Annotated in this window: 114 protein-coding genes (2 of these 114 only partly in view); 43 read left to right on the top strand and 71 right to left on the bottom strand. The window is 30.1% G+C overall.

Annotation, left to right across the window (positions count from 1 at the left end):
* The 16 genes from atpG to Q0762_RS01545 form a co-directional block, all read right to left on the bottom strand.
* Positions 1 to 271 carry the 5' portion of an ATP synthase F1 subunit gamma gene (gene atpG / locus Q0762_RS01620; RefSeq protein WP_298762997.1) on the bottom strand. It extends 596 nt beyond the left edge of the window, so 271 of the gene's 867 nt are visible here — the first part of the coding sequence; its start codon is at positions 269 to 271; its stop codon lies off the left edge, out of view.
* A gap of 71 nt (positions 272 to 342) precedes the next feature.
* Positions 343 to 1,920, bottom strand: a complete 1,578-nt coding sequence (gene atpA / locus Q0762_RS01615) for a F0F1 ATP synthase subunit alpha (protein WP_298762994.1) — start codon at positions 1,918 to 1,920, stop codon at positions 343 to 345.
* A gap of 67 nt (positions 1,921 to 1,987) precedes the next feature.
* Positions 1,988 to 2,545 carry an ATP synthase F1 subunit delta gene (atpH, locus tag Q0762_RS01610; protein ID WP_298762991.1) on the bottom strand — a complete coding sequence of 186 codons (558 nt, stop codon included), beginning with the start codon at positions 2,543 to 2,545 and terminating at the stop codon, positions 1,988 to 1,990.
* A gap of 7 nt (positions 2,546 to 2,552) precedes the next feature.
* Complete coding sequence (locus Q0762_RS01605; protein ID WP_298762988.1) at positions 2,553 to 3,053, bottom strand: F0F1 ATP synthase subunit B; 501 nt, start codon at positions 3,051 to 3,053, stop codon at positions 2,553 to 2,555.
* 96 nt (positions 3,054 to 3,149) lie between these two features.
* Positions 3,150 to 3,344, bottom strand: a complete 195-nt coding sequence (atpE, locus tag Q0762_RS01600) for an ATP synthase F0 subunit C (protein ID WP_298762986.1) — start codon at positions 3,342 to 3,344, stop codon at positions 3,150 to 3,152.
* A gap of 69 nt (positions 3,345 to 3,413) precedes the next feature.
* Positions 3,414 to 4,547: a F0F1 ATP synthase subunit A gene (atpB, locus tag Q0762_RS01595; RefSeq protein ID WP_298762983.1), complete on the bottom strand. Its 1,134-nt coding sequence runs from the start codon at positions 4,545 to 4,547 to the stop codon at positions 3,414 to 3,416.
* Positions 4,548 to 4,619: 72 nt separating this feature from the next.
* Positions 4,620 to 5,015: a DUF6168 family protein gene (locus Q0762_RS01590; protein WP_298762980.1), complete on the bottom strand. Its 396-nt coding sequence runs from the start codon at positions 5,013 to 5,015 to the stop codon at positions 4,620 to 4,622.
* Complete coding sequence (locus Q0762_RS01585; RefSeq protein WP_298762977.1) at positions 5,008 to 5,226, bottom strand: AtpZ/AtpI family protein; 219 nt, start codon at positions 5,224 to 5,226, stop codon at positions 5,008 to 5,010. Before Q0762_RS01585 ends, Q0762_RS01590 begins: the two co-directional genes overlap by 8 nt.
* Complete coding sequence (locus Q0762_RS01580; protein ID WP_298762975.1) at positions 5,192 to 5,563, bottom strand: polymer-forming cytoskeletal protein; 372 nt, start codon at positions 5,561 to 5,563, stop codon at positions 5,192 to 5,194. Before Q0762_RS01580 ends, Q0762_RS01585 begins: the two co-directional genes overlap by 35 nt.
* A gap of 49 nt (positions 5,564 to 5,612) precedes the next feature.
* Positions 5,613 to 7,835, bottom strand: coding sequence for a tetratricopeptide repeat protein (locus Q0762_RS01575; RefSeq protein WP_298762973.1), 2,223 nt, complete (start codon positions 7,833 to 7,835; stop codon positions 5,613 to 5,615).
* A gap of 476 nt (positions 7,836 to 8,311) precedes the next feature.
* On the bottom strand, positions 8,312 to 9,007 hold the full coding sequence (locus Q0762_RS01570; RefSeq protein WP_298762972.1) for an ABC transporter ATP-binding protein: 696 nt from the start codon (positions 9,005 to 9,007) through the stop codon (positions 8,312 to 8,314).
* 22 nt (positions 9,008 to 9,029) lie between these two features.
* On the bottom strand, positions 9,030 to 10,496 hold the full coding sequence (locus tag Q0762_RS01565; protein ID WP_298762970.1) for a DUF5687 family protein: 1,467 nt from the start codon (positions 10,494 to 10,496) through the stop codon (positions 9,030 to 9,032).
* Between the two features lie 50 nt (positions 10,497 to 10,546).
* Positions 10,547 to 11,254, bottom strand: a complete 708-nt coding sequence (locus Q0762_RS01560) for a hypothetical protein (protein ID WP_298762967.1) — start codon at positions 11,252 to 11,254, stop codon at positions 10,547 to 10,549.
* Between the two features lie 11 nt (positions 11,255 to 11,265).
* Entirely contained in the window at positions 11,266 to 11,967 is a 702-nt protein-coding gene (locus tag Q0762_RS01555; protein WP_298762966.1) for a hypothetical protein, read from the bottom strand.
* Between the two features lie 2 nt (positions 11,968 to 11,969).
* Positions 11,970 to 12,614 (bottom strand): hypothetical protein, encoded by a 645-nt coding sequence (locus tag Q0762_RS01550; RefSeq protein WP_298762963.1) that lies wholly within the window; start codon positions 12,612 to 12,614, stop codon positions 11,970 to 11,972.
* An 11-nt stretch (positions 12,615 to 12,625) separates the two neighbouring features.
* Positions 12,626 to 12,964 (bottom strand): PadR family transcriptional regulator, encoded by a 339-nt coding sequence (locus Q0762_RS01545; RefSeq protein ID WP_298762962.1) that lies wholly within the window; start codon positions 12,962 to 12,964, stop codon positions 12,626 to 12,628.
* A gap of 341 nt (positions 12,965 to 13,305) precedes the next feature.
* On the opposite strand from Q0762_RS01545, the gene Q0762_RS01540 reads away from it, so the two are divergent.
* Positions 13,306 to 14,706 carry an OmpA family protein gene (locus Q0762_RS01540; RefSeq protein WP_298762960.1) on the top strand — a complete coding sequence of 467 codons (1,401 nt, stop codon included), beginning with the start codon at positions 13,306 to 13,308 and terminating at the stop codon, positions 14,704 to 14,706.
* Positions 14,707 to 14,777: 71 nt separating this feature from the next.
* On the opposite strand, the gene trxA is transcribed toward Q0762_RS01540, so the two are convergent.
* Positions 14,778 to 15,137, bottom strand: coding sequence for a thioredoxin (gene trxA / locus Q0762_RS01535; protein WP_298762959.1), 360 nt, complete (start codon positions 15,135 to 15,137; stop codon positions 14,778 to 14,780).
* A gap of 244 nt (positions 15,138 to 15,381) precedes the next feature.
* Between trxA and Q0762_RS01530 the strand changes: the two genes are divergently transcribed.
* Positions 15,382 to 17,541: a prolyl oligopeptidase family serine peptidase gene (locus Q0762_RS01530; RefSeq protein ID WP_298762957.1), complete on the top strand. Its 2,160-nt coding sequence runs from the start codon at positions 15,382 to 15,384 to the stop codon at positions 17,539 to 17,541.
* A gap of 277 nt (positions 17,542 to 17,818) precedes the next feature.
* Positions 17,819 to 18,748, top strand: coding sequence for an ABC transporter ATP-binding protein (locus Q0762_RS01525; protein ID WP_298762954.1), 930 nt, complete (start codon positions 17,819 to 17,821; stop codon positions 18,746 to 18,748).
* 50 nt (positions 18,749 to 18,798) lie between these two features.
* Here Q0762_RS01525 and Q0762_RS01520 read toward each other — a convergent pair whose 3' ends face one another.
* The gene (locus tag Q0762_RS01520) at positions 18,799 to 19,284 is read right to left on the bottom strand and encodes an Lrp/AsnC family transcriptional regulator (protein WP_298762950.1); all 486 of its coding nucleotides are present in this window, start codon (positions 19,282 to 19,284) and stop codon (positions 18,799 to 18,801) included.
* Positions 19,285 to 19,419: 135 nt separating this feature from the next.
* Here Q0762_RS01520 and Q0762_RS01515 point away from each other — a divergent pair, with 135 nt between their 5' ends.
* The 3 genes from Q0762_RS01515 (at position 19,420) to Q0762_RS01505 (ending at position 22,429) form a co-directional block, all read left to right on the top strand.
* Positions 19,420 to 20,481, top strand: coding sequence for a DUF1852 domain-containing protein (locus Q0762_RS01515; RefSeq protein WP_298762948.1), 1,062 nt, complete (start codon positions 19,420 to 19,422; stop codon positions 20,479 to 20,481).
* 12 nt (positions 20,482 to 20,493) lie between these two features.
* Positions 20,494 to 21,522 (top strand): methionine synthase, encoded by a 1,029-nt coding sequence (locus Q0762_RS01510; protein ID WP_298762945.1) that lies wholly within the window; start codon positions 20,494 to 20,496, stop codon positions 21,520 to 21,522.
* A 70-nt stretch (positions 21,523 to 21,592) separates the two neighbouring features.
* Complete coding sequence (locus Q0762_RS01505) at positions 21,593 to 22,429, top strand: sulfite exporter TauE/SafE family protein (RefSeq protein ID WP_298762942.1); 837 nt, start codon at positions 21,593 to 21,595, stop codon at positions 22,427 to 22,429.
* Positions 22,430 to 22,517: 88 nt separating this feature from the next.
* Here Q0762_RS01505 and Q0762_RS01500 read toward each other — a convergent pair whose 3' ends face one another.
* The 4 genes from Q0762_RS01500 to Q0762_RS01485 are packed head-to-tail and all read right to left on the bottom strand — an operon-like array spanning position 22,518 to position 24,649.
* The gene (locus Q0762_RS01500) at positions 22,518 to 22,967 is read right to left on the bottom strand and encodes a 3-oxoacyl-ACP synthase (protein ID WP_298762940.1); all 450 of its coding nucleotides are present in this window, start codon (positions 22,965 to 22,967) and stop codon (positions 22,518 to 22,520) included.
* Positions 22,968 to 22,969: 2 nt separating this feature from the next.
* Entirely contained in the window at positions 22,970 to 23,545 is a 576-nt protein-coding gene (locus Q0762_RS01495; protein WP_298762938.1) for a 4'-phosphopantetheinyl transferase superfamily protein, read from the bottom strand.
* A complete protein-coding gene (locus tag Q0762_RS01490) occupies positions 23,538 to 23,789 on the bottom strand; it encodes a phosphopantetheine-binding protein (protein WP_298762937.1) in 252 nt (83 codons plus the stop codon). Before Q0762_RS01490 ends, Q0762_RS01495 begins: the two co-directional genes overlap by 8 nt.
* Before the next feature lie 50 nt (positions 23,790 to 23,839).
* Positions 23,840 to 24,649 (bottom strand): hypothetical protein, encoded by an 810-nt coding sequence (locus tag Q0762_RS01485; RefSeq protein WP_298762935.1) that lies wholly within the window; start codon positions 24,647 to 24,649, stop codon positions 23,840 to 23,842.
* Positions 24,650 to 24,775: 126 nt separating this feature from the next.
* Here Q0762_RS01485 and rsmA point away from each other — a divergent pair, with 126 nt between their 5' ends.
* Both rsmA and mgtE read left to right on the top strand, forming a co-directional pair.
* Positions 24,776 to 25,579, top strand: a complete 804-nt coding sequence (rsmA, locus tag Q0762_RS01480) for a 16S rRNA (adenine(1518)-N(6)/adenine(1519)-N(6))-dimethyltransferase RsmA (protein ID WP_298762934.1) — start codon at positions 24,776 to 24,778, stop codon at positions 25,577 to 25,579.
* Positions 25,569 to 26,918, top strand: a complete 1,350-nt coding sequence (gene mgtE / locus Q0762_RS01475) for a magnesium transporter (protein ID WP_298762933.1) — start codon at positions 25,569 to 25,571, stop codon at positions 26,916 to 26,918. The genes rsmA and mgtE overlap by 11 nt, the downstream gene beginning before the upstream one ends.
* A gap of 481 nt (positions 26,919 to 27,399) precedes the next feature.
* Here mgtE and Q0762_RS01470 read toward each other — a convergent pair whose 3' ends face one another.
* The 3 genes from Q0762_RS01470 to Q0762_RS01460 all read right to left on the bottom strand — a co-directional run bounded on the left by Q0762_RS01470 (position 27,400) and on the right by Q0762_RS01460 (position 30,682).
* The gene (locus Q0762_RS01470) at positions 27,400 to 28,077 is read right to left on the bottom strand and encodes a response regulator (RefSeq protein WP_298762931.1); all 678 of its coding nucleotides are present in this window, start codon (positions 28,075 to 28,077) and stop codon (positions 27,400 to 27,402) included.
* Positions 28,067 to 30,037, bottom strand: coding sequence for a tetratricopeptide repeat protein (locus tag Q0762_RS01465; RefSeq protein ID WP_298762929.1), 1,971 nt, complete (start codon positions 30,035 to 30,037; stop codon positions 28,067 to 28,069). The genes Q0762_RS01470 and Q0762_RS01465 overlap by 11 nt, the downstream gene beginning before the upstream one ends.
* Before the next feature lie 117 nt (positions 30,038 to 30,154).
* Positions 30,155 to 30,682, bottom strand: a complete 528-nt coding sequence (locus tag Q0762_RS01460; RefSeq protein WP_298762927.1) for an RNA methyltransferase — start codon at positions 30,680 to 30,682, stop codon at positions 30,155 to 30,157.
* A gap of 118 nt (positions 30,683 to 30,800) precedes the next feature.
* Between Q0762_RS01460 and mutS the strand changes: the two genes are divergently transcribed.
* Positions 30,801 to 33,410, top strand: a complete 2,610-nt coding sequence (gene mutS, locus Q0762_RS01455) for a DNA mismatch repair protein MutS (protein WP_298762926.1) — start codon at positions 30,801 to 30,803, stop codon at positions 33,408 to 33,410.
* 136 nt (positions 33,411 to 33,546) lie between these two features.
* Here the strand turns inward: mutS and Q0762_RS01450 are convergent, their stop codons facing one another.
* The 8 genes from Q0762_RS01450 to Q0762_RS01415 form a co-directional block, all read right to left on the bottom strand.
* Positions 33,547 to 34,419: a carboxypeptidase-like regulatory domain-containing protein gene (locus Q0762_RS01450; RefSeq protein ID WP_298762924.1), complete on the bottom strand. Its 873-nt coding sequence runs from the start codon at positions 34,417 to 34,419 to the stop codon at positions 33,547 to 33,549.
* 62 nt (positions 34,420 to 34,481) lie between these two features.
* Positions 34,482 to 34,763 carry a hypothetical protein gene (locus Q0762_RS01445; protein WP_298762923.1) on the bottom strand — a complete coding sequence of 94 codons (282 nt, stop codon included), beginning with the start codon at positions 34,761 to 34,763 and terminating at the stop codon, positions 34,482 to 34,484.
* Between the two features lie 847 nt (positions 34,764 to 35,610).
* A complete protein-coding gene (locus Q0762_RS01440; protein WP_298762922.1) occupies positions 35,611 to 37,194 on the bottom strand; it encodes a hypothetical protein in 1,584 nt (527 codons plus the stop codon).
* Positions 37,195 to 38,075: 881 nt separating this feature from the next.
* Positions 38,076 to 38,576, bottom strand: a complete 501-nt coding sequence (locus tag Q0762_RS01435) for a hypothetical protein (protein WP_298762920.1) — start codon at positions 38,574 to 38,576, stop codon at positions 38,076 to 38,078.
* A gap of 311 nt (positions 38,577 to 38,887) precedes the next feature.
* Positions 38,888 to 39,376: a hypothetical protein gene (locus Q0762_RS01430; RefSeq protein ID WP_298762917.1), complete on the bottom strand. Its 489-nt coding sequence runs from the start codon at positions 39,374 to 39,376 to the stop codon at positions 38,888 to 38,890.
* A 2-nt stretch (positions 39,377 to 39,378) separates the two neighbouring features.
* Entirely contained in the window at positions 39,379 to 40,854 is a 1,476-nt protein-coding gene (locus Q0762_RS01425) for a hypothetical protein (protein ID WP_298762915.1), read from the bottom strand.
* 125 nt (positions 40,855 to 40,979) lie between these two features.
* Positions 40,980 to 41,165: a hypothetical protein gene (locus tag Q0762_RS01420; RefSeq protein WP_298762913.1), complete on the bottom strand. Its 186-nt coding sequence runs from the start codon at positions 41,163 to 41,165 to the stop codon at positions 40,980 to 40,982.
* 1 nt (position 41,166) lies between these two features.
* Positions 41,167 to 41,367 (bottom strand): hypothetical protein, encoded by a 201-nt coding sequence (locus Q0762_RS01415; protein WP_298762912.1) that lies wholly within the window; start codon positions 41,365 to 41,367, stop codon positions 41,167 to 41,169.
* Positions 41,368 to 41,484: 117 nt separating this feature from the next.
* On the opposite strand from Q0762_RS01415, the gene tatA reads away from it, so the two are divergent.
* Positions 41,485 to 41,766 carry a twin-arginine translocase TatA/TatE family subunit gene (gene tatA, locus Q0762_RS01410; protein ID WP_298762910.1) on the top strand — a complete coding sequence of 94 codons (282 nt, stop codon included), beginning with the start codon at positions 41,485 to 41,487 and terminating at the stop codon, positions 41,764 to 41,766.
* A 3-nt stretch (positions 41,767 to 41,769) separates the two neighbouring features.
* On the opposite strand, the gene Q0762_RS01405 is transcribed toward tatA, so the two are convergent.
* The 3 genes from Q0762_RS01405 to Q0762_RS01395 all read right to left on the bottom strand — a co-directional run bounded on the left by Q0762_RS01405 (position 41,770) and on the right by Q0762_RS01395 (position 43,502).
* Positions 41,770 to 42,411, bottom strand: a complete 642-nt coding sequence (locus tag Q0762_RS01405; RefSeq protein WP_298762908.1) for an O-methyltransferase — start codon at positions 42,409 to 42,411, stop codon at positions 41,770 to 41,772.
* Positions 42,412 to 42,647: 236 nt separating this feature from the next.
* Entirely contained in the window at positions 42,648 to 42,932 is a 285-nt protein-coding gene (locus Q0762_RS01400) for a hypothetical protein (RefSeq protein WP_298762906.1), read from the bottom strand.
* Between the two features lie 3 nt (positions 42,933 to 42,935).
* Positions 42,936 to 43,502: a sigma-70 family RNA polymerase sigma factor gene (locus Q0762_RS01395; RefSeq protein ID WP_298762904.1), complete on the bottom strand. Its 567-nt coding sequence runs from the start codon at positions 43,500 to 43,502 to the stop codon at positions 42,936 to 42,938.
* 451 nt (positions 43,503 to 43,953) lie between these two features.
* On the opposite strand from Q0762_RS01395, the gene panB reads away from it, so the two are divergent.
* From panB to Q0762_RS01365, 6 genes are all read left to right on the top strand, one after another.
* A complete protein-coding gene (panB, locus tag Q0762_RS01390; RefSeq protein WP_298762902.1) occupies positions 43,954 to 44,772 on the top strand; it encodes a 3-methyl-2-oxobutanoate hydroxymethyltransferase in 819 nt (272 codons plus the stop codon).
* 102 nt (positions 44,773 to 44,874) lie between these two features.
* Positions 44,875 to 45,228, top strand: a complete 354-nt coding sequence (locus tag Q0762_RS01385; RefSeq protein ID WP_298762900.1) for a four helix bundle protein — start codon at positions 44,875 to 44,877, stop codon at positions 45,226 to 45,228.
* Positions 45,229 to 45,263: 35 nt separating this feature from the next.
* Positions 45,264 to 46,220: a 2-hydroxyacid dehydrogenase gene (locus tag Q0762_RS01380; RefSeq protein ID WP_298762898.1), complete on the top strand. Its 957-nt coding sequence runs from the start codon at positions 45,264 to 45,266 to the stop codon at positions 46,218 to 46,220.
* A gap of 23 nt (positions 46,221 to 46,243) precedes the next feature.
* Complete coding sequence (locus Q0762_RS01375) at positions 46,244 to 46,699, top strand: DUF1801 domain-containing protein (protein WP_298762895.1); 456 nt, start codon at positions 46,244 to 46,246, stop codon at positions 46,697 to 46,699.
* Between the two features lie 27 nt (positions 46,700 to 46,726).
* Entirely contained in the window at positions 46,727 to 47,164 is a 438-nt protein-coding gene (locus tag Q0762_RS01370) for a hypothetical protein (RefSeq protein ID WP_298762894.1), read from the top strand.
* Between the two features lie 5 nt (positions 47,165 to 47,169).
* Positions 47,170 to 47,568, top strand: a complete 399-nt coding sequence (locus Q0762_RS01365; protein WP_298762892.1) for a DoxX family protein — start codon at positions 47,170 to 47,172, stop codon at positions 47,566 to 47,568.
* Between the two features lie 534 nt (positions 47,569 to 48,102).
* Here the strand turns inward: Q0762_RS01365 and Q0762_RS01360 are convergent.
* From Q0762_RS01360 to Q0762_RS01345, 4 genes are all read right to left on the bottom strand, one after another.
* The gene (locus tag Q0762_RS01360; protein WP_298762890.1) at positions 48,103 to 48,960 is read right to left on the bottom strand and encodes a class I SAM-dependent methyltransferase; all 858 of its coding nucleotides are present in this window, start codon (positions 48,958 to 48,960) and stop codon (positions 48,103 to 48,105) included.
* Positions 48,961 to 49,104: 144 nt separating this feature from the next.
* On the bottom strand, positions 49,105 to 50,982 hold the full coding sequence (mnmG, locus tag Q0762_RS01355) for a tRNA uridine-5-carboxymethylaminomethyl(34) synthesis enzyme MnmG (RefSeq protein WP_298762889.1): 1,878 nt from the start codon (positions 50,980 to 50,982) through the stop codon (positions 49,105 to 49,107).
* A 47-nt stretch (positions 50,983 to 51,029) separates the two neighbouring features.
* Entirely contained in the window at positions 51,030 to 51,440 is a 411-nt protein-coding gene (ybeY, locus tag Q0762_RS01350) for an rRNA maturation RNase YbeY (RefSeq protein ID WP_298762886.1), read from the bottom strand.
* Entirely contained in the window at positions 51,437 to 54,916 is a 3,480-nt protein-coding gene (locus Q0762_RS01345; RefSeq protein WP_298762883.1) for a DUF4175 family protein, read from the bottom strand. Before Q0762_RS01345 ends, ybeY begins: the two co-directional genes overlap by 4 nt.
* Positions 54,917 to 55,028: 112 nt before the next feature.
* Between Q0762_RS01345 and Q0762_RS01340 the strand changes: the two genes are divergently transcribed.
* From Q0762_RS01340 to Q0762_RS01330, 3 genes are all read left to right on the top strand, one after another.
* On the top strand, positions 55,029 to 55,871 hold the full coding sequence (locus tag Q0762_RS01340; RefSeq protein ID WP_298762881.1) for a hypothetical protein: 843 nt from the start codon (positions 55,029 to 55,031) through the stop codon (positions 55,869 to 55,871).
* Between the two features lie 425 nt (positions 55,872 to 56,296).
* Complete coding sequence (gene gltX / locus Q0762_RS01335; RefSeq protein ID WP_298762879.1) at positions 56,297 to 57,829, top strand: glutamate--tRNA ligase; 1,533 nt, start codon at positions 56,297 to 56,299, stop codon at positions 57,827 to 57,829.
* Between the two features lie 164 nt (positions 57,830 to 57,993).
* Positions 57,994 to 58,917, top strand: a complete 924-nt coding sequence (locus Q0762_RS01330) for an SPFH domain-containing protein (protein ID WP_298762861.1) — start codon at positions 57,994 to 57,996, stop codon at positions 58,915 to 58,917.
* 326 nt (positions 58,918 to 59,243) lie between these two features.
* On the opposite strand, the gene Q0762_RS01325 is transcribed toward Q0762_RS01330, so the two are convergent.
* The 4 genes from Q0762_RS01325 to rnr all read right to left on the bottom strand — a co-directional run bounded on the left by Q0762_RS01325 (position 59,244) and on the right by rnr (position 63,354).
* The gene (locus tag Q0762_RS01325) at positions 59,244 to 59,435 is read right to left on the bottom strand and encodes a twin-arginine translocase TatA/TatE family subunit (RefSeq protein WP_298762858.1); all 192 of its coding nucleotides are present in this window, start codon (positions 59,433 to 59,435) and stop codon (positions 59,244 to 59,246) included.
* A 55-nt stretch (positions 59,436 to 59,490) separates the two neighbouring features.
* Positions 59,491 to 60,180: a head GIN domain-containing protein gene (locus Q0762_RS01320; RefSeq protein WP_298762855.1), complete on the bottom strand. Its 690-nt coding sequence runs from the start codon at positions 60,178 to 60,180 to the stop codon at positions 59,491 to 59,493.
* 86 nt (positions 60,181 to 60,266) lie between these two features.
* The gene (locus Q0762_RS01315; RefSeq protein ID WP_298762854.1) at positions 60,267 to 60,590 is read right to left on the bottom strand and encodes a YbjQ family protein; all 324 of its coding nucleotides are present in this window, start codon (positions 60,588 to 60,590) and stop codon (positions 60,267 to 60,269) included.
* 544 nt (positions 60,591 to 61,134) lie between these two features.
* Positions 61,135 to 63,354 carry a ribonuclease R gene (gene rnr, locus Q0762_RS01310; RefSeq protein ID WP_298762852.1) on the bottom strand — a complete coding sequence of 740 codons (2,220 nt, stop codon included), beginning with the start codon at positions 63,352 to 63,354 and terminating at the stop codon, positions 61,135 to 61,137.
* 458 nt (positions 63,355 to 63,812) lie between these two features.
* Here rnr and Q0762_RS01305 point away from each other — a divergent pair, with 458 nt between their 5' ends.
* The 3 genes from Q0762_RS01305 to Q0762_RS01295 all read left to right on the top strand — a co-directional run bounded on the left by Q0762_RS01305 (position 63,813) and on the right by Q0762_RS01295 (position 65,569).
* A complete protein-coding gene (locus Q0762_RS01305; RefSeq protein WP_298762850.1) occupies positions 63,813 to 63,986 on the top strand; it encodes a hypothetical protein in 174 nt (57 codons plus the stop codon).
* A 616-nt stretch (positions 63,987 to 64,602) separates the two neighbouring features.
* Complete coding sequence (rpiB, locus tag Q0762_RS01300) at positions 64,603 to 65,031, top strand: ribose 5-phosphate isomerase B (protein WP_298762849.1); 429 nt, start codon at positions 64,603 to 64,605, stop codon at positions 65,029 to 65,031.
* 94 nt (positions 65,032 to 65,125) lie between these two features.
* A complete protein-coding gene (locus tag Q0762_RS01295) occupies positions 65,126 to 65,569 on the top strand; it encodes a GNAT family N-acetyltransferase (protein WP_298762846.1) in 444 nt (147 codons plus the stop codon).
* 15 nt (positions 65,570 to 65,584) lie between these two features.
* Here Q0762_RS01295 and Q0762_RS01290 read toward each other — a convergent pair whose 3' ends face one another.
* Both Q0762_RS01290 and Q0762_RS01285 read right to left on the bottom strand, forming a co-directional pair.
* A complete protein-coding gene (locus Q0762_RS01290) occupies positions 65,585 to 66,154 on the bottom strand; it encodes a pseudouridine synthase (protein WP_298762844.1) in 570 nt (189 codons plus the stop codon).
* A 2-nt stretch (positions 66,155 to 66,156) separates the two neighbouring features.
* Positions 66,157 to 66,948, bottom strand: a complete 792-nt coding sequence (locus Q0762_RS01285; protein WP_298762841.1) for an aldose 1-epimerase — start codon at positions 66,946 to 66,948, stop codon at positions 66,157 to 66,159.
* A 112-nt stretch (positions 66,949 to 67,060) separates the two neighbouring features.
* Between Q0762_RS01285 and recA the strand changes: the two genes are divergently transcribed.
* Positions 67,061 to 68,071, top strand: a complete 1,011-nt coding sequence (gene recA / locus Q0762_RS01280; protein WP_298762839.1) for a recombinase RecA — start codon at positions 67,061 to 67,063, stop codon at positions 68,069 to 68,071.
* Positions 68,072 to 68,241: 170 nt separating this feature from the next.
* Here the strand turns inward: recA and Q0762_RS01275 are convergent, their stop codons facing one another.
* Both Q0762_RS01275 and dut read right to left on the bottom strand, forming a co-directional pair.
* The gene (locus Q0762_RS01275; protein WP_298762837.1) at positions 68,242 to 68,394 is read right to left on the bottom strand and encodes a PspC domain-containing protein; all 153 of its coding nucleotides are present in this window, start codon (positions 68,392 to 68,394) and stop codon (positions 68,242 to 68,244) included.
* 87 nt (positions 68,395 to 68,481) lie between these two features.
* A complete protein-coding gene (gene dut, locus Q0762_RS01270) occupies positions 68,482 to 68,913 on the bottom strand; it encodes a dUTP diphosphatase (RefSeq protein ID WP_298762834.1) in 432 nt (143 codons plus the stop codon).
* A gap of 122 nt (positions 68,914 to 69,035) precedes the next feature.
* Here dut and Q0762_RS01265 point away from each other — a divergent pair, with 122 nt between their 5' ends.
* The 3 genes from Q0762_RS01265 to Q0762_RS01255 all read left to right on the top strand — a co-directional run bounded on the left by Q0762_RS01265 (position 69,036) and on the right by Q0762_RS01255 (position 72,059).
* The gene (locus tag Q0762_RS01265) at positions 69,036 to 70,031 is read left to right on the top strand and encodes an NAD(P)H-dependent glycerol-3-phosphate dehydrogenase (protein ID WP_298762831.1); all 996 of its coding nucleotides are present in this window, start codon (positions 69,036 to 69,038) and stop codon (positions 70,029 to 70,031) included.
* A gap of 80 nt (positions 70,032 to 70,111) precedes the next feature.
* A complete protein-coding gene (locus Q0762_RS01260; RefSeq protein WP_298762829.1) occupies positions 70,112 to 70,771 on the top strand; it encodes a hypothetical protein in 660 nt (219 codons plus the stop codon).
* A gap of 4 nt (positions 70,772 to 70,775) precedes the next feature.
* Positions 70,776 to 72,059 carry an MFS transporter gene (locus Q0762_RS01255; RefSeq protein ID WP_298762827.1) on the top strand — a complete coding sequence of 428 codons (1,284 nt, stop codon included), beginning with the start codon at positions 70,776 to 70,778 and terminating at the stop codon, positions 72,057 to 72,059.
* Between the two features lie 3 nt (positions 72,060 to 72,062).
* On the opposite strand, the gene Q0762_RS01250 is transcribed toward Q0762_RS01255, so the two are convergent.
* Positions 72,063 to 72,827: a DUF547 domain-containing protein gene (locus Q0762_RS01250; protein ID WP_298762825.1), complete on the bottom strand. Its 765-nt coding sequence runs from the start codon at positions 72,825 to 72,827 to the stop codon at positions 72,063 to 72,065.
* 21 nt (positions 72,828 to 72,848) lie between these two features.
* Between Q0762_RS01250 and Q0762_RS01245 the strand changes: the two genes are divergently transcribed.
* Positions 72,849 to 73,553, top strand: coding sequence for a TIGR04283 family arsenosugar biosynthesis glycosyltransferase (locus tag Q0762_RS01245; RefSeq protein ID WP_298762819.1), 705 nt, complete (start codon positions 72,849 to 72,851; stop codon positions 73,551 to 73,553).
* A gap of 9 nt (positions 73,554 to 73,562) precedes the next feature.
* Here Q0762_RS01245 and Q0762_RS01240 read toward each other — a convergent pair whose 3' ends face one another.
* On the bottom strand, positions 73,563 to 75,221 hold the full coding sequence (locus Q0762_RS01240; protein ID WP_298762816.1) for an FAD-dependent oxidoreductase: 1,659 nt from the start codon (positions 75,219 to 75,221) through the stop codon (positions 73,563 to 73,565).
* Positions 75,222 to 75,386: 165 nt separating this feature from the next.
* Between Q0762_RS01240 and Q0762_RS01235 the strand changes: the two genes are divergently transcribed.
* Entirely contained in the window at positions 75,387 to 75,827 is a 441-nt protein-coding gene (locus tag Q0762_RS01235; protein WP_298762814.1) for a TerB family tellurite resistance protein, read from the top strand.
* Between the two features lie 2 nt (positions 75,828 to 75,829).
* Here the strand turns inward: Q0762_RS01235 and Q0762_RS01230 are convergent, their stop codons facing one another.
* Positions 75,830 to 76,372: a pyridoxamine 5'-phosphate oxidase family protein gene (locus Q0762_RS01230; RefSeq protein ID WP_298762812.1), complete on the bottom strand. Its 543-nt coding sequence runs from the start codon at positions 76,370 to 76,372 to the stop codon at positions 75,830 to 75,832.
* Positions 76,373 to 76,529: 157 nt separating this feature from the next.
* Here Q0762_RS01230 and Q0762_RS01225 point away from each other — a divergent pair, with 157 nt between their 5' ends.
* Positions 76,530 to 78,074: a Na+/H+ antiporter NhaC family protein gene (locus tag Q0762_RS01225; protein WP_298762809.1), complete on the top strand. Its 1,545-nt coding sequence runs from the start codon at positions 76,530 to 76,532 to the stop codon at positions 78,072 to 78,074.
* A 1-nt stretch (position 78,075) separates the two neighbouring features.
* On the opposite strand, the gene Q0762_RS01220 is transcribed toward Q0762_RS01225, so the two are convergent.
* The 6 genes from Q0762_RS01220 to pheS form a co-directional block, all read right to left on the bottom strand.
* Entirely contained in the window at positions 78,076 to 78,795 is a 720-nt protein-coding gene (locus Q0762_RS01220) for a hypothetical protein (RefSeq protein WP_298762808.1), read from the bottom strand.
* A 1,401-nt stretch (positions 78,796 to 80,196) separates the two neighbouring features.
* Complete coding sequence (locus Q0762_RS01215; protein WP_298762806.1) at positions 80,197 to 80,508, bottom strand: GIY-YIG nuclease family protein; 312 nt, start codon at positions 80,506 to 80,508, stop codon at positions 80,197 to 80,199.
* Between the two features lie 875 nt (positions 80,509 to 81,383).
* Complete coding sequence (locus tag Q0762_RS01210) at positions 81,384 to 82,097, bottom strand: T9SS type A sorting domain-containing protein (RefSeq protein WP_298762804.1); 714 nt, start codon at positions 82,095 to 82,097, stop codon at positions 81,384 to 81,386.
* Positions 82,090 to 82,887, bottom strand: coding sequence for a hypothetical protein (locus tag Q0762_RS01205; RefSeq protein WP_298762802.1), 798 nt, complete (start codon positions 82,885 to 82,887; stop codon positions 82,090 to 82,092). Before Q0762_RS01205 ends, Q0762_RS01210 begins: the two co-directional genes overlap by 8 nt.
* Before the next feature lie 999 nt (positions 82,888 to 83,886).
* A complete protein-coding gene (locus Q0762_RS01200) occupies positions 83,887 to 84,282 on the bottom strand; it encodes a hypothetical protein (RefSeq protein ID WP_298762800.1) in 396 nt (131 codons plus the stop codon).
* 82 nt (positions 84,283 to 84,364) lie between these two features.
* On the bottom strand, positions 84,365 to 85,384 hold the full coding sequence (gene pheS / locus Q0762_RS01195; RefSeq protein WP_298762799.1) for a phenylalanine--tRNA ligase subunit alpha: 1,020 nt from the start codon (positions 85,382 to 85,384) through the stop codon (positions 84,365 to 84,367).
* Positions 85,385 to 85,601: 217 nt separating this feature from the next.
* On the opposite strand from pheS, the gene gdhA reads away from it, so the two are divergent.
* The 4 genes from gdhA to Q0762_RS01175 all read left to right on the top strand — a co-directional run bounded on the left by gdhA (position 85,602) and on the right by Q0762_RS01175 (position 89,188).
* Complete coding sequence (gene gdhA / locus Q0762_RS01190; RefSeq protein WP_298763164.1) at positions 85,602 to 86,945, top strand: NADP-specific glutamate dehydrogenase; 1,344 nt, start codon at positions 85,602 to 85,604, stop codon at positions 86,943 to 86,945.
* Between the two features lie 101 nt (positions 86,946 to 87,046).
* A complete protein-coding gene (locus Q0762_RS01185) occupies positions 87,047 to 87,670 on the top strand; it encodes a LysE family transporter (protein WP_298762797.1) in 624 nt (207 codons plus the stop codon).
* A 53-nt stretch (positions 87,671 to 87,723) separates the two neighbouring features.
* Complete coding sequence (locus Q0762_RS01180; protein ID WP_298762796.1) at positions 87,724 to 88,335, top strand: LysE family transporter; 612 nt, start codon at positions 87,724 to 87,726, stop codon at positions 88,333 to 88,335.
* A 10-nt stretch (positions 88,336 to 88,345) separates the two neighbouring features.
* A complete protein-coding gene (locus Q0762_RS01175; RefSeq protein ID WP_298762793.1) occupies positions 88,346 to 89,188 on the top strand; it encodes an alpha/beta fold hydrolase in 843 nt (280 codons plus the stop codon).
* Here Q0762_RS01175 and Q0762_RS01170 read toward each other — a convergent pair.
* Complete coding sequence (locus Q0762_RS01170; RefSeq protein WP_298762790.1) at positions 89,178 to 92,201, bottom strand: BspA family leucine-rich repeat surface protein; 3,024 nt, start codon at positions 92,199 to 92,201, stop codon at positions 89,178 to 89,180. The two genes, Q0762_RS01175 and Q0762_RS01170, sit on opposite strands and share 11 nt — an antisense overlap.
* Positions 92,202 to 92,322: 121 nt before the next feature.
* On the opposite strand from Q0762_RS01170, the gene dinB reads away from it, so the two are divergent.
* The 7 genes from dinB (at position 92,323) to Q0762_RS01135 (ending at position 99,055) form a co-directional block, all read left to right on the top strand.
* On the top strand, positions 92,323 to 93,408 hold the full coding sequence (gene dinB / locus Q0762_RS01165) for a DNA polymerase IV (RefSeq protein ID WP_298762788.1): 1,086 nt from the start codon (positions 92,323 to 92,325) through the stop codon (positions 93,406 to 93,408).
* Positions 93,409 to 93,588: 180 nt separating this feature from the next.
* Positions 93,589 to 94,716 carry an NAD(P)/FAD-dependent oxidoreductase gene (locus tag Q0762_RS01160; RefSeq protein ID WP_298762786.1) on the top strand — a complete coding sequence of 376 codons (1,128 nt, stop codon included), beginning with the start codon at positions 93,589 to 93,591 and terminating at the stop codon, positions 94,714 to 94,716.
* Positions 94,716 to 95,453: a methyltransferase domain-containing protein gene (locus tag Q0762_RS01155; RefSeq protein ID WP_298762785.1), complete on the top strand. Its 738-nt coding sequence runs from the start codon at positions 94,716 to 94,718 to the stop codon at positions 95,451 to 95,453. The genes Q0762_RS01160 and Q0762_RS01155 overlap by 1 nt, the downstream gene beginning before the upstream one ends.
* A 76-nt stretch (positions 95,454 to 95,529) precedes the next feature.
* The gene (locus Q0762_RS01150; RefSeq protein ID WP_298762784.1) at positions 95,530 to 96,582 is read left to right on the top strand and encodes a type III polyketide synthase; all 1,053 of its coding nucleotides are present in this window, start codon (positions 95,530 to 95,532) and stop codon (positions 96,580 to 96,582) included.
* 28 nt (positions 96,583 to 96,610) lie between these two features.
* The gene (locus Q0762_RS01145) at positions 96,611 to 97,195 is read left to right on the top strand and encodes a transposase (RefSeq protein ID WP_298762782.1); all 585 of its coding nucleotides are present in this window, start codon (positions 96,611 to 96,613) and stop codon (positions 97,193 to 97,195) included.
* A 58-nt stretch (positions 97,196 to 97,253) separates the two neighbouring features.
* Positions 97,254 to 97,739 carry a hydroxymyristoyl-ACP dehydratase gene (locus Q0762_RS01140; RefSeq protein WP_298762780.1) on the top strand — a complete coding sequence of 162 codons (486 nt, stop codon included), beginning with the start codon at positions 97,254 to 97,256 and terminating at the stop codon, positions 97,737 to 97,739.
* 47 nt (positions 97,740 to 97,786) lie between these two features.
* A complete protein-coding gene (locus Q0762_RS01135; RefSeq protein ID WP_298762778.1) occupies positions 97,787 to 99,055 on the top strand; it encodes a beta-ketoacyl synthase in 1,269 nt (422 codons plus the stop codon).
* Positions 99,056 to 99,122: 67 nt separating this feature from the next.
* Here Q0762_RS01135 and pyk read toward each other — a convergent pair whose 3' ends face one another.
* The 5 genes from pyk to Q0762_RS01110 all read right to left on the bottom strand — a co-directional run bounded on the left by pyk (position 99,123) and on the right by Q0762_RS01110 (position 103,353).
* On the bottom strand, positions 99,123 to 100,550 hold the full coding sequence (gene pyk / locus Q0762_RS01130; protein WP_298762776.1) for a pyruvate kinase: 1,428 nt from the start codon (positions 100,548 to 100,550) through the stop codon (positions 99,123 to 99,125).
* Positions 100,551 to 100,552: 2 nt separating this feature from the next.
* The gene (locus tag Q0762_RS01125; protein WP_298762774.1) at positions 100,553 to 101,023 is read right to left on the bottom strand and encodes an IPExxxVDY family protein; all 471 of its coding nucleotides are present in this window, start codon (positions 101,021 to 101,023) and stop codon (positions 100,553 to 100,555) included.
* A gap of 91 nt (positions 101,024 to 101,114) precedes the next feature.
* Complete coding sequence (gene rnc, locus Q0762_RS01120) at positions 101,115 to 101,852, bottom strand: ribonuclease III (RefSeq protein WP_298762771.1); 738 nt, start codon at positions 101,850 to 101,852, stop codon at positions 101,115 to 101,117.
* 3 nt (positions 101,853 to 101,855) lie between these two features.
* On the bottom strand, positions 101,856 to 103,109 hold the full coding sequence (fabF, locus tag Q0762_RS01115) for a beta-ketoacyl-ACP synthase II (RefSeq protein ID WP_298762770.1): 1,254 nt from the start codon (positions 103,107 to 103,109) through the stop codon (positions 101,856 to 101,858).
* Between the two features lie 7 nt (positions 103,110 to 103,116).
* On the bottom strand, positions 103,117 to 103,353 hold the full coding sequence (locus Q0762_RS01110; RefSeq protein WP_004569249.1) for an acyl carrier protein: 237 nt from the start codon (positions 103,351 to 103,353) through the stop codon (positions 103,117 to 103,119).
* A 171-nt stretch (positions 103,354 to 103,524) separates the two neighbouring features.
* On the opposite strand from Q0762_RS01110, the gene Q0762_RS01105 reads away from it, so the two are divergent.
* Positions 103,525 to 104,097 (top strand): phosphoribosylglycinamide formyltransferase, encoded by a 573-nt coding sequence (locus Q0762_RS01105; RefSeq protein ID WP_298762769.1) that lies wholly within the window; start codon positions 103,525 to 103,527, stop codon positions 104,095 to 104,097.
* On the top strand, positions 104,090 to 104,725 hold the full coding sequence (locus Q0762_RS01100) for a ribonuclease H family protein (RefSeq protein WP_298762768.1): 636 nt from the start codon (positions 104,090 to 104,092) through the stop codon (positions 104,723 to 104,725). The genes Q0762_RS01105 and Q0762_RS01100 overlap by 8 nt, the downstream gene beginning before the upstream one ends.
* 86 nt (positions 104,726 to 104,811) lie before the next feature.
* Here Q0762_RS01100 and Q0762_RS01095 read toward each other — a convergent pair whose 3' ends face one another.
* Genes Q0762_RS01095 through Q0762_RS01085 form a run of 3 tightly spaced genes read right to left on the bottom strand, consistent with a single transcriptional unit; the run spans position 104,812 to position 108,539 of the window.
* Positions 104,812 to 107,481 carry a carboxypeptidase-like regulatory domain-containing protein gene (locus Q0762_RS01095; RefSeq protein ID WP_298762766.1) on the bottom strand — a complete coding sequence of 890 codons (2,670 nt, stop codon included), beginning with the start codon at positions 107,479 to 107,481 and terminating at the stop codon, positions 104,812 to 104,814.
* A gap of 44 nt (positions 107,482 to 107,525) precedes the next feature.
* A complete protein-coding gene (locus Q0762_RS01090) occupies positions 107,526 to 108,275 on the bottom strand; it encodes a GLPGLI family protein (RefSeq protein WP_298762764.1) in 750 nt (249 codons plus the stop codon).
* Positions 108,276 to 108,287: 12 nt separating this feature from the next.
* The gene (locus tag Q0762_RS01085) at positions 108,288 to 108,539 is read right to left on the bottom strand and encodes a hypothetical protein (protein WP_298762761.1); all 252 of its coding nucleotides are present in this window, start codon (positions 108,537 to 108,539) and stop codon (positions 108,288 to 108,290) included.
* Between the two features lie 534 nt (positions 108,540 to 109,073).
* Here Q0762_RS01085 and Q0762_RS01080 point away from each other — a divergent pair.
* Entirely contained in the window at positions 109,074 to 109,349 is a 276-nt protein-coding gene (locus Q0762_RS01080; protein WP_298762759.1) for a helix-turn-helix domain-containing protein, read from the top strand.
* 78 nt (positions 109,350 to 109,427) lie between these two features.
* On the opposite strand, the gene Q0762_RS01075 is transcribed toward Q0762_RS01080, so the two are convergent.
* The 5 genes from Q0762_RS01075 to Q0762_RS01055 all read right to left on the bottom strand — a co-directional run.
* Positions 109,428 to 110,168, bottom strand: coding sequence for a succinate dehydrogenase/fumarate reductase iron-sulfur subunit (locus Q0762_RS01075; protein ID WP_298762758.1), 741 nt, complete (start codon positions 110,166 to 110,168; stop codon positions 109,428 to 109,430).
* Positions 110,169 to 110,247: 79 nt separating this feature from the next.
* Positions 110,248 to 112,245: a fumarate reductase/succinate dehydrogenase flavoprotein subunit gene (locus Q0762_RS01070; protein ID WP_298762757.1), complete on the bottom strand. Its 1,998-nt coding sequence runs from the start codon at positions 112,243 to 112,245 to the stop codon at positions 110,248 to 110,250.
* Positions 112,246 to 112,257: 12 nt separating this feature from the next.
* Entirely contained in the window at positions 112,258 to 112,932 is a 675-nt protein-coding gene (locus Q0762_RS01065; RefSeq protein WP_298762756.1) for a succinate dehydrogenase cytochrome b subunit, read from the bottom strand.
* Positions 112,933 to 113,070: 138 nt separating this feature from the next.
* Positions 113,071 to 113,691, bottom strand: a complete 621-nt coding sequence (locus Q0762_RS01060) for a hypothetical protein (protein WP_298762754.1) — start codon at positions 113,689 to 113,691, stop codon at positions 113,071 to 113,073.
* A gap of 159 nt (positions 113,692 to 113,850) precedes the next feature.
* Positions 113,851 to 115,343, bottom strand: partial view of a glycosyl hydrolase gene (locus Q0762_RS01055; protein ID WP_298762752.1) — the 3' portion only. 1,345 nt of this gene lie beyond the right edge of the window; the window shows 1,493 of its 2,838 coding nt (coding positions 1,346-2,838); the start codon falls outside the window, past its right edge; the stop codon is at positions 113,851 to 113,853.

Genomic DNA, 115,343 nt, shown 5'->3' with positions numbered 1-115,343 from the left:
CACCACACAAACCTCTGTTAGAGGTTACTACTACCAATAAAACCTTAGAAACTTCTCTTTCTGTAGAATATACTCCACCCACTTCACTATCTAAAGTTGCGCTTAAATTTTGCAACAACTCTGTTAGTTTAGATGAATAGGGACGCATAGCCGTAATTGCATCTTGTGCTTTTTTCAACTTTGCAGCAGATACCATTTTCATGGCAGATGTAATCTGCATTGTTGATTTTATAGAAGTAATTCTATTACGTATTTCTTTTAAGTTTGCCATATTTTAGTTGTTAGTTATTAGTCTTTAGTTTTTAGTACTTCTGTCTAAAAGCTCTAAACTAACGTCTATTTTTATGCAAAATGCTTTGTTATTTCTGCTGCTGCTGCTTCTAAAACACCTGTTGCTTCTGGTGTTAATTTACCAGATTTTAATACATCTAAAGTATCTCTATGCTTTGCATTTAAATAATCTATGTAATCTTTTTCAAATTTCTTAACGTCTGCAACAGGTACATCTTTTAATAAATTCTTAGAACCTGCATAAATAATTGCAACTTGATCTTCTACTGCGAAAGGATCGTTTTGAGCTTGCTTTAAAATTTCAACATTACGTTGTCCTTTAGAAATTACACTCATTGTTGCTGCATCTAAATCTGAACCAAATTTAGCAAATGCTTCTAATTCTCTAAACTGTGCTTGATCTAATTTTAAAGTACCAGATACTTTTTTCATAGACTTAATTTGTGCATTACCACCAACACGAGATACAGAAATACCTACGTTAATTGCTGGACGTACACCAGAGTTAAATAAATCTCCGTCTAAGAAAATCTGTCCGTCTGTAATAGAAATTACATTTGTTGGAATGTATGCAGATACATCTCCCGCTTGTGTTTCAATAATTGGTAATGCAGTTAAAGAACCTCCACCTTTTACGATACTTTTTAAAGAATCTGGTAAATCGTTCATTTCACTTGCAATTTTATCATCATTAATAACTTTTGCAGCTCTTTCTAATAATCTTGAGTGTAAATAAAATACATCTCCTGGATACGCCTCACGTCCTGGTGGTCTTCTTAATAATAAAGAAATTTCACGGTAAGCTACGGCTTGTTTAGATAAATCATCATAAATAATTAATGCTGGTCTACCTGTATCTCTAAAGTATTCTCCAATTGCTGCTCCTGCAAATGGTGCATACACCTGCATTGCTGCAGGGTCAGATGCATTTGCTGCTACAATTGTAGTGTAAGCTAACGCTCCTTTTTCTTCTAACATGTTTGCAATTGCTGCAACTGTAGATGCTTTTTGACCTACTGCAACGTAAATACAAAATACTGGCTCACCAGCGTCAAAAAATTCTTTTTGATTTAAAATAGTATCAATAGCAACTGTAGATTTACCTGTTTGACGGTCTCCAATAATCAACTCACGCTGACCTCTACCTACAGGAATCATTGCATCAATAGATTTAATACCTGTTTGTAACGGTTCTGTTACAGGCTCTCTATAAATTACACCAGGTGCTCTTCTTTCTAATGGCATTTGGTAAGTTTCTCCAGTAATTGGTCCTTTACCATCTATTGGGTTACCTAATGTATCTACAACTCTACCTACAATACCTTCTCCTGCTCTTAAAGATGCAATTCTTTCTGTACGTTTTACAGTAGAACCTTCTTTAACAGAGGTAGATGCTCCTAATAATACAACACCTGCATTGTCTTCTTCTAAGTTTAATACAATACCTTCTAAACCGTTTTCGAATTCTACTAATTCTCCGTATTGTACGTTAGAAAGACCATAAACACGAGCAATACCATCTCCTACTTGTAAGACGGTACCAACTTCATTTAAAGTTGCTTTTGCTTCGAAATTTGTTAACTGTTGCTTTAAAATTGCTGATACTTCAGCTGGTTTAATACTTGCCATATCTATTTACTATTAGCTTTTGGCTTTTGGCAAATAGCAAATTGCTAAAGGCCAAAGGCTACTTTTATTATATTTTTGGAATGAAATGACTGTTGTCAAATTCCTTTTTCAATTCGTTTAAATAATTAGAGATACTCGCATCATACTGCACATCTCCAACACGTAAAATAAATCCGCCTAAAATATCTGGATTTATAACATTTTCTAAATTTGCTTTTTCGCCTGTTAACGCTACAATTTTATTTAAAACCTGCGCTTCTACTTCTGGCGTTAAAGGCACTGCTGTAGTAACTTTTGCTACTTGTGTATGTTTTAAATGGTCAAAAACAACAGCGTATTGTTTTGCAACACTGTCTAACATTGCCACTCTTTTATTATCTTCTAATAAATGAAATAAACCTAAAGTAATGTTATTTACCTTCCCATCAAATAAGGCTTTTAAAACCTTCATTTTATCTGATGCTTTTACTATTGGGCTTTTTAATAAAACAGCCAATTCACTAGTTTCTGCAAGGGTATTTTTAATTAAAGACATATCATCATTTACAGCAGACTCTGCATTAGAATCTGTTGCAAGATTTAAAATTGCTTTGGCGTAACGTAATGCTGCTCTTGCGTCTTTCATTATATCTTTAGTTTAAAGTAACATCTTTTAAGATACCTTCTACTAAATCTAGCTGGTCTTTCTTATTAGATAACTCTTTTTTAATTACAGATTCTGCTATACCAATAGATAAATCTGCAACATTCTTTTTAATTTCTGCTAAAGCAGCTTGCTTTTCTTGTGCAATAGATGCCTGAGCTTTTTCTATTAAATTAGCAGTAACTTCTTTTGCATCTTCTTTAGCTTCTGCAATCATGTTATCTCTAATTTCTCTAGCTTCTTTCATCATTGCTTCACGTTCTGCTCTTGCCTCTTTTGCTAACCTTTCATTATCTGCAGTTAAGTTTTGCATTTCTTTACGTGCATTTTCTGCAGATTTTAATGCATCTTCTATACCTGTTTCTCTTTCTTCTAGTGAAGCTAAAATTGGTTTCCAAGCAAATTTACCTAGTAATACTATTAATATTACCAAAATTATAAGCTGCATAAAAAACAACCCTGGAGAAAAATCGTTTAATAAAGTTTCCATTCTATAAACTAATTATTTTGTTTTTGTTTGTTTAATTTTAAAACACACTCTGAAACCAACCGTTACAGAGTGTATTTTTCCATTTAATTTCTTGGATTATGCTCCTAAGATTAAAGCACCAAATGCTAAACCTTCTAATAAAGCTCCAATGATAATCATTGCAGTTTGTATTTTTCCAGCCGCTTCTGGTTGACGAGCAATACTTTCCATTGCTTTTCCACCGATTTGACCTAATCCAATACCACCACCGATAACGATTAATCCTGCTCCTACTAAATTTGGAATTACCATACTAATTGATTTTTATAAATATTAATTAAACAAATTCTAATTTTACTCTTGAAATTTAATTCAAGTTTTTTAATGATGCTCATGCTCTTCAACAGCCATTCCTATAAATAACGATGATAACATCGTAAAAATAAACGCTTGTAAAAATGCTACTAAAATTTCTATTACTGAAATAAACAGAGACAATACTAAAGACATACCTGTAGAGGCAACAGGACCAAAGGCCTCTTTCATAGTTACCATTAGCGCAATTAAACTCATTACTACAAAGTGACCTGCTGTAATGTTAGCAAATAAACGTACTAGCAATGAAAATGGTTTAATAACTATAAAACCAACTAATTCTATAACTGCTAAAATTGGTCTTAATATTACAGGTACACCTGGCATCCATAATGTATGTGCCCAAAAATCTTTACTACCATTTGTTATATATATTACCATTGTAATAATAGCTAAACAAGCCGTTACAGCTATTTGCCCAGTAACATTAAATCCTAACGGGGTTAATCCTAACAAATTTAATATCCAAATAAAGAAAAACACTGTTAACAAAAAGCTCATAAACTTTTTATATTTTTTTTCTCCAATATTTGGCCTTGCAATTTCATCTCTAACATAAATTACCAAAGGCTCTAACAAACGACCTAAGCCTTTTGGTATACTTCTAGCTTTATATTGTCTTGCTAATTTAGAAAAACCTAAAAAGATTAACAATCCTGCAAATAAAATACCTACTACACTTTTTGTTATAGAAAAATCTAATACTTTGTGTGCATTGGTTGCATGGTGTGTTTCATCAAAAGCTACGTTTGTAGCATTACCGTCTAACTCGTAAATTTTAGAATGAATTTTAGCAAATTTTAATCCTCCTTTTTCTACAATTACATGACCATCATCATTATGATGAAAAGCTGAAGACATAAAAGTTACCAAACCTTTACTTGTCCAAACAATTACAGGTAATGGAAAACCAAAATGTTTTCTTTCTCCTTCACTAGAAGTGTAAGAAAACAAAGAAAAGTCATGCGAATCTGCAAGGTGATGCTTTATGTAAGCACTAATTTCTGTCTTTGTGTTTACTTGGCCGCCATCTTCTTTACCTTGATTGTTTTCATTAGAATTTAAGGCAAAATTAACAGTTGTAAACAACGCTATTACTGCGATTGTAAGAAATTTGGTTGTTTTTTGTGCAATATTCATTATAAAAGTACGCTTTCTAAATTCGGCGCAAAGGTACGGAATAATTCAAAAGTACAAACGATTTTTTCAAAATTAAATAGATTGTTTTTGATTTATCAATTTTATCACAAAAAACAATTCTGTTGATAAAAAAACAAAGACGGTAATTAACATAGAAATTTTATCTACCGTCTGTAAAATATCTTTCTTAATTATTGATACATAAAAGGTTGCTACAAATAATAAGATTTTAAGCAATAAAGCTCCCAAATAAATAAAACCCAGTTGTTCTGCAATTTTATTAACATTACTAAGCAACACTATGTTTATACAAACTAAGAGCGAAAAACCTGTATTAAATTTATATAATTTTAAAAGTGAAAAAGCTGGTTCTTTATGTATTTGAGTAAAAATATAAGAATGTACTTGATAGCCTAAAAAGCCTAAAACTAAAAAAACAGAAACAATAACAAATATCTTTTTAATCATTAATTCTATTGGCTTGTTTTATTAGTAAATAAGTAGACAATACAACAGCTATTAAAGTAAAAGTTACTGTTAAAAATTTAGTTGTAAACTTTGCATCTAACCAGTTTCCTATGTAAAAACCTGCGTAAATAGTTAACCCCATTTGCAAGCCTGCGCCAGAAAGTGCAATAGCTTTATTAAGCGGTTTTGTCTTTTCGTTTTTTTGTTTCATTTGTAGCATTCAACTCTTTTAAAGCGCCTTTCATAGCACATGTTGCATTAAAAGTTGCTCCAGGTTCTATAGATAATTTACCAATTACAACATCTCCAGAAATATGTGCTGTATTTTTTATGGTTAACATATTGCTTACAAGTAATTGCCCTGAAAACTTGCCTTCAATATCTGCATTTTCTGCTTCTACATTACCTTTAATAATGCCTTCTGCACCAATTATAACTCTACCTTTTGTTTTTAAAGTACCTTCTAAAACACCATCTATTCTAAAATCTCCTTCAGAACTTACATCTCCTGTAAAAGTAGATTTTTTTGCAATTACGTTTCTTTCCATAACTCTATTTTTAGATTTCTCTTGTTTTTTGTCTTTAGTACCAAACATGCTATTTGTTTAATTGGGTTATAATTTCTTTTGCTTTTCTCCCTTCTTCTGTATTTCCATAGTTTACGGCAACAAATTCTAACGCCTCTTTGTAGGTTTTAGAGTCTAAATATTTACCAATAGCGTAGGCTTTAAGTAACTCAAATTTTGCTTTTAATTTTGATTCTCCTAAATTTTCTAACAAATCATTTGTTTCAAATAAAACTTGTTTAAATTTTCCTTTTTTGTATAAATAGTATAATTCTTTGTATTGCTTTTCTAATGCACTCACATCTTTATCTTCTTCTATTTTTTTATTTGGGTTTTTTATAATCTTCGCAAAAATAGTTTCTGGATAATCTGTTAATATTTTGTTTTTATAAGGTAACGCTTCTGCAGATTTTAAATTTGTGTAAATTTGATATAAATGCCAGTTTATAGGTAAAACAAGGTCTTTATGCGGATTTAAACCTTGTACTCTTTTAAATCTTTTAATTGCTAAATCTGGGTTTTTAAATTGTTCTTTATAAATTAAACCCAACTCATATAGTGCCTTATTTCTATTAATTTTTAAGGTGTCTAAAGTTTCTTTTGCTGTAGGTATTTTAGCCAAATAAGTTTCCAAATCATACCTAACGTCTTTTGTGGCAACTGCTACAGAGTCTTGTGTTGCAATACCAATTGTTGCACTAGAAGACCAACGCCAATTGTCTTCTAATTTACGTTTACCCCAAACTCTTTGAAATTCTGTTTTACCAAAACTTAAGGTTTGGTTGTTGTAAAAATACCATTTGCCTCTACTTGCAGATTGTAAAGAATTTGTAGCGCCACCAAAAGCCAATTGATTTAATTTTAACTGCGCAGCTTCTTCATCTGCCTTTTTTATTTTGTTTATATACTCTTGAAAAAACGTTTCTTGTGCTTCTTTAGGTAATGCTGCTATTTTTAAAATACTATCATTAGTTGCCACTACATCTTCAAACTTAATTAAAGAAGCTAAGTTTTTAAACTTTCTTTTTACACGTCTAACGCGCAAATCTAAAGTGTCTGCAGAAAATGCCAATACACTATCATAATAACTGCTAGCCAATTGGTAAGCCGCTTCTTTAAAATATAAATTACCTAGTTTTTCATAGGTGTAGCTTTTTTGTTTATCTGTGCCATTTTGCGCTCTTAAAGAATTGTTATAAAATTGTTTTGCAAGTTTTATACTGTCGTAATTTTGATGAATTGCACCAACTTGGTAATACAATTCATCTAAATAAGGCCTGTTTTCTCTTTGCTTAATTAATTTTCTTAAGCGTTTTAAAACAATTGCAGAAACAGAATCATTAGGAGAATTTTTTGCCAATTCTATAGTAGCATGAATTTTATATTTGTAAGGCGCTTTTTTAAAATTACTAAGTCTTTGAAACACCATTGCCGCAGAATCTTTTTTATTTTCTTTAGCATAAATTTGCCCCAAAACAAACATATTTCTTGCAGCTTGCGATTTATTTTTTTGCGTTCTTGTAGCTAATTTTAAATGTTTTTTTACTTTCTGTAAACTATCACTTTGCATGTAAGCCATTGCTAAAGTTGTATGGCCTTTTTCTTGAATAATATCAGGAAAAGCACTTTCTAAAGTATCTGTTACTTTTAATAACAAATTCATGGTTTCTATAGCAAACTCTTCATTACTTAACCTAATATTTGCTTTTGCACGCCAAATTTTGGTTTCTGCAATTAAATCTGCATCTGGGTAATTGGCAATTACATAATTAAAAGCTTCTATTGCAGGTACAAAACGTTGCGAATAATATCTGGCTTTACCCAATAATAAATACGCATTATCTATTTGGCTATTTCTTTCTAAACCGTCTATATTCATGCCGTGTTTTTGTATAGCTTTTACAGCTTTTTCTTCGGCTTTATCAAAAGGTGTGCTTGCTTTTTGGGTTTCTTCTTGGTTTGCTGGTTTGCCAAAACCTGCTCCAAGACCACCACCATTACCTTTAGATAACACAATTTTACGATCATCAAACGCTATAGGCTCTATAACCAATTGCTTAAACCAATCATCTTTATAGCTATCTCTAATGCCTTGTAAACCGGCTTCAAAAGCAACTTCACCATTAAACAAAATGTTAAAATGACTTGTCATAGCATGATAATTTCTGCTAGTAACTGTATCTTTTTTGGTACTACAAGCATAGATTGCTCCAAAAAGCAGTGCAAAAAGAAGTATTTTTTTAATGTGTTTCATAAATTGAAAAAACGCTTAAGTTTACCTATTTATTGTTGAAAATAGTATAAACTAAGATGTAAAAATAGGAATAAAATAAGAATACTTTAAATTGAAGTGAAAAATTGTGAATTTTCTAGTTGTAATTTTGTGCTAAAAAAGATGTTTATTGTAATGTAAATAGCCTTAAAAACCTTTTTCATTTAAAGAAATAACGTATAATTCCTTTTTTATATTGATGAAAAATAAGTTCTCGATACAATTCTGCCCAAAAATCGAAATCACTAGAACTGACAGACTTTACAGAGGTTTAGAAAAACGTTTCTTCTGAAACTTAAAACTTGTAGAAAGGTTTTTGGATTAAAAGGAATTGTATCGATTTTTCGATTCCACTGCGTTTCACTAAAAATGAAAAATGTCCAGTAATTTCAACCTTGTAGAGAAATCTCAATAATAAAAAGATACAATCTCATCAACCAAAAAAATAAACCTAATTTTTACAAAGCAAAATAACTTTCTAATTCTTTTAAAGTTTCTGGTGATGTTTCTATGTCTTTTACCACAGCACCTTTATCTAAAACTACAATTCGTTCGCAAACTTCGGTTACGTGTGTTAAATCATGACTAGAAATTAAAACGGTAACTGCTCTGTTTTCTGTAAGAGTTTTTATAATTTGTTTTAAACGAATTTGGGTTGTTGGGTCTAAATTTGCAAAAGGTTCATCTAAAATAACCACTTCAGGATTTCCCATCATTGCAGCAACAATGCCTGCTTTTTTCTGATTTCCTTTGCTTAAATCTCTCAAATATTTCTTTTTTCCAACAATTTCATCGTTAAAAAACTCATCAAATTGTGCAATAAATTTTTTTACAGCAACTTTACTCATTCCACGTAAATCGCCCACAAAATCAAAATATTCTTCTGGCGTTAAATAACTAATCAAAAAAGATTCATCTATAAAAGAACCAGTAAAATTTTTCCAATCTTCACTTTCATTTACTACAATTTTGTTATTGGTTATTTTACCTGTTGTAGGCCTAATTAAATCTAAAAGTATATTAAATAGAGTGGTTTTTCCTGCACCATTATTGCCAACCAAACCAAAACTTTGTCCTGTTGGTATGGTTACAGATGCTACATTTAAAACCTCTGCTTTTCCGTATTTTTTTGATATATTTTCTACAGTAATCATAATTTATTTTTTAGTTGATGCGTTATGCTTCTTTCCCAAAAGCGTTAATCATTACATATTTGTTTTCTATGTACTTTTGCTCTATAAAATTCATGACATACTTTTTACAAAGCAAACTAAGAACACCTATAGCAGCTACCACAATAAAACCCCAATAACCGCCCAAAAACTTGTCTGTTAACCAAAAAACCAACATTGGAAACAGCATTAACGGAATTATAATAATAAACTGCGTTGCACTTGTGCCTTGTGTGTTGCCAAAACCGCTTTTGTTTAAATCTATTTTTTTTCTGTTGAAGGAACCTGAAAATAATAAAAATAAAGAGTTGAAACCAATATTAAAAATTGCGCCTGCAGTAATCATTAAAAATATATCTACACCAAAATATAAATAGGGAATACTTAACATGTACATGGCAGCAGTTACAACTACCATTAAAATCCATTTAGAGTCTAAAAATTTACGATATTTAAAACTCTGACTCATTAGCATTTTATAATGTGCACTGTCCCAAGCAGGAATAAACTGCCCGTAATTTAATGCAAAACCACCCGTTACAAACAACGAAGCAAACATTAACATTGCTGGCATTTCTCTGTAAGTTTGTTGTGTAAAAAAGATTAAACCATAGAATAAAAATAGAAACGACATTAAAAATACCGTTTTTGTTCTTTTGTTTCGCCAAATTAAACGAATATCGTTTTTTATAAAAGGCGCAACATCACCTAACTTATCTGCAAAAGATAAATCTGCAGCATTTGCTTCTACTACTTTTTCTGAAACAGCTTCATCTAAATACACCAAACTTCTTAATTGTTTGTAATTTAATTGATACAATACGGCTACTAAAATTATGCCTAATAATGCATAAACAGGATTGGCATAAATGGCATCAAAAATTTTACCGCCAAAAGCTGTAACATTATAAATATTAAACTTTTGCAAACCAATTAAGCTTAATAAAGTTGCAACTAAAACCCCTAAAGCAATGTTGTTTTTATTGATTAAAAAATTTAAAAAATTTACAGACTGAATTAATAAAATAATAGCAAACAACCAACCCAAAACGCCAACAGTATTGTAACCTTCTTTAATTAAAACCACCGTAAAAGGAATGTAAAAAAACAACCCTAAAATATTAAAGAAAGAAACAGACGATTTTGCCAACACATAATGCACCAATTTACTTTTTCTGATGGGTAAAATTAGCAAAGGCTTAATATTCATCACTGGCAATTTTTGCATGAGATATCTAAAAATTAAATCGCCCAAAAAAGCATATAATATAAAAGAATTTACCAGAACTAAAGGATCTGTTTCTGGCATTTTTTTCTTTAAAATGTAATACCCAAAGGCACCAATAGCCACAAAGCAAACAATAAAATAAAGGGCAAAAAGCACCATTACTATTTTTATTCCAATACTTTTTTGCCAATGTGCAGATCTAAAATATTGTTTCCATTCTAGATTTAAAAAATGTGAAATCATAAGTAGTTGGTTTGTTTAGTTGATAATTAGTTGTCTAGCGAACGTATTTGTTACAAATTTTTTACAATTTTATATTCTGGATAGGTTTCTTGCAGCAATTCTTCTGCTTTTTGAGGCATTAAATAACTGGTTACATAAAATAGCAATATAATTATAGTTGATGAAAATGATATTAAAATTAACCAATGATCTGCTAAACCAGAAAAACTAACCTTAGTAAGATGAATAAAATTAAAAAAATTCACAAAAGTTAATCCTACAAAATTTTGTCTTGTAGCGCCAATCATTGCTTCTAAAAGAAATATTTTTTCTTTTTTCTGTTCTTTTTGCTTGTGTTTTTTCTTTGCCTTTATTTGTTTGATGATATCAAAAGTTATTAAAATTAGCAAGAAAGCAAGCAAAATATATTCTGAAAATGTAATTTTCAAGACTAAAAATAAACTCATAAAAATAGCCAAGGTGGTCATTAATTTTGGCATTGTAAACCACTCACTAAAAAAGCGCCACATTATTTTTGTATAGCGTTTGTTCATTTGTTTTTGTTTGGCTTCAATCACATCCATAAAACCAAAAATACCAAACTTTTTAAAAGATTTATCTCTAGCATCTTCAAAAGATAAATTAGGGTGTTCTTGCCAAATTTGTTCAATATCATTTGCCAAATGATCTACCAATTCTGTTTGTACATCATAATGATATACATAATGTTTTCTAGTGAATTTGTATAAGTTGTCTATTTGTATTTCTGATAATTTCATCAATAAAAAATTTAAACCAATTTATATTCTGGATAGGTTTCTTCTAACAATTGGGTTGCTTTTTTTGGGATAACAACACAAGATATGTAACTGATAATTATAAGAAAAGACATGACAAAAGCAATTAGAAAGCTTCTAAAATCGTCCATTTGATAAAACCCTACAGGTGATTTTGGCAAAATAAATTGAACAGTGTAAAATGCAATTAAACCTCCACTACCAAAACCTTGTGTTTTTATAATACTATCTAAAAGCCACTTTTTATTTGTTTTTATATTATGTTTCTTCTGTTTTTTTATGTTGATAGAAAAAACAATTAATTGAGTAATAAAAACACCAAATAACACAGCAATATGCACTTCATAAGCATTACTTATTTTTTGCAATTGATAAAACCCAAAAAACAACCCAAAAGTGAGTATGATTTTTGGCAAACGAAACCACTCTTTTGCAAACTTTAAAATAATTTTAAAGTATTTTTTATTCATTTGAACTTTCTTGGTGTCTACAACATTCATAAACCCAAAAACGCCAAACTTTTTAAACGATTTATCTCTAGCATCTTCAAATGATAAATTGGGATATTCTTCCCAAATTTTTTCAATATCATTTGCCAAATGATCTACCAATTCCGTTTGTACATCATAATATTCTACATAATGTTTTCTGGTGAATTTATAGAGTTCTTGTATGTGGTTTTGGGTTAGTTTCATGCTTATGAAATTTGATGTTTTTTTAATACTGTTTTATGCTTTTTGTAAAAATTAAAATAACTGAAAGTAGAAAATAAAAAAGAACAAAGCATACCTATATCAATTCCATTTAACTCAGAGATTCTTGTCATAAAATCTATACAAAGAATTAAACCTACAAATAAATTAAAACTTTGTGCTTTTAAAATAAATCCATAAGTTGTTTTCTGTTGTTTCTTGGTAAAAAGCATAAACAAAAAACTTGCAAAACATAAAAAAACTACTGCTTTTACTAATATAAAATAATTGTTTTCTGAAGGGTTTTTAATTATAAAATTGTTACTAGTTAACCATAGAAATGGCACAAAATAAGAAAGTAACAAACCTAAATAGCACTTTAAATATCCTTTTTTAGCTTTTTGTATTACAATTTTTGGAGCAGAAAAACCAAAGCCAAAAAACATGCTTGTAGTTTCTTGTAATTGAGGATTCCATTTTTGTTTAGAAGTTGCAAAAGCATTGTGAAAAGTTACTTTTTCTACTTCCATTTTTTCTTCAATTTCTGTAACAATGTGGTCTAAAACTTCTGGTTGTAAGTCTACATATTCCAAATTTTTAGACTTTAAATAGTGTGCCACTTTTTGTATTTGTTGTTTTGTTAATTCCATAGCCATTTATATTACTCCAAACTAAATTTAGGATTTACCAAATGTTGCATAGTTCTTAAAAACTCTTGCATTTCTTCCAACTTGTTGGCAGTTTCTTTGGTTCCGTTTTCGGTTAATTTGTAATATTTACGCAATCTGTTTCCCACTTTTGCAACCTCTACATCTAACAAACCATCTGCCTCTAATTTGTGTAATGCTGGGTACAAAGCACCTTCTGTAATGTTTAATTCGCCTTTGGTTAAAGCTTTTACTTTTTGCGTAATTTCATAACCGTACATTTTATCGTTACTTTCTAATAACTTTAAAATAATGGTTTGTAAAGAGCCTTTGTATAATTTCTGATTTCCCATTTTATGAATGTGTAATTGTATAACCGTGTAAACGTGTAATTGTCATTGCGAGTCACGAAGCAATCTATTGATTTATAGTAACAGTTAGTTTCACTTTGTTCGAAATGACAATGTGAATCCAAATATACATAATTTTCTTATACATTAGTTTCTTATGTATAAAATTTATATCAAATTATTTTGCTGCTTTTTCAAGGTAAAATAGCTTTTTACATCTAATTGAATTCAAACTACACCTTTTAATCTTCAGTTATTTTCCGCTAAAAAAAGGGTGTTTTTCCTCAAACCTTAGTTAATTTAAAATAATAATTTTGCTTTATAATTTTTTACAAAATTTAACTATGAAAAGAAAAATATTTTATGCAATCTGCTTTTTTAGTATAACTGGAATAGCTAATTCACAAGAAAAGAACAGCAAGTATGTTAATGGAGAAAGTAATTATGACTCATGGTCATTAAGTGGGTATTTGGGACCGAGTTCTATATACACTGGAGATCTAAGAACAGATGAAGCTGCCTTTAAATTTGGTGTAGCTGGTGAAATAGGAGCAACCAAATGGTTTAATCATGGATTTGGTGTGGAAACTTTACTACAGTTTGGAAAAACACGCCAAACTAATGCAACTCCAAATACAAGTGGAAATACTACCTATTTAGGTCTTTCCTTTAACGGAATGTTAAACCTTAACTCTGTTTTTAGACGCGGAGATTTAATTGGAGAAAGAAAATGGAATGCCTATGCATATGCAGGTATAGGAATAATGGATTTTACATCTAAAGTTACAAATACCGTTACAAATAGAACAACAGAGTTTAAAAATGATGCGCCTTGGAGAAGTATATATGTGCAAGGTGGAGCTATTCTGTCTCGTAAATTAAATGATAAATTTGATATTTCTGCAAGGGCAAATTTTTTATTATCAGGTAGAGATATGTTTGATGGAGTGGAGTCTACAAAACATGCAAATGCGCAAGAGCAATTACTCACTACAACTATTGGAATCACCTATCATTTTGGAAAAAAAGAAAAATTAGTTTGGTCAGATCCTCTTGATTATAAATTAAAAAATGCTTTGGCAGACCTTAAGCTTACAAATACTACAACCACAAAAAGTTTAGATTCTGTAGCTAATGTAGCGTTAAACAAAGGTACTTTAGACCAAGATAAAGACGGTGTCTTAGATGCAATGGATAAATGCCCAACCATAAAAGGAAAAAAAGAAAATGGTGGCTGCCCAGAAATGATGAACACAGAAAAAATTATAAACAATATATTAGAAGAGCTAGTTACAGAAAAAAGTAACGCTAGTATAAAACCTAAATATTACAACAAATTAAATAAAGTTGTTACAGCATTTAGAGACAATATTAAAAATATACTAGATGATCTTAATTTTAATTTAGAGGGTATTAATTTTGATACAAATAAGGCAATTATAAAACCTGAATATTTTAACCAATTAAATGAAGCTGCTAAAACTTTAAACAGTAATAAAGATAAAAAGTTTATAATCTATGGTTATACAGATTGTTTAGGTAATTTTTCTTCAAATCAAATATTATCAGAAAAAAGAGCATTATCTATTAGAAATTACTTGATAGAAAGAGGCGTTTCAAGCAGTCAATTACAAGCAATCGGAAAAGGAGAAAACTCTCCTTTAAATACATGTACTCCATGTAATTCATGCGGCAAAATAGAACATGATCAAAACAGAAGAATAGAATTCAGATTAGTAAAATAAAGAGTTTAAATTGAGTTAATTATTTTTTAACAGGTCTGTAAAAATTTTATACAGACCTGTTTTTTTATTACCTATTTCGCTATCTTTAAAACTTCTGCAATTACACGTTCTAAATCTGCTTTTGGTAAAGCTCCATTTGCCATTTGTGGCTCGCCTTCTGCAGGGCAAAACAACATGCTTGGTATACTTCTAATACCAAACGCTGCAGACAACTCTTGCTCTGCTTCTGTATCTATTTTATAAATATCTATTTTACCTTCATATTCTTTAGATAATTGCTCTAAAACAGGTGCTAACATTTTACACGGGCCACACCAATCTGCATAAAAATCTACTAATGCTGGTCGTTTTCCTTCAAACTTCCATTCTTTATTTTCTTCAAAATTAAACACCTTTTCTAGAAAAGTTGCTTTGGTTAAATGCTCTACCATAATACTTGTTTTTCTTCCAACAAAGTTGGATTTTTAATTTCTTTTTACACTTACTTACGTAAGTTTATTCTTTGGTTATTAGCATATAAAATAAATGCTACAATATGCACAAATGTAGTCGAAATTATAAAACCTACATTACAAATGCCAAACAACAGAAAATTTTAAAGGTTAAAAGCTGTTAAATACCAAAAATAAAACTTTAAAATCTTTAAATTTGAAATGTATCAAAGCCACCTAGATTATGAAATCTCAAATACTCATTCCTTTTTTACTAACCAGCCTTATTTTAGCATCTTGTAAAGAAGTAACCACAAAAAGCAACCAAAATTTGACCTATCCAAAAACTACAAAAAAACCAGTTACAGAAACCTTTTTTGGCACTAAAGTAACCGATAATTACAGATGGTTAGAAGACGACAAAAGCGAAGAAACAAAAAATTGGGTTCAAGCAGAAAATGAAGTAACTTTCGGTTATTTAAATAAAATTCCATACCGAAAAGAAATTAAAAATCGTTTGTCAGAATTATGGAATTACGAAAAAATAGGCACTCCATTTTTAGAAGGCGATTACACTTATTTTTATAAAAATAACGGCTTACAAAACCAAAATGTATTGTACCGTAAAAAAGGCGATGATACTGCTGAAGTTTTTTTAGATCCCAACACTTTTTCTAAAGACGCCACAACTTCTTTAGTATCTATAGAATTTTCTAAAAATGGTAAAACAGCAGCCTATTCAATTTCTGAAGGTGGTTCTGACTGGAGAAAAATAATAATTATAGATGCTGCATCTAAAGAAATTAAAGAAGATACTTTAGTAGACGTAAAATTCTCTGGCATTTCTTGGTACAAAAACGAAGGTTTTTATTACTCTTCTTATGACAAACCTAAAGGAAGTAAATTATCTGCCAAAACAGATCAACATAAATTATATTACCATAAACTAGGCACTTCACAAAAAGAAGATTTGGTAATTTTTGGAGAAAAACCTTCAGAAAAACACAGGTATGTTGGTGGTAATGTTACAGAAGATAATCGTTATTTAATAATATCTGCATCCATCTCAACCTCTGGTAACAAATTGTTTCTAAAAGATTTAGAACAACCAAATAGCAAATTAATTACCATTGTAAATCATGTAAAAAGCGATACGTATGTTGCAGTAAACAACGGCAGCAAATTATATTTGGTTACCAATTTAAATGCACCAAATAAAAAAGTGGTTACTGTAGATGCCAAAAATCCAAGTCCAGAAAATTGGAAAGATTTTATTCCTGAAACAGAAAATGTACTAAGTTTAAATACTGGTGCTGGTTATTTTTTTGCCAATTATATGGTAGATGCTGTTTCTAAAATTTTACAATACAATTTTAATGGTCAATTCATTAGAGAAATTAAATTACCAGGCGTTGGTTCTGCCAGTGGTTTTGGTGGCAAAGCAACCGCACAAGAATTGTATTTCTCTTTTACAAATTACAGCACTCCTGGTGCCTCTTTTAAATTTAACCCCAAAAACGGTACCTATAAAACTTATTGGAAACCAAAAATAACTTTTAATCCAGAATTTTATACCAGCAAACAGGTGTTTTATACTTCTAAAGACGGCACAAAAATACCAATGATTATTACACATAAAAAAGGAATAATTTTAAACGGTAAAAATCCTACAATTTTATACGGTTATGGTGGTTTCAACGTAAGTTTAACTCCAAGTTTTAGCATTACAAATGCCGTTTGGATGGAACAAGGTGGGGTTTATGCCGTACCAAATTTACGTGGTGGTGGCGAGTATGGTAAAAAATGGCACAATGCTGGTACAAAAATGCAAAAACAAAATGTTTTTGACGATTTTATTGCCGCCGCAGAATATTTAATAGAAAAAAACTATACCTCATCAAATTATTTGGCAATTCGTGGTGGCTCTAATGGTGGGCTTTTAGTTGGCGCAACAATGACGCAAAGACCAGATTTAATGCAAGTTGCGCTGCCAGCAGTTGGGGTTTTAGACATGTTGCGTTACCACACATTTACAGCAGGCGCAGGTTGGGCATACGATTATGGTACTGCCAATGATAGCCCAGAAATGTTTGCGTATTTAAAAGGATATTCTCCAGTACACAATGTAAAAAAAGGCGTAAAATATCCTGCAACTTTAATAACCACTGCAGATCATGATGATAGAGTTGTGCCCGCACACAGTTTTAAATTTGCGGTAGAACTGCAAGAAAAGCAAACTGGCAAAAACCCAGTTTTAATAAGAATAGAAACCAATGCAGGCCATGGAGCAGGCACACCAGTTGCCAAAACCATAGAACAATATGCAGATATTTTTGGATTTACACTATTTAATATGGGTTTTAAAACACTACCAAAACCATCAAAAAATAAAATTAAAAGTTAAGTTTATAATCAATTTTATACTAATTTGGGCGTTCCCTAAAGGTCGCGCTTTTCGCACTCACTTTGCACAAAAAAGTGCAAGAGTTCAAACAAATGCTGCAATCGCTAACGCAAACATACGGCTATTTAAAAAAGAGATTGCTATCTAAAAATAACTTGTAAAATTTAATCAACAAGTAAAAAAGTTTAGAAAAATTATAAAAAAGCTCAATTTTTTTGTTTCTATATTTCATCAATAGAAAAAAGAAAAGGAATAAAAGAAAGCTTATTTTTGTACCATGCTAAAAGTAAACAACATTTCTTTTAATTATCAAAAAAAGAAAGCGGTTTTAAACAACTTCTCCTTTCAATTAAATGCTGGCGAACATTTGTGTATTATGGGTGAAAGTGGTTGTGGAAAATCTACACTTTTAAAAATTATTTACGGTTTATTCGATTTAAATGAAGGCACAATTTTTTGGAACAACACTCAAATTTTTGGACCTAAAAAAAATTTAGTTCCCGGTTTTAAACACTTCAAATACGTAGCACAAGATTTCGATTTAATGCCCTACATTTCCGTTTCAGAAAACATTAAAAAACATTTGTCTCGTTTTTATCCAGAAGAAAGCGAAAAACGCACACAAGAACTTTTAGAAGTTATAGAAATGCAAGCTTTTGAAAACACAAAAGTTAAAAATTTAAGTGGCGGGCAAAAACAACGTGTTGCCATTGCCAGATCTTTGGCAAAAGAACCCCAATTATTGCTTTTAGATGAACCTTTTGGCCAAATAGATAACTTTAAAAAAAATACACTTAGAAGACGTTTATTTGCCTATTTAAAAGAAAAAAATATTGCCTGTATTGTAGCCACTCATGATAAAAATGATGCTCTTTCTTTTGCCGATAAATTGCTAATTATTAGAAACAACAAAATTTTAATAAATGCTGCACCAAAAGAAATTTACAACCATCCAAAAGAAAAATATGTAGCTACTTTATTTGATGATGTAAACGAGCTTCTAATACATAACAAAACCGTTTTATTATATCCACATCAAATTAAATTAACAGAAAACACAAAACACAAAGCCTCTATTGTAAACTCTTATTTTAATGGTACTTGTTGGTTATTAGAAGCTAATTTTAATGGTAATACTATTTTTTTTAACCATTCTTCTCAGATTAAAAAAAATAAAGAAGTGTATTTAGAGTTTCTTAAAAGATAGTTAAACATAAAATTTCAATTCTTTTTTCTGTTTTTCTAAAAAAATCACTTTTATACAGGCACAGCATAACTATGTTTTATAACTCCAATAACAAAAGTACTATGCGCACTTCCTATATTTTTTACAGAACCTAACTCATTAATTACAAAAGATTGATAATGTTTCATATCCTGAACCATAATTTTTAATAAAAAATCATAGTCCCCAGAAATATTATAACACTCTACCACTTCTTTAAGCGCAACTATATCTCGTACAAACTTATTTCCTATTGCTTTGGTATGCTCTTTTAAAGTAATATTGCAAAATACGGTTAGGTTTTTATCTACTTTTTCAGCATTTACAATAGCAGTATATTTTTCTATCACTCCTTCTTTTTCTAGCCGTTTAATCCTTTCATAAACAGGTGTAGTAGATAAATTTACTCGTGCAGCTATCTCTTTAGTAGTCAATTTTGCATCTTTTTGAAGAATTCTAAGTAATTTAAGGTCTATTAAATCTAGGTTTTTTATAGAAAATATTTCTGTTTTATTCATTTTAACACGCTTTAAAAGATTAATAATCTACAATAATACAATAAATAGATAAATTATCTAATTTTAGATATAAAATTAATTAATTAATCTTTTATTATGAATTTTACAGAACTAAAAACTGTAAATTAAGATGATATGAAAGCAACTTTATTAGAAGATTCTAACACAAGTAAAAAGAAAAATATTGCCCCATTACAAAACACCATTAGCAACAATTTTACATTTGCTCTAAAGCATATTTATTTTAACGAAAACTATATTCCCTCTAGCAATACACGAGCAACTACCAACTTTGCAAATTTAGCAAGAGGAGGCAGTCGTAAAAAAAACTTACAAAACACTATTAAAATGATAAACAATCGTTTTAACAGTTTAGCAAATTGGGACAACCCTAATAACGATCGGTATTCTATAGAATTAGAAATTGTTTCTGTTGATTTAAATATAGATAATAGCAATACAACGTTTCCATCCATTGAAATATTAAAAACAACTATAATCGATCATAAAACAGATAAACGTATAGCGGGTATTGTTGGTAATAATTTTTCTTCTTACGTACGCGATTACGATTTTAGTGTATTGCTTTTAGAACACAACAAACATAAAAGTACATTTAGTATTCCAACTAATTTTGGAGAATTACATGGCAATATATTTAAGTGTTTTGTAAATTCTAACACCTACAAAAACAACTTTATCAAGCCACCTGTTATATGTTTAAGTGTATCAAATAGTAAAACATATCAACGTACAGGAAATCATCACCCTGTATTAGGCTATGAATACCAAACCGATACATCTTCTTTAACAGAGCAGTATTTTAAAAAAATGGGTTTACAAGTGCGTTATTTTATGCCGCCTAATAGTGTTGCTCCCTTAGCGTTTTATTTTTTTGGTAATTTACTAACAGACTACACAAACCTTGAATTGATTAGCACTATTAGCACCATGGAAACATTCCAAAAAATTTATAGACCCGAAATTTACAATTCCAATTCTGTGGCAGGACAATGCTACAAACCTAGTTTAAAAAATCAAGATCATTCTTTAACTAAAATTGTATATAACCGAGAAGAACGCTCTCAACTAGCAATAGAGCAAGGTAAATATACTGAAAATCATTTTATTAAACCCTACAAAAATATCCTAGAACAGTGGTCTGCTAATTTCTCACTTGAATTAGTAACACATTAAAATTATATTATTATGAAAAAATTATTACCAACCTCTATAGTTGGGAGTTTACCCAAACCTAGTTGGCTTGCACCTCCAGAAAAACTTTGGTCTCCATGGAAATTAGAAAAAAAAGAATTGCTAGAAGGAAAACAAGATGCTTTACGTATTGCTTTACAAGAGCAACAATTGGCTGGGATTGATATTATTAGTGATGGCGAGCAAACTCGTCAACATTTTGTAACAACATTTATAGAGCATTTAAGTGGTGTAGATTTTGAAAATCGTAAAATTGTAAAAATTCGTGATCGTTATGACGCCAGTGTTCCTGTTGTTGTAGACCAAGTTACACGTAAAAAAGCTGTTTTTGTTGATGATGCTAAATTTTTACGCAAACAAACTAACAAACCTATAAAATGGGCATTACCTGGCCCCATGACCATGGTAGATACTTTGCACGACAACCATTATAAAAGCCGAGAAAAATTGGCATGGGAGTTTGCAAAAGCTCTTAACGAAGAAGCCAGAGAATTGCAAGACGCAGGGGTAGATATTATTCAGTTTGACGAGCCAGCTTTTAATGTTTTTTTTAATGATGTAAACGATTGGGGAATGGCAGCAATGGAAAAAGCTATTGAAGGCTTAAACTGCGAAACTGCAATACATATTTGTTACGGCTATGGTATAAAAGCTAATAATGATTGGAAAAAAACATTGGGTACAGAGTGGAGACAATACGAAGAAATTTTTCCTAAAATTCAAAAATCTAATATAGATATTGTGTCTTTAGAATGCCACAACTCTTGTGTACCGTTTAATTTAATAGAACTTATTAGAGGTAAAAAAATAATGGTAGGGGCTATTGATGTGGCAACTAACAACATAGAAACTTCAGAGGAAGTAGCTACTACCCTAAGACAGGCTCTTAAATTTGTAGACCCAGAAAACCTTTACCCTTCTACAAATTGTGGTATGGCTCCTTTGTCTAGAAACGTAGCTCAAGGAAAATTAAATGCGTTAAGCAAAGGCGTAGAAATTATTCGTAAAGAATTAGCTATTTAATCTTAATTTACAAATCAATTAAAGGTTTCACTTTTTTAGTGAAACGAAAATCTATAAAAATAATTTATTAATGGATATATTTATTCTTTATTACTTGGTTGCTGGTGCTTTTGCTGGCATAATTGCAGGCTTGTTTGGAATTGGCGGCGGTATGATAATTGTACCTGCTTTAATTTACATTTTTACAAAACAAGGGCTTCCAGGAGCGGCACTTACACACATTGGTATTGGTACATCTTTAGCTACTATTATTGTTACTTCTATTAGTTCGCTTCGTGCCCATAATAGTCGAGGAGCGGTAAATTGGAGTGTATGGAAACGTATGGCGCCCGGGTTGGTAGCCGGCTCTTTAATTGGTGCTGGTATTACATCTTTTATCAATGGTAATTCACTTCAAGTAATCATTGGAATAGGTGCTTTTTTAGTAGGATTAAAAATGCTGTTTATGAAAAATAAAGCTTTAGAAGTAAACGACTTTAGCAAACTACCGTCACCAATTGGGCAAACTGGCTTAGGTGGTTTTATTGGTCTTGTTTCTGCTATTTTTGGTATTGGGGGTGGTACATTAACTGTACCCTTATTAAGTAATTATGGACTAAAAATTCAGAATGCAGTAGGCACATCGGCTGCCTGTGGCTTACCTATAGCTAGTGCTGGTGCTATTGGTTTTCTTTTTTTTGGTCAATTTATTAATGCTGATATAAAAGAATCACTACCTAATGGTATTCTGGGTTTTGTGCATATTTATGCTTTTATTTGCGTGAGTTTAGCTAGTTTTTTCACCGCACGTATTGGAGCTAAAATTGCACATAAATTACCTGCCGCAACATTAAAAAAGGCATTTGCAGTACTGCTATTAATTGTAGGTGTTAAATTAATGTTAGCTTCTAATATTTTTACGATCTAAGAATCTTTATTATTTATTAAAAATTCGTTGTGCTTTTATAGGTGTTTTACATAACTTTTATAAATGCACATCGATTTATTTTTTTAACCTAAAAAATGTCATCAATTTCTATATACTTTCCGTTAAAAGAAACGGTGTCTCTTTCCTCTTTTCCTAAAAATAACTTACCAATAGGAGAAGAGACAGAAACAGCATAATAATCTTCATTTAAAACCCTTAATTTTCCTGCAGAAATAGCTATAAAATAATTAATATTTGCTGTTTTAACAATGCTGCCTAAACAAACTTTTTTAGACGTTTTATAAACATCAATCTTTGTTAATGTTGTTTTCATGTTTACAATTCCTGCCAATTGCTGGCTTGCTTTTTCCATTTCTAATTGCAACATAGCACGCCCAGTTTCGTGTTTGTCTCCAGCAGAACTTTTGGTTTCAGACTGCAATGCTTTTTGGTTAGAACTAATGGTTTGTTTTACATTCTGTAAACGCTCATTTACAAAAGTTTCGCACGCTTTAAAAAGTATTTCTTTAATGCTCATAACTACAACATAAATGCAAAAGCGCCATATTTTCCATGATGGGTAATAGAACAAGAACTGGTTAATAATTTATTTTGGTAATAAAACTTTGGCGCACCGTTTTTAGTTTTTCTTTTTTCAACTTTGTTCTTGGGTAAATTATACAGTGCTGCAAGTTTTGTTTCAATTTCTGCATCAACAGTATTTGCACTACCAAAACCTTGGTACATATTAATTTTAGGCTTTATGTAAAATGCTTTCTTATTTTTGGCAACAGTATGCACAAAATGCGCATCAAACTTAGATTGTGTATAAAATATTTGGTTGTTATAAAACACAGTTCCCTTTGCATCAGTAAGTAAACTACACTCAAATTTTTGCGGTGCAAAAAAACGTTTTTCTTGCTCTTGTGTGTAACATTTGTAAGCTGCTTCTTTCATAGACCAAAACAACCAAACTTTTTCAAAAGGAATTTCTGAATTTAAAATTTCTTGTTGTTCTTTTTCAGTAAATTGTTTTTCTATAAAACCATGTCTTTGCCAATTACTTTGGGTTTTAGCCAATTTTAAATCTACAATATCGTTACCAATTTTAGGCATTTATTTTTTCTTGAATAATAGCAACTGTAGCTTTTACAGACAACATTTTTTCCATAGACTCATTATCTATTTCTATAGCAAAAGCATCCTCTACATCTAAAATAATATCTACCAAATTTGCAGAGTTTATTTCTAAATCGTTTATAAAATCGGTTTCTTCAGATAAGTTTTTAAAACCTTCTTCATTTTGCACATAAGGTTTTACAATAGTGGTTAATTTTGTTATAATGGCTTCTTTTGTCATCTGATAAATTCTTGTAGTTACCACAAAGTTAGGCAAAACATTGGGAATAATTAAAAACTAGCTTCTATACCTAAAGAAAATGCTTTAATTTCTGAAACGCCCAATTTATAATTTGCATAACCAGATGCAATTCTATAGTTTTTTAAATGATATTTTAAAAACAATTTTGTGTTTCTAACAGATGTTGAGTTTATGGTTGCCCATTTGTGAGATGCCATTATGCTTATTGGCTTTTTCACAAACAATTCGCCACCAAAACCCCATAAAAATCTGGTTTTATTTACGGTATTAAAAATACTTCTAAAACCAATACCAAACCAAGCATTAAAACGCTGTGTTCTAATTCTGTGGTATTTTAAAAGTGCAGAAAACATATGAAAAGAATCGTTTTTATTTGGTAATCTTTCTAAAAAAGTAGTGTAATTTACGTCTAGCGCAAAACGTTTTAAAAACTTAAAATCTACACCAAAATCATTGCCATAAAATGTATTACTTTCTAATAAAAAATAATTGTAAACATCTAACCTTGCCAATGTATAATTGGTACTATCTGTATAAACAAAATTACCATAATTTGCCTGTTTGTAAGGGTAATACGCAATTTCTGCATCGTGCATTTTACCTTTCATTTCCCAAGGAGATTCAAACAAAACACCATAAAAAGAATAGGCAGCAATGCCAAAAATTATGCGCGCTATTGGGTTTGTATCGTCATCATTATCTAATAAAGTATCAGAACTTGTTGTACTTGTTGCTGTTTTAGTAACTGCACCACCTGTATTGTTTGTGTTACTTAAACTTTGTTTGGCTTTATTTAATTTACCACTTTGCCCGTATGTTTCTGAATAAAAAAACAGCACAAAAAATAAAATATAGCCCTTTATTATAGTTCATAGTTTGGTTTTATTATCTGCAAAGCAACCAAAAATTATGCCGAATTAACTGTATCTTTGCTTTTTAGTTCTATCTCTACAAAAACAAAAACTGTGTCTGTACAAGCAAAAAAACATTTAGGTCAGCATTTTTTAACAGATGAAAGTATTGCAAAAAATATTGCAGACGCTTTAACCGAAAACGGTTACGATAATGTGTTAGAAATAGGACCAGGAATGGGTGTTTTAACCAAATACCTCTTAACTAAAAAACCAAAAACTACAGTTTTAGAATTAGATAGAGAATCTGTAGCTTATTTAAAAGATGTTTTTCCGGTAGAACAGTTGCATTTAGACACAAGTGCTCAAAATTTTGCCATAATAGAAGGCGATTTTTTAAAGAAAAATCTTCAAGAAATTTTCCCAAACAAACAGGTAGCTATTATTGGTAATTTCCCCTATAATATTTCTAGTCAAATTGTATTTAAAGCCATAGAAAATAAAGAGTTTGTACCAGAATTATCTGGTATGTTTCAAAAAGAAGTAGCCAAAAGAATTGCAGAAAAACCGGGCAGTAAAGTTTACGGAATTTTATCTGTACTTACACAAGCTTTTTACGATGTAGAATACCTGTTTACAGTACCTCCAACTGTTTTTAATCCACCACCAAAAGTAGATTCTGGTGTAATTAGATGCATCAGAAAAGAAAATTACACACTACCAGTAAACGAAAAAATATTTTTTAGAGTAGTAAAAACAGCCTTTAATCAACGCAGAAAAATGTTGCGTTCTAGTTTAAAATCTTTTAATCTTTCTAATTCTTTAAAAGAAGACCCTATCTTTGCCAAAAGACCAGAACAGCTGTCTGTAAACCAATTTATAGAACTTACACAAAAACTGATAGAAAATGGCATTTGAAATCACAGATGAATTTCTAGACAATCTTACAGAATTAATAGCTTTAGACAATTCTAAAGCCATTACAAACTTGTTTGCAGAAGTACATTACGCAGATATTGCAGAGGTTTTAGATGAAGTTAGTTTTGATGAAGCTATTTATGTAATTAAACTATTAGATAGCGAAAAAACATCAGAAATTCTAACAGAATTAGACGAAGATATTCGTGAAAAAATCTTAGAAAACTTATCTGCAAAAGAAATTGCAGAAGAAGTTGGTGAGATGGATTCTGATGATGCAGCAGATATTATTGGAGAACTTTCTGAAGAAAGACAACAACGTGTAATTAATGCGTTAGAAGATGATGAACTTGTAGCAGATATTAAAGAACTATTGTCTTACGAAGACAATACAGCTGGTGCTTTAATGGCAAAAGAACTGGTAAAAGTTTACGAAACTTGGACAGTTGCAGGCTGTATGCGCAGAATAAGAGGGCAAGCCAAAGACGTTACCAGAGTGCACTCTATTTACGTAGTAGATAAAGCAGATAAATTAGTGGGTAGATTGTCTTTAAAAGACCTAATTATTGCAAAGTCCGACCAAAAAATATCTGAAATTGCAAAATCTAAAGTAGATGCTGTAAATGTAAATGAAGACGATGAAGAAATTGCCAAAATTATGGCAAAATATGATTTAGAAGCCATACCTGTTGTAGACCATAACCAAATACTTTTAGGCAGAATTACTATTGATGATATTGTAGACGTTTTAAAAGATGAAGCCGACAAAGATTACCAAATGGCGGCAGGTTTAACACAAGACGTAGACTCAGACGATAGTATTTTTCAGCTTACCAAAGCACGTTTACCTTGGCTTTTCTTAGGTTTGGTTGGTGGTGTTGGCGCTTTTATTATTATGGAAGCATTTCAAGTTGTATTTTCTACTTACGCAACCTTGTTCTTTTTTACACCATTAATTGCAGCAATGGCAGGTAATGTTGGGGTACAATCTTCTGCAATTATTGTGCAAGGTTTAGCAAATGATGATGTAAAAGGATCTGTAAATAAAAGACTATTAAAAGAAATGTTTTTGGCCGCTTTAAACGGTATAATTTTAGCCCTATTTCTTTTTGGTTTTGTTTGGGCTTACGAAGGTAAAATAGACCTAGCCTTAGCCATTTCTGTTTCTATGGTAGCTGTTATAATAATTGCAGGTTTAATAGGTACTTTTGTGCCACTTTTTCTAAACAAAAGAGGCATAGACCCCGCAATTGCAACAGGCCCATTTATTACCACTTCTAATGATATTTTTGGAATTTTAATTTACTTTTTAATTGCAAAATTAATCTTAGGTATTTAAAAGGTATTGTTTTCAAAAAATAAAAATAATTAGAAGCTATTTCCTGCTTTCACTACTCGCTTTGCACAAAAAAGTGCAAGAGCTCAAACAGGCCGTTCAACCAGGGCTAAGCTTGTTTGCCAACATTTTGCACAAGCAATACGCAATTGTTCACTTTTAAAAACAACTATGCCATTTAAAACCGAATAAAATTTAGCTCAAAAAATTTAATTTATAACGCTAAATTTACCTTTTCCTAGCAAAAATAAATACCTTCATTTTTTAAACAAAAAAAACCTTTCTAACGCGTTAGAAAGGTCTTTTCCTTTTTCTTCATAATTCTTAACATAAGCCCCTAATCTCATATTATGCAATTAATCCCAGTCTGGAAATTTTGTTTTTGTTTGATTGAACAAATACACTACAAAAATAGTAGGAATTAAGAAAGCCAAGTGGTTAAAAGCCGAAATTAAAAATGCGGATTTCCGCAAAAACGGAATTATCAATCAATAATACCCAATTCTTTTGCTTTTAATATCAAATCTGTATTGTTGTTGGCATTTAAATCTGTTCTTAAATTAGCCAATTTAGTCTCTATAGAACGCAATTTAATCGCAGTTCCATCACCTTTTAAAATAACACCTTCTAAATTTGCAATTTTTGGGTGATTGGGCAGTTCCTTTAAAATCTGAATTGCAACATCATCCATTTGAATTTGAATAATATTTCTGCGCATTATCTTTTGATGCACTTCATGTGTATAATAAAATTGATTTTCTAACATTTTCTTTACCGCAAAATCCAACTCTGTAGCATCGCAATTGTTTTTTAATATATATGCATTGGGGTTTAAATTATGAATTACATTATAAACTCTATTGGTTTCTGAATGCCCTGTAATTACGCCAATTTTAATATCAATTTCGTTATTTCTTATGGCTTTTATCAATTCTTCACCACCATCTAATTTGGCATCTGCTGTGATATTATCAAAACTTAAATCTGTAAACAAAATATCAAAAGGTTTCGTTTTTCGATTTGCTTTTATCACCTCAAAAGCAGCATCACAACTATTTACAGTTACAATATCAAAATCTCCTACTTCCTTTAAAGAGCAAAGTATGCCTTGAATTACCAACTGATGGTCATCTGCAATTAAAATTCTTGTTTTAGTTTCCATTTTTAGGGATTTCTAAACTAATTTTTGTTCCTTTTTCCAATTCACTTTCAATAGAAAATTTTCCACTAATTTCCTCTATACGTTCTTGCATATTTTTTAAACCAATACCTGTTTGCTTAGCCTTGGTATTAAAACCTATTCCATTATCTGTAATCTTTAAAAAAACTATTTTTTTTGTTTCGCTAAAATGTAAAATTATGGTTTTGGCTTTAGCATATTTTTTTGCATTTTGTATACTTTCTCTTACTGCTAAAAACAGGGTTCTTTTAATAGAATTGTTAATTTCTTTCCAATTTACAGTATCTATAGCTTCTATTTTTATTCTAAAATCGAATTCAAAATAATCTGCAACTAAATTAATAATTTGGTCTTTAAAAGAAACTTTATCAAAGCTCTCGCTACTTAATTGGTGCGATAAATTACGGACGTTTTCTTTAATAGTATCTAAACTTTGTGCTTCTTCTATTTGTTTTGTTTTTGTTAATTTTAAATGCAACATTCTTATATCTCCAGCAACCTCGTCATGTAAAGATTTTGCAATTTGTTGGCGTTCTTTTTCTCTAACTTCTACTTGTGCTAATTTTGCCTCAAACAAAAACTTTTTTCTTCTACTTGCAACAACACTTGTACCAAAACCAATAAAAAGAATACCTGCTCCTGCAAATAACCAGCCAATTGTTTTTTGTTGTTTTTCGCTTTCTAAGAGCAATTCTTTACGTTGATTTTCTTGTTTTAAAATTATATTTTCCTGGTCTTTTTTTTCAGTTTCATACCTAAGCTTTGCAAACTGATTTTTTCTTGTTCTTTCTCTAGAAAACAAACTATCTTTTAAATAAACATAATCTTTAAAGTACTTTTTAGAGGTGTTTCCTGTAGTTAAGGTTGTTAAAAATTCTAAACATTCTAAAACTTGTTCATTATTTCTTGTTTGTTTTCCTAACTTTAAACCTATTTTGGCATGTTTTTTTGCCAAATTATATTGTTCTGTTTTTATATATGCTTCTGCTAAAAGGCTATGAGAAACACTTTCTCCATAAACATAATTAATTTTTTTTCTGCCTTCTAAAACTGTTTTATATCCTTTTATAGCTGCTGCTGTTTTTCCTTGTTTAAAATATACAGTAGACAAACCTCCAAGTAAATTTTGATATTGTCTTGGGTATTTTACAGCAATACTATCAAACTGTAAACCTTCTTTAAAAAATGCAATTGCTTGCTCAAAATTACCTTCATCTACATAGGTTAAACCAATATTGTTGTAAAGATTTAAATAATTTATTTCTCTTCTATTTTTTACAGGATTAAACTTTGCCATTTCTCTTGCCTTTATATAATATGCTCTAGATTCTTTTGGCCTGTTTAAATGGCCCAAAGCGTTTCCTAAAGTTTGGTATAAAGAAATTAAAGTTCTGTATTCTTTTTGTCTTGAAGGCTCTATAAACTTTAAACCTTCTACAGCAGTTGTTTCACTACCTGAATAATCGAGTTCTTTTACTTGAAGAACTGCCATTGACAAAAACCTTCTACCAACTTCTACAGAATCTTTTAAACCCACAAAAATGTTTTTTGATTCTTGGTAATAATAAAAACTACTATCTAAATTATTTTTAAGTTTATGATTTATAGCAGCAATATGAAATGCTTTTGCTAAAGAAAAAGAGTCTTTACTTTCTTGAAAGTGTTTTAAAAGCGTGTTTTTTGAAAAAATTAATCCTGTGGTATCTTTGGCAAAATAACTAGCTCTGGCAAGGGCTATAGAAGTTTGCTTAATAAGCGAGTCATGCTTTAAATTTTCTGAAAGCGCAATGGCTCTTTTTAAGTATAAAAATTTCTTTTCTTTTTTGGCATTATCTAAATAGAAAACAATAGAATCTTTTTTTTGCGAAAACAAATTAAAAGATTGTAAAAAAACAAAGAAAAACAAAAAAGTTAACGCGCAGGCGTGTCCTAAATTTTTCACGTTTTTGCGTAATAAAAAAATTTAACAAAATGTTTTAAACCGGGGCATTTTATTGGCATTATTCAAAATTTTATTGAAAACCTTAAAAATATAAAAAATAGTCAAAAAAAAAGGTTTTTATTTCATTTTTTGAAACAAATCCCAAATAACAACACCAGTAGTTACAGCAATGTTTAAAGAATGTTTGGTACCCAATTGTGGTATTTCGATACACAAATCACTAGCATTTACCACATCTTGCTGCACACCTTTTACCTCATTACCCATTACAATTGCATATTTTTCTGTTTTCTCCGGATAAAAAGTATCTAGTTTTGTTGAGTTTTCTGCTTGTTCTATTGCTAAAACTTTTACATTTTCTGCTTTTAATTTTTCAACTAAAGTCAACGTGTCTTCTACATATTCCCAAGCTACAGATTCTGTGGCACCCAAAGCCGTTTTATGAATTTCTTTATTGGGCGGAGTTGCACAAATGCCACACAAATATATTTTTTCAATTAAAAAAGCATCAGAAGTTCTAAAAACAGAGCCAATATTGTTTAAACTTCTAATGTTATCTAAAACAATTATTAAAGGTGTTTTTTTTACCGTTTTAAATTCTTCAACAGAAATTCTACCTAATTCGCTATTTTTTAGTTTTCTCATAATTTTTAGTTATTGGTTTGTGGTTTTTAGTTGATGGTATACGAACTAATAACCAAAAACTAAACACTAACAACTATATTTTATATCTTCGCAAAACTAACTGAAAATTTCCAAAAACTTGGCAAAATCAAAAGCGAAAAAGGTAACTCCTTTAATGAAACAATACAATGCCATCAAGAATAAATATCCTGATGCTATGTTGTTGTTTCGTGTAGGAGATTTCTACGAAACTTTTGGTGAAGATGCCATAAAAGCAGCTGGGGTTTTAGGCATTACGCTTACAAAAAGAGGCGCTGGTTCAGATTCTGAAACTGCGTTAGCAGGTTTTCCTCATCATTCTTTAAATACGTATTTGCCAAAATTGGTAAAAGCTGGTATGCGTGTTGCTATTTGTGATCAGTTAGAAGATCCAAAAATGACCAAAACCATTGTAAAACGTGGTGTTACAGAATTGGTTACACCTGGTGTTTCTTTAAATGATGAAGTTTTACAAACCAAAAAGAATAACTTTTTAGCGGCAGTACATTTCAACAAAAATTTGTTGGGAATTTCTTTTTTAGATGTGTCTACAGGTGAATATTTGGTTGCACAAGGAACTGCAGAATATATAGATAAATTACTCCAAAATTTTTCTCCAAGTGAAGTATTAGTTCAAAAGCAAAACAAGCAACAATTTTTAGAATTGTTTGAAAACAGATACTACACTTTTTATTTGGATGATTGGGTTTTTCAAAAGGAATATGCCAATGAAACTTTACAAAATCATTTTGAAGTAAAAAGTTTAAAAGGCTTTGGAATAGAAGAAGTTAAAAACGGAATTATTGCTGCTGGTGCAGTTTTGTATTATTTATCTGAAACCCAACACAACCAACTAAAACACATACAATCTATTCGCAGAATTGCAGAAGATAATTATGTTTGGATGGACCGTTTTACGGTTAGAAATTTAGAATTGTACAATCCTAATTCTGTAAATGCAGTTACGCTTTTAGATGTTATAGATAAAACCATTTCGCCAATGGGCGGTCGTTTATTAAAACGTTGGTTGGCACTGCCTTTAAAAAATATTGATGAAATTAAAAATCGCCATGAATTGGTGAAGTTTTTTATAGATTCAGATGATTTTTCAAAAACAGTAACCTATCAACTCAAACAAATATCTGACTTAGAAAGGTTAATTTCTAAAGTGGCTACTGGCAAAGCATCACCTAGAGAAATTGTAATTTTAAAAGATTCTTTAAAAGCCATTTTACCAATTAAAAATGAAGCTGAAAAAAGTAAAAATAAAGCGGTACAAGAACTGGGTAAGCAACTACATTCTTGCGACGTTTTAATTGCTAAAATTTCTGAAACTTTGTTTGACGACGCTCCTGTAAACATCAATAAAGGAAATGCAATTGCCAACAATGTACACCAAGAATTAGACGATTTACGTGCCATTTCTACTTCTGGAAAAACATATTTAGACAACATGCTAAAACGTGAAACTGAAGCCACAGGTATTAGCAGTTTAAAAATTGCATTTAACAACGTTTTTGGGTATTATATAGAAGTTAGAAATACACACAAAGACAAAGTTCCTGAAGAATGGATCAGAAAACAAACCCTGGTTTCTGCAGAACGTTACATTACTGAAGAACTTAAAGAATACGAAACCAAAATTTTAGGTGCAGAAGAAAAAATTGCCAAATTAGAGCAGGACATTTTTTCTAAATTATTGCAATATATTATTGGTTTTGTGCAAAAAGTACAAGAAAATGCGCAAGTTATTGCAAAAATTGATTGTTTATTGTCTTTTTCGGTTTTAGCAATAGACCACAATTATGTGCGACCTATTATGGATGAATCTACAGATTTAGACATTAAAAACGGAAGACATCCTGTTATTGAAAAACAATTGCCTATAGATCAAACCTACATTGCAAATGATGTGGTGTTAAACAGAAATCTACAGCAAATTATTATGATTACTGGACCCAACATGTCTGGTAAATCTGCTATTTTGCGCCAAACTGCATTAATTGTTTTACTTGCGCAAATGGGAAGTTATGTACCTGCACAAAATGCAAAAATTGGTATTGTAGATAAAATTTTTACTAGAGTTGGCGCTAGTGATAACATTTCTATGGGCGAATCTACGTTTATGGTAGAAATGAATGAAACAGCATCTATCTTAAATAACGTTTCTGAGCGCAGTTTAATTTTGTTAGATGAAATTGGTAGAGGAACCTCTACTTATGACGGTATTTCTATTGCTTGGGCCATTTCTGAGTTTCTGCATGAGCACCCAACCCAAGCAAAAACATTGTTTGCCACCCATTATCACGAATTAAACGAAATGACTACTACTTTTGAGCGCATTAAAAACTTTAATGTGTCTGTAAAAGAATTAGAAGACAATATTATTTTCTTGCGTAAATTGGTTTCTGGTGGCTCTAACCACAGTTTTGGTATTCATGTTGCAAAATTGGCTGGCATGCCAAATATGGTAATTCATAGAGCCAATAAAATTTTGGAAAAGTTAGAGAAAAACAATAAAAACTCAGAAGTTAAAGACATTTTAAAACAAGAACAGCATGAAGAAATACAACTCAGCTTTTTTCAGTTAGATGATCCTTTACTAGAAAATATTAGGGAAGAAATATTGGCTACAAATATAGATACTTTAACGCCTATAGAAGCGCTTATGAAATTGAATGAGATTAAGCGTATGTTGGTGAGGAAGTAACGTTGTTGTATAAACTTTGTTGCGTTGATTTAGCGTAAAGTTAGTAAATATTTACTGAATTAAAAGCGTGCGAAAAGTTTCCAAAATAAGCCAATAAAAGCAATAAAATTTATACGGTGTTGGTAGCCGTTTTTATTTATTCCACTTTTGTTACAAATAGTTTTAATGAAAATAAAGGTGATGGTATTGATATAGTATTTTTAGCTTTTAGTTTCAAATAATTTTGATATTCCATCCAATTATTACTATGATTATACTTAATATAAACATCGTTTTTAACTCCTTTACTGTCGAAATGAATTGATGGATTTATTCCATAGTATTTTTTTGTAGAAAATGTTTTATTAGTTATAACCCTTTCTATTACAACATAAAAATCTATATCTGGCACTATTAAATTATCTTTGATTTCATAAATAAGTTTCTTTTTATTAACATTAACTTTAGCTGTAAATTTTCTAGATAATGGTTTTAGCTCAATTTTATTTGGATTGATGTTTTGAAATATTTGTAATGTTATTAAACCTTCATCACCATATTCTAGTTTATTATCAGATTTAATTGGTAATTCTATTTTTTTTAATTTTAAAGTTTTCTTATTGTTGATTCGTATAGCATAATTTACATTTAGTGATAAAGGAAATGTATGTCTCCCTTTCTTGTATCCAATTTTTTCTACTTTATTTTCACTGGAACTTATAATAATTTCTTCTAATTCATGAAATTTAGGTTTTAAAATAAATGTAGTGTCACTATTGTTGTTTTTTTTGATGATTTTTTTTTCATAATAATTTATATGGCTTATAACTATCGTATCATTATTTATTGCTTTTAATGAAAAGCGACCATCTACATCTGAATAAGTATATAATTTATTATTAACATTCATAATATTAGCGAACGATATTTTTTCTAAAGTAAGTTCATCAATTAAAACACCTTCTACTTTTTGACTATAAAGGTTAGTAAGTTGACATAAAAAAAACATTATTGTTATATTTATTTTCATAATTTATAATATATTAAATTAACCACCCAAGACAAACTTAGGTGGTTGGTTTAAAGTACTTTTTACTCACATTTTTCTGTTCCACCATCCCAATGTTTTCCTACTCGAATACCGAAAACGGTGAAACTTTTTGTAACAAGTCTAATTTCATCACCTCCTAAACCTGTTGGACTAAAACATGATCCTTTATCTTTTTTTACTCCAATACCAAGAAATCTCGCTTCCTGTATATTATCTGATGAGTTTACAGATTCATAATTTAAATCAAATCCAATTGCACAAATAGCAAAAGCACCAATTAATAGTTTTTTTCTAAAATTTAAATTTTTAGTTATAATTAACATACTTAAAAAAATTATGCTCCATTTAGGTCTTGAGCGGTTAGATTTCGACCATTAGCTGGCTTTTATTTTTCACTTTTCCAGAGGGTGATATTTCTTTTTTCTACTAATTCCGTAAATCGGATGGTCTTAAATTCACTCTGTTTACTTGGTTCAAATGGCTACCAACCTGTTATAAACAAATAATTAATTATCATATCCCGTTTATAAAGTGTGTTATTATTTCTTCTGTAAACATAACAGATAAAAACAGTGTTGTCAATCCCTAAATTCAGGGATATTTAAAAATTAAAACGCTTAAAATCAATGTGTTAAAAAATTTTCAAATAGTCCATCCATATTAGTTGCATTTATCACCAAAAATTATTTTTATTTATATTAAATAATAAGCTACTACTTAAGTTTTTAAAGAATGTTTGAGACTAGTGAAATATAAAAAACATTTAAAACTATAATTAGTTCGCAAATCCCTAATTTATGTTCTGTTATCCATTCATTTATTCTCTACAAAAATTAAAAAGAAACAACATTGTAAATATAAAGCATAAAAACACACCTGCCATCCCCAAATTTAGGGATGGTAAAACGTTAACTTTCTTATATTCAGTTATATCGAAATTAAATTTTTAAAAGTGTAATTTTTTAAAAAGCAGATTTTTAAAAATAGGGGCTTAAAAGGTTAGCCAATAATATAGATATTTTAACACCATTTGAAGCGCTTATGAAATTGAATGAGATTAAGCGTATGTTGGTGAAGAAGTAACGTTGATTGTATATAAAAGTAGCAGAAAAGCACAAACTTTTTAGTTTGCATTTAACTGCTATTTTTTATATACGTGGTTGGTAGCCGTTATTCGTAATAAAATGCAAAATGTGTATTTACAGCTCCAGTTGTTTTATTATAGCCAAAGCCAAAATTTGTCGAATTATAGTTTTGTTCATAATAATTTGTAGCAGTTTTTCCTAATTCAACATCTTTTGATGCATCAATTGTTATTTTTGTACTTGAAGATCTAGTTACAGAATTACTGAAATCAGCCCCAACATTAAATTTTTCACTCAAAGTTAATTTAGCTGATACCTTTGTTGTATTTGTTATTGAAATAGTATTAGTTTGAACAACACCAACTGTTATATCATCGTGTTCGTAAATAGCTAAACTAATCGCATCACCATATTTATTTCCATCCCAAGTACCATTTGGACTTAATGGAAGATATCTGGCTTGAGAGTAAATACCTTCTGTTGATAAATCTACAGGGATATCGTAATATTTTGGAAACGCCTTAAGATAAAAACCATTACCAATAAAGTAGACATCAGTTAATTCTGATTGAATAGGATAACCAAAGTGCGTTTGTAACTCAAAGAAATCAAAAAATCTACCAAAAAAAACAAACTTCCAGTCAGATGGTGGACAGAAAGCGTTTTGTTTTAAATCACCACACATTGAAGCTACCGAAAATTGATAATGAAGAGCCATTACGTCTTCTCCACCTGGTTGATTATTCAAACCTATGAAAGTTGTAATATTTGTAAGTTTTAAGCCCTCAATTACATTTTTTTCAGTTCTACAATCTCTTTCATATACAATATTACAGTTTAATGATTTGCTAGATGGTTCAATTTTTTCCAAACATAATTTACCACTCATTAAATCTTCATTCAATGTTATTTTATCTATAAAATCAAAAGTTTCATTTTCGTATGTTGTATAAGTAGATTTTTTAAACTCTGAACAACTTGATAAAAAAGGAAAATTGTCTTCATATAAATCATTACCCCAAAATGTTTTAGTTGAATTTTTTTCAACAGGTATTAATCTTTCACTTTCTTCAATTTGTATTGGTAGGTAGTCAGAAATAGTAGAAGAATTTGTATTACTTTTTGACATCATCTTTCCTTGTTTATAATAAACTACTTTTTCTTTATAAGTTGTTATACAGGGATAAACAGCAAATTCTAATTTTAATTCATTATTTCCTAAAACAGCTTCAGTCCAATCTGGTATTTTAATTACAAGATTTGGTAGTATTTTGTTAATATTTGAAATAAGATTTTTCTTACTTAAATTGTTTTCATAATACTCTAATAATAAATTTTCTAAAGATTTACCGTTCGAAAACTTTTCGTCTTTTTCTTTTATAAAAAGTAATTCTTTAGTCTTATTTTCTGAACTAATAAGTTTTGAAAATAATTTATCATTAAAATTAGGGTTTTCAATTAGAAAATTACTAATTGCTTCTCCTACAATTACCTTAATTTTATCTTGTTCTGAAAGATTTTCATATTTAAAATCTAGTTTATCTGTTGAAACCTCATTTGTAGCAAGTGGTACAGAGTTTGAATTTATAAAATAATCATCATTGGAGCAAGAATAAATTAAGCCCGCCAAAATTGTTAAATAAATAATTTTTTTTAACCTATGTTTCATAACATATAATTTATGCTCTTTAAGGTCTTGAGCGGTTAGTTTTCGACCATTCGTTGCTTTCCGTTTTAACTTTTCAAAATAGAGATAAAATACTTTTTTTAAAATTCCTTTAGTCGGATGAACTTGAATTTATTTGTTTTTTACTTCGCTCTAATGGCTACCAACCTGTTATAAACAAATAATTAGTTATCATATATCATTTATAAAGTGTGTTATTACTTCTTCTGTAAACATAACAGATAAAAACAGTGTTGTCAATCCCTGAATTCAGGGATATTTAAAAACTAAAACATTTAAAATCAATGTGTTAAAAAAATTTTAAATAGTCCATCCATATTAGTTGCATTTATCACCAAAAATTATTTTTATTTATATTAAATAATAAGCTACTACTTAAGTTTTTAAAGAATGTTTGAGACTAGTGAAATATAAAAAACATTTAAAACTATAATTAGTTCGCATATCCCTAATTTATCTTCTGTTATCCATTCATTTATTCTCTACAAAAATTAAAAAGAAACAACATTGTAAATATAAAGCATAAAAACACACCTGTCCATCCCTAAATTTAGGGATATTTGCCATCCCCAAATTTAGGGATGGTAAAACGTTAACTTTCTTATATTCAGTGATATCGAAATTAAATTTTTAAAAGTGTAATTTTTTTAAAAAGCAGATTTTTAAAAATAGGGGCTTAAAAGGTTAGCCAATAATATAGATATTTTAACACCATTTGAAGCGCTTATGAAATTGAATGAGATTAAGCGAATGTTGGTGAGGAAGTAATCTTTTTCTTTAGTTTCTAAAATTAAAATAGCAGTTTAGCAAAACTTTTTAGTTTGCACTAAACTGCTATTTTTTATATACGTGGTTGGTAGCCGTTACTTTTTTATTTCTGCTTTCATACTGCAAACTTCAGCACAACCTCCTCCGTCTAAGCATGCTTTAACTGCATTTCCTACGCATTTAGCTTGTTTTAAGCCTGCACCAAACCCACTTTGTTCAGGGCATTCAGTTATTTCTCCCGTTTTCTCACAAGAAACTTTTATTCCGCCACCATTACTTGATTTTGAAGAGAATTTTGAAAAACCTTGTGCAAAACCATATTCAAATTCGTTCAAATATTCTATATTTTCAATGATATAATTTTCTCCCTCCATTCTAATGTCAAATATTGCAGATACATATGATTCACTCTTAGAGGTTGTTCCACCATTGCTTAAATTAGATTTAATATTGCTAATTTGTTTTTCAAATTCAATTAAAGCTAATTCCTCACTATTTTTTTCTTCATTTACTGTTGTATCACTTTCACAATTTGTAAGTGATAAGCTAAATCCTAGAAGTATTAAACACAAAAAATTCATTTTTAAAGTTTTCATTTATAGTTTAATTTTATGCTCCATTTAGGTCTTGAGCAGTTAGATTTCGACCTTTAATTGGCTTTCATTCTTCACTTTCAAAGATAATCGTCTATGTTTTTTTACTTCCATTTTACAAATCTATTAATTTAGATTTGTTGCGTTAAGTTATTGAATAGAACTTTCGGTGTCAAATGTCTACCAACGGTATGGTATATGAAAAGTAGCGTTTTATGCACTAACTTTTCGGTTTGTTACAAACTTAATTTTACAAAATAAACTTTAAATTAAGCACTTAAACCGCTATTTTTTATATACGTGGTTTAAGCTGTTTATTTTATAATATTGTTTTCTGAAAGTTCTATTTTAAATTTGGTTGTATTATTTTTCCCTATTATTAAATTATTTCCAATATATTCTTGTAACAAAAAATTTATTTCATATTCGGTTTCTTTAATATTTGAAATGAATACGGCGCCCGTATTTATATCAACATCAAAATATGTTTCTTTTTTATAAAATCTAATTAATTCAATACAATTGCTTGTTTTTAAAAAAAATAAATGAAAATTTATATCTTCATCCAAACCATCTTCCTTATTATGAAGATATACAGTTTCTATTAAATTATCAGATAGTTCTCTCCATTCCCAATAATAAGGAAATATAAGGTTTTCATCATCATTGTTTGAAACAATATTAGTTTTTTCAATTCCTAAATTTTCAGTAATACAAATATCATCTTCAACTCTACAATCATCTTTAGAGTTACAATTAAATAAAATAGAGAATATAATAAAGTTATAAAGTAATTTTTTCATAATTATTCATTTTTGTAAATTTTTTTTTGGGTAGTAATACCACTTTTTGTCGTTTTATAAATTGTATGAAATTTACCGCTTTCTAGATTTTTAATTAAATCAGGGTTTGTAACTTCTTTATCGTTTAAATTTTTAATAGTATAATTAAGATCACCTATATTTTTTAGAGACACTACTTTGCCAGATGTAGCGGATTCTGATTTGCAGATAAGGCCTTTATAGCCACCCAAATTTGTATAACCTACAATATCACTACTAATTTGATTTATTTTTACAGCATGTTGATATTTATTTTCAATAGAAATAACTTCATCAACTGTTTGACTAAAATCTAAAACAGGGTTAGTTGGTGTTTTTACATAATTCCAAGAGTCGAATGTATAAAAATCATAATCAAAACCTTTTTGAAATTTATTGATAAAAATAGGATAACGACATATTATTACGTTGCCTGGTATATTTGGGTCATCTTCAGTAGAATAAATATTTTCATTACCCTCTGCTCCTAAAATTTTAGAGTAATATGGTTTATATAATTCATCGATAGTGGTTAATGTTTGTTCATAATGATTCAAAGGATCATTGGCAATAGTTTCTCTCATACGAACTCCTTGTCCAGAGCTAAATTCTGTTCTCAAGTTATTATAATAATTATTTACATTAAATAAGTTAGTATCCATAAAATTGGTAAATCCAACATTAGCAAAGACATCACCATTACAATCCATTCTATTGTTAAAATTATTATAAATATAACCATTTCCATTATTGGTAACATAGCCTCCACCTAATGGATGAGAGGCTGGTGTATCGCATACTTGGTCACCTCTAGTAGCACAATTAGTTCCATTAATATACTCACAAAATGTTGAACTACCGGAGTTTTGACGTGTATGAAAAAGGTTGAAATTATGAGCAATTTCATGGGGTAATGTTGCTGTTAATAGATATTCATTATTAAAAATACTGTAGGTGTTTCTGAACCTTCCTCTACCAGATAACTGATTACCACTTGAACTCAAAACATTATTTGCAATTATGAGGTTCATTGCGTCTGAACGAAAATTTTGATGATTGCCAATTATGCTATTAGTTTCTGTACCCCATTCTGAATTATCTATTTGTAACAATGAACTATCATCAATATAACTAAAACCTGAATATTTAAAAAAAATATTAAATTGATTATAAGTTCTGTTAAGCATTGCAACTGCGTCAAGAATAGTTTCTTCTGTAATATTAGGAGAAGCGTTACCATTCAAAGTTGTAAAAACCTGATTTCCATTATTATCTCTAATAATGTGAAAAAATATTCTAAAAATATATTTTTCTTCATTTTGTGTCTTTCTTATAGTGTTATTACTATAGTAAGATCTAGTCATTAAGTCTTTAGAATTAGGACTACTTCCGCACGTTAAAATTTTTTGAGAAAAAGTAAAATTACTAAATAGAAAAAGTAAAAGTGTAATTTTTTTCATGATTATCTTTTTTAAGTTAATTAATAATGGAAAGCATTTATAAGTTATTGAATAGAACGCTTAAATGTTTCTGTAGCAGGCAGTATTGTAATGTATGATAGGCAAGCAAAACTTCACTTTAACAACTAATTTCTATTTTTTATAGTTAATAAAGAATCTTTTACTATTTTAAATAAAGGGAAAAAAATAATTATAGCAACAGCAACAATTACAACATAAGAAATTGGTTGATAAAAGTCTATAGCACCTAAAAAATAAAGAAATAAACCAAAAACTATTCCTGTAGATAAATCTTCAAATTCTTTTTTCATTTTAAGTAGTTTTAAGCGTTTTCTTTTTTGAATGATAATTTATAATACATGCCAAAGCTCCTAAAAAAGGAACTAAAAGAATAAGTACACCCCAAATTAAAAAACGCCAATTATCTTGCGCTCTAGAAGCTAAAATTAAAGCATAAATTACAGGTATTAGTAACAAAACCAAAAAAACAATTACCTGAAAGGCAGAAATCATCAACATCATATTTTCTTTCTACTAAAGATACAAAACTTTTTTTAACAAAAATTACAAAATTGCGTTAATGCCAAATAGAAAAAGTAATTTATTAAAATATCTCTGTATCTTTGTAATATGAATACAGTATTCTTATTTATAAGCGGACCAGAAATTATGGTGGTCATGTTAATAGTAGTTATGGTTTTTGGTGCCGATAAAATTCCTGAAATTGCAAGAGGTTTGGGTAAAGGTATGCGTCAAGTAAAAGACGCTACTAATGATATTAAAAGGGAAATTAAAGACAGTGCAGAAAAACATAAAATAGATACAGATATTGCCACAGATATTAATAAAGAAATTAACGCTGTTAAAGACAATATAGACGATTTAACTGGTCCAATTAAAAGGCAATTTTAATTATTAAAGCACTCTACTTACTGTTAAACCGTCTCTAATAGGCAACAAAACGGTTTCTACTCTTGCATCTTCGTTTACCAATTTATTATAAGCTAAAAGTACTTTAGTATCCTTGTCTTTAGGATCTAATGCAGCTACAATTTTTCCACTCCATAACACATTATCAGACAAAATTATTCCACCAGGATTCATTTTATCAATAATTAAGTTGAAATAATTAATGTAATTTGATTTATCTGCGTCTATAAAAACCAAATCGAACTTTTCTTGCAAAGTGGGTATAATTTCTATAGCATTGCCTACAAACTGGGTTATTTGCTTTCTATAACCCGATTGCTCAAAATACTTATTTTGTAAAGTTTCTAATTCTTCATTTTTATCTATTGTAATAATTTTACCATTTTTTGGCAAACCTTCTGCAAAACATAAGGTTGAATAACCTGTATACGTGCCAATTTCTAAGATGTTTTTAGGGTTGATGATTTTTGTTAAAATAGATAATACACGGCCTTGAAAAGCACCACTTAGCATTCTAGGATTTAAAACCTTTTGCCAAGTTTCTCTTGTTAAATCTTTTAAAATTTGCGGTTCTTCTTGCGAGTGATTTACCACATAATTGTCTATTTTTTCAGGTAGAAAATGCATCTTTAGTTAAAATTTCTAGTTATTTAGTATTACAGATGTTTAGCGCATAAACTGCTGCTATTAATCGCTTGCAAAATTACAAAAAGTACGGTTATCACTTTTAAGTTTAAGCAGCTCTTTTCCTCTTACAAAAAAAGTAAAATTTGTTTTTGATAATTTTAAGGTAAAAAGAAAACGGAACTTAATTATTTAAGTCCCGTTTTTAAATGATTTCTTGTTATACCAAATACTTGTAATTAACTACCTACTTCGTTAAAAGCTTTGTTGCCTTCTTGTAGCGCCTTTTTTAAAGCATCTTTGTCATCATGAGACATGCAATGTTTCATTTCTTTACAAGAAGAAGCATGTCCTTTATACAACTTTGTTAAAGTCATGTTTTGCTTTGTATACCTTGCACAAATTCTACATTTTACAAAATGTAAATTTAGCTTTATAAGCTCTATAATTGAAGCTTCTCCATATTGATTTTTGTCACAAATGGTTGTGGCTTCGTCACATGTTATTTTTAAACTCTTAAACATATCTTAATTGTTAAACCAGTTATCTTCCATACATTTCCTAAGCTGTGTTCTTGCTCTGTGTATCATAACCCATAGGTTAGACGCACTAATATCTAGCTCCTTACAAATTTCTTCTGTTTCAAATTCTTGAATGGTTTTCATTCTAAAAACCATCCCATATTTTTCTGGCAATTTATCTATACAAATGTCTATTTGGGTTCTAAGTTCTTCTGTTTCAATTTTCTTTTCAGAAGCGTTATCCCAACTTTGTGGTACGCGCTCCTCTATCCAATTCCCTTCATTTTCTCCATCATTATAAAAATTCATTCTAACTTCTGCTTGCCCTTTCTTAGAATTAATTTTTCTATAATGATCTATAATTTTTCGTTTTAAAATAGAAACCAACCAAGTTCTTTCAGAAGCTTTTCCTTGAAAGTTCTTGGCAGATTTTAATCCAGCAAAAAAAGTTTCTTGTACCAAATCTTTTGCCAAATCGCTATTATTAACACGAGAAATGGCATAATTAAACAGATAATCTGCGTAATTATCTATCCATTTACTAGTATCTAATGTGTGTTTTTTTTCTGCCATTTGTTTTGTAAAGCTCAAATATAATATTTTTTCTTTTAGAACATTACAATTTTGTATTCATAGTTTATAAGGTTTTTTATTTTGCACAACATTGCGTAAACCTTGTTTAGAATCCGTTTTTAAAAATGCAACTTTTTCTTAACTGGTTCCTGTAATTTATGTTTTTAACATCTTTTGGCAATATTATTTCTATAAATACCGTGTTTTCTATATGCAAACTTTTAAAAGAAATGACAATTATTTTTTATGGTTGCAAAATCTTGGTTTTTTTGTACCAAGGTTACTGCAGAGCATAAAAAAATAATCCAAATGTTACTTTTTTATCATTTTAAAACTTTATTGATTTCAAAAAAGAATTGATAAAATGAAATGCTTTTTTAGCAACAATTTTCAGTTGCGAATTATCTGCTAGTTTTTAGTACTTTTACCTCCATTTAAATTTATAAAAAATATGTCGACCGCTAAAAAAGAATATAAAAAAGTTACCGTAAAATCTCTTGTAGATATGAAAAAGAATGGAGAAAAAATCTCTATGCTTACTGCCTATGATTTTACAATGGCAAAAATTTTAGATGGTGCAGGTATAGATGTTTTGCTGGTTGGCGATTCTGCTTCTAATGTAATGGCTGGTCATGAGACTACATTACCCATTACTTTAGACCAAATGATTTATCATGCAAGTTCTGTAGTTAGAGCCATAGACCGTTGTTTGGTTGTGGTAGATTTACCTTTTGGTAGTTACCAATCAGACCCAAAAGAAGCATTGCGTTCTGCTATTAGAATTATGAAAGAATCTGGCGGACATTCAATAAAATTAGAAGGAGGTAAAGAAATAAAAGAATCTATAAAACGTATTCTAAATGCTGGTATTCCTGTTATGGGCCATCTTGGTTTAACACCACAATCTATTTATAAATTTGGTACGTATACCGTACGTGCCAAAGAAGAAGAAGAAGCTGCCAAATTAATGGAAGACGCTTTAATGTTAGAACGTTTGGGCTGTTTTGCGGTGGTTTTAGAAAAAGTACCCGCCAAATTAGCAAAGCAAGTAGCAGATGCAATTTCTATTCCTGTAATTGGTATTGGTGCAGGAAATAATGTTGATGGGCAAGTTTTAGTTACACATGATATGATTGGAATGACGCATGAATTTCACCCACGCTTTTTACGTAGATATCTAGATTTATATAAAGATATGACGGGCGCTTTTGAGTCTTATATTACAGATGTAAAAAGTGGCGATTTTCCTAATGAAAAGGAGCAGTATTAGATTTAGAGCTTTAGATTTTTGGATGGTTTGATGGTATAGACTAAGTTTCTATACATTGAACGAATTAAGGTTTAAAGTTCTAATATTATAAAAATCAAAAAAATGCACAGGTATAAAGATTTAAAATTTTGGCAATTAAGTAGAACTTTCTGCAGTGATATTTACGTTAACACAAAATCATTTCCTGATGATGAAAAGTTTGGATTAATTTCTCAATTAAGAAGAGCTGCTGTATCTATTCCTTCTAATATTGCTGAAGGAGCTTCAAGAAATTCAAATAAAGATTTTAAACGTTTTTTGAGCATTTCATTGGGTTCATGTTATGAAATTGAAACACAACTTTTAATTTCTTTTGATTTAAATTTTATAAATTCTGATGAATTTGATAAACTTAACAATACACTGAATCAAATTATTAAAATGATGTCAAAATTCATTTCCTCTCTAAAAATCTAGTTATCTAAGAGTCCAAAAATCCAAAAATCGAAATTTTGAAAATCCTACACCTAGACACAAACCATCCACTTTTAATAAATCAGTTAAAAGATTTAGGGTTTATAAATGATGAAGATTATACTTCTTCAAAAGAAGAAATTGAAGCCAAAATTCATAATTATGATGGTTTTATTATTCGCAGTCGTTTTAAAATTGATGCACCTTTTTTAGACAAAGCCACAAAATTAAAGTTTATAGGCAGAGTTGGTGCTGGTTTAGAAAACATAGCTTGTGATTATGCAGAAAGTAAAGGAATTGCCTTAATTGCAGCTCCAGAAGGCAATAGAAATGCCGTTGGTGAACATGCGCTAGGAATGTTGTTATCGCTCTTTAACAAACTAAATAAAGCCGATAAAGAAGTACGTAATGGCAAATGGCTACGTGAAGAAAACAGAGGAATTGAATTAGACGGTAAAACCGTTGGTTTAATTGGTTATGGAAACATGGGAAAAGCCTTTGCTAAAAAACTACGTGGTTTTAATGTTGATGTACTTTGTTATGATATAAAACCAAATGTAGGCGATGCAAACTGCAAGCAAGTTTCCCTGCAAGAATTGCAAGAAAAAAGTAATGTATTAAGTTTACACACACCACAAACTTCACTTACAAAAAACATGATAGACCAAAGGTTTATCAATAATTTTAAAAACAATTTTTGGTTATTAAACACTGCACGTGGTACTTCTGTTGTTACCAAAGATTTAGTTTCCGCTTTAAAAAAGGGAAAAATTTTAGGCGCTGGCTTAGATGTTTTAGAATATGAAAAATCTTCTTTTGAAAATCTTTTCAAAAAGCAAAGCGCATCAAGCGAAGTAGAAATACCAGATGCTTTTCAGTATTTAATTGAAGCAGAAAATGTAATTTTATCCCCACATGTTGCAGGTTGGACTGTTGAAAGTAAAGAAAAACTGGCACAAACCATTGTAGATAAGATAATTAAAAAATTTTGTTAACTTGTAGCCATTAAAAAAATGGAATGGTTATAAAATCTAATTCACCAGAAGCTTACATAAGCCAACTGCCTCAAGAAAGACAAAAACCACTTGAAAAACTTAGGTTTATAATTTTAAAAAATTTACCTAAAGGTTTTACAGAAGGCATGCAATATGGAATGATTTCTTATTTTGTGCCACATACAATTTATCCAAATGGTTACCATTGTAAACCTAGTGAGCCACTACCCTTTTTAAGTTTTGCATCCCAAAAGAATTCTATAAATTTATATCATTTGGGCATTTATGCAAATCAAAATCTTTACAATTGGTTTGTAAATGAATATCCTAAACACACTAATCTAAAATTAGATATGGGTAAAAGCTGCATTCGTTTTAAAAAGATTGATGAAATTCCTTATGATTTAATTGCAGCATTATGCAACAAAATTTCTGTTGATGAGTGGATTAAAATCTATGAAGCAAACCTTAAAAAATAACATTAATTAACTAAATATCAATATACTATGAGTTCTGAAAACATAAAAAACGAAGGCAAAACGACTGCCAAAACCGTTGAAAATGAAACCAACGAAACTTTAGATAATTTCACAAATAGCACTATCGAAATAACAGATTCCGTTAAAGAAAAAGCATTAGAATTAAAAGAAGAAGCCACAGAACTATTTGAAAATGCAAAAGAAAAAATAAACGAAACCTTATCAGATGAAAATTTAGATAAAGCCAAAGAAAAATTTGAAGATTTAAAAGCAGATGCCACAGAAAAAGTACAAGAATTTACAGACGATGCTAAAGAAACTTTTGATAATATGTCTGAAAAAGCAAGTGAATTAGCTAGTGATGTTACCGAGAACTTAATGGATATTGCAGAAGATGCAAAAGAAGAATTACAAGAGGTAAAAACAAAAACTAAAAACTTCTTGCAACGCTTATTTGGTAAATAAAACACATGAAACTTTTATCTAATTACCCTACAGAAGTATTAATTCTGCTTTTTCTAAGCATCACCTATTTCATTTCTGCTTATGAAAAAATCACAGATTGGACAGGAAATGTTTCCTTTATAAAAGCACATTTTAAAAACTCGCCGTTAAAAAATAAAGTACCTTTTTTGTTAAGCATTGTTTTAATTGTAGAAAGCATAGCAGTTCTTTTTATGATCATTGGTATCTTTCAATTATACACCTCTGAAGTTAAAGAAATTGCTTCTTTTGGTTTAGAGCTTTCTGCGGTTACTTTATTATTTTTATTAATAGGACAACGTTTGGCAAAAGATTATCCAGGAGCAATGTCTTTAACTGTCTATTTTACGCTAACTGTTTTTGGTATCTATTTATTAAATAAGTAAAAATTATTAATTTTAATATTTTAATAGATAAATATTATTTTAAAAAGCCTTAAAACACGTGTTTTAAGGCTTTTTTATTTTTTTTGAATACAATTAACTTAATCAACATAAAAAACACAAAACAACATAAGTAAAATACGTTTTTATGGTTTTTAACCACATTAATTAGAGAAGAACATGCAACAATTGGTTTTTCCGTTCTATTTAAAGCAAAATGATCTTGAAGTTTTATAAAACAGCAATTTTTATGGTTTTAGATTTTTACAGGAACTCAAGACATATACAAAACTTAAAATCTAAAGATTGATGTATTTCTAGTTTCACTTCAAGTAGTGCAAATAGTTGCTAATTGAATTTTCTAGAAAAAAACAAAAACATTTTGCTTGCTGAAGAGCTTCCTAAAATTCCTGCTAAACTTATTTATCTTGAATTCAATAATTATTTACTACTATAATAATTCCTAAATTCAGTTTTAAATTCTTTTTTAAAATGATAAGATTTCAAAGATGCTTTTAAATCCTTTTTGTTTTTAAGTTATATGTTTTTAATCACATAAATTAAAGAAGAATACTCAGAAGTTTGTTTTGCTTTCCTGTTTGAAATAAATCCGTTGTAAAACGCTTTAATAGGATTCATTTTTCCTGTCTTATATTTTTCACTTAACAAAGAAACATAATAAGCATCAAATTTCATGGGTAATGTTTTTTCTACTTCCATATGTATTGTTCCAAATAACTTATGAATGCTATTTTGAGAAAAATGCCAAAGATGTCTTGGCACATCAAAAGCAGCCCAATATTCTTTATAAAGTTTTGCATCATAACTTTTAAAATTAGGAACTGCAATTACAATACGTCCGTTTGGTTTTAATAAAACTTTTAGATTTTTAATATAATCTGCTAAGTTTTCTACATGCTCTAAAACGTGCCAAAGTGTAATTACATCAAATTTTTCATCGGCTAAATCATTTAAATTTTCTTTTAAAACAATTGATTTTTTATTTGCAATTGCTCTGGCATTATCACTTGGTTCTATTCCAGAAACACTCCACTGATTTGCATTACAAAATTGTAAAAAATCTCCAGTTCCTGCACCAACATCTAAAACCGTTTTTGCTTCCGTTTGAAAAGAATTTAATAAATTTAATTTTTGCTTTAACGTGTAATTTCTTACAAATTGATATACCTTATCAAAAACAGATTTGTTACTATCTGTGTGTGAAATATAATCTTCACTTTTATAAAAATCTTGTAAATTTTCTGGAACAGGTGTAGTTGCTAAAAGTTGGTATTCTTCATTTAAACCAATCTTAAAATCTGTTTGTGAAACGGTAAAGTCTTTACAAACTAAAAAGGGTTTTAGATTTTTATACAACTCTTTTTCGTGTTCCATTATAGCTTATTATTTTATACTGTTCCACGAGGAACAATTGTAGTTAAATTAAAAATTGGTTTAAAATATAAAGTGAAGTAAAAGATAATTAAATAGCTTTTTTTATGAAATGTTCCACAAGGAACATATCATAAAAAAAATATATTACCTTCCCATATAGACCAACAAAACAGAAATATCACTTGGTGAAACACCACTAATTCTGCTTGCTTGAGAAATGGAAGTTGGTCTAATTTTATTTAATTTTTCTCTTGCTTCAAAGGATAAAGATTTCACCTTTTCATATTTAAATGTATTGGGAATAATAACGTTCTCTAACCGATTTAATTTATCTGCATTATTCTTTTCTTTCTCTATATAACCAGAATACTTTAAATGTATTACAGCCTGTTCTATTACCTCTTTATCTATATTTTCTTCCTTTAAAAAATCATTCAATTTCTTTACAGCATAAAAATCTGAAAACTCTAACTGAGGTCTCGCAGCAATCTTATACAATTTCATAGATTGATTGATTAGTGCCAAATTCTTTGCTTCTAAAATTGGATTTATTTCATCTTGTTTAACACTAGTCTTCTGCAAAAAATCAATTAGCAAATCTGCTTTTTCTTGTTTTTCAATAACGCGATTCATACGTTCTTGAGACGCTAAACCTAATTTAAATCCTAAAGGTGTTAATCTTAAATCTGCATTATCTTGTCTTAATAAAGTTCTGTACTCTGCACGAGATGTAAACATTCTATAAGGTTCTTCTGTACCCTTGGTAATTAAATCATCTATTAATACACCAATATAAGCCTCATTTCTTTTTAGAATAAAAGGATCTTTTTCTTGTGTTTTTAACGCTGCATTTACACCTGCCATTAAACCCTGTGCAGCTGCTTCTTCATAACCAGTTGTACCATTAATTTGACCCGCAAAAAATAAATTTTCTATAAGCTTTGTTTCTAAAGAATGTTTCAGCTGTGTAGGTTGAAAGAAATCATACTCAATTGCATAACCATATCTAAAAAACTTTACGCTTTCAAATCCTGCAATAGAACGTATTGCCTTGTCTTGAATATCTTCTGGCAAAGAAGTAGAAAAGCCATTTACATACATTTCACAAGTAGTCCACCCTTCTGGCTCCACAAAAATTTGATGCCTTTCTTTTGTTGCAAAACGATCTATCTTATCTTCTATTGAAGGACAATATCTTGGACCTGTAGATTGTATACGACCATTAAACATTGGAGATCTATCAAAACCTTCTCTTAGCAAATCATGTACGTCTACATTGGTATACGTTAACCAACAAGAACGCTGATTTTTTAAATTATTTGTGGTTGGTAGATAAGAGAATTTTTCAGTATCAACATCACCAGGTTGTTCTATCATTTTAGAATAATCTAAAGATCTACCATCAACTCTTGGTGGTGTTCCTGTTTTCATTCTTCCTGCTTCGAAACCTTTTTCAACCAGATCTTCTGTAATCCCAGTAGATGCACTTTCTCCTGCTCTACCTCCACCAAAACTTTTTTCACCAATATGTATTAAACCGTTTAAAAAAGTTCCTGCAGTTAAAACTACAGTTCTTGCTTTAATTTCTAAACCTAAAGCAGTCTTTACACCAACTATCTTATTACCGTCAAATATTAATCCGTTTACAGAGTCTTGATAAAAATCTAGATTATCTGTTTGCTCTAACATTGTACGCCAACATTCTGCAAACTGCATTCTGTCAGACTGTGCTCTTGGACTCCACATGGCTGGCCCTTTAGATTTGTTTAGCATCTTAAATTGAATTGCAGTTTTATCTGTAACAATTCCACTATAACCACCCAAAGCATCAATCTCTCTTACTATTTGCCCTTTGGCAATTCCTCCCATTGCAGGATTACAACTCATTTGTGCAATATTCTGCAAATTCATTGTAATTAATAACGTATGCGCGCCCATATTAGCACTTGCAGCAGCTGCCTCACTCCCAGCATGACCACCGCCAACTACTATAACATCAAATGTTGTTGAAAATAAACTCATAATCTATAGTTTCACGTGAAACATTTATATATTAATTTGAAAATCAATTATTTAAATGAAGATAATGCCAAATTCTCTTGTTTTGTCATCTCTTCTTGGTCCTTTTCCGTCTTGTCTTTAAAACCACAATAATGCAAAACACCATGAATCATAACACGTTTTAGTTCTTCCTGAAAAGACACCTTATATTCTTCGGCATTCTCCAAAACCCTTTCCACAGAAATATAAATATCTCCATTAATCAATTTTCCTAAAGAATTATCAAAACTTATAATATCTGTTAACGTATCATGTTTCAAAAATTCCAAATTCAATTTATGTAAATATTCATCGTTGCAGAAAATATAATTTACTTCACCAAGCTCACAATTATGGCTTTTGATAATAGAAGAGATCCAGGATTCTAAAACAGCCTCATTTTCTATTTCGAAATCTAACTCATAATTAAAAGTAATCATTCTAAACTTTTCTTAGGTTCAGAAAAATACTCACGAACCTTAATTTTATAATTTTGCTGCAAAGGTAAGGATTGTCTATTTAATATTTCTACCTGATTATAAAACTGCTTTTTAAACTCTAAAGCCCTTACTTTATTTCTTTGAGAATTTTTAAGGTTTGTTGTAGATTTCCTCTTTGTATCTTCCCCTTGTTCTAATGCCGCTTTATCTAATTTTAGTAACTCATAATTTAAACGTTGCATTTTCTGGATAGTTCCTTGGGTGAAACCTTTCTGTAGAATTTCATTCTCTAACTGTTCCATAGTTTTAAGCGCTCGTTTTACATCACCATTTGGCGTTCCATTTCCATTCCCTTTTTTCTCTGATAGACGAATAGCTTCTTGTAATTGTTGTCTTAATTTACTTTGTTCTTTATAAATTTCATACAACTCGCCATCTAAATCGTCATTCTCACCATCACCCTCTCCATTTTTATTACTTTTTCCATTCCCGTTTTTTCCATTTCCTTCACCCTTTCCTTTTCCTTTGCCTTTACCATTTTTACCTTCTTCACCACCTTCTCCAGATTCGCCATTTTCTCCAGACTGCCCAGGTTTGCCATTTTCTCCTGGCTTTTTGCCCGATTTACCTTCACCAGGTTTCTCACCTGGCTTATCTCCTGGTTTCTCACCTGGTTTTTTTCCATCTTCCATACCCTTCTTCATCTTCTCAGATAATTCACCCTGTTTTTTTATAATATCTGGCAAACTAAAACCATTTCCCTTTCCTTTTCCTTTACCCATCTTCATGGAAGAATTTTTCATGCTATTTAAAATATTACTTAAATAATCTGCCAAATTATTGGTTGATGTCATTACATATCGCTGGTTAGAAATACCATTTGAAAAACGATTTTCAGAAAAATTTTCTAAGGCTTGTTCTAGGTTATAGTGAGCCGTTGATAAATCGTCTTGTATCTTTGCAGATAATTTAGGCAAACGCATAGAAAGCACATATAAACTGTCATCTATATGTTCAAAATAAGTTCTAATATCGTTCTGACTTTTTAAATCTTTACCAAAATCTGGATGGTTTGTAGAAATTTCTTGAAACTTATTTACCAAATTTTCTTGTTTAAAAGAAAAAGTAACTAAGTTTTCTAATATTTTACGCAAATCTTCCATATTCTCTTCCATAGATTCACCAGCAGCAGCTTCCATTGCTTTTTGCATTTTGCCACTCATTTCTTTCATTTTTTGTGCACTATTCTTCTGGCTCTTTTTAGTAGAATTCCTGTCTTGCTTTTTTATACTTTCCTCAGCATTTTTTAATTCCTCGTTTACGGCTTCCTTTTCATCTTCCACATCTGGCAATTCCATTGGTTCCTTTAACTTCTCATTATCTTTAGATAATTCTTCTAATTCCTTTTCAATTTTTTTGAACTCTTTGTTGATTTGTTCTTGCTCCTCAAAAATTGGCTCTTTTTTATTTTTAAGCTCTTCCTGTTTTTTTGCTAACTCTTCTAGTTTATTCGCAATTTGCATGGTTTTTTGTTCCACATAAAAACGCTTTGTCAACTCCAACATTCGTTCTAAACTTCTTTGCTGTTGTTTATTCTGTTGCGCTAACTCTTTAGCCTTCTTCACCAAATCCTCCTTATTCAACTTTTCAGCCATTTTTGCAATTTCATCTAACAACTTTTTCTGACGATCCGTTTTTTTCAATTCCTCTATACGCTTTTGCAATTCTTCTTTTTTTTGTTGCAAACTCTCGTCCTTTTCTATTTTTTCCTCAAAATTTTCCTGCAACTGATCTGTTTGACGTTGCATCATTTTTTTATACTCTTGTTGACGTTTTATAAAATTTTCTACCTTCTTTATATCATTCCAACTTAAGTTCTTTTTATTCTGTAATTCTTGTTGAATCTTATTTAACTCCTTTTGCTGTTTTTCTTGTTTCTGAAGTGAAGATTCTAAGCTGTTAATTGTATTTTTTTGTTCCTGTATTAACTCCTCCTCTACTTCCTGATTTGTTTTTTGCCTAAAATTGAAAACCTTACTTTTTGCTTTTTTATTTCCATTTACGGCATCATTATCAAAAACTTCAAAAAAGAATTCGTAATCAACTCCTTCTTCTAAATTTAATCCTTCAGGAAAATTGTAAAAAAAAGTTTGAACATTCGCTTTAGAAATAGACAACAAATAATATGTTTTGTTCTGTGGATTATTCTGATCATAATAAACCAATTGCAGCTTTTTTAAACCATAATCATCAGAAATTTGTCCCGCAAATTGGGCAGCACCTCTGGTAATAGAATCTATATTTGTTTCTACAGAAATCGATGGTACTTCGTCTTTTACAACATTAATTGCAAACTGTAAGTTTTCATATTCTTGCAAATTATCATTTGACGATGCTATTGTATAATTCATAGCATCGTTAATTCGCTTATCTAAAATAAAATTATTGGCATCTTTTTTAGTGAAACTAGTTCTTTTATCAGCATTAATAAAAAGGACTTCGTTTGTTTGCGTTGTATTTACCTTCCAAGTTATTTGAGTACCTTCTGGCACCAATAAATTTCCAGAATTTTGTATGGTTTCATTTCGTTTACCAACATAATATGGATATTTTAAATCTAAGATAATATTATTAATTATTGGTGTACCAATTACCTTAATTTGATATTCTAATGACTGTACATTATTGGCTTCAACATAAAAATTAATTGGTTTTTGCACATCTGTAAACGTATAAGAAAAAACTCCATTACCTTTGTGCTGTAGAAAATATTGCTGATTATTATATAATATTTTAGATTCTTCAGGTAAAACATTTCCTTTGGTTTCTATTGTAATTGTAATTGGTTTTCCTTGAATTACTTGTAAACTAGGATTTACCAAATTAAACGAAAATGGAGCTGGTGGCACATACGCAGTTCTGTGATTAACAACCCTTTCTAAACTTTCAGTAAAAACACCATTATTACCTGTAAATAAGGTAATTAACCAAATAAAAATAGGTACAATTGCATATTTTAAATATTTCTTATTTTTGGTAAAATCTATTGCTTTAACAAATGGTATAGGTTGTAATTCTTCTGCTTTTTGATTGATACTTGCCAACAATAAATCCGTTTGATTTGAACTTTCTTTAAGCTGTAATACATTTAAAAGCTTATCTTTAACTTCTGGAAAGTGATTGCCAATAATTTTAGATGAAGCCTCTAAAGAAATACCTTTTCGTAAACCAATCAATTTAAAAATAGGTATTGCTATAAAACGAATTAATAGAAAAACTTCTACCGCTACAAAAATCCAAAATAAAAGGGTTCTTGCAGTAGGTTTAAGCCACAAAAAATATTCTAAAAACAACGTAAAAAACAAGTACAATGCACCTAAAGAAAGAAATAAAATGGTTCCTTTAATCAGTTCATTTACGTAGTATTTTCTAGTAAATTGTTGTAACTTTTTTTCGATATTTGTAAATGCTCCCATAATTAACTAATAAAAATACTTAAAATCTATTGATCTACAATTTTTAAAATGTTAAATAGAATTTGTAAGCAAAATTAAAAAGTTACTACTAAACCTAAATAAAACAAAAATTTTGAAACAACTAGCCACAATTTTACTCTTAATACTTACTTTAAATTCGTTTTCTCAAAGTCCTTGGACACAAGAAAAAGGAAAATTTTACACACAAGTTTCCTTTACCTCTATTGCCAATTACGACACTTTGTTTGGAGACCCAGATTACAGTAATTTTGGAAACTATACAGACAATACTGCTCAAATATTTGCAGAATATGGGCTAAACTCAAAAACAAGTTTATTGGTAAATATTCCATTAAAATTAATTTCTATTGATAATTTTGAAGATCCAAGAATAGACTGTGCAACAGATTGTGGTAGAAATTTTAATGAATCTGCCTTAGGAAACATAGAAATTGGTATAAAACATAACTTTTACAAAAAAAATTGGGCCTTTTCTGGTCAATTTTCTTTAGAAACAAATACAGGTTCTTATGATGCTGTTTCTGGGATTAGAACAGGTTATGATGCTTATACGTTTACACCGTTATTTTTAGCTGGTAGAGGATTTGCTAACAATTATTTTCAGGCATTTATTGGTGCAAATATTAGAACTAATAATTACAGTTCTAACTTTAAAATTGGTGGTGAATACGGACAAAGAATTACAGATAAAATATGGTTAATTGGTTATTTAGATATTGTAAAATCTTTAAACAATGGTACTATAATTTTACCTGTAAGTAACACTATAACAGGTTTTTATGTTAACGACCAAGAATATGGAGGTTTTGGTTTCAAAGCTATTGGAGAGTTCACTAAAAATTTTGGTATTACAGCTGGTCTTGGTGCTGCATTTTTTGCAAATAATTTAGCACAAGCACCTTCTTTAAATATAGGGTTATATCATAAATTTTAAAACACTTTTATAACAACATCAACCTTAATAATGTTATTCCTTTTAATGAATAAACATATGGAATAACTATATGTTTATTCTCAAGATTTAAAACTTTTTCAATTTTATCTTTATTGATGTTTCGTTTATTGCTTCTTTTTTAAAATTAGGAAACTTTTTTAAATTCAATAAAACTAAAAACAAGTACAGACAAAAATTTCTAACAGCAATAATTATCTATTTTATAGCTTAGATAAGAATATTTACTTCTATTCTTAAATACCAATATGCCCTCATTTTTTTAAGCAAAAAATACACTCTTTTTTCTTTTTACTAATTTCCATTCTCTCTTTTTAAAACTATCTTTGCGAAACTAAAAATGCATCGCATTTTAAAAATACTTATTTACTATCTTTTCTGCAAAAGCAGAAATAAAAAACAAAAAAATGGAATCTAACGTTCGTGTTCGTTTTGCCCCAAGTCCTACAGGACCTTTACATATTGGTGGTGTTAGAACAGCTTTATACAATTATTTATTTGCTAAAAAATACAATGGAACTTTTATTTTAAGAATAGAAGATACAGACCAAACACGTTATGTTGCCAATGCAGAACAATATATTATAAACGCATTAGAATGGTGTGCAATTCCTTTTGATGAAGGCCCAGGAAAAAACGAAAAATTTGGACCTTACAGACAGTCTGAACGTAAAGATATTTACAAACAATATGCAGATCAACTAATTGAAACAGGAAAAGCATATTATTGTTTTGATACATCTGAAGAATTAGATGCTCATAGAAAAGCACACGAAGCAGAAGGTAAAACGTTTATTTACAATTGGCACAATAGAGCAAAAGGAAGTTTGGTAAATTCTTTAGTTTTAACTGCTGATGAAGTAGAGAACAGAATAAATTCTGGAGATAAATATGTAATTCGTTTTAAAACGCCACAAGATGAAGTTTTAAAAATGGAAGACGAAATTCGTGGAAATATTACAATAGATACCAATACTTTAGATGATAAAATCTTGTTTAAAAGTGATGGAATGCCAACCTACCATTTGGCAAATATTGTAGACGATCATTTAATGGAAATTTCTCATGTAATACGTGGTGAAGAATGGTTGCCTTCTATGCCATTACATGTTTTATTGTATAAAGCTTTTGGTTGGGAAACTCCTAAATTTGCGCATTTACCATTAATTTTAAAGCCAGTTGGTAAAGGTAAATTAAGCAAAAGAGATGGAGATAAATTAGGTTTCCCTGTGTTTCCTTTAGCCTATACAAATTTAGAATCTGGAGACGTTTCTAGAGGTTATAAAGAAGACGGTTATTTTACAGATGCTTTTATAAATATGCTAGCTTTTTTAGGTTGGAATCCTGGAACTGAACAAGAAATTTTTTCTTTAGAAGCATTAATAGAGGCTTTTGATTTAAAACGTGTTTCTAAATCTGGAGCAAAATTTAATCCTGATAAAACAAAGTGGTTTCAACAACAATACATGCAATTAAAATCTGATGAAACCATAACCGAATTATTTTTACCAATTTTAGCAGCAAAAGGAATCGTAATTGCAAATGAAGATGAAAAAGCACGCGTTCAAAATATTGTTTCCTCTATAAAAGAAAGAGCAATTTTTGTGGCAGATTTATGGGATTTATCTTCTTATTTCTTTGAAACTCCAACAGCATATGATGCAAAAAATGTAAAGAAAAATTGGAAAGAAGGTACGCCTGAATTAATGCAAGAGTTGGTTGAAATCATTAAAAATATTGAAGATTTCTCATCAACAAATACAGAAAAAGAAATTAAAGAATGGATTACCAACAAAGAAATTGGTTTTGGTAAAGTTATGCAACCCTTACGTTTAAGCTTGGTTGGTAAATTGGCAGGTCCTCACCTATTTGATATTATTGCCACTATTGGTAAACAAGAAACCATTAATAGAATAGAAAATGCTATAGCAAAACTATAACGTATTTCTAAATATTTTTAACTTCGTTAAAATTAGTTCACAAACGTACTAATGTTAACGAAGTTTTTTTTGTAACAAACTTAAAAAACTTACGTCCTATAATTACATATTGAAATTCAGTATCTTTACAAGAAAGCAATTTATTAACTACTAAAACATTTATTATGATTATTTTACCTATTGTAATTGGACTTGCCATATTCTTTTTAATGGCAGTTTTTTTTATTGTGAAACAACAAAGTGCAGCTATTATTGAACGTTTTGGAAAATTCCAAAGTATTAGACAATCTGGTTTACAACTTAAAATACCTGTTTTTGATAGAATTGCAGGTCGTTTGAGTTTAAAAATTCAGCAATTAGATGTAATTATAGAAACCAAAACATTAGATGATGTTTTTGTAAAATTAAAAGTTTCTGTACAATACAAAGTAATTAGAGAAAAAGTATATGATGCTTTTTATAAGTTAGATTATCCTCATGATCAAATAACCTCTTTTGTTTTTGATGTAGTACGTGCAGAAGTACCAAAAATGAAATTAGATGATGTTTTTGTTAAAAAAGATGATATAGCGATTGCTGTAAAAAGAGAATTGCAAGAATATATGACAGATTATGGTTACCATATTATTAAAACTTTGGTAACAGATATAGATCCAGATGCACAAGTAAAAGCAGCTATGAACAGAATTAATGCAGCCGATAGAGAAAAAACTGCTGCACAATTTGAAGGAGATGCACAACGTATTTTAATAGTAGAACGTGCTAAAGCAGAGGCAGAAAGTAAGCGTTTACAAGGACAAGGTATTGCAGACCAAAGACGTGAAATTGCCCGTGGTTTAGAAGAATCTGTAGAAGTTTTAAATAAGGTTGGTATTAACTCTCAAGAAGCATCTGCTTTAATTGTAGTTACCCAACATTATGATACTTTACAATCTATAGGACAGGAAACCAATAGTAACTTAATTTTATTACCAAACTCACCACAAGCAGGTAGCCAAATGTTAAATGATATGGTAGCTAGTTTTACTGCAAGTAACCAAATAGGAGAAGCTATGAAGAATGCAAAACCAAAAAAAATAGACAAATAATTATAAAAAGTTAAACAAAACTACATTTTTGTTTAAAAAAAAATTTTATTATATTTCTATATATCAACTATTTAAATATTGAAATTTTATCAAAAAACAGATTTAGTTAAACAAAAGTTAGTAAATTCCTATTATTTTAAAAAATATTAATTTAAGTTAATTTTCTTATATAGACAAAAGTTAATAATTATTTTTTTTTAAATATTTATCTATATATATTTGCCTCGAATTTATAATTAAATTGATTGGGGGATTTATTTAGTTTATAAAACACAAAAGCGCTTTTTCTTCTGAAAAAGCGCTTTTAATTTATAAGAGAAATAGATTTATTTCTTTTCTTCTATTGTATCTTCATTTTCTTCTTTAGCTGCATTTTTAAATTCTTTAATACCACTTCCTAATCCTTTCATTAATTCTGGTATTTTTCTTCCACCAAATAATAAAAGAATAGCAACAACTATTAAAATTATTGATGCTCCACCTGGGATTGCCAAAAAAATTGATGATAAACTATACATAATTTCTAATTTTATAATACAAAGATACAAAAACTAATATTTAGTTTAAATCTTCTTAATCTTTTTTCTTAATAATACCGCCTATTACCCTTTTGTCTTTGATAACTTCTGGGTTTCCTTTATAAAAAATAGTTCCACCAAAATTTACTTTTGCGTTTAACGTTTCTCCTGCAAAAACTTCTGCTTTAGCACCTGTGCCAGATTTTACAGTTAAACTATTTACAGTTTTTAAATTATACCCATGATAAATACCATACAAATCTACATCTACATCTTGGTTTTTTGTAGTTCCAGAAAGTTTTACAATTCCACCAGAAGAAGCTCTTACTGTTAAAAACTTACTTTCTGTTGTTAGGTTGATAAATGCTCTTTCTTGTGCATTAACTGCTACTTTATCTTGATTAAAATTTTTACCTGTAATTGTTGCACCCTCGTTAGCATCAATAACATTTATGCTTTTACTGTAATAAAGTTTAATTAAGATTTTACCTTCTGCAACATTGTTTTCTGGTGTTAAAGAAAATGGTAATGATAGTTTTAAGGTACCATCTACATTTTTGATTTTTACCATTTCAGATTTAGCGCCCGTAATTTCAATTTTTTGTTGGTTTGCTTTTATCAACTCTAACTCAATACCATTGTATACTTTTAAAATTGAAAAATCTCCAAGGTTTTTGTTTACAATATTTTGTGCACTACTTAATAAAGTTATAAATAGTATACCAATAAAAAATATATTTTTCATTCTTTTTAATTTACTAGGGATTAATTAAACATTATACCAACAATATAAAGGCAAATATTATAAAATTATTGTTTAAAAGAATTAAATTAAGATATTTTAACGGCTGTACCTAAAATTGAAACTAAAATAGTACTAGAATTTGCAAAAGGTTCTATATCTATTTGAATAGCTACTACAGCATTTGCACCTAATTTAGAAGCATTTTCTTTTAAACGTTGAAATGCTTGTTCTTTTAAATCTTCTAAACCTTCTTCATACATATTATAATACTTAGAAGAGTTAAACATGTCTTTAAAAGACATTTTTTTTCCTTTACTGGAATAACTAGAATTATAAATTGTACCTGTTACAGTACCTAGATAATCTGTAATTTTAAAATTTTCTATGTTCTGTGTTGTTGTTAAAATCATCTAATATGTATAATTATTTGAAACACTAAGGTTATGAATTAAAATCTAAACTTCTTAAATTTTATAAATTATTTTATCAGTTCTTTGTGAGACGCTTACAGCGTGACAAACTGGATGTAAAAGTTGTTTGAGAATGTGTTTTATTTTTTATTTGATTTAAAAATGTAAACTACAAAATTTCTACAATAGCCAAAAATTTTATCATTTTGTAAAGATCTTATACAATACTTTTTCAATTATTTGAGACGCTTACAGCGTAACAAACTAGATGTAAAAGTTGTTTGAGAATGTGTTTTATTTTTTTTTGAACTAAAAATGTAAATTACAAAATTTCTATAATAGCCAGAAATTTTATCATTCTGTAAAGATCTTATACAATACTTTTTTAATTATTTGAGACGCTTACAGCGTGACAAACTGGATGTAAAAGTTGTTTAAGCTTGCGTTTTATTTTCTATAAAACAACACAATTTAGTATCTAAAATTATACTATAATTATTCTTATGAAAAAAACTTACAGCGTGGCAAACTGAATAGAAATAATCTACTCTTCAATTAAATTGAAATCTAAATGTTTGCGTTCTAAATCGGTCTTTTTTACTTGTACTTTTACATTATCTCCTAATTGGTATAAATGTTTGGTAGCTTGCCCAACAATAGCATATTGTGCTTCATCAAAAATATAATAATCGCTTTTTATATCTCTAATTCTTACCATTCCTTCGCATTTATTAGCAGTAATTTCTACATAAATACCCCATTCTGTAACACCTGTAATTACCCCATCAAAAACTTGGTCTTTATGATCTTGCATGTATTTAACTTGCATATATTTTATAGAAGATCGTTCTGCTTTTGAGGCTAATTCTTCTCTTTTAGAAGAATGTTTACATTTTTCTTCATAAAGTAGCGCTTTTGGCGTTTCTCCACCATTTAAATAATGTTGTAATAATCTATGTGTCATTACATCTGGATAACGTCTAATTGGCGATGTAAAATGGCTGTAATAATCAAAAGCTAAACCATAATGCCCAACATTTTGTGTGGTATACACTGCTTTAGACATAGAACGAATTGTTAAGGTTTCTATCATATTAGATTCTGCTTTACCTTGTACATCATTTAATAACTGATTTAAAGATTCTGAAGTAGTTTCTTTAGTTTCTGTATTAATTTTATAACCAAATTTACTAATGATGTTTTGTAAAGAAGCTAATTTTTCTACATCTGGCTCATCATGTACTCTGTAAATAAAAGTTTTACCAGAAGGTTTTCCTTGTTTACGACCAATGTATTCTGCTACTTTTCTGTTGGCTAACAACATAAATTCTTCAATTAGTTTATTAGCATCTTTAGAACTTTTAAAGAATACACCTACAGGATTTGCTTCTTCATCTAAATTAAACTTTACTTCTACTCTATCAAAAGAAATAGCACCTTGTTTCATGCGTTTTTTACGTAGAATTTTAGCAAGTTCATCTAATTTTAAAGTAGCTTCTACAATTTCTGGAGTTACTATATATTCTTTATCAATTATAGAAGTTTCTAAAGGCATTTTATAAGGCTTTATATCTTCAGATAATTTACAATTTTCTATAATAGCTTGTGCTTCTTCATAAGCAAAACGTTGGTCTGAATACGTTACAGTTCTACCAAACCACTCCCCTACTATTTGTGCTTTTTTATTGATTTCAAAAACGGCAGAAAATGTGAGTTTTTCTTCGTTTGGCCTTAAAGAACAAACGCCATTAGAAAGCATTTCTGGTAACATTGGCACTACTCTATCTACAAGATAAACAGAGGTTGCTCTTTCATAAGCTTCATCATCTAAAATGGTGTCTGGTTGTAAATAATGCGATACATCTGCAATATGAATACCAACTTCAAAATTACCATTTTCTAGTTTGGTAAAAGACAAAGCATCATCAAAATCTTTGGCATCTTTTGGATCTATGGTAAACGTTAAATCGCCACGCATATCTCTACGTTTGGCAATTTCTTTTTCTGTTATTTCTACAGGTAAATTTTCTGCTTCTTTTTCTACTTCTGGTTCAAATTCATAAGGTAAATCATACTCTAATAAAATAGAATGCATTTCTGTATTATGATCTCCTGGTTTACCTAAAACATTGGTAATTTTACCAAACGGATTTTTACTATTCTCTGGCCAATCTAAGAGTTTTGCTTGTACTTTATCACCATGTTCTGCACCATTCATTTTACTTTCAGAAATAAAAATATCTGCATACATTTTATGATTGTCTGGTATTACAAAACCAAAATTTTTGTTTTTCTGTAAAACACCAACAAATTCTGTTTTTGCGCGGTCTATAATTTCTACAACATCTGCCTCTAGTTTGTTAGATCGTCTTCTTTTATAAACGTAAGCTCTAACCAAATCTCCCTGTAAACCTTTACCTAAATTATTATTGGGTATAAAAATATCGTGTTCATAATCATCAGTAATAAAATAGCCATTACCGTTAGAAGTAACATCTAAAGTACCTAAAGAATATTTACGATCTTCATTTATTTGAAACTTACCTCTGTCTACTTCTTTTATTTTTTTTGAAGCTTTTAATTCTGCTAACTTTTGAATAATTTGATTTTTACCCTCTGTATCTTCAATCTTTAATTTGGCAGCTATTTGCTTGTAATTAAAAAATTTAGCAGCATCTTTATTTAATATTTTAAATATATTTTTAGTTAAGTCTTTTACAACTTTACCCTTTTTTTTATATATTTTTTTCTTTCGTCTTGTCATGTATTTTTTTCTGTTTCTATAGTACTAAATTACAATTATTTAAATAGATAATTCATTTAAATAAAAATAGAATTTATAAAGTAATTTAAGCATTCATAGATTTTATATTAATGTTAAAATTAGCCCTTTTTCTTATAAAGCTAAATTTAATTAGATTAAATTATTGTTAGTTAAAACTATTGATTGTTACTTTAAATAAAAATATAAAATTGCTTGGGTGATTAAGTAATTCAATAAAATTTAAAATGAAGTTATCTGTTATCTGAAGAAGTTACAAAATTTGTATAAGACAGATTTCTGCTGCAAAGATATACAAAAAGAATTTCATGACTTTTTTTTACATATTAAAAAGGTATCCACAAAATAAAAACTACTTATAGTTGTTCTTAAAATTAACTTATTTTTTTTGTAATGTTTTGATTTTTAATGCGTCTATCTATTTAATAGCAGTAAACACAATGAAAAATTTACGCAAAATAATAGTACTTTTTATCTTTATATTTCTTACCGGAATTTTTATTACGGTAGCAACTGTAAATTCTTCTTTAAATAAAAAGGATACTAAAAAAACAATTTTAGAAGTAAAAAGAGATACTACTTACCTTTTACAAGCCGAACACAAAAATATTTAAGTTTCTTTTTTTTTTGAATTTCAACAGTTATCAACATTCTATATTATAATTATTTTTCTTTTATAAAATTTTAAAAAACAATGATGTTTATAATAGTATGTGAATAGTTACAATAAAAAAATGCTTTTAAATTTTAATATTTGAGTTATTAAAAACAATCTACATTTTATGAGGTATTTAAAAGCTTAAAAATCAAACTAAAAATAGAGTTATTAACAAAACTTATAAACAGGTATTCACTATAAATAAACAATAACTTAATTGTATTTCTATGTAAACAAATGGTAAATTTTATGTTGATAAACTTTTATCAAAAACTTAAAATTAAATTTGCATATCTGCTTTACTTCCGTGTATTGTAATTATTATTAGAACTACCAAAAATACTTACGAGTTTTTCAATACAACTTCTTAACATTTACATAATACACTTAAAATACTTAAAATTAAAGGGTTATTAAAAATTGATAAATTTTAATTGTTTATAACTGTTCATAACCCTTAGTTTCTTTATTTTTGTACATCTAACACTGTCATTACGAATGCAGTGAAACAATCTTTTTAATTATTTAGAGATTGCTTCGTAAACTCGCAATGACTATTTAATTATTAAATTATGACAATTGCCATTGGTAATGACCACGCTGGAACTGAATATAAGTTCGAAATTATAAAATATTTAGAAGAAAAAGGATATGTTGTTTTAAATTTTGGAACAGATACTAATAATTCTATGGATTATCCTGATGCAATACACCCAACTGCAAATGCTGTAGAAAGTGGTAAAGCAACATTAGGTATTATACTTTGTGGTTCTGGAAATGGTGCACAAATGACGGCTAATAAACACCAAGGTATAAGAGCTGCTTTGTGTTGGAATAATGAGTTGGTTGCTTTAACAAGACAACATAATAATGCCAATATTTTAACCATACCTGCACGTTTTGTGTCTTTGCAACAAGCTTTAGGTTTTGTAGATATTTTTTTAAACACAGATTTTGAGGGTGGAAGACATCAAAACAGAGTTGACAAAATTTCTTGTTAAACTTGATTGTCATTGCGAGTTTACCAAGCAATCTTATTTTTAATTTACAGATTACTTCACTACGTTCGTAATGATAATTACTTATTTTTAAAATATGAAATTTTTTACCAAATCTTTTCATGCATTAACTACAACAGAATTGTATGCTATTTTGCAATTACGATCAGAAGTTTTTGTGGTAGAACAAGATTGTGTTTATCAAGATTTAGACTTTAAAGATCAAAAAGCGTTACACGTTATTGGTTTTAAAAATGATAAAATTGTTGCCTATACGCGTATTTTTAAACCAGGAGATTATTTTAAAAATTCTAGTATTGGTAGGGTAGTGGTTCAAGAAAATGAACGTAAATATGGTTATGGGCATCATTTAATGAAAGCTTCAATAAAAGCTATTAAAGAAAATTTTAAAGAAGATATAATTACTATTTCTGCACAAGTTTATTTAAAAAAATTCTATGAATCTCATGGATTTTATCAAATAGGAGAGGAGTATTTAGAAGATGGCATTCCACATATTAGAATGGATAGAGTTTCTTAATTATTTTATAAGAATCTATATTAAGTTCTTTATTTCTAAAACTCCACCAACATCTAAATTACCTAATTCAATTTCTCCTATTCTAACTCTAATAAGTCTTAAAGTAGGAAACCCAACAGCAGCTGTCATTTTACGTACTTGTCTAAATTTACCTTCTCTAATACAAATAGAAAGCCAACTTGTTGGTCCATGCCTTTCATCTCTAATTTTCTGGCTTCTTAAAGGAAATTTAGGATCTGCAATTAATTTAGCTTTTCCTGGTTTTGTGGTGTATTTTTTTCCATTAAAACCAATTTCTACGCCATTTTTAAGTTGATGAATTTCGTTTGCTGTAATGATACCATCAACTTGTACAAAATATTCTTTTTCGTATTTATTACTTCTAATTTCTGCGGAAACTTTACCGTCTGTTGTTAATAAAAGTAAACCTTCAGAAGGCACATCTAAACGACCAATTGCCATGGTTCCTTCAGGAAAATCATATAAATCTCCTAATAATTTTTTCTTTCTTTTTGCAGGATTTACAAATTGAGAAATCATGCCCCAAGGCTTATGAATTATAAAATGTTGGTGTTTAGTATCCAAAATTAAAGCACTTTTATTTCAAAAGAAAAACTTTCTTTACCAGAAGAAATAGACATGTTTTGTTCAGAAAATTTTTCATCTGTATAAGAAGTATATTGGGTTATAGGTTCTATACACAACATGTTATCAACAGGTGTCCATAACATAAAATTATTAAAATTTTTTGTAGTAATTTCTAGATGATTTCTGTCTGTATTTTCTAGAATAATTTTATTTGTATTTAATACAGGAAATGCATTATGTCCTGCTTTATAAATTTCTGGTAATGTAATTTTTTTATCATTTGCTGTTAAAGTATCTGTACCTGTATTAGATAATAAAAAAGCAGGATGATAACCCAACATATAAGGCATACCAGCTTCTGAAGTAAGTGTAAAATTTATTGTTAATACATTATTTTTTAGTGTAAAATGTTTTTCGAAGGTAAAATCAAAAGGCCAAAAAACAAATTCTTCTGTAGATTTATTTGGGAATTTTGCGTTTTGTAAAGGTGTATTTTTAGCATATACTTTTCTAAATTTTGCCATACTTTTATCCGAAGAAAAAAGCACATATTCCATTTCTCTTAACAAACCATGTTGATCTAAAATAGCGTCACCTTTTTTAGTGTGTAAACGATAATTATTCTTAGATAAAGGCCCAATTACAGGAAACATTTCATCATCAGATTTTCGCCAACCTTTGTTGCCTTTTTGATGCATGTATTCTTTGTTATTAACTTTAAAAGAAATTAATTCTCCTTTTTCTATGGTAACAATACTGTTATTATCTTTAAGTGTAATTGTATTTTTCATAGGTTTATTTTATAATAACAATACTACAAAAATCGAAACTATTTTTTAGGATTTTAGGCAGAGTTTTTTGTAACTTGCTATACTTTTTAAATTATAAATAATAGCATATTTTATGGCAGCAGCAGATAAGGAAAAACAAGCAAAATTAAAGGCATTACAATTAACTTTAGATAAGTTAGACAAAACCTATGGTAAAGGTTCTGTAATGAAAATGGGAGACGCTGTAGTAGAAGATATAGAAGCAATTTCTTCTGGTTCTTTAGGCTTAGATTTGGCTTTAGGCGTAGGTGGTTATCCAAGAGGTAGAGTAATAGAAATTTACGGACCAGAATCTTCTGGTAAAACAACATTAACTATACATGCAATTGCAGAAGCACAAAAAGCAGGTGGTATTGCTGCATTTATTGATGCAGAACACGCTTTTGACCGTTTTTATGCAGAAAATTTAGGTGTAGATATAGAAAATTTAATTATTTCGCAACCAGATCATGGTGAGCAAGCTTTAGAAATTGCAGATAACTTAATACGTTCTGGCGCTATAGATATTGTAGTAATTGATTCTGTTGCTGCATTAACACCAAAATCTGAAATTGAAGGTGAAATGGGAGACTCTAAAATGGGTTTACATGCGCGTTTAATGTCTCAAGCTTTGCGTAAATTAACAGGTACCATTTCTAAAACAAACTGTACGGTAATTTTTATTAATCAATTGCGTGAAAAAATTGGTGTAATGTTTGGTAATCCAGAAACTACTACTGGTGGTAACGCTTTAAAATTTTATGCTTCTGTGCGTTTAGATATTCGTAGAAGAACACAAATTAAAGATGGTGACAAAGTTATTGGAAACAGTACCAAAGTTAAAATTGTAAAAAATAAAGTGGCACCACCTTTTCAAATTGCAGAATTTGATATTATGTACGGCCAAGGAATTTCTAAAGTTGGCGAAATTTTAGATATTGGTGTTGAGTTAGGTATTGTTAAGAAAAGCGGTTCTTGGTTTAGTTATGGAGAAACCAAATTAGGCCAAGGTAGAGATGCTGTAAAAGGTTTAATTAAAGAAAATCCAGATTTAATGGATGAATTAGAAGGTAAAATTAAAGAAGCTATTGATAATCAAGAATAGTGCAGAGAAACTCAATTTTTAAAAGTTGTGCAGCTACACATTAAATTTATAAGTTGCACTAATAAGGCTTTAATAAAACAATTTTAAAGTTTTTAAAAATTATAATAAAACTACTATTAAACTAAGGTTTGGTAGTAGTTTTTTGTTTAATTACTTTATTACACAATAAATTAATCTTTAGATAATACCTTAACCAACCATAAAATTAAATAAGCACCAATACCAAAACCACCTAATAAAACTAATAATACAAAGAGAATTCTAAAATTTTTTGTAGTAAAATTTGTTCTTGAACTCAACCATTCGCATACGCCTAAAATCATAATTTTTATATTTTAAATATTGTTATTTGTGATTAAAAAAAAATTCAAAAAACCTAAAATAAAGTTTTTTGATACTAAAAATATGGGTTAAACCCCAGTACTTCCAAAACCACCTGCACCACGTTCTGTTTCAGATAAAACGTTTACTTCTTGCCAATTTACACGTTCGTGTTTTGCAATTATTAATTGTGCAATACGTTCACCATCATTAATTATAAAATCTTCATTAGAAAGGTTTACTAAAATTACGCCAATTTCTCCTCTATAATCTGCATCTACAGTTCCAGGACTGTTTAAAACAGTAATACCTTTTTTAGCAGCCAAACCACTTCTTGGTCTTACTTGGGCTTCATAACCAACAGGTAAAGCTATAAATAAACCGGTTTTTACAATTGCTCTTTCCAATGGTTTTAAGGTAATTGGTTCACTAATATTTGCGCGTAAATCCATACCAGCAGCACCTTCTGTTTCGTAATTTGGTGTAGCATGTGTAGATTTATTTATAATTTGTACATTCATATGATTTGCTTAAAAAGCTAACTTTTAAGGTTTATTGTAGTTGTACAAATATAATAATTCGCAATTGCATTGATAAAAAGATAATAGTTTTATTACTTTTGAAATTCTTAAAAGAATATTTTATGAGTAATTTGAAGAAGATAGCGGTTTTAGGTGGAGGAAGTTGGGCAACTGCTATTGTAAAAATGTTACAAGAAAATTTAGAAACTGTAGGTTGGTATATGCGTAATGCAACAACTATTGCACATATTAAAGAAAATGATCATAACCCTAATTATTTAAGAGCTGCAGATGTATATGCAAAACAGTTAGATTTATATGATGATATTAATGCAATTGTTATTAATTATGATATTTTAATATTTGCTATTCCGTCTGCTTTTTTAACTTCAGAATTAGAAAAATTAACCCAATCTTTAGAAAATAAAATTATTTTTTCTGCAATTAAAGGTATTGTACCAGAAACAGGTTTAATAGTTGGCGAGCATTTTAACAATAAATATAACATTCCGTTAGAAAATATAGGCGTAATTACAGGACCTTGCCATGCAGAAGAGGTAGCTATGGAAAGGTTATCTTATTTAACCATTGCTTGTAAAGATGAAAAGAAGGCAAAATTATTGGGCAACTCTTTACAAAGTTGGTATATAAAAACAAAAATATCAGACGATATTATTGGTACAGAATATGCTGCTATGCTCAAAAATATTTATGCAGTTGCTGCAGGTATTGCACATGGTTTGGGTTATGGAGATAATTTTCAGTCTGTACTAATGAGCAATGCTATTAGAGAAATGAAACGTTTTATAAAGAAAGTTCATAAAATGAAACGTAACATTAATAATTCTGCTTATTTGGGAGATTTATTAGTAACTGGCTATTCTGTTTTTAGTAGAAACAGACAATTTGGTAATATGATTGGTAAAGGATATACTGTAAAATCTGCACAAATGGAAATGAGTATGGTTGCAGAAGGCTATTATGCTACTAAAAGTGCCTACAATATTAAAGAAGAAAACCAAGCTAAAACACCTATTATTTGTACTGTATATAGTATTTTATACAAAGGAAAAGATCCTAGAAAAGAATTTAAAAAGTTAACAGAAAAACTAGATTAATTCTTCTTACCATTTACTTGCGGTTAGTTTGTAATAATTGTTTATTTTTGAACATTCGTTTAAAATTTTAAACAAAACATATGAAAACCATACAAGAAGTTGTAGAAAGTACCATTAGAAAAACACCTTTTATAGAAGAAGCTTTAAATGAAAAACTAATTAATGTTTCTTCTTTGGCAAGAATAATTTTACCAGAAGTTACTGCTATTTTAAAAAAAGACGTAAAAGTTGGCGCTGTAATGATGGCAATTAACAGGCTTTCTCCTGCAAGTGAATTACGAATTAGAAAAAACATTAAAAAACTTGCTTTAGATTTAGGTGATGTAATTGTACGCTCTGATTTATGCGATTTTACTTTTAAAAACACCACCTCTTTACTTAAAGAAATTGCCAAAATATTAATGAAATCTTCAGAGAGTTCAGATTATTTTTTAACGGTTTCTCAAGGTATTTTTGAAACTAATATTGTTACCAGTAAAAATTTAGAACCTTTTGTAAAAGATATTTTTGAGAAAGAAACTATAATTTCAAGTGTATTAGATTTGGCTTCTATTACTATAAAGTTGCCTAAAGAAAATCAAGAACAATCTGGTATATATTACTTTATTTTAAAGCAATTGGCTTGGGCAGATATTCCATTACAAGAAATTATTTCTACAACAAACGAAATGACAATTGTAGTAAAAGAAGAAGATATTAATCAAACATTTGCCATTTTAATGGACATGAAATTGACTTAAATTAATGCCAAAACAAGATCCTTACGCAGCACTTCGAATAAAAGAATTTAATATTTTTTTATTTGTTAGATTTCTTTTAGTTTTTGGTTGGTCTATGCAATTTATTGTAATAGAGTGGCAAGTATATTCAATTACAAAAGATCCTTTATCTTTAGGTATTATTGGTTTAATGGAAATTATTCCTGCATTTTCTATGGCGCTTTTTGCAGGTCATATTGTAGATCAAAGAGAAAAAAGAAACTTGTTGGCATTGTGTACTGCAGCTTTTTCTTTAATTAGTTTAGGCTTGTTTCTTTTAACTTCAGATGCAATAATTGGCAATTGGAATACTAATAGTATCTTATACTGTATTTATGCGTTGGTTTTCTTTGGCGGATTTTTACGCTCGTTTTTTGGACCTATTATTTTTTCTTTAGTAGCTTTATTAGTCCCAAAAAAAATATATCATAATGCAGCAACTTGGAGCACAAGTACCTGGAAAACTGCCACTGTTTCTGGTGCTTTATTTGGTGGTTTTTTTATCAGTTGGATTGGGGTAGACAAAACATTATGCTTTGTTTTTATTTTAGTAATACTTTCTTTCTGTTTTTTATTTTTAATTAAAAAGAAACCAATTTTAAATAAAAAAATAGGTGAACCAATAAAAGAAAGTTTAAAAGCTGGTGTAAAATTTGTTTTTAAAACCAAAGAAATTTTAGGTGTTTTAACTCTAGATATGATTGCTGTTTTATTTGGTGGAACTGTAGCAATTTTATCGGTTTTTGCACAAGATGTTTTAAAAGTTGGGCCAGAAGGTTTTGGTATTTTAAATGCATCTATTTCTATGGGAAGTATTGTAACCATGTTTTTAACAACCTATATTCCTATCAACAAAAACACAGGTACAAAAATGTTAGTTTCTGTATTTATATTTGGGTTAAGCATTATTGCTTTTGGCTTATCTTCTATTTTTTGGGTAAGTGTGTTGGCCTTGTTTATAAGTGGCGCTGCAGATGGTATTTCTATGGTAATAAGACAAACCATTTTACAGTTAAAAACACCAGATGATATGCGTGGTAGAGTTTCTTCTGTAAACTCTATGTTTGTTGGCTCTTCTAATGAGTTAGGTGCTTTTGAGAGTGGTTTGGCTGCAAAATTATTAGGGCCTGTTGCAGCTGTAATTTTTGGCGGAACAATGACGCTAATAACTGTAGTTACAATAGGAGCAATAAACCCAACTTTAAGAAACTTAGATTTAACAAAAGAAATCGAAGAAAACGAAAAAGAAGTACCTACAAAAACGAATTAAAACTTAGTTAGGAATTGTTCTAAAATTACCTAATAAAAGCGTCCAATCATAAGTTTTAAAACTTAAAGTTTTTGGTTTTTCTGGTGTTATTTTATATTGATGTAGTATTTTTTTAGCTCCAGAAGTTCCATTAAAATCACCTCTAAACCAAGACATTAAAGCAACAGAAGTGGCTGTTTTTGTTTCAGAATTATAAGAAGTTTGTTCTTTTAAATAAGCGGTGGTCATAAAGTTAAATTCTTTCTCTAAGTTTTTTGAAGAATAAATGGCAACAGGAGGGCAACTTTTTGCACCACAGTTTAAAGCAAAATGCACACGCCAATCTATATTACCATTAATGCGTAATTTACGTTCCCATTTTGGGTTAAACCATTTTCTAAGATATCCTAAACTAATTTTAACTCTAGATTTTCTAATAATACCGTGTTCAATATCATCAAAAGATAAAATTTCTCCAGCAATTTTTATTCTTTTATCGCCAAAAAAACTACCTCTATTTTCGTATAATTCAGGATTTTCTTTTAAAGAAATTTGTATAAAAGCATTGTAAATATTTACCCAAAAAGCAATTTTTTGTTTGTCGGTTTGTAGTTGATTTACCAAATCTTTTAAAGTACTTTTTTCTAAAAGTTGTACTTCTTTTTGGTAGGTATTGCCTGTTTTAATATTTTGTAGCAATTGTTGCGAAATAGCTTCGTAATTTATTTTATCTTGTGAAAAAATTACAGAATTTAATAAGAGAAAAGCAAATAAAAAGAACTGTTTCATATAATTATTAGTATTTTAAGTATGTTGTTAAGTATTATAATTCCTGTGTATAATGAACAAATTAATCTTGTAAAAAGGTTGTCGTTTTTATGCGAACAAGCTAACAAATTTCCAATAGAAATTATTGTTGCTAATTCTCCAGAAACTACAGATGAAAGCCCAAAAGTTTGCAAAAACTTTGATAAAGTTAAGTATTTGCAATCAGAAAAAAAAGGAAGGGCAGCACAAATGAATTTTGGTGCAAGTAAAGCAACAGGAGCTATTTTGTTGTTTTTACATGCAGATACGCAATTGCCAGAAAATTTTTATACTGAAGTAACAAATGCAGTAATTAATGGAAATAAAGCAGGTTTTTTTGCTTATAAGTTTGATAAAGAAACCTTTTTATTAAATGTAAACAGTAAGTTTACAACTAAAGATGGTCTTTTTGCTGGTGCTGGAGATCAATGCCAATTTTTTACAAAACAAGTTTTTAAAGAACTTAAAGGATATAATGAAACCTTTTGTATTATGGAAGATTTTGAAATGATAGATAGGGTTAGAAAACAAAAAATTAAGTATACCATTATTCAGTCTAAAGCCACAGCAAGTGCCAGAAAATACGAAAACAATTCTTGGCTTAAAGTAAATGCTATAAACGGTTACGTTTTTTTACTTTATAAATGTGGCGTTCATCCTCAAAAATTAAGAGAAAAATATAAAGCTTTACTAAGAGAGAGTGTTTAAGACATCTGTTTAATGAAATGTAGTTGCAATTTTTAGCTCTTTTTCTAATTCTTTTTGATGCATTTCTGTTGTTTTTTCATCCCAAGAAAAAGTTGTTTTAAATAATTTTACAACAAACGCTTTATAATTAATTACGCTAGGCGTGTCAAAAAATAAACGTCCGGTTCTTCGCATAAAAAAGTCTGTTGGTGTGCAGGTCATTTCATTTTGTATACAAAAAAGTACTTCAGCTTTTAGCATTTTCTTTGGTTCTCCTTCATCAGACATTTGTAAAGATAAATCATCATAAATTTGTAAAATATGGTCTGTTTGTTTTCCATAATTATGTACTAAATATTCAGCATCTTTTCTGTTAAAACCAACTTCTGTAATTCTATTTTGTATGGCATCCGTGTAACTTTTTACTTCGTTAAAATTTTTAAAAATGCCGCCAGAAAGCGTAATTTCTTTGGTTTTAATTTCTCCAAATTCTTTCTCAAATCTTCTTTTGTATTTTTTAGCAACTAAGTCTACAATACGTTCTGCCATTTTTCTGTAGCCTGTTAATTTACCACCAGCAATAGAAATTAGTTCTGTATCAGACACAAAAATCTCATCTTTTCTAGACAACTCACTGGCAGATTTACCTTCTTCATGAATTAAAGGGCGCAAACCTGCCCAAGAAGATTGCACATCATCTATAGAAATATGTATTGTTGGAAACATATTGTTAACGGCAGCAATAAGGTAAGTGGCATCTACCAAACTTGTAGTAACAAGGTCTTTATCTTCTTGATAATTGGTGTCTGTTGTACCAAAATAAGTTACTTTTCCACGCGGAATTGCAAACATCATTCTGCCATCTGGCACATCAAAATAAACCGATTGTTTTACGGGTAATTTTTTGTGATCAACTACCAAATGTACTCCTTTTGTTAAGTGCAAACGTTTGCCAACTTTAGATTTGTTGGTTTGTCGTAAAGTATCTACCCAAGGTCCTGTGGCATTAACTACATATTTTGCTTTTATAGCAAATTCATCACCAGAAAAAACATCTTTTACTTTGGCACCAACAACTCTATTTTCTTCATAAATAAATTCAGTTGCTTCCGTATAATTTGTAATTGTAGCATTGTAATTTAAAGATGTTTTTAAAACTTCTAAAGTTAAACGAGCATCATCTGTTCTATATTCTGCATAATAACCTGCACCATTTAAAATATTTTCTGGTAAAAGAGGTTCTTTGGTTAAAGCTTCGTCTTTTTCTAACATTTTACGTTTGTCTTCTCCTTCTACAGCGGCTAAAATATCGTATACTTTTAAGCCAATAGAAGTTAACCAAGAACCGTAAGTGCCACCATCAATTAAAGGTAAAAGCATTTTTTCTGGCACTACCAAATGTGGTGCTAGTTGATGCACAATTGCACGTTCTGTACCTACTTCTTTTACCAACCAAAAATCGAATTGTTTTAAATAACGCAAACCACCATGAATTAGCTTTGTAGATTTACTAGAAGTTCCAGAGGCAAAATCTCCTTTTTCTATTAAGGCAACCTTCATGCCTCTAGAAGCTGCGTCTAAAGCAATTCCTGCGCCTGTAATTCCGCCACCAATGATTAGCAAATCAAACTCGGTGTTTTGTAATTCTTGTGTTATTTGTTTTCTATTTGTATTTGTAAAAAGATTCATGAAGCAAAATGTTTAAGAATGCATTTAAATTCAGTAAAATTTAAATTTTTAACAAAATACAAAAAAGAATGAAAAGCTTAGGGTTAAATTTTTAACAAATTTTAAACACTATGTAGTTTGATTCTAAATAAAGAAAAGTCATATATTTATAAAAAAATACATTTTATGGGATTATCAGAAATATACACAAGTGGAAAACAAAGACAAAATAGAGGTCATTTTGCAAATATTGTAAAGATTGCAAAAGCAGATCAAAAGATAACTCCAGAAGAGGAATCTTTGTTATATCAAACAGCAAAAAATTTAAATTTAAGTTTAACAAGCTTTCAGAGAATTGTAGAAAACCCAGAGAAATTTCCTATAAATCCTCCTGGAAATTCAGAAGAAAGAATTACCCGTTTGTATAGTTTATCTAAAATGATTTTAGCAGATGGGGAAGTGGCAACAGAAGAAATAAAGTTGTTGCAAAAAATTACCATTGGTTTAGGTTTTTCTACCAAAAATATAGAAAAAGTATGTGAAAACGCAATAGGTTTAGTTGCACAAAATACAGATTTAGATACGTTTATTGTTGAAATTAAGAAGATAAACAGGTCTAAAGAATAAGGTTATTCTAAAATTTTAGTTGGTAAACCATCAATACTGGTTTGGTTTTTAGCTGTCCAATACTTTTTTATACCATCTTTACCTTGGTTTGCTGCCCAATCATTTAGTTCATTTCTTTCGCCTTTATAATCAAAAAAGGGAATAGACATGCCACAAGAAGTTTGGGCAGAACCTATGGTAATGTCAAAAATTTGACGCGTTCCTGGTGTTTCTGGAAAAAGTTTAATTAAGGCATTCCAATTTTTATCTCCTTCTTTAATTTCTTTTCCTTTGCCGTACAAACGTAAAATATTTGGTGCGCCTTCAAATGAACAAAACATAATGGTAATACGTGGGTTTTCTAATAAATGTGCAGCAGTTTCATTACCACTTCCTGTAACATTTAGCCACAAAACACGGTTTTCATCAACAATTCTAAAAGAATCCATTCCTTTTGGCGATAAATTAATTCTACCAGAGTTTGGTGCAGTAGCTACAAAGAATATTTTTTGAGCTTCTATAAAATTTTGAAGTCTTGTTGTTATTTTTGTGTAAAGTTTAGACATTGGTTTATGTATTTTATGGACCACTAAATTACAATATCTTAAATTATAAACTTTACTAGTTATTCATAAAATTGTTACGCTCTAAAAGTTTTAAGTAAAATAGAACAACTTTGTTTAAAGATCTTTTCAGGATGCCAAATGGTATGAAAAAAGTTGAATGAAAACAAGAAAGTGTATTTTAGCTGAATACTCACAAATTTGTTATCTTTCCGCAAAAACTTTTTCTATGGAATATGGATTTCTATCAGTAATACCACCAATTATTGCCATTATTTTAGCATTAAGAACTAAGCAAGTGTATATTGCTTTGTTATTTGGCATTTGGTTTTCTTGGTTGATAATCAAAGGCTGGAATCCGTTAGAAGGCACTTTAGCAATGATAGAAGCAATGGTAAACGTATTTCAATCTAAAGGAAATACAAGAACCATTATGTTTAGTGCTTTGGTGGGGTCTTTGTTAATTTTTATTCAATATTCTAGAGGTGTAGAAGGTTTTATCAATATCATCAACAAAAAATTAATAAAATTAGAAGCAAAAAAAACAGGTTATAGCAGAGTAATGGTGCAAATTTTGGCAGCTGTTACAGGAATTTTATTATTTGTAGAAACCAGTATTTCTTCTTTAACGGTTGGTACATTATACAGACCAATTTTCGATAAACTAAAAATTCCCAGAGAAAAACTAGCCTATATTGCAGATGCTAGTTCTGCACCATCATCCATCTTAATTCCCTTTAATGCGTGGGGTGCATTTATTATGGGGTTATTGCTTACACAAGAAATAGACAAACCATTTTCTGTAATGATGGCTTCTATAAAATATAACTTTTATCCGTTGTTGGCAATCGGAATTTTGTTCTTCATTATTTTGTCTAAAAAAGATTTTGGTTTGATGAAAAAAGCCGAAAAAAGAACTTTAGAAACTGGTAAATTAATGAACAAAGGCGCTAAACCAATGGTTTCTGATGAGGTTACTTCGTTTCCGCCAAAAGAAGGTATAAGAGCGAAAGCCTATAACATGATTGTGCCACTTTTGGTAATGATTTTTATGATGCCAATTAATCTTATTTATACAGGTTGGAGCAATGTAAAAACAGCTACATCATTTTTAAATCACGCTTCACAAGCTATTGGGGAAGGTTCTGGTTCGTCTTCTGTTTTATATGCAGTAATTACTGCAATTTTAGTGGCCATTTCTATGTATTTTATACAAGGAATTTTAAAACCAAAAGAAGCTGTAAACTTAACTTTAAAAGGAATTAGCGAGTTAATGCCTTTGGCTTTATTAATGCTGTTAGCTTTTGCAATTGGTGATGCTTGTAAAGAATTAGAAACAGGTATTTACGTAGCAAATGCTACAAAATCTTGGTTATCGGCAGAATTACTACCTGCTGTGGTTTTTATCATCAGTTCTTTTATTGCTTTTTCTACAGGAACTTCTTGGGGAACTTTTGCTATTATGTTGGCAATTTCTATACCTATGGCAACTATTCATAATGCAGACATTACAATTGTGGTAGCTGCTACTTTAGGAGGCGGGATTTTCGGAGACCATTGTTCGCCTATTTCAGATACGTCTATAATTTCTTCTATGGCTTCTGCAAGTGATCATATAGATCATGTAAAAACACAATTGCCTTATGCTTTATTTGGTGGTGTAATTACGGTTGTTTTATATTTGATAATTGGGTTTTTTGGGTAGTTTATCTATTGTTTTTAAAGTACCAATATACATTGTCTAAATTCCAACGATTACCAGCAACAAAATTGTTAATTAAGGTTTTGTCTTTTAGGGTTTTTAAATTTTGATAATTGATATTACGCTCTTTTTTTTGAAACAATTCTTCAATTAATTTAATGTTTTCAGGTGAATAATGTATATTCTTATAACGATCTTTAAGTGGTTTTTCTAAATAATTTTCTGTAAAAAAATCATACGAAGAAAACGTAACAAACTCTGTTATTTGTGCATAATAAAACCATACAAAAGCGCCAATATTAATATGAAGCCAATCATGAAAATCTAACAAATTATCTTCACTGTAAGGCGTATTCATTAAATTACTTTTGCACAAATTTTTAAGAAGTATGGTGTCTTTTGTGGTAAATTCATCAAAAATAAAATGCCCAGTATTATCATGATTAAAAACAATATATTGTACTATTTCTTTATCTGTTAGGTTTGTGTTTCCTACAAAATCTAACTTTTTAAAGTTAAAAGCGGGTTCATGTAAAATAAATTGGTACATGGCTTTTAAAGCATCTTTAACCACAAAAACTGGCGACTCTACATTATTGCCAATTAACAGTGTTCTATGGTTTATTTTAAAAGGCAACACTTTCGTTTTCGCTTTTAAAACAAAAAATACAGGTCTATTACCTAAAACGCCAATTAATTCTTTTTCTACAAACTCTAATATCACAAAATAAAATTACAAAATATTTGCTATTGAAATGAATTGATTTTTTATTTTCATTTTATTTTTTATTAATCTAAATTATACAAAGTAATGTCTAAGGCTTGCTTTTTTTGTCTAGTCTTTGCTAATTTTTTATTACTATTTATTCCGTTTTCAACTAGTTTTCGTAAAGTTTCCGTTTAGTTTTCACTCAGTTTCCACCCAGTTTTGTCATTCCGTAGGAATCTTCTGGTTGCAGTTTGGTGTTTTTGTTTGTCTGGGACGCTTTCAGCGAGACAAGTTGTGTGTGATAAGCTGTATGTGCTAGTTTGTGTATTTTTGTGTTAATTTTTTCACTCAGTTTCCACCCAGTTTTGTCATTCCGTAGGAATCTTTTGGTTACAGTTTGGTGTTTTTGTGTGTGAGACGCTTACAGCGAGACAAACTTTGTGTTTTTGTGTTGGTTTTCCGCTTAGTTTTCACTCAGTTTCCATCCAGTTTTGTCATTCCGTAGGAATCTTTTGGTCACAGTTTGGTGTTTTGTATGTGAGACCCATACAGCGCGACAAACTTTGTAGTTTTTTGTTGGTTTTCTGCTTAGTTTTCACTCAGTTTCCACCCAGTTTTGTCATTCCGTAGGAATCTTTTGGTTACAGTTTGGTGTTTTGTTTGTGTGTGAGACTCTTTCAAAGAGACAAACTGTGTTTGACAAATTGTTTGGTGTTGGGTTGGTTTTCTGCTTAGTTTCTGTTTCGTTTTTATACAGTTTTCATCTAGTTTTCATGTAGTTTCCGTACAGTTTTGTCATTCCGTAGGAATCTTCTGGTTACAGTTTGGTGTTTTTGTGCGTGAGACCCTTTTAGTGAGACAAACTGTGTGTGATAAAGTGTGTGTGGGACGCTTACAGCGTGACAAATTTTGTGGTTTTGTGTTGTGTTTTCTGCTTAGTTTCCGTCTAGCTTTCACTCAGTTTCCACCCAATTTTGTCATTCCGTAGGAATCTTTTGGTTTTAGTTTGGTGTTTTTTTTGTGTGAGACCCTTTCAGGGAGACAAACTGTGTGTGATAAAGTGTGTGTGGGACGCTTACAGCGTGACAAACTTTGTGTTGTGTTTTTCTGCTTAGTTTCTGTTTAGCCTTCACTCAGTTTCCACCCAGTTTTGTCATTCCGTAGGAATCTTTTGGTTACAGTTTGGTGTTTTTTTGTGTGAGACCCTTTCAGGGAGACAAACTGTGTGTTTTTGTGTTGGTTTTTTCGCTTAGTTTTCACTCAGTTTCCTTTCAGTTTTGTCATTCCGTAGGAATCTTTTGGTTACAGTTTGGTGTTTTGTTTGTGTGTGAGACTCTTTCAAAAAGACAAACTGTGTTTGACAAATTGTGTTGTGTTTCTTCGCTATTTCTCCCAATTCTCTATTTATTAAGAAAGCTACTCAAATAGATGATTTAGAAATTCCATTTTAGCATTTTTTTCTAAAATCAAATTTATTTTCTTTTGTCTTGTTAAGTTTTTTATTTCTTTTTCTCTAGCAATTGCCTCTTGTATCCAGCCAAAATGTTCATAATATAATAAATAATGTACATTGTATTTAGCAGTAAAACTTTTAGGATTCTTTTTTTGTTGGTGCTGTTGTAAGCGTAATTTTAGATTATTCGTAACACCAGTATATAAAACTGTTTTGTGTTTATTGGTAATAATGTAAACGTAAAAATTATAGATTCCTGTTGTGTGGGATATCATAGTTTGGAGGTATTTAAGCTTTTTCTTTTTTTACTAGCCTAAAAATATGTAAAGTTTGTTATTCTTTAAGAATTTTTATGAACAATTGTGCAGTGTTGGGTGAGACGCTTACAGCGAGACAGATTGTGCGTGCTAGTTTGTGTTGTGTTTTCTGTATAGTTTCTGTCTAGTTTTTATTCAGTTTCCACCCAGTTTTGTCATTCCGTAGGAATCTTTTGGTTTTAGGTTGGTGTTTTTTTGTGTGAGACCCTTTCAGGGAGACAAACTTTGTGTGATAAACTGTGCGTGTGGCGCTTACAGCGTGACAAACTTTGTGGTTTTGTGTTGTGTTTTTTGCTTAGTTTCCGTTTAGTTTTCGTGCAGTTTCCACCCAGTTTTCATGCAGTTTCCACCCAATTTTGTCATTCCGTAGGAATCTTTTGGTCACAGTTTGTTGTTTTTGTGTGTGAGACCCTTGCAGTGAGACAAACTGTGTGTGCTAGTTTGGGTAGTGTTTTCTGAACAGTTAATGTTTAGTTTCCATCCAGTTTTGTCATTCCGTAGGAATCTTTTGGTATCAGTTTGGTGTTCTTGTGTGTGAGACCCTTTCAGCGCGACAAACTTTGTGTATTTGTGTTGTGTTTTTCTGCTTAGTTCCTGTTTAGTTTTCGTTTAGTTACCACCCAGTTTTGTCATTCCGTAGGAATCTTTTGGTTTTAGTTTAGTGTTTTTTTGTTTGAGACCCTTTCAGGGAGACAAACAGTGTTTGATAGACTGTGTGTGGGGCGCTTACAGCGCGACAAACTTCGTGTTTTTTGTTCGTGAGACCCTTTCAGCAAGACAAACTGTATCTAGAAAACTATACTTTTTATTTTAAATAAATTCAAATGAATACGCTATTGTTTAAGGAATTTTATTTTTCCCGTTTTACTAGATTTTGTCTGGTATCGTAAATAATAAAATCCTGTAGCATACGGTTGCATATCGAAATAATTTGTACCGTTTGTTGACTGTCCAATAATACGACCTGTTGAGTCGTAGACCATGAATTTGTCTAGTTCGTTACCTGAAGGTAATTTTAATGAAATTTTTCCACGTGTTGGATTTGGATACAATGTAACCTGTTCTAACTGTAGATCCTGAGTTGATAGGGATTGCGTAGTATTCTTATAATACTGTGCCTTGTAATTTCCCCAAACAAAAGGATAAAATGTAGCCCTACCCACAATAATAAGATCCATCTTACCATCATTATTCATATCAGTAACGATGAATTCACCGCCATTGAAACCATTTCCCCAGCTTGGCTGTGGCATGGTCGACTCTGAATGAAAAGGATGATCTGTCCATTCATTGAACACACCCTCGGTATTTGTATACATAGCAATATGATGCTCATGATCAGCCCAGCCTGAACCCATAACAGCAAGTCCTTTGTAGCCGTCGACATCCAAGTCAATAACCGCAAGTTTCATACCAGACCCAGCAGGGAATCGGTATTTTTCGATAAATACTCCGTTCTTGTTTTCATAAATCAAGGTTAAACGAGGTGCTCCAGGAAAAGATGTTATTTTTCCTGTACAAGCCCAATCCAGATCACCATCATTCATTATCAAAATCGAAATATTCACTGTCGCCACGTTGAATAGTTGGAAACCCATTATCTACCTCTACGTAGGTGCCGTCTGTCTGGCGCGTAGCTTTTTTGTTAAAGCTACCCTTGAAATTAGTACCATGATAGTATGCTACAACATTCGTGCCGCCCATAATATCCACCACATGTACAGAACCATCAGTGCCTCCAACCCCATCAAAAACCTCGGTCAAATATCCATCCCCGGTGCCAGAATTTTTCAAAATTTTGGTGTTTGAAGTTATTTTACCATCAAATCCTGATCCCATAATAACGACTCCGTCTCCACCTGAGTCAGGGATTCTGGTTATGGCTCCATCAAATAATCCATAAAGTTCCTGTGTTTGTTTCCATGATGTATTACCATCATTAACATAAACATACGCACGCGGATAATTATTGATATCTCGCCCTGTTTGTACAAGATCAGGTAAATGATCGTTGTTCAAAAAGGCAAATGTTGCTGGTCCATGCGTCAAGGTTTGTAATCCTGGCATGGTTATTTTGATGAATCCACCAGATTTTTTTTCATAAACATTGGTGAAACGTTCGTAATTACCCAAGGATAAAACGCCCTGGGTATATGATACATAGAACCATTCACGTTCTACGTTTTGGTCTGTAAAAGTGATTGATGATACGTGTATATTATCTCCTCCTACCATATCTATCAGGTGTGCCTGATCCTCGCTGTTAGCCAATCTAAAAGATTGCGCATTTACTATTCCCGAAACGATCAAGAATAGTATTGTTATTGTTTTTTTCATACTAATTTATTGGATGGTTAAAATTAATGTAAAATTTTTTAATTTAAAAATCTTTTGGTTACAGTTTGGTGTTTTTGTGCGTGAGACCCTTTCAGGGAGACAAACTGTGTGTGACAAACTGTGCGTGGGACGCTTACAGCGCGACAAACTTTGTGTTTTTGTGTTGTGTTTTTTGCTTAGTTTCTGTTTAGTTTCCGTTTCGTTTTTATGCAGTTTCCATCCAGTTTTGTCATTCCGTAGGAATCTTCTGGTTACAGTTTGGTGTTTTTTTGTGTGAGACCCTTTCAGGGTGACAAACTTTGTGTGATAAACTGTGTGTGGGGCGCTTACAGCGTGACAAACTGTGTGTTTTTGTGTTTTTTGCTTAGTTTCTACTTAGTTTCCGTTTCGTTTTTATGCAGTTTCCATCCAGTTTTGTCATTCCGTAGGAATCTTCTGGTTACAGTTTGGTGTTTTTGTGCGTGAGACCCTTTTAGTGAGACAAGCTGTGTGTGATAAACTGTGTGTGGGACGCTTACAGCGCGACAAACTTTGTGGTTTTGTGTTGTGTTTTCTGCTTAGTTTCTGTTTAGCCTTCACTCAGTTTCCACCCAATTTTGTCATTCCGTAGGAATCTTTTGGTTTTAGTTTGGTGTTTTTGCGTGTGAGACCCTTTTAGTGAGACAAACTTTGTGTGATAAACTGTGTGTGGGACGCTTACAGCGTGACAAACTTTGTGGTTTTGTGTTGTGTTTTCTGCTTAGTTTCTGTTTAGCCTTCACTCAGTTTCCACCCAATTTTGTCATTCCGTAGGAATCTTTTGGTTTTAGTTTGGTGTTTTTTTGTGTGAGACCCTTTCAGGGTGACAAACTGTGTGGTTTTGTGTTGGTTTTTTTTGGTGCGTGGGACGCTTACAGCGTGACAAACTGTACGAGATTAACTCTGGGTGTGATAAAATGTGTATGACAAACTGCGTGTGTGTAATTTTGTGTGAGACGCTTACAGCGTGACAAATAAAACCTACTTCGCTAAAACTCCACGTTTTTTTAATGCAGGAATTGTTCTTAAAGCACCTTCTTTAACTGTGTTTTCTTTAAAAAGAAAGGTTTTTTCATACAAAGTATTTCCTTCAAAAAAAGTAACCTGAAAACGGTTGTTTAAGGCAAACAACTCTGGCTGAATCAACTCTATTTTAGCAAAAGAATTGGCTGGTAATTTTTCTACTTTTTTACGTAGTAAAGAAGTCGTTTTTGTATCTGAAAAACCTTGAGAAACAATAACTACCATTTCTAAATCAACATTTTTATTGTTAGTTAGGTATACATTCCAATCGTTGGTATTGTATATGTCGTTAAATTCATAAACAATTGCCATTTCTACGTTGGTTACTTCTGGTATTTTGATGTCTTTTTTCATCTTTTTAGATTAAAGAGACAAGAAGATAGAAAAGAGAACAATTCGTCTCTTTTCTTTTATATCTCTTCTGTTTTCTTAAAAATTATAAAACCGATTTAAACTGCTCTAGAAAACGTTTATCGTTTTCATAAAACATTCTAATATCTGGAATTTGATACAACAACATGGCAATACGTTCTATTCCCATACCAAAAGCATAACCAGAATATTTTGTTGGATCTATGTTAGCGTTTTTCAAAACATTTGGGTCTACCATACCACAACCCATAATTTCTAACCAACCTGTTCCTTTGGTAATTCTGTAATCGGTTTCTGTTTCTAAACCCCAATAAATATCTACTTCTGCACTTGGCTCTGTAAACGGAAAATAAGAAGGACGTAAACGAATCTTAGATTTCCCAAACATTTCTTTGGTAAAATACAAAAGCGTTTGCTTTAAATCTGCAAAGGAAACATCTGTATCTATATACAAACCTTCAACTTGATGAAAAATACAGTGTGCACGTGCAGAAATATCTTCGTTTCTAAAAACTCTTCCAGGAGAAATGGTTCTAATTGGCGGTTCATTTTCTTCCATATAACGTACTTGTACAGAAGAAGTATGTGTTCTTAGTAAAATATCTGGGTTTTGTTCTATAAAAAACGTGTCTTGCATGTCTCTTGCAGGATGATATTCTGGCAGGTTTAATGCTGTAAAATTATGCCAATCATCTTCAATTTCTGGCCCTTCAGAAACTGTAAAACCAATTCTATTAAAAACTTCTATAATTTGGTTTTTTACCAAAGAAATTGGGTGTCTAGAGCCTAAATTAATAGGTTCTGCAGGCCTTGTTAAATCTCCATAAACCCCTTTTTCTTCAATAGTACTTTCTAGAGAATCATTTAACTCAGCTACTTTTCCTTCAGCAGATTGTCTAAGATTATTTAGTGCTTGTCCAAGGTCTTTTTTAAGTGATGCATCTACATTTCTAAATTCTGTAAACAGTCCTTTTAACAAGCCTTTGCTTCCTAAATATTTAATTCTAAACGCTTCAACTTCTTCTTTAGAAGTTGCTTTAAACGCCTGTACATCTCCAATTAATTCTTTTACTTTATCTAACATTTTAAAAATACCATTAGGCTACAAATTTAATCTTTTTTAAATAGTTTGGTTGGCAAAATGTAAGAAAAGCGAGTTATCAAGACAAACTTAGCACAATAGTTAAAAATATGTAATTTTATGTTTTTTAAGAAAACTTTTTAATATTACCATATTTAAAAAGAACTATCTTTGTATCGTTAAATTTTTAATAATATCACAAAAAATTATGGAAGAAAGTATAAAATCAAAAATAGATAGCTTCATGGAGTTGGTAAAACAACGCAATGGCCATGAACCTGAGTTTTTGCAAGCTGTACAAGAAGTAGCAGAAACGGTAATACCTTATATTATTGCAAATGATATTTATTGTGGCAAAAATATTTTATTAAGAATGGTAGAACCAGAAAGATTAATTTCTTTTCGTGTTTCTTGGGTAGATGATGATGGAGAAATTCAAGTAAATAGAGGGTATAGAGTACAAATGAATTCTGCAATAGGTCCTTATAAAGGTGGTTTACGTTTTCATAAATCTGTAAACGCAAGTATTTTAAAATTTTTAGCTTTTGAACAAGTGTTTAAAAACTCGTTAACTACTTTGCCAATGGGCGGTGGTAAAGGAGGTTCAGATTTTGATCCAAAAGGAAAATCAGACAATGAAATAATGCGTTTTTGCCATGCTTTTATGACAGAATTATTTAGACACATTGGGCATAATACAGATGTACCTGCTGGAGATATTGGAGTGGGTGCAAGAGAAATAGGTTTTATGTTTGGTATGTATAAAAAACTAAACAATACGTTTACTGGTGTTTTAACTGGTAAAGGACAATCTTGGGGTGGTTCTTTAATTAGGCCAGAAGCTACAGGTTATGGAACCGTTTATTTTGCAGAAAATATGTTAAAAACAAAAGACGATTCTTTTGAAGGAAAAACAATTGTAATTTCTGGTTCTGGTAATGTTGCACAATTTGCTGCAGAAAAAGCAATAGAATTGGGTGCAAAAGTACTTACATTATCAGATTCTGGTGGTTATATTTTAGATGAAGACGGTATTGACACAGAAAAACTAGAATTTGTTATGGATTTAAAAAATAACAAAAGAGGTAGAATTAGTGCATATGTATCTAAATATCCTGATGCAAAATATTTTAAAGGTGAAAGACCTTGGTTTGTAAAATGCGATATTGCTTTACCTTGTGCAACGCAAAATGAGTTGAACGGCGAAGAAGCAAAAGCATTAATAGATAATGGTTGTATGTGTGTTTCTGAAGGAGCAAATATGCCTTCTACACCAGATGCAATGCATGCTTTTCAAAAAGCTAAAATATTATTTGCGCCAGGTAAAGCAAGTAATGCAGGTGGTGTAGCAACATCTGGTTTAGAAATGAGCCAAAACTCGCTAAGAATTTCGTGGTCTAGAGAAGAAGTAGACAGAAGATTAAAAGACATAATGGAAGATATTCATGATTCTTGTGTACAATATGGTAAAGAGGATGATGGTTCTATAGATTATGTAAAAGGTGCAAATATTGCTGGTTTTGTAAAAGTTGCAGATGCAATGTTAGCACAAGGTGTTATCTAAAAGATTTTTTAAATACAGTTATAAAATGCGCATCATAAAATGATGCGTTTTTTTGTGGATTAAAATTTAGAATATATCCTTTAACAATCTAAATTTGTAGCATGACAAGTTTTCTTCTTTTTATTTTTGGATTCTTATTTTGTTTTGGTGGTTCTATAACACCAAGCATGTTAAATATAACTGTCTTAAAAATTAGCTTAGAACAAGGCCAAAATGAAGTAAAAAAATACGCTTTAGGCATTTCTTTGGTTGTAATTCCTCAAACGATAATTGCTGTTTTTTTAACAAAGTTACTTGCAGAAAACACTTCAATTTTGCAAACTTTAGAAAAGTTAGGAATTGTAATTTTTATTTTATTATCGTTTTATTTTTATAGAGAATCTAAAAAAGAAACAATGCCAACAAAAGCAAATGCAGCGCATTATAAGCGTGCATTTATGGTGGGTATTACACTATCTATTTTAAATATGTTTGCCATACCTTATTTGTGTGGTACAATTATTTTTTTAGAAGAAATAAGGCAGTTTAGTAGGGCTATTATACCAGTGTTGTTTTTTACTTTGGGCTGTGCAATCGGCACTTATTTTATTTTGATTTTATACGGAAATTACGCCAAAATTATTCAGAAGAAAACAGGAAAACTAACAAAAAATATCAATTTAATTTTAGCAATTTTAACAGCATTTGTAGCGCTGTTTTCAATTATTAAGCTATTTTTAAATTAAAAAGTAATTTATAAAGAGCGCTTCCGACTGATTCATAAATAAAATACATAGATTTGATTTCAATTTTTTTTCTTGGTTTATTATGTTCTTTTTTAGGTTATACGCCACCAAGTGTATTAAATATGACTGCATTAAAAATAAGCCTTCAAGGAAATAAAAAAGACTTTAATTATTTTACGTTTGGCGTTTTATTAATTGTTTTTTTACAAGCTTATGTATCTGTTTACTTAACAAAATATATTGCAAATAATACCGCTTTAATAGCATTCCTAGAAAAAACAGGTATTGTAGTTCTTCTGTGTTTATCCGTTTACTTTTACTATAAAAACAAACAAGAAAAACAGGAAAAAAACAAGAAGATTGGTAATAAAAATTCATTTTTAACAGGTATCTTTTTATCGATACTTAATATGTTTGCAATTCCGTTTTTTTGTGGTGTAGCAGCGTTATTAATGGGGTTTAATTTAATGCGTTTTGATACTTTTTCAATAATATTCTTTGTAATTGGTGCCGTAATAGGAACTTATTTTATCTTGTATTTATACGGAAAATACGCACCTAAAATTGAACAAAAAACGGGTAATATGACACAAAACATGAATTTAATTTTAAGTGGTATTACAGCTTGTTTTGCGCTATTAACTTTCCTTAAATTTGTTGTATAAATTTCTATAAATGAAAATTCTAAAGAATATAATTGTTGATGGAAAACATCAAAAACCTATGGTAACAGATGTTTTTTATAAAGAGAATCATCAACCAAAAAAAATAGTTGTTTTTTGCCATGGTTACAAGGGTTTTAAAGATTGGGGCGCATGGAATTTAATGGCAAAAGCATTTGCAGAAGCAGGTTTTTTCTTTATAAAATTTAATTTTTCGCATAATGGAGGTACGTTAGAGCAACCCATAGATTTTCCAGATTTAGAGGCTTTTGGCAATAACAATTACACCAAAGAATTAGATGATTTAGGTAGTGTTTTAGATTGGATTTCAGCCGAAGAAAAATTTAAAAATGAAGCAGATGTAAACCATATTGCAATAATTGGCCACAGTAGAGGTGGTGGTATTGTTTTGTTAAAAGCAAATGAAGATGCTAGAGTTAAAAAAGTAATTACTTTAGCAGGTGTTTCTGATTATAAAAGTAGATTTCCAAAAAAAGAAAATTTTAAAAATTGGAAAGAAAAAGGCTTGTTTTATGTAAAAAATGGCAGAACTCACCAAGATATGCCTCATTTTTATCAATTTTATGAAGATTTTGTAGAAAACGAACAGCGTTTAAATATTCAAAAAACAACCCAACAATTGGCAATACCTTACTTAATAATTCATGGAGATAAAGACACTTCTGTAAAAATTAAAGAGGCAGAAAGTTTACATTCTTGGAATAAAAATAGCCAATTTGAGATTATTAAAAATGCAGATCATGTTTTTAACGTTTCCCATCCTTGGAAAAAAAATGTAATGACTAAAGAATTAGAAGAAGTTATTGGGGTTATCATTAACTTTATCAATCTATAATAATTTTTTTAGAAATACTTCCTCTTTCAGTTTTTAAGTTTGCTATATAGATTCCTTTTTTTAATCCTAATAAAGAAACTTCTTTGTTGGGGTTTTGTGGAGTAAAAACTTCTTTCCTTAATTGTTTTCCAAGAATATCAAAAAGAGAAAATGTTGTTTTAGAAACAGATAATCCTTTTATAATTAAATTTTTATTGTCAGATTTATAGATATTTATTTTTTGTATTTCATCCTTTAAAACACTTAATGTTCTATTTTGTGTATGTAAGTAAAAACGATTTGCACCTTTTGTAAATTCACCAACATTTACAGTGTAATTTTGGTTGTAATTAAGTTCTTTAAAAATATTTAATAAACGATCTTCTATAAAAATAGAAATATCATTTGGTTTGTTTGTAAAATCTATAGAAAAACTAAGATTTCCCTGTCCGTTAACAACTAATGGAATACTTGTATTTTCTATATTTTTTAAAGGAAGCGTTTGTATGGTTAGATTTTTATCTTCTTTTGTGTTTACTAATTTTGAAGCCAGGTAAAAGTTTGCATTTTCGTCTGAAAAAGAAGAACTATCATAACCATTATCAAAATTAATTGTTTTATTAGCTATAAAATAAATCTCTGTTAATTTCTTTTCTTGTCTGTTATTTTTTAATGTTAAATAGACTCTAAAAGTAGCATCTGTACTTTTATTAAACACATCTGTTGCTTGGTGTTCTTGCCAAGATTCTAAAAAATTAAAACTACCACTAGAAGCAGCTTCTACAAAAAAACCTTGTGCTGGAGCTAAATATCTAGCAGGTGAACCATTGTTTATAGCAACATAATCGTTAATGGTGTTGTCCCAAAACCAAGCAGTTTCTTCACTTAATAAAGCTGTATTATTGGTAAGAATGTTGTTTGTAGTTACAGCATTATCATTAATTGGTAAGTAAGAAGGAAAAGGATTGCCAACTAAAGCAAAGTTGTCTAAACTACCAGTTCCAATTGTAATAGAAGCATCTACAACTGGCATTGTACCTGTAAAGGAAATATCTGATCCGCTTGCTAATTGTACGCCATAACCTTGCCCAGAATTTATGGTACCTGTAGAAGTTGGCGTATAGAAAATATAGCCAGTACCTGCAAAACCACCACCATTATTATTGTAATAATACAAACCAACATTTCCAGAACTACCTAATCTTGGATTGTTGGTGGCTATAAAATTTTCTACAGTTTCCCCTAAAACAGGAGATGCAGTATTGTAGTACACAAAACCATTAGGTAAATTTCTCTTGTAAGTTAAATTTCCAGTAGAGGTACCATTCACAATAATAGAACTTCCAGAATTTAGAGTTAAACCATTATTTGTGGTTAGGTTTGTATTTACTGTTAGAGCGCCATTAATGGTTAATGTTGCACCAGAATCTATGGTTAAATTATTAGAAGGTACGCTTGTGCTAGTATCAATTATTGGATCATTAGAAGTAACAGGAATTGAAATGTCTATTACGCAAGTATCATCAAAACCATCTTGCCAGTTGCTTTGTGTATTAAAATCTGTATTTGAATTTCCATTCCAAACAAAAGTAGTTACCTGTGTGTCTGCACCATTAAAATTCCAACCATCAGAAGCAATCATATTTGCTCTTGCAGCAATTGCTGCAGGAGAACAATAGGTAGAAGTACCTGCGTGAAAATTTTCGTTTGGTTGAAGACTTTGTGCATTCCAACCAATTAAAAGTGCGTTGTAATTTTTTGTTGAAAGTTTGCTTCCGTTAAACATATTTCCAAAATTAGTAACATTAGAAACGTCCCAAACTCCTATATTTTGGTCAAAAGAATCTACATTTCTAAACATTGCACCCATATTTGTTACAGAAGACACATTCCACCCGCCAATATCTTGGTTAAAAGCATCTGCATTTCTAAACATAGCTGCCATAGAAGTTACCATTATAGGGGTCCAGCTACTAATATTGTTATTAAAAATAGTTGCGTCTCTAAACATAGAACTCATGTTTGTTACAGAAGATACATTCCAAGAACTAATATTTCCATTAAAAGAGCTAGCTTCTCTAAACATGTTTGCCATATTACTTGCAGAAGTTGGCGTCCAACTATTTAAATCTTGGTTAAAAGAGGTGGCACCATAAAAAGTATTTGCCATTGTTGTAACGCCAGATACATTCCAAGAGTTTACATTACCATTAAAACTAGTTGCATCTCTAAACATGTTGCTAATAACAGTTAAACTTGTAGTTGTCCAACTGTTTAAATTTTGATTAAAAGCAACTGCATCTCTAAACATAGTAGACATTGTGGTAACAGAAGAAACATCCCAACCATTTATATTTTGATTAAAAATAGTTGCTCCAGCAAACATGCTATTCATTTGTGTAACAGAAGTTGTTACCCAACCTCCTATATTTTGATTAAAAGCAATAGCATCTTTAAACATTGCTCCCATAGAAGTAACGGAACTAGTATCCCAACCACTAATATCTTTATTAAAAGAGGTAGCTCCATTAAACAAACTATTCATACTGTTTATGTTGCTTGTGTCCCAATTCCAATTTCCTGTTTCAGTTACATCACCAATAGAAGTTGCGTCTCTAAACATTCTCCCTAAAGAAGTTGCAGAAGATAAATCAGGTATGTCTAACGCATTGTTTACCAAGTTAGAACAACCTTCAAAAGCTTTAAACATACTAGTCCATACACGTCCAGAACCCCATTGTTCTATAGATAAAATTTTATCTCTATTTGGAGCAGTTCCAGATGTTGAGCCATCAAAAAAGATTCTTCTAAAATTACCAGAAATTGTTACAGTATAAGTACCTGCAGTTGTGTAAATATGACTTGCATTACCAGTATAAGTTGTGGTATCTATACTTCCATCTCCCCAATTTACATTATAAGAATAACCACCTCCAGTAGTTGGGATTTCGATTGATTCATTTGCAGTTGTAGTTCTCCATGTAGTAATAAATTCTGTTTGTGAAAAACAGCTAAGAGAAAAATTAAAAAACATGAAAACTAAAAAAATGTTTTTTCGGATAAACATTAGGTAAATAATGTTTAAAGAATAAAAATATTTAAAATTTAACAAAATAGCTTTAATAAAAAGTTAATTTTAATCGTAATTTTATATTGTGGAACTTCAAAATAAGCAACATAGGAAGATAATTCATGTAGATATGGACGCTTTTTATGCGTCTGTAGCAGCATTAGACAATCCAGAATTACGGGGAAAAGCCATTGCAGTTGGTGGTGGTGGAGATAGAGGTGTGGTTTCTGCAGCAAGTTATGAAGCGCGTAAATTTGGCGTAAAATCTGCCATGAGCAATGTTTTGGCAAAGCAAAAATGCCCACATATAATTTTTGTAAATTCAGATTTTGCCAGATATAAAGAACTTTCTGCACAGATTAGAGCAATTTTTTTCGACTATACAGATTTGGTAGAACCACTCTCTTTAGACGAGGCATATTTAGATGTTACCCAAAATAAAAAAGGAAATCCGTCTGCAAATGCTATTGCTAGAGAAATTCGTCAAAGAATTTTTGAGGAAATAGGTTTACGTGCGTCTGCAGGCATTTCTATCAATAAATTTATTGCAAAAGTAGCTTCTGATATTAACAAACCCAATGGTCAAAAAACGGTACATCCAGATGAGGTAATTACCTTTTTAGAAGAATTACCCATAAATAAATTTTACGGAGTTGGTAAAGTTACTGCAGCAAAAATGTACAACTTAGGTATTTTTGTGGGGAATGATTTAAAGCAAAAATCATTAGAAGAATTGGTAAAATTATTTGGTAAATCTGGTGCACATTATTACAATATTGTGCGCGGAATTCATAACAGCGCTGTTAAGCCTAATAGAATTCGAAAATCTTTAGCTGCAGAACGCACTTTTAGTGAAAACTTATCATCAGAAATTTTTATGATAGAAAAGTTAGATAAGATTGCAGATGAATTGGAGAAAAGAATGTTAAAGAATAATACCAAAGGAAAAACAATTACGCTAAAAATAAAGTATTCAGATTTTACACAACAAACAAGAAGCAAAACCAAGCCACATTTTATGCAAACTAAAAAGGAGTTTTTTCCGGTGGTAAAAGCCTTATTGTATCAAGAGAAATTAGTAAATTCTGTGCGTCTTTTAGGCTTATCTTTTGGCAATTTAAATACAGAAATTAAAGATCCTTTTTGGGTACAATTACAGTTTGAGTTTTAAAACACCTAAGTTTTATAATATTCAATTCTTGGTATAAAATTTATGCAATTGCTCTTTATAAAAGTATTACAAAAATAAAAATAACACCAAAAAACTAAAGTATAAACACTTTATACATCAATTTAATAATTAAAACTTTAGGAATGCATTTATAGTTGCTTTTAAAAATTATAAAAAAGAATGAATACAAATTTAGACATAGTAATAATTGGCGGTGGTTTAGCGGGTTTATGCAATGCAATTCACCTTTCTAAATTTGGCAAAAAAGTTTTATTGATAGAAAAAAACAGCTACCCAAAACATAAAGTTTGTGGTGAATATATTTCTAATGAAGTTTTACCTTATTTAGATTTTCTAGACGTAAATCCGTTTGAATTTGGCGCTGTAAAAATTGATGAATTCCAACTATCAACCACAAAAAACAAAGTAATTGCAGCAAAATTACCTTTGGGTGGTTTTGGTATTTCACGGTATACTTTAGATTTAGAATTGTATAAAAAAGCCCAATTAAACGGAGTAACCATTTTACAAGATACCGTTGTAGATATAAGTTTTAAAGATGATTGCTTTACAGTTGAAACCAAAGAAAATAATTATTTTAAAGCAAAAATAGCAATTGGTTCTTTTGGGAAACGAAGTGTACTTGATGTTAAAATGAACCGTGATTTTATCAAAAAAAAATCGCCATATTTAGGTGTAAAAATACATGTTAAAGGTAATTTTAAGCAAAATTTAGTAGCACTTCATAATTTTAAAGGCGGTTATTGTGGGGTGTCTAAAGTAGAAAACAATGCAATTAATTTGTGTTATATCACTAGTTTTTCAGCATTTAAAAAATATAAAAATATTGCAGATTTTCAAGAACAAGTGGTTTTTAAAAACCAATTTTTAAAAGAAATATTTAAGAATTCCCAACCCAATTGGGAGCAACCGCTTTCTATCAGTCAAATTTCTTTTGCCACTAAAAAACCTGTAGAAAACCATATTTTAATGTCTGGTGATGCTGCAGGTATGATTCATCCACTTTGTGGAAATGGAATGAGTATGGCCGTACAATCTTCACAAATAGCATCTAAATTGATTCTAAATTATTTAAACGGAAAAGTTAAAGATAGAAAAATGCTAGAAAAACAATATATTAGACAGTGGAACAAAAAATTTAGTTTGCGCTTAAAAACTGGGCATTTTATAGCCATGTTGTTTAGAAAAGATAACATAGCTTCCTTTTTATTACAAGTTTTAAAAAAACTTCCATTTTTGTTACCGCTAATTATAAAACAAACCCACGGTAAACCCATGAAAATATAATGGCTTTTTTAGTAGACACTTCCAAAAGATCTGACCAAGAAGAAATGATGGATGATTTTTCTATTGGTGGCAATTTGCTGCGCGATGTTTTAGATAAATTAGAAAATATAAATCGTTGGTTAGGCGGTAATTTAGTTACTGTAAATGCAGTAAAAGCAGTTTTAAAAAAGCATCCAAAAGAAAAAGAAATTACCATTGTAGATTTAGGTTGTGGGCATGGAGACATTTTACGTGATGTTGCAAAATTTGGCAGAAAAAAAGGGTATAAATTTAAGTTGATTGGTTTAGACGCAAACCCAACAGCAATTGCATATGCCAATGAATTATCTACAGATTTTCCAGAATTGTCTTTTAAAATACAAGATATTTTTTCTGATGATTTTAAAAAACAACAGTTTGATATTGTTTTAGCCACCTTGTTTTTTCATCATTTTAAAGAAAAACCTTTGGTTTCTTTTTTAGAAAATACTTTAAAACAAACAAAAATAGCCATAATTGTAAACGATTTACACAGGCATAAAATGGCGTACTATTTATTTAAATTATTAGCTGTTTTTATAAGCAATAAAATGATTATTCATGACGGTTTGGTTTCTGTTTTAAGAGGATTTAAAAAGCAAGATTTAGAAGCAATGTCTAATCAACTAAAACAAACGCAACCTAATATTAAAGCAGTAGAAATTGCTTGGAAATGGGCATTTCGTTGGAGTTGGACGCTTAAAAAGCAAAAAATGTAAACAGACAGAATTTAGAAAACTATAAAAATATTCTTTTAAGAACTTTTAAAGTTATGCTAAAATATAGAGAAAACATATGAGTGTAAAAATAACAGCTGTAGCAAAACAATTGCCAGAATATTATAGAGAAACTAAAGATATTATTCCGTTTGTAGAAATGTGGATGCAAGGGCAGGAAACACGTTTTAAAAGAAAAGTAATTAAACTTTTTGAAGGTGCAGCAGTAGACAAACGCTATTCTATCATGGACCCTGAAGAAGTTTTTATGGCCACATCTTTTCAAGAAAAAAACGATATTTATGCGAGAGAAGTTGTAAAATTAGCTGAAAAATCGCTGTCAAAATCCTTAGAAAAGGCCAATTTAAAAGCAACAGATATAGATTATATCATTACCGTAAGTTGCACAGGAATTATGATTCCTTCTGTAGATGCTTATTTAATAAATGCATTAAGCATGAAACAAAACATTGTACGTTTACCAGTTACAGAAATGGGTTGTGCAGCTGGTGTTTCTGGTATTATTTATGCAAAAAATTTCTTAAAAGCAAATCCTAATAAAAGAGCAGCTGTAGTTGCAGTAGAGGCACCCACAGCAACATTTCAATTAGATGATTTTTCTATGACAAACATTGTAAGCGCCGCCATTTTTGGTGATGGTGCTTCTAGCGTAATTCTCTCTTCTTATAATGAAGATGAAGGGCCAAAAATTATAGATGAAGAAATGTATCATTTTTATGATGCCACTAAAATGATGGGTTTTAATTTGGTAAACACAGGTTTGCAAATGATACTAGATAAAGAAGTACCCCAAAAAATTGCAGAACACTTTCCAAATATTATTCATCCGTTTTTAGAAAAAAACAAGCTAACTATTAAAGATATAGATCATTTAATTTTTCATCCAGGAGGTAAAAAAATTGTACAAACTGTAGAAGATTTATTTGGTAAATTAGGTAAAAATATAAAAGACACAAAAGAAGTTTTGCGTTTGTATGGCAATATGTCTAGTGCAACTGTATTGTATGTTTTAGAGCGTTTTATGGATAGAAATCCGGAAAAAGGAGAACGTGGAATAATGCTAAGTTTTGGGCCAGGTTTTTCTGCACAACGCGTTTTGTTAGAATGGTAATTTAGACCTTACAGGTTTTTTAAAACCTATGAAGTCTGAAAAAGGAATTTTTATGAAATACGAAGTTTTAGTCGAAGACTCTTTTTATCACATTTATAATTGTGGAAACAATAAAGAAAACATCTTTATTGAAGAACAGAATTATAATTATTTTTTAAAGTTGGTAAAAAAACACCTTTCCAAAACTTCTGATATTTTAGTGTATTGTTTGTTAAAAAATCATTTTCATTTTATCATAAAAACTAAAGAAAGAGTTTTATCAAAAGAAATCTCTCAATCTTTTTCTAATTTGTTTAACGCATATTCTAAAAGTATTAATAAAAAGTACGGTAGAAGTGGGAGTTTATTTAAAGACCGGTTTTCTAGAGTTAAGATAGATAATGAAGAATATTTAAAGAATTTGGTTTTATATATTCATTTAAATCCAACACATCATAATTTTGTTGATAATTTTAGGAAGTATAAACATTCTTCGTATTATTCAATTTTATCAAGTAAACCTACAAGTTTATTAAGAGAAGAGGTTATAAATATTTTTGAAGACAAACAAAATTTTATTGATTCTCATAAAATTAAAGAAGTAATTATTTTAGAATTATTAACTTTAGAATAATTCTAAAACAAGACCTCACAGGTTTTTAAAACCTATGAGGTCTGTTAAAAAGAACAAAATGAAACCAGCAGAAATTATAAAGTGCTTACCTTATACATCACCTTTTTTGTTTGTTGATGAGCTTACAGCAATTTCAGAAAACGGAATTACAGGAAACTATACATTTAAACAAAACGAATTTTTTTACAAAGGGCATTTTAAAGAAAATTCAATTACACCAGGTGTAATTTTAACAGAAACTATGGCGCAAATTGGTGTGGTTTGTTTGGGCATTTTTTTACTAAAGGATGAAATTTCATCCGAAGTAAAACCACAAATTGCTTTAACCTCTAATCAAGTAGATTTTTATAAAACAGTTTTACCAGGTGAGAAAGTAACCGTAATTTCTGAAAAAGTGTATTTTAGATTTAACAAATTAAAATGCAAAGTAAAAATGATGAATGCTGAAAATGAATTGGTTTGTAGAGGAGAAATTTCTGGAATGATTATCCCATTGTCCTTTCAGGACATTTCCCAAAGGGAAAATTTTAAAAATAAAAAGTGAAGTAAAAAGTAAGCTTTGTAATTTCTGTATCTAAAAATATTTAAAAATTGAAAACAAGAGTTGTTATAACAGGTTTAGGAGTTGTGGCGCCAAATGGTGTGGGTTTGCAAGATTTTACAAATGCCATAAAATCTGGTAAATCTGGAATTACATTTCATCAACAGTTAAAAGACAAAGGATTTTCTTGTTGTATTGGCGGCATTCCAGACGTTTCTGAAGAAAAAAAAGCCGAATATTTATCTGCTTTACAGTTGCGTGGCTTTAATAGTACTTCCATTTTATATGGCGTTATGGCAGGTGTTGATGCTTGGAAAGATGCTGGGTTTTCTGTTGATGAAAATTCGTCTTTAGATTACGATAGTGGTTTAATTTTTGGCACTGGAACTTCTGGAATTGAAAAATTTAGAGAATCTATTTATAAAATAGATGATCAAAAAGTAAGGCGATTAGGAAGTACTTCTGTATTGCAAACAATGGCTAGTGGTATTTCTGCGTATTTGGGTGGTATGTTAGGTTTGGGCAACCAAGTAACTACAAATTCATCTGCGTGTACAACTGGTACAGAAGCCTTGTTATTGGGTTTTAATCGTATAAAATCTGGCAAGGCAAAACGAATGTTGGTAGGTAGTTCTAGCGATAGTAGTTTGTACACTTGGGGTGGTTTTGATGCAATGCGCGTAATGAGTTATAAACATAATGATTCTCCAGAAAAAGGTTCAAGACCTATGAGTGCAACTGCCGCTGGTTTTGTTCCAGGAAGTGGAGCAGGAGCCTTGGTTATAGAATCTTTAGAAAGTGCTTTGGCAAGAAATGCAACGATTTATGCAGAGGTTTTAGGTGGCAACATAAATTCTGGCGGACAAAGAAATGGTGGTACTTTAACTGCGCCAAATGCAGAAGCGGTACAAAGGTGTGTTAAAGATGCAATTATAGATGCTAATATTTCTGCAAATGATATTGATGTAATTAACGGACATTTAACTGCTACAAGTAAAGACTGTTTAGAGATAGAAAACTGGACCAAAGCGTTGCAAAGACACGGCACTAATTTTCCCTATATAAATTCTTTAAAATCTCAAGTGGGGCATTGCCTAGCAGCTGCTGGCGCTATAGAAACTGTCGCTTGTATTTTACAAGTAAAAGAGCAGTTTGTATTTCCAAATATCAATTGTGAAGATATACACCCAGAAATAACTAATTTAATAGCGAAAGAGAAAATTCCTGTAAAAAAACTGCATACAAATATTACCTATTTAGCCAAAGCTAGTTTTGGTTTTGGAGACGTAAATGCTTGTGTTATTTTTAAGAAATATTAAATTTTTAGCATAAAAAAAGCATTTTGAATACTCAAAATGCTTTTTTAATATTTTAAAAAATAGTTGTTTACTCTATTTCAGAAACTCTTAATGTATTTACCATTCCCTCTGCTTCTACTGGCATAGAGGTAAGATTAATCATTAAATCGCCTTGGTTTACGTATCCTTTGTCTTTTGTTATTTTATTGATATCTACAACAGTATCATCTGTACTTAATCTTTTGTCATAATAAAATGCTTTTACGCCCCACAGTAAATTTAGTTTTCCTAAAATTCTTCTTTCTGATGAAAACGCCAAAATTCTAGATTGTGGTCTCCAAGCAGAAATTTGAAAGGCTGTATAACCACTTCTAGTTAATGTAGAAATTGCAGTTGCACCAATATCATTTGCCATAGAGGCTGCATGATGACATACCGATTTTGTAATAAATCTACTTGTTCTAATATGTGGTGCATCATGTGGTACTTTAATCATTCTAGAGTTTTCTACGGCTGTAATAATCTCTGTCATTTTTTGAATAACTCTTAATGGATTTTTACCTACAGAAGTTTCTCCAGAAAGCATAACAGCATCGGCACCATCCATAATAGAGTTGGCAACGTCGTTAACTTCTGCTCTTGTTGGTACAGAGTTTTCAATCATGGTCTCCATCATTTGTGTAGCAATAATTACAGGAATTCTTGCTCTTTTTGCACGTCTTACTAATTTCTTTTGAATTAAGGGTACGTCTTGCATTGGTATTTCTACACCTAAATCTCCACGAGCTACCATTAAACCATCACAATACGGTATTAAAGAGTCTATATTAGCAACTGCTTCTGGTTTTTCTATTTTTGCAATTACAGGCACTCTATATTCAGAATGTTCTGCAATTAAATCACGCAGCATTCTTAAATCTTCTGGTGTTCTCACAAAAGAAAGTGCCATCCAATCTACTTCTAAACCTAATGCAAAAACGGCGTCTTGTTTGTCTTTTTCTGTTAAAGCAGGTAAGGAAATAGCTGTATTTGGTAAGTTTACACCTTTTTTAGATTTTAAAGGACCACCAACAATAGTTTTAACCACTACTTCTTTGTCTTTATCTGTAGAAACTACTTCAAAAAGTAATTTACCATCATCTACTAAAATTTGTTCCCCAACTTTTACGTCTTTAGGAAAACGTTGGTAGGTCATAAATGCTTTTTCTTTGGTACCAATGCATTTTTCTGTAGTAAATGTAAAGTTGTCACCATCATTTAAAATAACATCATCTTCCATTACACCAACACGTAACTTAGGGCCCTGTAAATCTGCTAAGATGGCAACGTTAAAACCATTTTCTTCATTAATTTCTCTAATCCTAGTTACGTTTTGTTTTACAACATCATAGTCTGCATGAGAAAAATTTATTCTGAAAACGTTTACACCAGCAACGGCTAAATCTTTCATTTTTTCTTTGGTATTTATTGCAGGACCTAGGGTTGCAACTATTTTAGTTTTTTTATATAATTCCATATTTAAAATATTAAATGGTCTTTAGACTTTAATGTGGTTTTCTCTATTGTGTAAGCGGTTATTACTTGCTCAATACATTTTATTTTATTTATTTGTTCAACAACATAATTATTGTTGGTTTCTCCAGATATTTTTATAAAAAAATCTATTTTCTTTTTTTCTGGTATTAAATACGTTTTTGTTTCTGTTGTTAGCAACAGTTCGTTAAGCGCCGTCTGGTTTTCTTTTTTGTAACTGTTTGCAATTAAAAACCATTCAAAATCATACACTTTACTTGTATAATTATAGATTGAAAAAGAGGCTTTTACACCTTCTTTTGTGTACACTAAATCTTCTTTAGATTTGGTAAAATGTGTTTTTAAGTTTTTATTTAATAAATAAGCCAGCCTATAATCTTCTAATGAAGTATGTATACCTATTAAAGCATATGCTTCTTCACAAAAATCATTTAAATCTAAAGCATGAACTGGCATATTTGTAAGTAAACGTTTAGTGCATTTAATCTTGCTAATTTACTAATAGTTTGCGAGCTTTTACTATTAATTTAACGAAAACGTTATCGTTTTAATTTAAAGAAATTTCTTTTTGAAAAACATAATAAACACGTTTAGATGCTTGTTCTTCTGCTTTTTTCTTAGAGGTAGCTCTACCTTTAGCTATTTGTATACCATCTATACTAATTCTTACACTAAAGTGTTTTACAGGTTCATTACCAGTATCTTCGTAAGTATCAAAATTGTATTTTTTCTTTTGTTTTTGACACCATTCTATAATTAAACCTTTGTAACTTGTAATTTTTCCCTCTAGTTTTTCAATGTCTACATAAGGTACAATCACTTTGTTGTAAATAAATTTTTGACAAAAATTATAGCCTTTGTCTAAATAAATAGCGCCAATTAGTGCTTCAAAAATATTTCCATGAATATTATCGCCAACATTGGCCTGGTCTATATTACTTTTTACAAATTGAATAAGGTTTAAATCTTTACCGAGTTCATTTAAATGTTCTCTACTAACAATTTTAGAGCGCATTTGCGTTAAGTAACCTTCTGTTCCTTTAGGTACTTTTTTATAAAGATAGGCGGCAATTACAGAACCTAAAATAGAGTCTCCTAAAAACTCTAAACGTTCATAGTTTATAGGAATCCCTTTTTTATCTAACATTTGCACAGACCTGTGTGTAAATGCTTTTTTGTAATGATTAATTTTTCTTGGAGAAAAATTGAGCAGTTTTTTTAATTCGTGATATAATTGTAAATCTTCTTCTGATCGAGATTCTATGATATTACGAATAAACCCCATAGATTATTCATCTAATTTCTTAAAGGCAACACAAGCATTGTGTCCGCCAAACCCAAACGTATTACTCATGGCAACGTTAATTTCTCGTTTTTGAGGTTTGTTTAAAGTTAAGTTTAATTCTTGGTTTATATTTTCATCTATGTTGGCGTGGTTTATGGTTGGTGGCACAATACCATGTTCCATTGCTAAAATAGAAGCAATAGACTCTATAGCACCAGCAGCACCTAATAAATGCCCAGTCATAGATTTTGTAGAATTAATGTTGATGTTTTTTGCATGGTCTCCAAATACTTCTGAGATTGCTTTAAGCTCTGCAACGTCTCCAAGTGGAGTAGAAGTTCCATGTGTGTTAATGTGATCTACTTCTTCTGGTTTAATACCAGCATTTTCTAAACAGTTTTTCATTACAGCAATTACACCAATTCCTTCTGGATGTGGTGCAGTAATGTGGTAAGCGTCAGAAGACATTCCTCCACCAATTACTTCTGCATAAATTTTAGCACCTCTTGCTTTAGCGTGTTCATAACTTTCTAATACAATTGCTCCTGCGCCTTCACCTAAAACAAAACCATCTCTTTCAGCATCAAAAGGTCTTGAAGCTGTTTTTGGATCATCGTTTCTAGAAGACAAAGCATGCATTGCACTAAAACCACCCATACCAGCAATAGTAACACAGGCTTCAGAACCACCAGTTACAATAACATCACAAGTACCTAATCTAATGTAGTTTAAGGCATCTATCATTGCGTTTGCAGAAGATGCACAAGCAGATACTGTAGTATAATTTGGGCCCATAAATCCATTTTTAATAGAAATATTTCCAGGCGCAATATCTGCAATCATTTTTGGAATAAAGAAAGGATTGAATCTAGGTGTACCATCTCCATCAGCAAAGTTTAATACTTCGTTCTGGAAAGTTTCTAAACCACCAATTCCTGCTCCCCAAATTACACCAACGCGCAATTTGTTAATTTCGTCTAGATTTAGTTTGGCATCTGCAATAGCTTCATCTGAGGCAACCATTGCATATTGCGTAAATCTATCCATTTTACGGGCGTCTTTTCTATTGATAAAGTCGGTAACCGTAAAATTTTTCAATTCACAGGCAAAACGAGTTTTGAACTTGGCAGCATCATAATATGTTACAGGTGCTGCTCCGCTAACGCCGTTAACTAAGCCGTTCCAATATTCTTCTATATTATTACCAATTGGCGTTAATGCGCCAAGTCCAGTGACTACAACTCGTTTTAATTGCATATAAATTTTACTTTTTTGCTTCTTCTATATAGCTAACTGCTTGACCTACTGTTCCAATATTTTCAGCTTGGTCGTCTGGAATTTGAATATCGAATTCCTTTTCGAATTCCATAATCAACTCAACAGTATCCAAAGAATCTGCTCCTAAATCGTTTGTGAAGCTAGCTTCTGTTGTTACTTCGTTATCGTCTACTCCTAATTTGTCTACGATAATAGCTTTTACTCTTGATGCAATGTCTGACATAATTTTTTTAATTTTAAATTTTAAATCTCGGCAAAAATACAAATCTTATTAATTATAACTAATTTTTGACCGAAAAATGATTACTAAAAGTAAAGAAAAATATTTAATCTTTTCTAAAAATAATCGGTTTGTTAATAATTATTCTTTTTTTTGTAGCTTAGAAAGATAGATATGAAGCGTATTGTTATTTTTGCATCTGGTTCTGGATCGAACGCAGAGAATATTATAAAGTTTTTTAATCACACTAAAACCGCTAAGGTTACTCAAGTGTTTTGTAACAATGAACATGCCAAAGTTTTTGAAAGATGTAAAAACTTAAATATTAAATGTTTACACTTTAATAGAGTCGATTTTTCTAAGACAGATACTGTACTAAATCGTCTAAAAGAACAAGCAGATTACATTATTTTGGCGGGTTTTTTATGGCGAATTCCGCAGAAAATTGTAGATGCTTTTCCCAATAAAATTATAAATATTCACCCTGCTTTATTGCCTAATTATGGAGGCAAAGGTATGTATGGAATGCATGTGCATAATGCTGTAAAAGAAAATAAAGAAACGGAAACTGGGATTACAATTCACTATGTAAATGAGCATTATGACGAGGGAGCCATTATTTTTCAAGCAAAAACAGCTTTAAATGAAAAGGATACAGCAGCAAAAATTGCAGAAAAAATTCATGTTTTAGAGCAACGTTATTTTCCAAAAGTAATAGAAGAGGTAATTTTATCTGATAATGGCTAAAAAGAAGTTTTATGTTGTTTGGAATGGTAGAAGAAAAGGTGTTTTTTCTTCTTGGGCGGTTTGTAAAAAGCAAATTGATGGTTTTGAGAACGCACAATATAAATCTTTTGCAAATTTAGACGAAGCTGAAATTGCATCTAAAGGAAAATATGAAGATTATAAAGGAAAAAACACGAAAAAACCTACACTTTCTATAGCTGAAAAAGAAAAATACGGTGCACCTATTTTAAAAAGCATTTCTGTAGATGCTGCTTGTGCAGGAAACCCTGGCAAAATGGAATATAGAGGTGTTTTTACTCATAACAAACAAGAAATTTTTAGAAAAGGCCCGTTTAAGAAAGGAACCAATAATATTGGAGAGTTTTTAGCTTTGGTGCATGGAATAGCATTGTTAAAGTCGAAAAAGAAAGAAGATATACCTATTTATTCAGATTCTAAAATTGCCATGAGCTGGATTCGTCAGAAAAAATGCAAAACCAAATTGTCTTTTAATAATGAAAATAAAGAACTTTTAGAATTGATTAAAAGAGCAGAAAATTGGTTGAAAGAAAACACGTTTAAAAACCCTATTTTAAAATGGGAAACCAAAGCTTGGGGAGAAATTCCTGCAGATTTTGGGAGGAAGTAAAATAGTTTTCAGTAACTCAGTCTACAGTTAGCAGTCAGCTAAACTCTGTAAACTGCGACTGCCAACTGTAGACTGTAGACTGAAATTTACAAATTATACCCAATACTAAACATAATAATTCTTGGTAAAATAAAAGTTTTACTGTCGGAAACTATAAAATCTGAAAAGCGATTACTTTGTTTAAACTGCGCATTAAATAAATTTTGTGCAGATATTTTGTAAGACCAAGCAGAGTCTTCTTTTTTATAAGAAAGTGTTGTATTGGCAATTTCGTAGGTGTTTTTTTGTCCTAAATCTTTATTTTCGTAAATACTTTTTCTGTAATCGAAATTAAAAATAAAACTTTCTAAAAAGTTATAATCTATTGTTGCAAAAGGTTCTGTGGTAATAAATTTAGAAGTGTTTAAAGGCGATGTAAATTTCCCAATATCTCTGCTGATTCCTAGTTCTATGGTTGGAAAATTATCAAACATCGTTTCAAAACCAACCTCGTAATTATAGCTGTTATTTTTATTGGTTTGTAGGTTGTTGTCTATTTCTTGTAAGTAATTGCTATTATTAAAACCAACATCAAACTTATATTTTATGTCTTTTATGCTTTTTTCTAAATGAATATTTCCTCTCAAATCTTCGGATGGATTTTGAAACAATTTTGCCGTTAAAAACTGGTTGATTCTCTGAGCAGGATCTGCGTTATTAACATCAAAAGCAACGGTGTTTCTAACGCCTTGTATTTGTTTGTTGTAATTTAAATTTACAAAAAGCATTAAACCTCTGTACAAACTAAATCGGCTATAATAAATTCTTGCTGCATGATATAAGTTGTTTTCTAAATTTTCATTTCCTCTAAAAACCGAATTATACGACTGTAAATAAAACTGATTTGCAAACCTACTAGCATCCGAAAAAGAGGTTTTTAAATTGTAATTAATGGTGATTTTTTTAGATTTATTAAACTCAATTTTAGCTAAAAAATCTGGCAAAACTACCCATTTATTATTGGTAGTTTGTGTTTGTTGGTTTACTTGCCAATTGTAATTGTGCACAAAAGCACCTTGTTTAAAAGTAAAAATGCCTGTTCCAAATTTATAATGTACACCTGCAAAAAGATCATTTAATTTAAAATTTAAATTATTTCCAAAACCATTGGTATTAAAATTATTGCTACTTTCATTATCTAATAGTTGGCTATCTTCTGTAAAAAAATCTTCGCTTAAAAACTTATTCCCTACAGTTGTATAAATATGATTCGCATTATTCAACTCCCAAAAATGCTTAAAAACACCATCTATATTTTGCTCTTGGGTATTTTTTTCTTGTAAAATTCTAATTAGATTTTGGCTATTATCTGTAGGAATTAAACCTTGTAAAATTGGGTTTTGGGTTTCCCAAAATGCGTTTTTATTACTTTTATCAAAAACATAGTTAAAAACACTAGAAAATGTGTGTTTTTCGTTCTGTCTTTTGTGCCATTCTATATTTTGATTAATGTACGTTGCTGTTAAATCTCTGTTGGTTTGTATGTTGTTTTCTGTGGCATTTACTATAGAATTTAAGCTATTTATTTGTGTGTTGTTGGTTCTTTTTACTTGAGAACGTGCATACCATTTTTCTTTAGAATTGGGTGTAAATTCTATATTTAAATTTCCAATTCCCAGTAAATTATCTGCATTTGTATTGTTGGTTCTTTGCTCTGTAAAGGTATTGTACTCATTAAAATCTTCTTTAAAATTACCAATATTGCTGCTAGAAAAAATGGCAAAACCAGAAACGTCTAATGTAGAAGAAGCTGTTTTTGTAATATTTAAAGCCCCAAATTTTTGATTGCTTTTTACAACATCATTACTTTGCATAAACTGAGAAAAATCTCCACCTCTCCAATTAAAATTACCACTAAAAACACTGTTTATGCCACCAGAAAAACTTAAATAGTCTCTAAACGTAAATGTTTTTTCGTTTACGTTATTTAGGTTTCCAATAAAGTTTACATTTATTTTGGGTGCATAATAAAATAAATTGGCGCTGGTTTTGTAGAAATCTTTGTTTCCTTTACCAGCTTCTACATCACCAAAAACAAAGCGTTTTTTGTCTTCTTTTAGCTTAATGTTCATTGCCATATCGTCAGAATCTGTTAAGCCTTTTAAAAAAGCGACTTCGTTGTAATTGTCTATAACTTCTACATTGCCAACTGCATCTGCTGGTATGTTTTCTACAGCCAATTTAGAGTTGCCACCAAAAAACTTTTTGCCATCTACCAACATTTTGGTAACCTTTTTGCCTTGTACAGTAACAGTACCGTTTTTAGAAACTTCTACACCTGGTAATTTTTTTAAAACGTTTTTAAGTTTTCTCTCAGAACCATCTATAAACTTGTCTGTTTTATAAGTGGTGGTATCTCCTTTAACAGTTACTGGCATTTCTATAACAATCTCATCTAAACTTTCTGAAGATTGTTGCAAAACAAAATCTTTTTTAGTGTTTTTAAGCGCAATAAATTGATATTCTATGGGCTTGTAGCCCAAATAAGAAATGCTTATAGTAATAGTATCTTTTTGTTCTAAAACCAATTTGTAAAAACCCTCGTTATCTGTAATAGCAAATTGCAGGTTTTTAGAAACATCTTTGGGTTTTGCAATAACATTGGCATAAGGCATTGGGTTTTGTAAGCTGTCTTTTACAGAACCAGAAAGGGTTACTTTTTGGGCGAAGAAGCAATTGTACACTAATAAAAAAAATAATTGTGTGACTTTTTTCATGATAATCTAAAGTAAAAGCGTAAAAAAAATAATTTTATATTAATTTAGTTCTTTCTATTCTCATACATTTTTTTGCTCAATGCTTTAAATTCTTTTTCGGATATTTTTTTTCCTTTTTTAGGTTTAGATAATATACTATATCTTTTTTCTTGAATTTTAACTAATTGCAAACTTATATTATCATTTTCTTTCAATAAAACAATAAGACCTGGTAAACCAGAATAATTTTTCGTACCATAATTGTAAGATATTTCTGGTGTAAACCAAGCAGTCACAGTTTTGTTAAATTTTTTTTTAGAATTTTCTCTGTAAACTATAGTAGTTGCTTTATAACACCAATAATTGCCAATTTTCTTTTTTTTATTAAATATTTTCCATTTTAATTTAGGCATATCTACAAGAAAGTCCTCACCATATGAGTTTTTATTATTTATTATTGATTCATCATTAGTGAAATAAGTTTCATCTTTTATACCTAACATAGTTCTTAAAAGCTTGCCTCTTGAAATATCACTTTCTAAAATTGGGTTTATTGTAAATGATGATGCCTGTTTATTAAATTCTAATTTATAACTAATATTTTCCAACGAGTTCCCAGCATTTTTTAAATTATAAATCAAAGATTTAAAATATTTTTGAAATTCAACATTTTCATTATTACTTTTCTTTTTTGTTAAAGAATCAAACTTTATTGGCTTGTAAATCAACTTATATTCTGCAATAAAATTATTCTTTTGACTAAATGAATTATTTATTAAAATAATAAATAATAAAACTTGTAGATATGCCTTCATTAATTATAAATATTAATTTGGAAATTGAAATTCGTCATAATCCGTTGTTGATTCACACCAGTCATACTGTGCTTCCCAAAAGCTGTGTTGAAGTTCATAATCATCAAAAGACCAACCTGCCATATTTAGTTCTTCTATAATTTCATCAGCAAAATCAAAGCATTCTGGTGAGAAAATTTCATCAACATTAGTATTAGTAGTTTTTTTGTTTGTAAATGACATTAAAAGCATCATTACTGCCATGCGTAATATTACTTTTTTCATTTTTTAAATTTTATTACCCATTTAAATTGGGTTTATTAATTGAAATTTTTAAGATTTTAAGTGAGTAAACAAGTCTAAAAATCTTTAAAAACTTGTAGAAAAAGAATTACTTTTGTAACACTTCCTCTGTTTGTTGTTTATGGCTTTACATAGGCATTTGGTTTAAATTATAATTTATTTGCAAGATTTTTTATGTTTTTCCGCAAGCGGATGTTTTTTTATGGTTTATACTTTTTTCTACTTCCTTAAAATAGTTTAGTAGTGCTGTAAATAATAAAAAAAAGAGGTGGAAAGGGTAGGGTTTCAACTTACAATAGGTAAGTATTTTACATACTTAATTTAGACTCTTTCCTTTTCATAGTTTTTCTTTTTTTCAAATTACGTAAACATTATTTTAAAAACCAAAGAAACTACCCTTCCATTTTGGAGTAGCTGAATTCAGGGATAGGTGTTGCATCCCTGAATTCAGCTACTCCAAAATGGAAATAAATATTTAAAAAATTAGTGGTATTTTTGTTTAAAATAAATGCTATTATGAATAAAAAAGAAAAAGAAAAAGAAAAAGAAAAAGAAAAAGAAAAAGAAAATTCAAATATCAATAAAACGTATTTTGCTATTTTAGACAAAATTATTGCAGAAAGAAAAGCACAAGGAGTAACCCAAATGGATATTTGTAATTATTTAGGTATAGGAGAAAATGGTTACTTTAAAGTAGAAAAAGGAACCACAAAGTTAGATTTGCTAAGACTTTTAAATATATTAGAGTTTTTAAAAATTAGTCCAAGTACTTTTTTTAAGGAGTTTAAATAAAAAACCCAAAACGAATTCGTTTTGGGTTTTTTATTTTTAATTAAAAGATTGCTTCGTACCTCGCAATCACTTATGTTTTTAAATAGAAGCTTTCATTAATTCTCTATTCATTCTTGCAATGTTGTCTAAAGAAATTCCTTTAGGACATTCTACCTCACAAGCACCTGTATTGGTACAGTTCCCAAAACCTTCTAAATCCATTTGAGCTACCATGTTTTTCACACGATCTGCAGCTTCTACTTGTCCTTGTGGTAATAATGCATATTGAGAAACTTTGGCACCTACAAATAACATTGCAGAGCTATTTTTACAAGTTGCTACACAAGCACCACAACCAATACAAGTTGCAGCATCCATTGCTGTGTCTGCAGCCTCTTTGGCAATAGGAATTGAGTTCGCATCTTGCGTATTTCCAGAAGTATTTACAGAAATATAACCACCAGCGTGTTGTATTCTATCAAAAGCAGACCTGTCTACAACTAAATCTTTTACCACAGGAAAAGCAGCTGCTTTCCAAGGCTCAATAGTAATAGTATCGCCATCTTTAAACATGCGCATGTGTAGTTGGCAGGTTGTTACGCCTCTATCTGGACCATGTGCTTCACCATTAATATACATAGAACACATACCACAGATTCCTTCTCTACAGTCATGATCAAAAGCAACAGGTTCTTCACCTTTATTAATGATCTGTTCATTTAAAACATCCATCATTTCTAAGAAAGACATGTGTTCTGAAATTTCAGATACTTTATAATCTGTCATTTGACCCTTTGAATTAGCGTCTTTCTGTCTCCAAATTTTAAGTGTTAAATTCATTTTTATTAGTTTTTGGTTTTTAGTTGTTTGTTGTTAGTTGTTGTTTCCATAAACTAACAACCATCAACCATAAACTACATTATTTATAACTTCTTTCTTTTACTTCTATATTTTCGTAAGCCAATTCTTCTTTGTGCAATACTGCATCTTTTGGCTCACCTTTATATTCCCAAGCAGAAACAAATTGGAATTCTTTTAAACGTTTTGCTTCTCCTTCTGGAGTTTGGTGCTCTTCTCTAAAGTGTCCTCCTGCAGATTCTTCTCTTACTAAAGCATCTTTAGCAAACAACTCTCCTAATTCTAAGAAATCTGCAACTCTACCTGCTTTTGCCAACTGCTCATTATATTCTTTATCTGTTCCTGGTACATTTACATTTTCCCAGAAATCTTTACGCAATGCAGAAATTTCTTCGATAGCAGATTTTAAACCTTCTGCGTTTCTAGACATACCACATTTATCCCACATAATTTTACCTAATTTTTTGTGGTAGTAATCTACAGAATGGGTTCCTTTATTATTAACAAAGAAATCAATTCTTTCTTTTACTTCTTTTTCTGCAGCTTCAAATTCTGGTGTATCTGTAGAAATTTTTCCTGTTCTAATATCATCAGCTAAATAATCTCCAATGGTATATGGTAATACAAAATAACCATCTGCTAAACCTTGCATTAATGCAGAGGCACCTAATCTGTTGGCACCATGATCAGAGAAATTTGCTTCTCCAATTGCATAACAACCTGGAATGGTAGTCATTAAGTTGTAATCTACCCAAACACCACCCATTGTGTAATGTACTGCAGGATAAATCATCATAGGTGTTTCATACGGATTTTCATCAACGATTTTCTCGTACATTTGAAATAAGTTCCCGTATTTTGCTCTTACAATTTCTTGACCTAATTCTTTTATTTTTGCTTCTGAAGGATTAGAAATACCTTGAATCTTCGCTTGCTCTGTTCCATATCTTACAAAAGATGCTGCAAAATCTAAATACACAGCTTCACCAGTTGCATTTACACCATAACCAGCATCACAACGTTCTTTTGCTGCTCTAGAAGCAACATCTCTTGGTACTAAATTACCAAAAGCAGGATAACGTCTTTCTAAATAGTAATCTCTATCTTCTTCTTTTAATTGCGTAGGTTTTAATTTTCCTGATCTTATAGATTCAACATCTTTTAAATGTTTTGGTACCCAAATTCGTCCATCATTTCTTAAAGATTCAGACATTAAGGTTAATTTAGACTGATAATCTCCAGAACGTGGTATACAAGTTGGGTGAATTTGTGTATAACAAGGGTTTGCAAAATAAGCTCCTTTTTTATGTACTTTCCAGCCTGCAGTTACGTTAGAACCCATGGCGTTTGTAGATAAGAAATAAACGTTTCCATAACCACCAGAAGCAATTACAACTGCATGTGCAGAATGACGCTCTATTTCTCCTGTAACCAAATTACGTGCAATAATTCCTCTTGCTTTACCATCAACAATAACAACGTCTAACATTTCATGTCTGTTAAACATTTCAATTTTACCACGAGCAATTTGCCTGTTCATGGCAGAATAAGCTCCTAATAATAATTGTTGACCCGTTTGCCCTTTTGCGTAAAAAGTTCTAGAAACTAAAACTCCACCAAAAGAACGGTTGTCTAATAAACCACCATAATCACGAGCAAAAGGTACACCTTGTGCTACACATTGATCGATGATATTTGCAGAAACTTCTGCCAAACGATAAACGTTTGCTTCACGAGAACGATAATCTCCACCCTTTACAGTATCGTAAAATAAACGGTAAGTAGAATCTCCATCTCCTTGATAGTTTTTAGCTGCATTAATTCCTCCTTGAGCGGCAATAGAGTGCGCTCTTCTTGGAGAGTCTTGATAAGCAAATGCTTTTACATTGTAGCCTAATTCTGCTAAAGTTGCAGAAGCAGAACCACCTGCTAAACCTGTACCAACCACAATAACATCTATATGACGTTTGTTGGCAGGATTTACCAAGTTAATTTTATTTTTATAATCTGTCCATTTATCTTTAATTGGACCTTGAGGTACTTTTGAATCTAAAGCCATAATTGTTTAAGATTAATGGTTAAAAAAATGATATAATGCAATAAAAATAAAGCCGAAAGGAACGATTACTGAATAAGCAATACCTACTTTCTCTAATTTTTTACGAAGAGATGCAGCACCTACAGATTGAAAAGCAGAGGTAAAACCATGTGCTAAGTGTAAGCCTAAGAAAACAAAAGCAACTGCATAAGCAACAACTCTTGCTGGATTCATAAATTTATGCACCAATTCTTCGTGATATCTAAAGCCATCTACACCAGGCATGGTACCAGACCAATCTCCTTGTATAAATTTTGTATTGATTTCTGGAAACCAAAAATCAATAAAGTGTAATAAAACGAAAGCTAAAATTGTAATTCCGCTAATTACCATGTTTCTACTAAACCAGGTTGAGTTTGCAGCACCATTGTTTTTAGCATATTTAGCACCGTTTGCTTTTCTATTTTTGATGTCTAGGATAAAACCCATTACAAAATGAAAAACAACTGCAAAAATTAAAACAGGTTGCAATGCAAATTGAACAACCGGGTTTGTACCCATAAAGTGCGAAACTTCATTAAATAAATCTGGGTTTGCAACTGATAAAATATTAATTGCTAAGTGCTGAAGTAAGAAGAACATTAAAAAAAATGCTGAAAGTGCCATTGCCACTTTTCTTCCAATTGAAGATTTGAAAAATCCGCCCATTGTATAATTAATTATTAATTTAGTGTACAAAAATAAGGGTAAACAGTTACGCAAACAAAGAATTTACAACGTTTTCAATAGTATTTAGAATTGTTTTAAATAAATTGGTTTAACCTTTAACAAAAAATGACAAAACTGTTAATTTTTAACGTTAGAAGACACCAAGCATTTATTGTTTTTCCATTTTCCTTTTAATTCTTCTTTGGAGATAATTTTACCTTTACAAGTTAAAAAACGTCCTTTTTTATCTTTCTTAATAATTTTCATTTTACCTTCTTTAATGGCGTTAACAATTTTATGAATGAGGTTTTTTCTAGAGATTTTACTCTTTTTTTGTATTAATTTTAAACCTTGTTCGTTGTTATATAAATCCATTTCAGAAGAAATTTCATCGGGCACAACACCATCTTCTAATTTTCTTTCTTTGTAAGTAATGTAGTTGTCTTTTTCATGTGCTTCACCTAAAGAGCGTGCAGCTTTTTCTCCCAAATCTTGTTTTAAGCGTGCCAACCAATATGCATGTCTAAACGCATCTACTTGTCCGCCACTTTTGTCTTTATCTAGTGCATTTGTTTTGGCAATAGAATCAGATACTTTATTAGTTTCTAATGCTATTTGGTAAGATTTTTTTGCTTTAAACGGATGAAATATTACCCACATTTTTATGGGTGTAGAAAGTTCAAAAAAACCTTTAGGTTTGGATTGAGCGTTTAAAGATATAATGCTTGTAAAAAAAAGTAAAAAGAGTAATTTTTTCATATGATGAAAATAGGGCGAATGAATGAGTTGTTTCGTTTTTTTTGAAATTTATTTTAGAGTCGCTTTTATTTATGGCTGTTTGGTTTGGTTATTTCTAAATTAAAGAGAAATCAAGCTAGAATATTATGGTTTCTTTCTATTTTTGAATTGATAACGCTATTACTTTATTTCAAACTCATTTTCAGAATTGCCAATTTTAACAATGTATTTTCCTTTTGGTAAATAATAAACCCCATTTTGAGCTTGTTTTAATGTTAAGTTTGTTGCCTTGTTTTTACTTGCTTTTTCAAATGCTTTTCTTCCTTTTTTAGAGAAAGAAAGATCAAATAACATTTGATTATAACCTTTTTTTGCATTGGTAGTAATAGAATTTACCTCTGTATTATCAGCATAAATTTTTGCAGTTACTTTTTTTGCAGTTTTTGTGTAAAACGGAATTTTAATTTCTGGCGTGTACGCATCTCTCCACTGACTAAAAGAACGGCCCCAATTGTTATTTTTTCTGATTGATTTTATTGCAAAAACATAATTTTCTTTGGCTAAAACTTCAGCAGTAAGCTCTTGTAAAGGGGCAATATTTGCTTTGTATAAACTTCTACCATGAGTACCTACAACCAATTCTTTTGCTGTGGGTTGTATAACCAAATCGTGTATTGCTACATTTGGTAAATTGTTACTAAATGCTTCCCAAGAATTGCCTTTATTAAAAGAAACATACAAACCATTATCTGCACCAACATATAAAACGTTTTCATTTGCAGGATCTTCTTTTATTACGTTTACTGCTGATGTTGGAATTGAATTTCCAATATTTTTCCAAGTTGTACCAAAATCATCAGACATAAAAATATAAGGCGTAAAATCATCAAATCTATACCCATTTAAAGTAGCATAAACGCGCTCTTTTTTATGAGTTGAAGCAATTACTCTAGAAACCCATAAATTTTGAGGTAAGTTGTTAGAAATTTTAGTCCAACTGCCACCACCGTTTTTGGTTAGATTAATATAACCATCATCTGAGCCTACATAAATTAAACCAAATTGAAACGGACTTTCAGAAATTGAGGTTAATGTTCCATAAGCAACATTTCCTTTTTTTCCGCCAGTAGTTAAATCATCAGAAATAGTTTCCCAAGCATCACCTTTATTTAAAGAACGATGTAATTTGTTACCGCCTAAATATAAAATATCTTGGTTGTGTTTAGATAAATGAATTGGAGTTTGCCAATTAAATCTGTATGGAATTTCGCCTAAAGTATGTTTTGGTTGAATGTATTTTTGCTTGCCAGAAGCCCTATCAATTCTAAAATAATTACCAAATTGATAACCAGTATACACAATATTTGGGTTGCTATTATCTACTTGCACCTGCATACCATCTCCTCCCATAATAGATTGATATGGATTTTGCCCTGTTTGATGCCAACGTTTGTTTACACTTGCATTATTATTGGCAACCCAAACCCCATTATCTTGCAAACCACCGTAAACTTTGTAGTTTTTTTGATTGTCTGCATAAACGGAATAAAATTGCCCAACAGGCGGGTTGTTTAGTTTAATGTAACTTTCACCATCATCATAAGAAATATTTAAACCACCATCATTACCATTAATAAAATGACCCGGTTTTTTAGGATTTACCCACAATGCTT

This window comes from uncultured Polaribacter sp. (genome assembly GCF_947495205.1).
In the GTDB taxonomy this organism is placed as follows: Bacteria; Bacteroidota; Bacteroidia; order Flavobacteriales; family Flavobacteriaceae; genus Polaribacter.
Note: the sequence above shows the minus strand (reverse complement) of the source record. Positions and strands in the feature narration are given on the sequence as shown.

What these genes read in the sequence shown, in the direction of transcription:
- ybeY (WP_298762886.1), bottom strand. Translation starts at nt 51,440, where the DNA reads ATGATTACTTTTAATTATGAGTTAGATTTCGAAATAGAAAATGAGGCT.
- rnr (WP_298762852.1), bottom strand. Translation starts at nt 63,354, where the DNA reads ATGACAAGACGAAAGAAAAAAATATATAAAAAAAAGGGTAAAGTTGTA.
- Q0762_RS01100 (WP_298762768.1), top strand. Translation starts at nt 104,090, where the DNA reads ATGGCTAAAAAGAAGTTTTATGTTGTTTGGAATGGTAGAAGAAAAGGT.
- Q0762_RS01150 (WP_298762784.1), top strand. Translation starts at nt 95,530, where the DNA reads ATGAGTGTAAAAATAACAGCTGTAGCAAAACAATTGCCAGAATATTAT.
- Q0762_RS01170 (WP_298762790.1), bottom strand. Translation starts at nt 92,201, where the DNA reads ATGTTTTTTAATTTTTCTCTTAGCTGTTTTTCACAAACAGAATTTATT.
- Q0762_RS01260 (WP_298762829.1), top strand. Translation starts at nt 70,112, where the DNA reads ATGAAAACCATACAAGAAGTTGTAGAAAGTACCATTAGAAAAACACCT.
- Q0762_RS01285 (WP_298762841.1), bottom strand. Translation starts at nt 66,948, where the DNA reads ATGAAAAATACAATTACACTTAAAGATAATAACAGTATTGTTACCATA.
- Q0762_RS01560 (WP_298762967.1), bottom strand. Translation starts at nt 11,254, where the DNA reads ATGAAATTATCAGAAATACAAATAGACAACTTATACAAATTCACTAGA.
- Q0762_RS01090 (WP_298762764.1), bottom strand. Translation starts at nt 108,275, where the DNA reads ATGAAGGCATATCTACAAGTTTTATTATTTATTATTTTAATAAATAAT.
- Q0762_RS01200 (WP_298762800.1), bottom strand. Translation starts at nt 84,282, where the DNA reads ATGAAAAAAGACATCAAAATACCAGAAGTAACCAACGTAGAAATGGCA.
- Q0762_RS01555 (WP_298762966.1), bottom strand. Translation starts at nt 11,967, where the DNA reads ATGAAACTAACCCAAAACCACATACAAGAACTCTATAAATTCACCAGA.
- Q0762_RS01315 (WP_298762854.1), bottom strand. Translation starts at nt 60,590, where the DNA reads ATGATTTTAACAACAACACAGAACATAGAAAATTTTAAAATTACAGAT.
- Q0762_RS01085 (WP_298762761.1), bottom strand. Translation starts at nt 108,539, where the DNA reads ATGAAAAAAGTAATATTACGCATGGCAGTAATGATGCTTTTAATGTCA.
- Q0762_RS01420 (WP_298762913.1), bottom strand. Translation starts at nt 41,165, where the DNA reads ATGAAAAAAGAATTTGAAGATTTATCTACAGGAATAGTTTTTGGTTTA.
- atpE (WP_298762986.1), bottom strand. Translation starts at nt 3,344, where the DNA reads ATGGTAATTCCAAATTTAGTAGGAGCAGGATTAATCGTTATCGGTGGT.
- Q0762_RS01330 (WP_298762861.1), top strand. Translation starts at nt 57,994, where the DNA reads ATGATTATTTTACCTATTGTAATTGGACTTGCCATATTCTTTTTAATG.
- Q0762_RS01305 (WP_298762850.1), top strand. Translation starts at nt 63,813, where the DNA reads ATGAAAAATTTACGCAAAATAATAGTACTTTTTATCTTTATATTTCTT.
- Q0762_RS01460 (WP_298762927.1), bottom strand. Translation starts at nt 30,682, where the DNA reads ATGAGAAAACTAAAAAATAGCGAATTAGGTAGAATTTCTGTTGAAGAA.
- Q0762_RS01070 (WP_298762757.1), bottom strand. Translation starts at nt 112,245, where the DNA reads ATGGCTTTAGATTCAAAAGTACCTCAAGGTCCAATTAAAGATAAATGG.
- Q0762_RS01540 (WP_298762960.1), top strand. Translation starts at nt 13,306, where the DNA reads ATGAAAAGAAAAATATTTTATGCAATCTGCTTTTTTAGTATAACTGGA.
- Q0762_RS01520 (WP_298762950.1), bottom strand. Translation starts at nt 19,284, where the DNA reads ATGAATAAAACAGAAATATTTTCTATAAAAAACCTAGATTTAATAGAC.
- gltX (WP_298762879.1), top strand. Translation starts at nt 56,297, where the DNA reads ATGGAATCTAACGTTCGTGTTCGTTTTGCCCCAAGTCCTACAGGACCT.
- Q0762_RS01385 (WP_298762900.1), top strand. Translation starts at nt 44,875, where the DNA reads ATGCACAGGTATAAAGATTTAAAATTTTGGCAATTAAGTAGAACTTTC.
- Q0762_RS01545 (WP_298762962.1), bottom strand. Translation starts at nt 12,964, where the DNA reads ATGGGAAATCAGAAATTATACAAAGGCTCTTTACAAACCATTATTTTA.
- Q0762_RS01530 (WP_298762957.1), top strand. Translation starts at nt 15,382, where the DNA reads ATGAAATCTCAAATACTCATTCCTTTTTTACTAACCAGCCTTATTTTA.
- Q0762_RS01250 (WP_298762825.1), bottom strand. Translation starts at nt 72,827, where the DNA reads ATGAAACAGTTCTTTTTATTTGCTTTTCTCTTATTAAATTCTGTAATT.
- Q0762_RS01450 (WP_298762924.1), bottom strand. Translation starts at nt 34,419, where the DNA reads ATGAAAATAAATATAACAATAATGTTTTTTTTATGTCAACTTACTAAC.
- dut (WP_298762834.1), bottom strand. Translation starts at nt 68,913, where the DNA reads ATGAATGTACAAATTATAAATAAATCTACACATGCTACACCAAATTAC.
- Q0762_RS01580 (WP_298762975.1), bottom strand. Translation starts at nt 5,563, where the DNA reads ATGGAAAGAAACGTAATTGCAAAAAAATCTACTTTTACAGGAGATGTA.
- Q0762_RS01550 (WP_298762963.1), bottom strand. Translation starts at nt 12,614, where the DNA reads ATGGAATTAACAAAACAACAAATACAAAAAGTGGCACACTATTTAAAG.
- Q0762_RS01240 (WP_298762816.1), bottom strand. Translation starts at nt 75,221, where the DNA reads ATGAATCTTTTTACAAATACAAATAGAAAACAAATAACACAAGAATTA.
- mgtE (WP_298762933.1), top strand. Translation starts at nt 25,569, where the DNA reads ATGGCATTTGAAATCACAGATGAATTTCTAGACAATCTTACAGAATTA.
- Q0762_RS01525 (WP_298762954.1), top strand. Translation starts at nt 17,819, where the DNA reads ATGCTAAAAGTAAACAACATTTCTTTTAATTATCAAAAAAAGAAAGCG.
- Q0762_RS01590 (WP_298762980.1), bottom strand. Translation starts at nt 5,015, where the DNA reads ATGATTAAAAAGATATTTGTTATTGTTTCTGTTTTTTTAGTTTTAGGC.
- mnmG (WP_298762889.1), bottom strand. Translation starts at nt 50,982, where the DNA reads ATGAGTTTATTTTCAACAACATTTGATGTTATAGTAGTTGGCGGTGGT.
- Q0762_RS01495 (WP_298762938.1), bottom strand. Translation starts at nt 23,545, where the DNA reads ATGCCTAAAATTGGTAACGATATTGTAGATTTAAAATTGGCTAAAACC.
- Q0762_RS01065 (WP_298762756.1), bottom strand. Translation starts at nt 112,932, where the DNA reads ATGGGCGGATTTTTCAAATCTTCAATTGGAAGAAAAGTGGCAATGGCA.
- Q0762_RS01435 (WP_298762920.1), bottom strand. Translation starts at nt 38,576, where the DNA reads ATGAAAACTTTAAAAATGAATTTTTTGTGTTTAATACTTCTAGGATTT.
- trxA (WP_298762959.1), bottom strand. Translation starts at nt 15,137, where the DNA reads ATGGTAGAGCATTTAACCAAAGCAACTTTTCTAGAAAAGGTGTTTAAT.
- Q0762_RS01155 (WP_298762785.1), top strand. Translation starts at nt 94,716, where the DNA reads ATGGCTTTTTTAGTAGACACTTCCAAAAGATCTGACCAAGAAGAAATG.
- Q0762_RS01210 (WP_298762804.1), bottom strand. Translation starts at nt 82,097, where the DNA reads ATGAATGATGGTGATCTGGATTGGGCTTGTACAGGAAAAATAACATCT.
- Q0762_RS01585 (WP_298762977.1), bottom strand. Translation starts at nt 5,226, where the DNA reads ATGAAACAAAAAAACGAAAAGACAAAACCGCTTAATAAAGCTATTGCA.
- Q0762_RS01345 (WP_298762883.1), bottom strand. Translation starts at nt 54,916, where the DNA reads ATGGGAGCATTTACAAATATCGAAAAAAAGTTACAACAATTTACTAGA.
- Q0762_RS01605 (WP_298762988.1), bottom strand. Translation starts at nt 3,053, where the DNA reads ATGGAAACTTTATTAAACGATTTTTCTCCAGGGTTGTTTTTTATGCAG.
- Q0762_RS01110 (WP_004569249.1), bottom strand. Translation starts at nt 103,353, where the DNA reads ATGTCAGACATTGCATCAAGAGTAAAAGCTATTATCGTAGACAAATTA.
- Q0762_RS01365 (WP_298762892.1), top strand. Translation starts at nt 47,170, where the DNA reads ATGAAACTTTTATCTAATTACCCTACAGAAGTATTAATTCTGCTTTTT.
- Q0762_RS01080 (WP_298762759.1), top strand. Translation starts at nt 109,074, where the DNA reads ATGAATAAAAAAGAAAAAGAAAAAGAAAAAGAAAAAGAAAAAGAAAAA.
- Q0762_RS01370 (WP_298762894.1), top strand. Translation starts at nt 46,727, where the DNA reads ATGAGTTCTGAAAACATAAAAAACGAAGGCAAAACGACTGCCAAAACC.
- atpH (WP_298762991.1), bottom strand. Translation starts at nt 2,545, where the DNA reads ATGAAAGACGCAAGAGCAGCATTACGTTACGCCAAAGCAATTTTAAAT.
- Q0762_RS01275 (WP_298762837.1), bottom strand. Translation starts at nt 68,394, where the DNA reads ATGATTTTAGGCGTATGCGAATGGTTGAGTTCAAGAACAAATTTTACT.
- Q0762_RS01500 (WP_298762940.1), bottom strand. Translation starts at nt 22,967, where the DNA reads ATGAGCATTAAAGAAATACTTTTTAAAGCGTGCGAAACTTTTGTAAAT.
- Q0762_RS01230 (WP_298762812.1), bottom strand. Translation starts at nt 76,372, where the DNA reads ATGTCTAAACTTTACACAAAAATAACAACAAGACTTCAAAATTTTATA.
- Q0762_RS01160 (WP_298762786.1), top strand. Translation starts at nt 93,589, where the DNA reads ATGAATACAAATTTAGACATAGTAATAATTGGCGGTGGTTTAGCGGGT.
- Q0762_RS01295 (WP_298762846.1), top strand. Translation starts at nt 65,126, where the DNA reads ATGAAATTTTTTACCAAATCTTTTCATGCATTAACTACAACAGAATTG.
- Q0762_RS01375 (WP_298762895.1), top strand. Translation starts at nt 46,244, where the DNA reads ATGGTTATAAAATCTAATTCACCAGAAGCTTACATAAGCCAACTGCCT.
- Q0762_RS01225 (WP_298762809.1), top strand. Translation starts at nt 76,530, where the DNA reads ATGAAAACAAGAAAGTGTATTTTAGCTGAATACTCACAAATTTGTTAT.
- Q0762_RS01430 (WP_298762917.1), bottom strand. Translation starts at nt 39,376, where the DNA reads ATGAAAAAATTACTTTATAACTTTATTATATTCTCTATTTTATTTAAT.
- Q0762_RS01490 (WP_298762937.1), bottom strand. Translation starts at nt 23,789, where the DNA reads ATGACAAAAGAAGCCATTATAACAAAATTAACCACTATTGTAAAACCT.
- pheS (WP_298762799.1), bottom strand. Translation starts at nt 85,384, where the DNA reads ATGTTAGATAAAGTAAAAGAATTAATTGGAGATGTACAGGCGTTTAAA.
- atpA (WP_298762994.1), bottom strand. Translation starts at nt 1,920, where the DNA reads ATGGCAAGTATTAAACCAGCTGAAGTATCAGCAATTTTAAAGCAACAG.
- Q0762_RS01105 (WP_298762769.1), top strand. Translation starts at nt 103,525, where the DNA reads ATGAAGCGTATTGTTATTTTTGCATCTGGTTCTGGATCGAACGCAGAG.
- Q0762_RS01140 (WP_298762780.1), top strand. Translation starts at nt 97,254, where the DNA reads ATGAAACCAGCAGAAATTATAAAGTGCTTACCTTATACATCACCTTTT.
- rpiB (WP_298762849.1), top strand. Translation starts at nt 64,603, where the DNA reads ATGACAATTGCCATTGGTAATGACCACGCTGGAACTGAATATAAGTTC.
- Q0762_RS01325 (WP_298762858.1), bottom strand. Translation starts at nt 59,435, where the DNA reads ATGTATAGTTTATCATCAATTTTTTTGGCAATCCCAGGTGGAGCATCA.
- Q0762_RS01415 (WP_298762912.1), bottom strand. Translation starts at nt 41,367, where the DNA reads ATGATTTCTGCCTTTCAGGTAATTGTTTTTTTGGTTTTGTTACTAATA.
- Q0762_RS01245 (WP_298762819.1), top strand. Translation starts at nt 72,849, where the DNA reads ATGTTGTTAAGTATTATAATTCCTGTGTATAATGAACAAATTAATCTT.
- atpB (WP_298762983.1), bottom strand. Translation starts at nt 4,547, where the DNA reads ATGAATATTGCACAAAAAACAACCAAATTTCTTACAATCGCAGTAATA.
- Q0762_RS01445 (WP_298762923.1), bottom strand. Translation starts at nt 34,763, where the DNA reads ATGTTAATTATAACTAAAAATTTAAATTTTAGAAAAAAACTATTAATT.
- Q0762_RS01510 (WP_298762945.1), top strand. Translation starts at nt 20,494, where the DNA reads ATGAAAAAATTATTACCAACCTCTATAGTTGGGAGTTTACCCAAACCT.
- Q0762_RS01400 (WP_298762906.1), bottom strand. Translation starts at nt 42,932, where the DNA reads ATGTTTAAGAGTTTAAAAATAACATGTGACGAAGCCACAACCATTTGT.
- Q0762_RS01505 (WP_298762942.1), top strand. Translation starts at nt 21,593, where the DNA reads ATGGATATATTTATTCTTTATTACTTGGTTGCTGGTGCTTTTGCTGGC.
- Q0762_RS01265 (WP_298762831.1), top strand. Translation starts at nt 69,036, where the DNA reads ATGAGTAATTTGAAGAAGATAGCGGTTTTAGGTGGAGGAAGTTGGGCA.
- Q0762_RS01565 (WP_298762970.1), bottom strand. Translation starts at nt 10,496, where the DNA reads ATGATTTCACATTTTTTAAATCTAGAATGGAAACAATATTTTAGATCT.
- Q0762_RS01075 (WP_298762758.1), bottom strand. Translation starts at nt 110,168, where the DNA reads ATGAATTTAACACTTAAAATTTGGAGACAGAAAGACGCTAATTCAAAG.
- Q0762_RS01095 (WP_298762766.1), bottom strand. Translation starts at nt 107,481, where the DNA reads ATGAAAAAAGTCACACAATTATTTTTTTTATTAGTGTACAATTGCTTC.
- panB (WP_298762902.1), top strand. Translation starts at nt 43,954, where the DNA reads ATGTCGACCGCTAAAAAAGAATATAAAAAAGTTACCGTAAAATCTCTT.
- fabF (WP_298762770.1), bottom strand. Translation starts at nt 103,109, where the DNA reads ATGCAATTAAAACGAGTTGTAGTCACTGGACTTGGCGCATTAACGCCA.
- Q0762_RS01235 (WP_298762814.1), top strand. Translation starts at nt 75,387, where the DNA reads ATGGGATTATCAGAAATATACACAAGTGGAAAACAAAGACAAAATAGA.
- Q0762_RS01125 (WP_298762774.1), bottom strand. Translation starts at nt 101,023, where the DNA reads ATGCCAGTTCATGCTTTAGATTTAAATGATTTTTGTGAAGAAGCATAT.
- Q0762_RS01395 (WP_298762904.1), bottom strand. Translation starts at nt 43,502, where the DNA reads ATGGCAGAAAAAAAACACACATTAGATACTAGTAAATGGATAGATAAT.
- tatA (WP_298762910.1), top strand. Translation starts at nt 41,485, where the DNA reads ATGAATACAGTATTCTTATTTATAAGCGGACCAGAAATTATGGTGGTC.
- pyk (WP_298762776.1), bottom strand. Translation starts at nt 100,550, where the DNA reads ATGGAATTATATAAAAAAACTAAAATAGTTGCAACCCTAGGTCCTGCA.
- Q0762_RS01570 (WP_298762972.1), bottom strand. Translation starts at nt 9,007, where the DNA reads ATGATTACTGTAGAAAATATATCAAAAAAATACGGAAAAGCAGAGGTT.
- Q0762_RS01175 (WP_298762793.1), top strand. Translation starts at nt 88,346, where the DNA reads ATGAAAATTCTAAAGAATATAATTGTTGATGGAAAACATCAAAAACCT.
- Q0762_RS01425 (WP_298762915.1), bottom strand. Translation starts at nt 40,854, where the DNA reads ATGAAAAAAATTACACTTTTACTTTTTCTATTTAGTAATTTTACTTTT.
- Q0762_RS01405 (WP_298762908.1), bottom strand. Translation starts at nt 42,411, where the DNA reads ATGCATTTTCTACCTGAAAAAATAGACAATTATGTGGTAAATCACTCG.
- Q0762_RS01185 (WP_298762797.1), top strand. Translation starts at nt 87,047, where the DNA reads ATGACAAGTTTTCTTCTTTTTATTTTTGGATTCTTATTTTGTTTTGGT.
- Q0762_RS01440 (WP_298762922.1), bottom strand. Translation starts at nt 37,194, where the DNA reads ATGAAACATAGGTTAAAAAAAATTATTTATTTAACAATTTTGGCGGGC.
- Q0762_RS01205 (WP_298762802.1), bottom strand. Translation starts at nt 82,887, where the DNA reads ATGAAAAAAACAATAACAATACTATTCTTGATCGTTTCGGGAATAGTA.
- Q0762_RS01470 (WP_298762931.1), bottom strand. Translation starts at nt 28,077, where the DNA reads ATGGAAACTAAAACAAGAATTTTAATTGCAGATGACCATCAGTTGGTA.
- Q0762_RS01215 (WP_298762806.1), bottom strand. Translation starts at nt 80,508, where the DNA reads ATGATATCCCACACAACAGGAATCTATAATTTTTACGTTTACATTATT.
- Q0762_RS01320 (WP_298762855.1), bottom strand. Translation starts at nt 60,180, where the DNA reads ATGAAAAATATATTTTTTATTGGTATACTATTTATAACTTTATTAAGT.
- Q0762_RS01360 (WP_298762890.1), bottom strand. Translation starts at nt 48,960, where the DNA reads ATGGAACACGAAAAAGAGTTGTATAAAAATCTAAAACCCTTTTTAGTT.
- recA (WP_298762839.1), top strand. Translation starts at nt 67,061, where the DNA reads ATGGCAGCAGCAGATAAGGAAAAACAAGCAAAATTAAAGGCATTACAA.
- rnc (WP_298762771.1), bottom strand. Translation starts at nt 101,852, where the DNA reads ATGGGGTTTATTCGTAATATCATAGAATCTCGATCAGAAGAAGATTTA.
- Q0762_RS01060 (WP_298762754.1), bottom strand. Translation starts at nt 113,691, where the DNA reads ATGAAAAAATTACTCTTTTTACTTTTTTTTACAAGCATTATATCTTTA.
- Q0762_RS01255 (WP_298762827.1), top strand. Translation starts at nt 70,776, where the DNA reads ATGCCAAAACAAGATCCTTACGCAGCACTTCGAATAAAAGAATTTAAT.
- Q0762_RS01575 (WP_298762973.1), bottom strand. Translation starts at nt 7,835, where the DNA reads ATGAAACACATTAAAAAAATACTTCTTTTTGCACTGCTTTTTGGAGCA.
- Q0762_RS01515 (WP_298762948.1), top strand. Translation starts at nt 19,420, where the DNA reads ATGAAAGCAACTTTATTAGAAGATTCTAACACAAGTAAAAAGAAAAAT.
- Q0762_RS01145 (WP_298762782.1), top strand. Translation starts at nt 96,611, where the DNA reads ATGAAGTCTGAAAAAGGAATTTTTATGAAATACGAAGTTTTAGTCGAA.